General features: G+C 72.8%; 105 protein-coding genes and 4 pseudogenes (1 of these 109 only partly in view). 50 read left to right on the plus strand and 59 right to left on the minus strand.

Annotation, left to right across the window (positions count from 1 at the left end; all coding sequences use genetic code 11):
• Window positions 1-319: 319 nt before the first annotated feature.
• The 9 genes and pseudogenes from LWC33_RS36520 to larC all read left to right on the plus strand — a co-directional run.
• Window positions 320-628, plus strand: a pseudogene (locus tag LWC33_RS36520) (IS110 family transposase); the annotation flags it as partial.
• Window positions 629-779: 151 nt separating this feature from the next.
• On the plus strand, window positions 780-1,541 hold the full coding sequence (locus tag LWC33_RS14610) for a transposase (protein WP_233304918.1): 762 nt from the start codon (window positions 780-782) through the stop codon (window positions 1,539-1,541).
• Window positions 1,542-1,577: 36 nt separating this feature from the next.
• Complete coding sequence (locus tag LWC33_RS14615; protein ID WP_233304919.1) at window positions 1,578-2,921, plus strand: FMN-binding glutamate synthase family protein; 1,344 nt, start codon at window positions 1,578-1,580, stop codon at window positions 2,919-2,921.
• Window positions 2,922-2,925: 4 nt separating this feature from the next.
• Window positions 2,926-3,097, plus strand: a pseudogene (locus LWC33_RS36525) (FAD-dependent oxidoreductase); the annotation flags it as partial.
• 48 nt (window positions 3,098-3,145) lie between these two features.
• On the plus strand, window positions 3,146-3,841 hold the full coding sequence (locus LWC33_RS14620; protein WP_233304920.1) for an NAD(P)/FAD-dependent oxidoreductase: 696 nt from the start codon (window positions 3,146-3,148) through the stop codon (window positions 3,839-3,841).
• A 55-nt stretch (window positions 3,842-3,896) separates the two neighbouring features.
• Window positions 3,897-4,427: a helix-turn-helix domain-containing protein gene (locus LWC33_RS36005; RefSeq protein WP_233304921.1), complete on the plus strand. Its 531-nt coding sequence runs from the start codon at window positions 3,897-3,899 to the stop codon at window positions 4,425-4,427.
• A 227-nt stretch (window positions 4,428-4,654) separates the two neighbouring features.
• Entirely contained in the window at window positions 4,655-5,509 is an 855-nt protein-coding gene (gene larE, locus LWC33_RS14630) for an ATP-dependent sacrificial sulfur transferase LarE (RefSeq protein WP_233304922.1), read from the plus strand.
• Complete coding sequence (larB, locus tag LWC33_RS14635) at window positions 5,506-6,198, plus strand: nickel pincer cofactor biosynthesis protein LarB (protein ID WP_233304923.1); 693 nt, start codon at window positions 5,506-5,508, stop codon at window positions 6,196-6,198. The genes larE and larB overlap by 4 nt, the downstream gene beginning before the upstream one ends.
• The gene (gene larC / locus LWC33_RS14640; RefSeq protein WP_233304924.1) at window positions 6,195-7,352 is read left to right on the plus strand and encodes a nickel pincer cofactor biosynthesis protein LarC; all 1,158 of its coding nucleotides are present in this window, start codon (window positions 6,195-6,197) and stop codon (window positions 7,350-7,352) included. The genes larB and larC overlap by 4 nt, the downstream gene beginning before the upstream one ends.
• On the opposite strand, the gene LWC33_RS14645 is transcribed toward larC, so the two are convergent.
• Window positions 7,353-7,757 carry an OsmC family protein gene (locus LWC33_RS14645; RefSeq protein ID WP_233304925.1) on the minus strand — a complete coding sequence of 135 codons (405 nt, stop codon included), beginning with the start codon at window positions 7,755-7,757 and terminating at the stop codon, window positions 7,353-7,355.
• Window positions 7,758-7,913: 156 nt separating this feature from the next.
• On the opposite strand from LWC33_RS14645, the gene LWC33_RS14650 reads away from it, so the two are divergent.
• The 6 genes from LWC33_RS14650 (at window position 7,914) to LWC33_RS14675 (ending at window position 13,955) form a co-directional block, all read left to right on the plus strand.
• On the plus strand, window positions 7,914-8,261 hold the full coding sequence (locus LWC33_RS14650; protein WP_233304926.1) for a hypothetical protein: 348 nt from the start codon (window positions 7,914-7,916) through the stop codon (window positions 8,259-8,261).
• A 74-nt stretch (window positions 8,262-8,335) separates the two neighbouring features.
• On the plus strand, window positions 8,336-9,121 hold the full coding sequence (locus tag LWC33_RS14655; RefSeq protein ID WP_233304927.1) for a phosphosulfolactate synthase: 786 nt from the start codon (window positions 8,336-8,338) through the stop codon (window positions 9,119-9,121).
• Entirely contained in the window at window positions 9,118-10,050 is a 933-nt protein-coding gene (locus tag LWC33_RS14660) for an XcbA family protein (RefSeq protein WP_443719703.1), read from the plus strand. The genes LWC33_RS14655 and LWC33_RS14660 overlap by 4 nt, the downstream gene beginning before the upstream one ends.
• Complete coding sequence (locus tag LWC33_RS14665; protein WP_233304929.1) at window positions 10,035-11,381, plus strand: class-II fumarase/aspartase family protein; 1,347 nt, start codon at window positions 10,035-10,037, stop codon at window positions 11,379-11,381. Before LWC33_RS14660 ends, LWC33_RS14665 begins: the two co-directional genes overlap by 16 nt.
• The gene (locus tag LWC33_RS14670; RefSeq protein ID WP_233304930.1) at window positions 11,371-12,447 is read left to right on the plus strand and encodes a 1-aminocyclopropane-1-carboxylate deaminase/D-cysteine desulfhydrase; all 1,077 of its coding nucleotides are present in this window, start codon (window positions 11,371-11,373) and stop codon (window positions 12,445-12,447) included. Before LWC33_RS14665 ends, LWC33_RS14670 begins: the two co-directional genes overlap by 11 nt.
• Window positions 12,444-13,955, plus strand: coding sequence for an argininosuccinate lyase (locus LWC33_RS14675; protein WP_233304931.1), 1,512 nt, complete (start codon window positions 12,444-12,446; stop codon window positions 13,953-13,955). Before LWC33_RS14670 ends, LWC33_RS14675 begins: the two co-directional genes overlap by 4 nt.
• A gap of 21 nt (window positions 13,956-13,976) precedes the next feature.
• Here LWC33_RS14675 and LWC33_RS14680 read toward each other — a convergent pair whose 3' ends face one another.
• Complete coding sequence (locus tag LWC33_RS14680) at window positions 13,977-14,582, minus strand: helix-turn-helix domain-containing protein (RefSeq protein WP_233304932.1); 606 nt, start codon at window positions 14,580-14,582, stop codon at window positions 13,977-13,979.
• A 112-nt stretch (window positions 14,583-14,694) separates the two neighbouring features.
• Here LWC33_RS14680 and LWC33_RS14685 point away from each other — a divergent pair, with 112 nt between their 5' ends.
• From LWC33_RS14685 to LWC33_RS14705, 5 genes are all read left to right on the plus strand, one after another.
• A complete protein-coding gene (locus tag LWC33_RS14685) occupies window positions 14,695-16,065 on the plus strand; it encodes an FAD-dependent oxidoreductase (protein ID WP_233304933.1) in 1,371 nt (456 codons plus the stop codon).
• 2 nt (window positions 16,066-16,067) lie between these two features.
• Window positions 16,068-16,340, plus strand: coding sequence for a hypothetical protein (locus tag LWC33_RS14690; RefSeq protein ID WP_233304934.1), 273 nt, complete (start codon window positions 16,068-16,070; stop codon window positions 16,338-16,340).
• 38 nt (window positions 16,341-16,378) lie between these two features.
• On the plus strand, window positions 16,379-16,864 hold the full coding sequence (locus tag LWC33_RS14695; RefSeq protein WP_233304935.1) for an MSMEG_0572/Sll0783 family nitrogen starvation response protein: 486 nt from the start codon (window positions 16,379-16,381) through the stop codon (window positions 16,862-16,864).
• 79 nt (window positions 16,865-16,943) lie between these two features.
• The gene (locus LWC33_RS14700; protein WP_233304936.1) at window positions 16,944-17,645 is read left to right on the plus strand and encodes a hypothetical protein; all 702 of its coding nucleotides are present in this window, start codon (window positions 16,944-16,946) and stop codon (window positions 17,643-17,645) included.
• Between the two features lies 1 nt (window position 17,646).
• Window positions 17,647-18,171 carry an MSMEG_0567/Sll0786 family nitrogen starvation N-acetyltransferase gene (locus tag LWC33_RS14705; protein WP_233304937.1) on the plus strand — a complete coding sequence of 175 codons (525 nt, stop codon included), beginning with the start codon at window positions 17,647-17,649 and terminating at the stop codon, window positions 18,169-18,171.
• Window positions 18,172-18,182: 11 nt separating this feature from the next.
• Here the strand turns inward: LWC33_RS14705 and LWC33_RS14710 are convergent, their stop codons facing one another.
• Window positions 18,183-21,359: an ATP-binding protein gene (locus LWC33_RS14710; protein ID WP_233304938.1), complete on the minus strand. Its 3,177-nt coding sequence runs from the start codon at window positions 21,357-21,359 to the stop codon at window positions 18,183-18,185.
• 109 nt (window positions 21,360-21,468) lie between these two features.
• On the opposite strand from LWC33_RS14710, the gene LWC33_RS14715 reads away from it, so the two are divergent.
• From LWC33_RS14715 to LWC33_RS14725, 3 genes are read left to right on the plus strand one after another with little or no spacing between them, the layout of a single operon-like run.
• Complete coding sequence (locus tag LWC33_RS14715) at window positions 21,469-22,443, plus strand: carbamate kinase (RefSeq protein ID WP_233304939.1); 975 nt, start codon at window positions 21,469-21,471, stop codon at window positions 22,441-22,443.
• On the plus strand, window positions 22,440-23,972 hold the full coding sequence (locus LWC33_RS36010; protein WP_233304940.1) for an AllF/FdrA family protein: 1,533 nt from the start codon (window positions 22,440-22,442) through the stop codon (window positions 23,970-23,972). The genes LWC33_RS14715 and LWC33_RS36010 overlap by 4 nt, the downstream gene beginning before the upstream one ends.
• A complete protein-coding gene (locus LWC33_RS14725; RefSeq protein ID WP_233304941.1) occupies window positions 23,969-25,129 on the plus strand; it encodes an MSMEG_0565 family glycosyltransferase in 1,161 nt (386 codons plus the stop codon). Before LWC33_RS36010 ends, LWC33_RS14725 begins: the two co-directional genes overlap by 4 nt.
• 80 nt (window positions 25,130-25,209) lie before the next feature.
• Here LWC33_RS14725 and LWC33_RS14730 read toward each other — a convergent pair whose 3' ends face one another.
• Genes LWC33_RS14730 through LWC33_RS14750 form a run of 5 tightly spaced genes read right to left on the minus strand, consistent with a single transcriptional unit; the run spans window position 25,210 to window position 29,051 of the window.
• Complete coding sequence (locus LWC33_RS14730) at window positions 25,210-25,602, minus strand: nitrile hydratase accessory protein (RefSeq protein ID WP_233304942.1); 393 nt, start codon at window positions 25,600-25,602, stop codon at window positions 25,210-25,212.
• Complete coding sequence (gene nthA, locus LWC33_RS14735; protein ID WP_233304943.1) at window positions 25,599-26,213, minus strand: nitrile hydratase subunit alpha; 615 nt, start codon at window positions 26,211-26,213, stop codon at window positions 25,599-25,601. The genes LWC33_RS14730 and nthA overlap by 4 nt, the downstream gene beginning before the upstream one ends.
• Window positions 26,210-26,878 (minus strand): nitrile hydratase subunit beta, encoded by a 669-nt coding sequence (nthB, locus tag LWC33_RS14740; RefSeq protein ID WP_233304944.1) that lies wholly within the window; start codon window positions 26,876-26,878, stop codon window positions 26,210-26,212. Before nthB ends, nthA begins: the two co-directional genes overlap by 4 nt.
• Before the next feature lie 26 nt (window positions 26,879-26,904).
• Entirely contained in the window at window positions 26,905-27,639 is a 735-nt protein-coding gene (locus LWC33_RS14745; RefSeq protein ID WP_233304945.1) for an oxamate carbamoyltransferase subunit AllH family protein, read from the minus strand.
• A 5-nt stretch (window positions 27,640-27,644) separates the two neighbouring features.
• Entirely contained in the window at window positions 27,645-29,051 is a 1,407-nt protein-coding gene (locus LWC33_RS14750) for a YlbE family protein (protein WP_233304946.1), read from the minus strand.
• Window positions 29,052-29,172: 121 nt separating this feature from the next.
• On the opposite strand from LWC33_RS14750, the gene LWC33_RS14755 reads away from it, so the two are divergent.
• Window positions 29,173-29,466 (plus strand): hypothetical protein, encoded by a 294-nt coding sequence (locus LWC33_RS14755; protein ID WP_233304947.1) that lies wholly within the window; start codon window positions 29,173-29,175, stop codon window positions 29,464-29,466.
• Window position 29,467: 1 nt separating this feature from the next.
• Here the strand turns inward: LWC33_RS14755 and LWC33_RS14760 are convergent, their stop codons facing one another.
• The 5 genes from LWC33_RS14760 to LWC33_RS14780 are packed head-to-tail and all read right to left on the minus strand — an operon-like array spanning window position 29,468 to window position 34,328.
• A complete protein-coding gene (locus LWC33_RS14760; RefSeq protein WP_233304948.1) occupies window positions 29,468-30,115 on the minus strand; it encodes a DUF1638 domain-containing protein in 648 nt (215 codons plus the stop codon).
• A gap of 13 nt (window positions 30,116-30,128) precedes the next feature.
• Window positions 30,129-32,024: an ASKHA domain-containing protein gene (locus tag LWC33_RS14765; protein WP_233304949.1), complete on the minus strand. Its 1,896-nt coding sequence runs from the start codon at window positions 32,022-32,024 to the stop codon at window positions 30,129-30,131.
• A gap of 2 nt (window positions 32,025-32,026) precedes the next feature.
• Complete coding sequence (locus tag LWC33_RS14770; protein WP_233304950.1) at window positions 32,027-32,893, minus strand: dihydropteroate synthase; 867 nt, start codon at window positions 32,891-32,893, stop codon at window positions 32,027-32,029.
• The gene (locus tag LWC33_RS14775) at window positions 32,893-33,558 is read right to left on the minus strand and encodes a cobalamin B12-binding domain-containing protein (RefSeq protein WP_233304951.1); all 666 of its coding nucleotides are present in this window, start codon (window positions 33,556-33,558) and stop codon (window positions 32,893-32,895) included. Before LWC33_RS14775 ends, LWC33_RS14770 begins: the two co-directional genes overlap by 1 nt.
• A complete protein-coding gene (locus LWC33_RS14780) occupies window positions 33,558-34,328 on the minus strand; it encodes an IclR family transcriptional regulator (RefSeq protein ID WP_233304952.1) in 771 nt (256 codons plus the stop codon). The genes LWC33_RS14775 and LWC33_RS14780 overlap by 1 nt, the downstream gene beginning before the upstream one ends.
• Before the next feature lie 96 nt (window positions 34,329-34,424).
• Between LWC33_RS14780 and LWC33_RS14785 the strand changes: the two genes are divergently transcribed.
• The 6 genes from LWC33_RS14785 to LWC33_RS14810 are packed head-to-tail and all read left to right on the plus strand — an operon-like array spanning window position 34,425 to window position 42,867.
• On the plus strand, window positions 34,425-35,876 hold the full coding sequence (locus LWC33_RS14785) for a trimethylamine methyltransferase family protein (protein ID WP_233304953.1): 1,452 nt from the start codon (window positions 34,425-34,427) through the stop codon (window positions 35,874-35,876).
• Window positions 35,877-35,887: 11 nt separating this feature from the next.
• Window positions 35,888-38,431 (plus strand): GcvT family protein, encoded by a 2,544-nt coding sequence (locus tag LWC33_RS14790; protein WP_233304954.1) that lies wholly within the window; start codon window positions 35,888-35,890, stop codon window positions 38,429-38,431.
• Window positions 38,432-38,434: 3 nt separating this feature from the next.
• The gene (locus LWC33_RS14795) at window positions 38,435-39,205 is read left to right on the plus strand and encodes an electron transfer flavoprotein subunit beta/FixA family protein (RefSeq protein WP_233304955.1); all 771 of its coding nucleotides are present in this window, start codon (window positions 38,435-38,437) and stop codon (window positions 39,203-39,205) included.
• Window positions 39,202-40,203 (plus strand): electron transfer flavoprotein subunit alpha/FixB family protein, encoded by a 1,002-nt coding sequence (locus tag LWC33_RS14800; RefSeq protein WP_233304956.1) that lies wholly within the window; start codon window positions 39,202-39,204, stop codon window positions 40,201-40,203. Before LWC33_RS14795 ends, LWC33_RS14800 begins: the two co-directional genes overlap by 4 nt.
• Window positions 40,204-40,216: 13 nt before the next feature.
• Window positions 40,217-41,131 (plus strand): methylenetetrahydrofolate reductase, encoded by a 915-nt coding sequence (locus LWC33_RS14805; RefSeq protein ID WP_233304957.1) that lies wholly within the window; start codon window positions 40,217-40,219, stop codon window positions 41,129-41,131.
• A 29-nt stretch (window positions 41,132-41,160) separates the two neighbouring features.
• Window positions 41,161-42,867 (plus strand): formate--tetrahydrofolate ligase, encoded by a 1,707-nt coding sequence (locus LWC33_RS14810; protein ID WP_233304958.1) that lies wholly within the window; start codon window positions 41,161-41,163, stop codon window positions 42,865-42,867.
• Window positions 42,868-42,870: 3 nt separating this feature from the next.
• On the opposite strand, the gene LWC33_RS14815 is transcribed toward LWC33_RS14810, so the two are convergent.
• Window positions 42,871-43,485 carry a cyclodeaminase/cyclohydrolase family protein gene (locus LWC33_RS14815; RefSeq protein WP_233304959.1) on the minus strand — a complete coding sequence of 205 codons (615 nt, stop codon included), beginning with the start codon at window positions 43,483-43,485 and terminating at the stop codon, window positions 42,871-42,873.
• A 148-nt stretch (window positions 43,486-43,633) separates the two neighbouring features.
• Here LWC33_RS14815 and LWC33_RS14820 point away from each other — a divergent pair, with 148 nt between their 5' ends.
• Window positions 43,634-44,680, plus strand: coding sequence for an alpha/beta fold hydrolase (locus LWC33_RS14820; protein ID WP_233304960.1), 1,047 nt, complete (start codon window positions 43,634-43,636; stop codon window positions 44,678-44,680).
• 16 nt (window positions 44,681-44,696) lie between these two features.
• Here LWC33_RS14820 and LWC33_RS14825 read toward each other — a convergent pair whose 3' ends face one another.
• The 6 genes from LWC33_RS14825 to LWC33_RS14850 all read right to left on the minus strand — a co-directional run bounded on the left by LWC33_RS14825 (window position 44,697) and on the right by LWC33_RS14850 (window position 50,491).
• A complete protein-coding gene (locus LWC33_RS14825) occupies window positions 44,697-45,647 on the minus strand; it encodes an alpha/beta hydrolase (RefSeq protein ID WP_233304961.1) in 951 nt (316 codons plus the stop codon).
• 61 nt (window positions 45,648-45,708) lie between these two features.
• Window positions 45,709-46,653: an alpha/beta hydrolase gene (locus tag LWC33_RS14830; protein ID WP_233304962.1), complete on the minus strand. Its 945-nt coding sequence runs from the start codon at window positions 46,651-46,653 to the stop codon at window positions 45,709-45,711.
• A gap of 32 nt (window positions 46,654-46,685) precedes the next feature.
• A complete protein-coding gene (locus LWC33_RS14835; protein WP_233304963.1) occupies window positions 46,686-48,317 on the minus strand; it encodes a flavin-containing monooxygenase in 1,632 nt (543 codons plus the stop codon).
• A gap of 12 nt (window positions 48,318-48,329) precedes the next feature.
• Window positions 48,330-49,259: an alpha/beta hydrolase gene (locus LWC33_RS14840; protein ID WP_233304964.1), complete on the minus strand. Its 930-nt coding sequence runs from the start codon at window positions 49,257-49,259 to the stop codon at window positions 48,330-48,332.
• Window positions 49,260-49,400: 141 nt separating this feature from the next.
• A complete protein-coding gene (locus LWC33_RS36015; RefSeq protein WP_233304965.1) occupies window positions 49,401-49,877 on the minus strand; it encodes a helix-turn-helix domain-containing protein in 477 nt (158 codons plus the stop codon).
• Window positions 49,878-49,879: 2 nt separating this feature from the next.
• Window positions 49,880-50,491 (minus strand): hypothetical protein, encoded by a 612-nt coding sequence (locus tag LWC33_RS14850; RefSeq protein WP_233304966.1) that lies wholly within the window; start codon window positions 50,489-50,491, stop codon window positions 49,880-49,882.
• A 186-nt stretch (window positions 50,492-50,677) separates the two neighbouring features.
• Here LWC33_RS14850 and LWC33_RS14855 point away from each other — a divergent pair, with 186 nt between their 5' ends.
• From LWC33_RS14855 to LWC33_RS14870, 4 genes are all read left to right on the plus strand, one after another.
• Window positions 50,678-51,370, plus strand: a complete 693-nt coding sequence (locus LWC33_RS14855; RefSeq protein WP_233304967.1) for an SDR family NAD(P)-dependent oxidoreductase — start codon at window positions 50,678-50,680, stop codon at window positions 51,368-51,370.
• Window positions 51,371-51,386: 16 nt separating this feature from the next.
• Window positions 51,387-52,466, plus strand: coding sequence for a proline racemase family protein (locus LWC33_RS14860; RefSeq protein WP_233304968.1), 1,080 nt, complete (start codon window positions 51,387-51,389; stop codon window positions 52,464-52,466).
• Window positions 52,467-52,645: 179 nt separating this feature from the next.
• Entirely contained in the window at window positions 52,646-54,043 is a 1,398-nt protein-coding gene (locus LWC33_RS14865; protein WP_233304969.1) for an FAD-dependent oxidoreductase, read from the plus strand.
• An 11-nt stretch (window positions 54,044-54,054) separates the two neighbouring features.
• Entirely contained in the window at window positions 54,055-56,478 is a 2,424-nt protein-coding gene (locus LWC33_RS14870) for an aldehyde dehydrogenase family protein (RefSeq protein ID WP_233304970.1), read from the plus strand.
• Between the two features lie 15 nt (window positions 56,479-56,493).
• On the opposite strand, the gene LWC33_RS14875 is transcribed toward LWC33_RS14870, so the two are convergent.
• From LWC33_RS14875 to LWC33_RS14930, 12 genes are all read right to left on the minus strand, one after another.
• Window positions 56,494-57,171 carry a GntR family transcriptional regulator gene (locus LWC33_RS14875; RefSeq protein ID WP_233304971.1) on the minus strand — a complete coding sequence of 226 codons (678 nt, stop codon included), beginning with the start codon at window positions 57,169-57,171 and terminating at the stop codon, window positions 56,494-56,496.
• A 118-nt stretch (window positions 57,172-57,289) separates the two neighbouring features.
• A complete protein-coding gene (locus tag LWC33_RS14880) occupies window positions 57,290-57,865 on the minus strand; it encodes an SDR family NAD(P)-dependent oxidoreductase (RefSeq protein WP_233304972.1) in 576 nt (191 codons plus the stop codon).
• Window positions 57,866-57,881: 16 nt separating this feature from the next.
• Window positions 57,882-59,096, minus strand: coding sequence for a M24 family metallopeptidase (locus tag LWC33_RS14885; RefSeq protein WP_233304973.1), 1,215 nt, complete (start codon window positions 59,094-59,096; stop codon window positions 57,882-57,884).
• 269 nt (window positions 59,097-59,365) lie between these two features.
• Window positions 59,366-60,301, minus strand: coding sequence for a glycine betaine ABC transporter substrate-binding protein (locus tag LWC33_RS14890; protein ID WP_233304974.1), 936 nt, complete (start codon window positions 60,299-60,301; stop codon window positions 59,366-59,368).
• A gap of 17 nt (window positions 60,302-60,318) precedes the next feature.
• Window positions 60,319-61,224 carry an ABC transporter permease gene (locus LWC33_RS14895; protein WP_233304975.1) on the minus strand — a complete coding sequence of 302 codons (906 nt, stop codon included), beginning with the start codon at window positions 61,222-61,224 and terminating at the stop codon, window positions 60,319-60,321.
• Entirely contained in the window at window positions 61,217-62,470 is a 1,254-nt protein-coding gene (locus tag LWC33_RS14900) for a quaternary amine ABC transporter ATP-binding protein (RefSeq protein WP_233304976.1), read from the minus strand. Before LWC33_RS14900 ends, LWC33_RS14895 begins: the two co-directional genes overlap by 8 nt.
• 392 nt (window positions 62,471-62,862) lie before the next feature.
• Complete coding sequence (locus LWC33_RS14905; protein ID WP_233304977.1) at window positions 62,863-64,218, minus strand: flavin monoamine oxidase family protein; 1,356 nt, start codon at window positions 64,216-64,218, stop codon at window positions 62,863-62,865.
• Window positions 64,219-64,292: 74 nt separating this feature from the next.
• On the minus strand, window positions 64,293-65,270 hold the full coding sequence (locus tag LWC33_RS14910) for an Ldh family oxidoreductase (RefSeq protein WP_233304978.1): 978 nt from the start codon (window positions 65,268-65,270) through the stop codon (window positions 64,293-64,295).
• Between the two features lie 19 nt (window positions 65,271-65,289).
• Window positions 65,290-66,006 (minus strand): GntR family transcriptional regulator, encoded by a 717-nt coding sequence (locus tag LWC33_RS14915; RefSeq protein ID WP_233304979.1) that lies wholly within the window; start codon window positions 66,004-66,006, stop codon window positions 65,290-65,292.
• Window positions 65,993-67,636: a hydantoinase B/oxoprolinase family protein gene (locus LWC33_RS14920; protein WP_233304980.1), complete on the minus strand. Its 1,644-nt coding sequence runs from the start codon at window positions 67,634-67,636 to the stop codon at window positions 65,993-65,995. Before LWC33_RS14920 ends, LWC33_RS14915 begins: the two co-directional genes overlap by 14 nt.
• A complete protein-coding gene (locus LWC33_RS14925) occupies window positions 67,633-69,651 on the minus strand; it encodes a hydantoinase/oxoprolinase family protein (protein ID WP_233304981.1) in 2,019 nt (672 codons plus the stop codon). The genes LWC33_RS14920 and LWC33_RS14925 overlap by 4 nt, the downstream gene beginning before the upstream one ends.
• 182 nt (window positions 69,652-69,833) lie before the next feature.
• Window positions 69,834-70,550, minus strand: coding sequence for a GntR family transcriptional regulator (locus tag LWC33_RS14930; protein WP_233304982.1), 717 nt, complete (start codon window positions 70,548-70,550; stop codon window positions 69,834-69,836).
• Window positions 70,551-70,798: 248 nt separating this feature from the next.
• Between LWC33_RS14930 and LWC33_RS14935 the strand changes: the two genes are divergently transcribed.
• The 4 genes from LWC33_RS14935 (at window position 70,799) to LWC33_RS14950 (ending at window position 75,207) form a co-directional block, all read left to right on the plus strand.
• Window positions 70,799-71,710 (plus strand): proline dehydrogenase family protein, encoded by a 912-nt coding sequence (locus tag LWC33_RS14935; RefSeq protein WP_233304983.1) that lies wholly within the window; start codon window positions 70,799-70,801, stop codon window positions 71,708-71,710.
• Window positions 71,711-71,825: 115 nt separating this feature from the next.
• Window positions 71,826-74,168, plus strand: coding sequence for a penicillin acylase family protein (locus LWC33_RS14940; RefSeq protein ID WP_233304984.1), 2,343 nt, complete (start codon window positions 71,826-71,828; stop codon window positions 74,166-74,168).
• Window positions 74,169-74,212: 44 nt separating this feature from the next.
• Window positions 74,213-74,680 carry a polysaccharide deacetylase family protein gene (locus LWC33_RS14945; RefSeq protein ID WP_233304985.1) on the plus strand — a complete coding sequence of 156 codons (468 nt, stop codon included), beginning with the start codon at window positions 74,213-74,215 and terminating at the stop codon, window positions 74,678-74,680.
• A complete protein-coding gene (locus tag LWC33_RS14950) occupies window positions 74,680-75,207 on the plus strand; it encodes a polysaccharide deacetylase family protein (protein ID WP_233304986.1) in 528 nt (175 codons plus the stop codon). The genes LWC33_RS14945 and LWC33_RS14950 overlap by 1 nt, the downstream gene beginning before the upstream one ends.
• On the opposite strand, the gene LWC33_RS14955 is transcribed toward LWC33_RS14950, so the two are convergent.
• The 3 genes from LWC33_RS14955 to LWC33_RS36020 all read right to left on the minus strand — a co-directional run bounded on the left by LWC33_RS14955 (window position 75,191) and on the right by LWC33_RS36020 (window position 77,780).
• On the minus strand, window positions 75,191-75,820 hold the full coding sequence (locus LWC33_RS14955; protein ID WP_233304987.1) for a response regulator: 630 nt from the start codon (window positions 75,818-75,820) through the stop codon (window positions 75,191-75,193). The genes LWC33_RS14950 and LWC33_RS14955 overlap by 17 nt on opposite strands.
• Window positions 75,817-77,430 carry a GAF domain-containing sensor histidine kinase gene (locus LWC33_RS14960; protein ID WP_233304988.1) on the minus strand — a complete coding sequence of 538 codons (1,614 nt, stop codon included), beginning with the start codon at window positions 77,428-77,430 and terminating at the stop codon, window positions 75,817-75,819. Before LWC33_RS14960 ends, LWC33_RS14955 begins: the two co-directional genes overlap by 4 nt.
• 158 nt (window positions 77,431-77,588) lie before the next feature.
• A complete protein-coding gene (locus tag LWC33_RS36020) occupies window positions 77,589-77,780 on the minus strand; it encodes a hypothetical protein (RefSeq protein ID WP_233304989.1) in 192 nt (63 codons plus the stop codon).
• A gap of 114 nt (window positions 77,781-77,894) precedes the next feature.
• On the opposite strand from LWC33_RS36020, the gene LWC33_RS14970 reads away from it, so the two are divergent.
• Window positions 77,895-78,695: an enoyl-CoA hydratase/isomerase family protein gene (locus tag LWC33_RS14970; RefSeq protein ID WP_233304990.1), complete on the plus strand. Its 801-nt coding sequence runs from the start codon at window positions 77,895-77,897 to the stop codon at window positions 78,693-78,695.
• 136 nt (window positions 78,696-78,831) lie between these two features.
• Here LWC33_RS14970 and LWC33_RS14975 read toward each other — a convergent pair whose 3' ends face one another.
• Both LWC33_RS14975 and LWC33_RS14980 read right to left on the minus strand, forming a co-directional pair.
• Window positions 78,832-78,990 (minus strand): hypothetical protein, encoded by a 159-nt coding sequence (locus LWC33_RS14975; protein ID WP_308190947.1) that lies wholly within the window; start codon window positions 78,988-78,990, stop codon window positions 78,832-78,834.
• Window positions 78,987-79,931, minus strand: a complete 945-nt coding sequence (locus LWC33_RS14980) for an SDR family oxidoreductase (protein ID WP_233304991.1) — start codon at window positions 79,929-79,931, stop codon at window positions 78,987-78,989. The genes LWC33_RS14975 and LWC33_RS14980 overlap by 4 nt, the downstream gene beginning before the upstream one ends.
• A 222-nt stretch (window positions 79,932-80,153) precedes the next feature.
• Here LWC33_RS14980 and LWC33_RS14985 point away from each other — a divergent pair, with 222 nt between their 5' ends.
• A complete protein-coding gene (locus tag LWC33_RS14985) occupies window positions 80,154-81,011 on the plus strand; it encodes a helix-turn-helix transcriptional regulator (protein ID WP_233305027.1) in 858 nt (285 codons plus the stop codon).
• 43 nt (window positions 81,012-81,054) lie between these two features.
• On the opposite strand, the gene LWC33_RS36025 is transcribed toward LWC33_RS14985, so the two are convergent.
• The 9 genes from LWC33_RS36025 to LWC33_RS15025 all read right to left on the minus strand — a co-directional run bounded on the left by LWC33_RS36025 (window position 81,055) and on the right by LWC33_RS15025 (window position 88,435).
• On the minus strand, window positions 81,055-81,255 hold the full coding sequence (locus LWC33_RS36025) for a PfkB family carbohydrate kinase (protein ID WP_308190948.1): 201 nt from the start codon (window positions 81,253-81,255) through the stop codon (window positions 81,055-81,057).
• Window positions 81,240-81,788 carry a sugar kinase gene (locus tag LWC33_RS14990; RefSeq protein WP_308190949.1) on the minus strand — a complete coding sequence of 183 codons (549 nt, stop codon included), beginning with the start codon at window positions 81,786-81,788 and terminating at the stop codon, window positions 81,240-81,242. Before LWC33_RS14990 ends, LWC33_RS36025 begins: the two co-directional genes overlap by 16 nt.
• On the minus strand, window positions 81,785-82,441 hold the full coding sequence (locus LWC33_RS14995; RefSeq protein ID WP_233304992.1) for a bifunctional 4-hydroxy-2-oxoglutarate aldolase/2-dehydro-3-deoxy-phosphogluconate aldolase: 657 nt from the start codon (window positions 82,439-82,441) through the stop codon (window positions 81,785-81,787). The genes LWC33_RS14990 and LWC33_RS14995 overlap by 4 nt, the downstream gene beginning before the upstream one ends.
• 19 nt (window positions 82,442-82,460) lie before the next feature.
• Window positions 82,461-83,768, minus strand: a complete 1,308-nt coding sequence (locus tag LWC33_RS15000; RefSeq protein WP_233304993.1) for an MFS transporter — start codon at window positions 83,766-83,768, stop codon at window positions 82,461-82,463.
• Between the two features lie 73 nt (window positions 83,769-83,841).
• Window positions 83,842-84,885 carry an NAD(P)-dependent alcohol dehydrogenase gene (locus LWC33_RS15005; protein ID WP_233304994.1) on the minus strand — a complete coding sequence of 348 codons (1,044 nt, stop codon included), beginning with the start codon at window positions 84,883-84,885 and terminating at the stop codon, window positions 83,842-83,844.
• A complete protein-coding gene (locus LWC33_RS15010; protein ID WP_233304995.1) occupies window positions 84,882-86,375 on the minus strand; it encodes a mannitol dehydrogenase family protein in 1,494 nt (497 codons plus the stop codon). The genes LWC33_RS15005 and LWC33_RS15010 overlap by 4 nt, the downstream gene beginning before the upstream one ends.
• Before the next feature lie 4 nt (window positions 86,376-86,379).
• Window positions 86,380-87,594, minus strand: a complete 1,215-nt coding sequence (gene manD / locus LWC33_RS15015) for a D-mannonate dehydratase ManD (RefSeq protein ID WP_233304996.1) — start codon at window positions 87,592-87,594, stop codon at window positions 86,380-86,382.
• Window positions 87,595-87,713: 119 nt separating this feature from the next.
• Window positions 87,714-88,295, minus strand: coding sequence for an NAD(P)-dependent oxidoreductase (locus LWC33_RS36030; RefSeq protein ID WP_233304997.1), 582 nt, complete (start codon window positions 88,293-88,295; stop codon window positions 87,714-87,716).
• On the minus strand, window positions 88,292-88,435 hold the full coding sequence (locus LWC33_RS15025; protein WP_233304998.1) for a hypothetical protein: 144 nt from the start codon (window positions 88,433-88,435) through the stop codon (window positions 88,292-88,294). The genes LWC33_RS36030 and LWC33_RS15025 overlap by 4 nt, the downstream gene beginning before the upstream one ends.
• 120 nt (window positions 88,436-88,555) lie before the next feature.
• Here LWC33_RS15025 and hmgA point away from each other — a divergent pair, with 120 nt between their 5' ends.
• Window positions 88,556-89,887, plus strand: coding sequence for a homogentisate 1,2-dioxygenase (gene hmgA / locus LWC33_RS15030; RefSeq protein WP_233304999.1), 1,332 nt, complete (start codon window positions 88,556-88,558; stop codon window positions 89,885-89,887).
• A 13-nt stretch (window positions 89,888-89,900) separates the two neighbouring features.
• On the opposite strand, the gene LWC33_RS15035 is transcribed toward hmgA, so the two are convergent.
• Entirely contained in the window at window positions 89,901-90,788 is an 888-nt protein-coding gene (locus LWC33_RS15035) for an ABC transporter substrate-binding protein (protein ID WP_233305000.1), read from the minus strand.
• Between the two features lie 304 nt (window positions 90,789-91,092).
• On the opposite strand from LWC33_RS15035, the gene LWC33_RS15040 reads away from it, so the two are divergent.
• From LWC33_RS15040 to LWC33_RS15050, 3 genes and pseudogenes are all read left to right on the plus strand, one after another.
• A complete protein-coding gene (locus tag LWC33_RS15040; protein ID WP_233305001.1) occupies window positions 91,093-92,463 on the plus strand; it encodes an MFS transporter in 1,371 nt (456 codons plus the stop codon).
• Window positions 92,464-92,627: 164 nt separating this feature from the next.
• On the plus strand, window positions 92,628-93,212 hold the full coding sequence (locus LWC33_RS15045) for a hypothetical protein (RefSeq protein ID WP_233305002.1): 585 nt from the start codon (window positions 92,628-92,630) through the stop codon (window positions 93,210-93,212).
• Window positions 93,213-93,256: 44 nt separating this feature from the next.
• A pseudogene (locus tag LWC33_RS15050) lies at window positions 93,257-93,460 on the plus strand (FAD-dependent oxidoreductase); the annotation flags it as partial.
• 94 nt (window positions 93,461-93,554) lie between these two features.
• Here the strand turns inward: LWC33_RS15050 and glyA are convergent.
• Both glyA and LWC33_RS15060 read right to left on the minus strand, forming a co-directional pair.
• Window positions 93,555-94,407: pseudogene (gene glyA, locus LWC33_RS15055) on the minus strand (serine hydroxymethyltransferase); the annotation flags it as partial.
• Between the two features lie 76 nt (window positions 94,408-94,483).
• Window positions 94,484-95,269, minus strand: coding sequence for an alpha/beta fold hydrolase (locus LWC33_RS15060; RefSeq protein ID WP_233305003.1), 786 nt, complete (start codon window positions 95,267-95,269; stop codon window positions 94,484-94,486).
• A 335-nt stretch (window positions 95,270-95,604) separates the two neighbouring features.
• Between LWC33_RS15060 and hutH the strand changes: the two genes are divergently transcribed.
• Window positions 95,605-97,149, plus strand: coding sequence for a histidine ammonia-lyase (gene hutH, locus LWC33_RS15065; RefSeq protein WP_308190950.1), 1,545 nt, complete (start codon window positions 95,605-95,607; stop codon window positions 97,147-97,149).
• A 21-nt stretch (window positions 97,150-97,170) separates the two neighbouring features.
• Here the strand turns inward: hutH and hutI are convergent, their stop codons facing one another.
• The 3 genes from hutI to hutU form a co-directional block, all read right to left on the minus strand.
• On the minus strand, window positions 97,171-98,349 hold the full coding sequence (gene hutI, locus LWC33_RS15070) for an imidazolonepropionase (protein ID WP_233305005.1): 1,179 nt from the start codon (window positions 98,347-98,349) through the stop codon (window positions 97,171-97,173).
• Window positions 98,346-99,773: a formimidoylglutamate deiminase gene (locus tag LWC33_RS15075; RefSeq protein ID WP_233305006.1), complete on the minus strand. Its 1,428-nt coding sequence runs from the start codon at window positions 99,771-99,773 to the stop codon at window positions 98,346-98,348. Before LWC33_RS15075 ends, hutI begins: the two co-directional genes overlap by 4 nt.
• 75 nt (window positions 99,774-99,848) lie before the next feature.
• Complete coding sequence (gene hutU / locus LWC33_RS15080) at window positions 99,849-101,516, minus strand: urocanate hydratase (protein WP_233305007.1); 1,668 nt, start codon at window positions 101,514-101,516, stop codon at window positions 99,849-99,851.
• A gap of 416 nt (window positions 101,517-101,932) precedes the next feature.
• On the opposite strand from hutU, the gene LWC33_RS15085 reads away from it, so the two are divergent.
• Window positions 101,933-103,072 carry a serine hydrolase domain-containing protein gene (locus LWC33_RS15085; RefSeq protein WP_233305008.1) on the plus strand — a complete coding sequence of 380 codons (1,140 nt, stop codon included), beginning with the start codon at window positions 101,933-101,935 and terminating at the stop codon, window positions 103,070-103,072.
• A 172-nt stretch (window positions 103,073-103,244) separates the two neighbouring features.
• Window positions 103,245-105,194, plus strand: a complete 1,950-nt coding sequence (locus LWC33_RS15090) for an ABC1 kinase family protein (protein WP_233305009.1) — start codon at window positions 103,245-103,247, stop codon at window positions 105,192-105,194.
• 247 nt (window positions 105,195-105,441) lie between these two features.
• Here LWC33_RS15090 and LWC33_RS15095 read toward each other — a convergent pair whose 3' ends face one another.
• The 7 genes from LWC33_RS15095 to LWC33_RS15125 form a co-directional block, all read right to left on the minus strand.
• Window positions 105,442-105,744 (minus strand): hypothetical protein, encoded by a 303-nt coding sequence (locus LWC33_RS15095; protein ID WP_233305010.1) that lies wholly within the window; start codon window positions 105,742-105,744, stop codon window positions 105,442-105,444.
• 67 nt (window positions 105,745-105,811) lie between these two features.
• A complete protein-coding gene (locus LWC33_RS15100) occupies window positions 105,812-106,375 on the minus strand; it encodes a hypothetical protein (RefSeq protein WP_233305011.1) in 564 nt (187 codons plus the stop codon).
• A gap of 507 nt (window positions 106,376-106,882) precedes the next feature.
• A complete protein-coding gene (locus tag LWC33_RS15105) occupies window positions 106,883-108,361 on the minus strand; it encodes a nucleobase:cation symporter-2 family protein (RefSeq protein WP_233305012.1) in 1,479 nt (492 codons plus the stop codon).
• Window positions 108,362-108,455: 94 nt separating this feature from the next.
• Entirely contained in the window at window positions 108,456-109,361 is a 906-nt protein-coding gene (gene pucL, locus LWC33_RS15110; RefSeq protein WP_233305013.1) for a factor-independent urate hydroxylase, read from the minus strand.
• Window positions 109,362-109,368: 7 nt separating this feature from the next.
• Window positions 109,369-109,701, minus strand: a complete 333-nt coding sequence (gene uraH, locus LWC33_RS15115) for a hydroxyisourate hydrolase (protein ID WP_233305014.1) — start codon at window positions 109,699-109,701, stop codon at window positions 109,369-109,371.
• On the minus strand, window positions 109,698-110,198 hold the full coding sequence (gene uraD / locus LWC33_RS15120; RefSeq protein ID WP_233305015.1) for a 2-oxo-4-hydroxy-4-carboxy-5-ureidoimidazoline decarboxylase: 501 nt from the start codon (window positions 110,196-110,198) through the stop codon (window positions 109,698-109,700). The genes uraH and uraD overlap by 4 nt, the downstream gene beginning before the upstream one ends.
• 213 nt (window positions 110,199-110,411) lie before the next feature.
• Window positions 110,412-111,203, minus strand: a complete 792-nt coding sequence (locus tag LWC33_RS15125; RefSeq protein WP_233305016.1) for an IclR family transcriptional regulator — start codon at window positions 111,201-111,203, stop codon at window positions 110,412-110,414.
• Between the two features lie 304 nt (window positions 111,204-111,507).
• Here LWC33_RS15125 and LWC33_RS15130 point away from each other — a divergent pair, with 304 nt between their 5' ends.
• Together LWC33_RS15130 and LWC33_RS15135 are read left to right on the plus strand one after the other, a co-directional pair.
• Entirely contained in the window at window positions 111,508-112,326 is an 819-nt protein-coding gene (locus LWC33_RS15130) for a hydroxypyruvate isomerase family protein (protein ID WP_233305017.1), read from the plus strand.
• 27 nt (window positions 112,327-112,353) lie between these two features.
• Window positions 112,354-113,013, plus strand: partial view of a 2-hydroxy-3-oxopropionate reductase gene (locus tag LWC33_RS15135; RefSeq protein WP_233305018.1) — the 5' portion only. It continues 237 nt past the right edge of the window; only the first 660 of its 897 coding nucleotides appear in the window; the start codon lies at window positions 112,354-112,356; the stop codon falls past the right edge of the window.

Below are 113,013 nucleotides of genomic sequence, written 5' to 3' on the forward strand. Positions count from 1 at the left end.
TCGCATCCAGCGGATGCCCTTCTCTGCGGGGATCGATGTTGCCGTGGTAAGCACATCTTCCCAGCTCAGAGGGGCATTCGTGTGTCACGACTCGCCCGAATCAGCGCGCTTCACCGGTGGATCCAGACTGAGACTGACGCCTGGGGCCTTCCCGGCACCTCGAACTGTTGATCTCGTACACGCTTCACAGCGTCGTTGATCGGTTGGCCCCGCCGGCCCCGCCTGGATCGGTCCGGGGACGGCGGGGAGGCCGACGGTGGACGTGCTGGTCGAGCGGTGCGCGGGGATCGATATCGGCAAGGACGAGGTGGTCGCCTGCGTGCGGACCCCGGCCCCGGATGGGCGGGGCCGGCACAAGCAGACCCGCACGTTCGCCACGTTCACCTCCTCGCTGGAGGCGATGGCCGACTGGTTCGCCGCCGAAGGCGTCACCGCCATCGCGATGGAAGCCACCGGGTCGTACTGGAAGCCGGTCTGGTACATCCTCGAAGACCGCCAGGGCCAGGAGTGGGAGTTGTTGCTGGTCAACGCCCACCACGTGAAGATCCTGCCCGGCCGCACGACCGACGTGCTCGACGCCGAGTGGTTGGCCGAGCTGCTCGAACACGGGCTGCTGCGGGGCAGTTTCGTGCCCCCGCCGGTGATCCGGCAGTTGCGGGATCTGACCCGCTACCGCAAACGGCTCATCCTCCGACCACGCCAGCGAGTGTCAGCGCATCCAGAAGACCCTCGAAGACGCCGGCATCAAACTCGACTCGGTCGCCTCCGACGTCCTCGGGGTGTCCGGGCGGGCCATGCTCGCCGCCCTGGTCGCCGGCGAGCGCGACCCCGTCGTGCTCGCCGAGCTGGCCAAGGGCAAGCTCCGGAAAAAGATCCCCGCGCTCCGGAAGGCGCTGCGCGGGCGATTCACCGACCACCACGCCCTGCTGATCGGGCTGTCGCTGGCCCACACCGCGCACCTGGAGCAGGCGAGCGCCCAACTCGACGACCGCGTCGACACCCTGTTCGCCACCCCCACCGGGCCCGACCGGGACGGCGCGCCCGGGATCCCTTTCGCCCGAGCCCGTGACCGGCTCGACACCATCACCGGGGTCGGGAAACGCGCCGCCGAAACCATCATCGCCGAGATCGGCACCGACATGACCCGCTTCCCCACCGCCGCACACCTGGCCTCCTGGGCCGGCCTGGCCCCCGGCAACAACATCACCGGCGGCAAACGCGGCTCGGGCAAGACCACCCACGGCGACGTCTGGCTCACCGACATCCTGGTCCAGTGCGCCTGGGCCGCCGCGCGCACCCGCGACACCTACCTGTCGGCCCAGTTCTGGCGCCTCGCCCGCCGCATCGGGAAGAAGAAAGCCGCCGTCGCCGTCGCTCACTCCATCCTGGTCATCAGCTGGCACCTACTGGCCCAGGACTGCGACTACACCGACCTCGGCGGCGACTACTTCACCCGCCGCAACCCCGACCGCCAACGCGACCGGCTCATCCACCAACTCCACAACCTCGGCTACCGCGTCACCCTCGACAAGACCGCGTAGCCCGGCTGCGGTCGATTCTCTTCACAGGACGACACGATGATCGACCCTGCCCTGCGTGAGCAGCACCGACTCGCCTCACTCCGTGAGTCGGCGACCTTCGACCGCGCCACCATCGCCGGCATCCAGCGGGCCGCCGCGACCGGCGTCTACGACATCCGCGGCTGGGGCGCCAAGCGCCGGCTGCCGCACTTCGACGATCTGCTCTTCCTCGGCGCCTCCATGTCCCGCTACCCGCTGGAGGGCTACCGGGAGCGCTGCGACACCGACGTCGTCCTCGGCGACCGCAACGCCCGCTACCCGCTGCACCTCGCCACCCCCGTCACCATCGCCGGAATGTCCTTCGGCGCGCTGTCCGCCCAGGCCAAGGAGGCGCTGGGCCGCGGTGCGTCGGAGGTGGGCACCTCCACCACCACCGGCGACGGCGGCATGACCCCCGAGGAGCACGGCCGGTCCACGCACCTCGTCTACCAGTACCTCCCGTCGCGCTACGGGATGAACCCCACCGACCTGCGCAAGGCCGACGCGATCGAGATCGTCCTCGGGCAGGGCGCGAAGCCCGGCGGCGGCGGGATGCTGTTGGGGCAGAAGATCTCCGACCGGGTCGCCGGGATGCGCACCCTCCCTGCGGGGATCGACCAGCGCTCGGCCTGCCGGCACCCGGACTGGACCGGCCCGGACGACCTCGCCATCAAGATCACCGAACTGCGCGGGATCACCGACTGGGAGAAGCCGATCTACGTGAAGATCGGCGCCTCGCGGACCTACTACGACGTCAAGCTGGCGGTCGCCTCGTGCGCGGACGTGGTCGTCGTCGACGGGATGCAGGGCGGCACCGCCACCACCCAGGAGGTGTTCATCGAGAACGTCGGCATCCCGACCCTCGCGGCGATCCCGCAGGCCGTGCAGGCACTGCAGGAGCTCGGCCTGCACCGCAAGGTCCAGCTGATCGTCTCCGGGGGCATTCGCACCGGGGCGGACGTCGCCAAGGCCATGGCCCTGGGCGCCGACGCCGTCGCGATCGGCACCGCGGCGCTGATCGCGTTGGGCGACAACGACCCGCGCTACGCCGAGGAGTACCGCGAGCTCGGGTCCGAGGCCGGGTTCTACGACGACTTCCAGGACGGCCGCGACCCCGCCGGCATCTCCACCCAGGACCCGGAGCTCGCCGCGCGGCTGGACCCGGTCGCGGGCGGCAAGCGGCTCGCGAACTACCTGCGGGTGTTCACCATGGAGGCCCAGACCATCGCCCGCGCCTGCGGCAAGGCGCACCTGCAGCACCTCGAGCCGGAGGACCTCGTCGCGCTGACGATCGAGGCCGCCGCCATGGCCCGCGTCCCGCTGGCCGGCACGAACTGGATCCCCGGAGGCCCCGGTGCCTGAGGTCGTGATCGTCGGTGGCGGGCTGGAGGGGTGCGCCACCGCCTGGGCCCTGACCCGACGCGGGATCACCGACGTCGTCATCGTCGAGCGGGACACCGTCGGCTCCGGCGGCACCGGCAAGTCCTCCGGGGTGGTCCGCTGCCACTACGGGGTGTCCTCGTTGGCCGCCATGGCCACCCAGGCCCTCGAGATCTTCGAGAACGCCGCCGAGATCCTCGGCGAGGATGTCGGGTTCCACGGGCACCACCGTCACGGAGATCCTCGCCCCCGGGGAGAAGGTCACGGGGGTCCGCCTGGCCGACGGCTCGACGATCGAGGCCGGCGCCGTCGTCCTCGCGGCCGGGCCCTGGTCGGTGCCGCTGCTGGCCGCGCACGGGATCGACCTCCCGATCACGGTGCACCGCGAGCAGATCGTGCTCATCGACCCGGGCCAGGACCTCGGCCGCGTGCCGGTCTTCTCGGACCTGGTCTCGCTGCAGTACGTCCGGCCCGAGAGCGGCGGGGAGATCCTGTTCGGCAACTCGGATCTCGCCGAGCTCGAGCCCGCCGACCCGGACAACTACTCGAACCAGGCGACCGAGGCCTTCCTCGACCTCACCGTCGACAAGGTCGGCACCCGGTTCCCCGGGCTGGACGACGCCTCGATCGCCTCGACCTACGCCGGCTGCTACGACGTCACCCCCGACTTCAACCCGGCCATCTCCGCGACCCCGATCGCCGGGTTGATCGTCGCCGCCGGGTTCTCCGGGCACGGCTTCAAGATCTCGCCGTCGGTGGGCCGGCTGGTCGCCGACCTCGTCGTCGACGGCGGCAGCAGCCACCCCGACGTCCCCGAGTCCGACTTCCGCCTCTCCCGGTTCGCCGAGGGTGCCCTGCTCCGCAGCCCCCATCCGTACGTCGGCGCCGGCGAGATGCGCTGACGTGTGCGTTCGGCTCGACGACCCGGCCGCGGGCACCGGGTCACCGAGGGATCCCGTGGGGCATGGGCCCGCCGTCCGCGAGGTCGTCGAGCCGGCCGGGCGTGAGAACCGGCTCGAGCGCGCGATCGGCGCCGAGGTCCGCAGGATCCGGCGGACCTCCGGGGCCACCCTCGCCGAGATGGCCCTGCGCACGGGCCTCTCGAAACCGATGCTGTCGAAGATCGAGAACGCTCGGACCTCGTGCAGCCTGACCACCCTCGCCCGCCTCGCCGACGCCCTCGACGTGCCGGTCACCTCGCTGTTCCGCGGCGCCGACACCCCCCGCGAGGCGGCGGCCCACCTCGTCACGCTCACCGAGCGCAGCGAGGAGTTCCCGCTGTTCCAGCACCCCGGCACCGAACTGCTCTACATGCTCGAAGGCGAGATGGTCTACGGCCACGGCGAGTCCAGCTACCCGCTGCGCCCCGGCGACGCACTGCAGCTCGACGGCGAGGGCGTGCACGGCCCGCGCGAGCTGGTCGCCCTGCCGATCCGGTTCCTCTCCGTCGTCGCCTACGGGGAGCTCGGCACCGACGCGGACGGCTGAGCCGCAGTCCGATACCGCGCGGGCATCACAGCGAGCGGAACGGGTCGTGGACCGGGGAGGTCGTCGAGGCCGAGGCGCGGACGGGCCCGATCGCCGAGGCGTTCGCGCTGGACCAGCGCGCCGCTCTGTCCCCGCCGCCCGGCTCGCAATAGGTTGCCGACCATGCCGCCGGAGGCGAGCCTGTCGGGACGCACTCCGGCGCGGTGTGCCTGGTCGAAGGGGACGACATGGACGGACGCGGCGACGACCGCGTGACGCGGACCGCCGAGCGGACGCTCGAGGACCTCCGCGCCCGCCTGGCCGCCGAGTCGGCGCTGATCGTCGCCTTCTCGGGCGGGGTGGACTCGGCGCTGGTCGCGGCGGTCGCGCACGAGGTCCTCGGCGCGCGGGCGCTGGCCGTGACCGCGGTCTCGGCCAGCCTGCCGGTCTCGGAGCGGCGGGCGGCGGCGGAGTTCGCCCGGCGGCACGGCATCGCACACGTCGAGGTGTGTACGGACGAGCTGGGGCGGCCGGAGTACGTCGCCAACCGCGGCGACCGCTGCTACCACTGCAAGTCGGCGCTGTTCGACGTCGTCGAGCCCCTCGCCGCGCTCTCGGGTGCCGCCGTCGCGCTGGGGACCAACCTCGACGACCTCGGCGACCACCGGCCCGGGCTGCGGGCGGCCGGGGAACGGGGAGCCGTGGCGCCGCTCGTCGACGCGGGCATGGGCAAGGCCGAGGTCCGCGCGGTGAGCGCCGCGCTGGGCCTGGAGACCACCGACAAGCCGGCCGCGGCCTGCCTGTCCTCCCGGGTCGCGTACGGCGAGCCGGTGACCCGCGAGGTCCTCGCCCGGATCGAGGCGGCCGAGGAGGGCCTGCACGGCCTGGGCTTCCCGGTGTGCCGGGTCCGGTCGCACGCGGACGGGACCGTCGCGCGCGTCGAGCTGCCGGAGGACGAGCTGGAGGCCGCCACGAGACGGCGCACGGAGATCGACGCCGTCGTGCGCGCGGCGGGTTTCGAGTTCTGCGCACTCGACCTGCAGGGGTTCCGGAGCGGCCGGATGAACGTCCTCCTGGGACTCCCCCGGGCGATCGTCCGATGAGCGCGGGGCGCGGCTTCGACGACCTCGGCTACGCACGACCGGACACCGACCGCGAGGCCCGCTTCGGCCTGCCCGAGGTGATCTTCGGGCCGGGGAAGACCCCGGAGCAGGTCGCGGGCGTGGCGCGCAGCCTCCTGGCCGCCGGCGACGGACCGGTCCTCGTGACCCGGATCGACCGGGCCGGCGCCGACCGGGTCCTCGACCTGGTCCCCGGCGGCCGGCTCGACGAGGCGGCGCGCCTGCTCCGCTGGCGCGAGCCGGTTCCCCTGCACTTCCGGGTCGCGGTGGTCGCTGCCGGGACGTCGGACGGGCCGGTCGCGGTCGAGGCGGCGGCCGTCGCGCGCGCGGTCGGCCTCGAGGTCGAGCGCATCGACGACGTCGGGGTGGCCGGGCTGCACCGCCTCCTGGCCGAGCAGGACCGCATCGCGAAGGCCGACGCCGTCGTGTGCATCGCGGGGATGGAGGGCGCGCTGCCCAGCGTCGTCGCCGGTCTCGTGGCGGCGCCCGTGATCGCCGTGCCGACCTCCGTCGGCTACGGGGCGGCCCTCGAGGGCGTGACCGCGCTGCTCGCCATGCTCACCTCGTGCGCGGCCGGCATCACCGTCGTCAACATCGACTCCGGTTTCGGGGCGGCGCTCGCCGCCTTCCGCATCGCCCGGTCGGCCCGGCGGAGCGGGTCCGGCTCGTGATCCTCTGGCTGAACCCGGTCAGCGGCATCTCCGGCGACATGGTCCTGGGCGCCCTCCTCGAGCTCGGTGCCCCGATCGACGGGGTGCGGGCCGCGATCGCGTCCACCGGCCTCACGGGCTGGTCGCTCGAAACGCGGCGGGTCCGCCGGGCCGGCCTCGCCGCCACCCACGCCGAGGTCCGGGTGGACGACGACGTCCCGGCCCGGCGGGCCGCCGAGCTCCGGGCGATGGTGGCCCGGGCACGACCGGATGCGGTCGCGACCCTCGCCGTCGCGGCGGTCGACGCCCTGACGGAGGTGGAGACGGTCCTGCACGGCGTGCCTCCGGAGGAGGTGCACCTGCACGAGATCGGCGGGGTCGACACCGTCGTCGACACGGTCGGTGTGGCCGCGGCGCTGCATCTGCTCGACGTCGGGACGGTGCGGTCGGGCCCGCTCGGCCTGGGAGCGGGGACCGTCGGCGGGAGCCACGGCGTGCTGCCGCTGCCCGCCCCGGCCACCGCCGCCCTCCTCGCGAAGGCCCGCGCGCCCGTCACCTCCACGGGGCTGCCCGGGGAGAGCGTGACCCCGACCGGCATCGCCCTGCTCCTGGCCGCGGGCGCCGAGTTCGGACCGGTGCCGACGATGACGGTGCAGGGGGTCGGGTACGGCGCGGGGAGCCGTGACGTCCCTGGGCGCCCGAACGTGCTGCAGGCCCTGCTCGGTGCGCACGAGCCGGAGGGCCGGCGGCACGAGGAGATGACCGTTCTCGAGACGACCGTGGACGACGTGTCCGGAGAGGTGCTCGGGCACGTCCTGGAGCGGCTCCTCGGTGCGGGCGCCGCCGACTGCTGGATCACCCCGGCCACGATGAAGAAGTCCCGGCCGGGGCACGTCGTGCACGCGCTCGTCGCCGCCGCCCACCTCGAGGTCTGCGAGGAGGTGCTGCTGCGCGAGACGGGGAGCCTGGGCGCCCGGCGGGTCCGCGTCGCCCGCCGCGCGCTCCCTCGGCACTTCTCGACCGTGGAGGTCGGTGGGCGCTCGATCAGGGTGAAGCACGGGCCGTGGGGCGCGAAACCGGAGCACGACGACGTCGCCGCGGCCGCCGCCGCGCTCGGCCTGACCGTGCGCGAGGTCGCCGACCTCGCCCGCGCGGCGATGGCGCGGACGGGCTGATCAGCGGCTCTCGGCGACCACCTCCAGGTCCGGCGCCCCGGCCAGGGTGTTCGACACGTAGCAGACCCGCCGGGCGCCCTCGATCAGACGGTCGAGCTCCGCGCCGCGCGGCTCCGCGGCACGGACCAGGACGGTGAAGCCGGCGAACCGCAGCCCCTCGTAGCGCCCCGTCGCCTCGACCTCCAGCTTGTCGAGGGCCACCTCCCGCTTGCGCGCGGTGTAGGCGATCGCCAGCGTGAAGCAGGACGCCAGCGCGGCGAGCAACAGCTCCGTGGGTTGCGGACCGGTGGCGGTGCCGCCCGCGGACTCCGGCTCGTCGGCCACCACGGTGAACCCGCCGGCGTCGACCTCCGCCCGCAGACCCCCCGTCCAGCGCGCCGAGACGCTCCGCTCCGGTACTCCCATGTCCTCCTCCTTCGCCGCCGGCTCCACCGGCGGGTCGTCCGGGCCCGGTGCGCGTGCAACAGCTGTGCAACCGGGCTGGGGCACAGTGATCGGCATCACCGATCGGCCCTGGTCGGTGCACCGCACGCAGTGACCCCTGATCGTTGGGAGCCGTCGATGACGACCGCCGTTCCCGCGCCACCGCTCCGCCGGGCGCACTGCCGCGGGGAGTGCACCGCCGCGGTGCTCCGCGACTCGCACGACCGCCTCCTCGAGGTCGACACCGACCCCGACGCCCTGCTGGAGCTGATCGAGACGGCAGTGACCTGGCACGAGCTGGACTACTCCGGCTGCGCCGTCGTCGGACCGCAGGAGTGGCTGACCTTCGCCGACCGGCACCGGTGGGTCCATCCGGAGCGTGCGGCCTGGGCGTTCGCGCTCGCCGTCGACATCGTCGGCCGGGGCTCCGTGCGCCCCGACGGGCCGCATCTGCGCGCGGTCGGCACACCCGCCCGCGCGATCTGAACCCGGCAGGCCGGGCACGGTCCCCACGTTTCCGATCGTAGAAGAACTGCGACTATCAGAAAAAGGTGCTCCCCGTGCCGCCCGCCGACTTCCTCGATCTCCCGGACCGCAGCGCCAAGCCCCGCACCACCGGGCTCACCCACGTCCTCGACCCCGGGGCAGGGGTCCGCACGGTCGCCGACCTGCTGTCCTCGGCCGCAGCACACATCGACATCTGGAAGGTCGGCTGGGGCACCGCGTACGTCGACGCCGGGCTCGACGCGAAGATCGCGCTGCTGCGCCGGCAGGGGATCGCGGTGTGTCTGGGCGGGACGATGCTCGAGATCGCCTGGGCCCAGGACCGGGCGGAGCGGTGCCTGGCCTGGGCCGCCGGCGCGGGCTTCGACCACGTCGAGGTCTCCCGTGGCACCGTGCCGATGTCCCTTCAGGACAAGGGCAGGCTGATCGCGCTCGCGGCGCGCCGGTTCACCGTCCTCGCCGAGGTCGGCAGCAAGGCGCCGGGCGACCAGCAGGCGGCTCGCACCTGGCCGCACGAGTGCCTCCGTGATCTCGACGCCGGCGCCGCCCTCGTCGTCACCGAGGGGCGGCAGAGCGGCACCGTCGGCACCTTCGACTCCGCGGGCCGGGTGCGCCCCGACGTCGTCGAGGCGGTGGTGTCGGCCGTGGACCCCTCCCGGGTCGTGTTCGAGGCGCCGCGGTCGACGCAGCAGGCCTGGTTCGTGCGACGTTTCGGGCCGGACGTCAACCTCGGCAACGTCGGCCTCGGCGAGGTGCTCTCGGTCGAGACCCTCCGGCTCGGCCTGCGCTCCGACACGGCCGCCCTCCCCACCCAGCAGTCCGCGGGCGCCGGACCGGCATGAGCGGGGCGCACCGACCGCGACCGGGGGCGAACTTCGTCCCGCTCCGGTACCGGGGCGTCGCGGTGACGACGGTCCCGCCGGAGGTGGCACTCGACGAACCGTCGCTGCGCGCCCACCTGGTGGGGCGGCAGGCCTACCGGCGGACCCGGTTCGTGGTGGCGCGCCGGGACCCGCACGATCCCGGCCCGACCGCCCTCGTGCGCGTCGAACGGCGGGACCCCGGCCCGCTCTTCTCCGAGGTGATGGCGGTCGAGATGCTGGCCGGCCCGGCCGAGTGCACCTGGGTCCGCGCCCCCGAGGTCGACACCGGCATCCCGTCCGCGCTGGCGGCGGTCGCGCTCGACCGGGCGCCCGGTGCCCGGGCGGTCGTCGTCGAGGGGCGCTACGCGCACGTGAACTTCATCCTGGACGCGCAGCCGCTGCCGGTCGTCGTGCGCGAGGTCGTGCCCCCCGAGCCGGCGAAGCTGGCCGACCAGGCGCGCCGGGTGGTGGCCGTGACCGAGGACCTGCGTCCGGTACGGATCATCGAACGGTCCGAGGACCTCGCCGAGCTCGCCACCCGCGCACCGGCCGGGCACTACCTGCTCCCCTGCCGCGGCTCCGGGGGCGAGGTGCCCGGAGCGGCCGTGTCCTACCTGGACGAGCACCCGCCCCGGGCCGACTGGACGCTGCTCGGTTGCACCCGCTCCCTGCAGATCCACCGCTGGTTCTACGGCGACGAACCCCCGTCCGTCGACTTCTGTCCCAAGCGGACGGTCGCCCGGAGCCGGCCGGACGCGCCGACCCTGACCAAGTGCTGTCTGCAGGAGGAGGACCTCGACCAGGGCGACGGCTGGGTGTCGGTGCCGTGGGGGTCGTCGCTGGCCCACGTGCGGGAGGCCCTGGCCCTGCTGGCCGAACGGGAGGGCGGACCGTGGGCAACCGGCTGAGCGCGTCGCGGGTGTACCGGCATCTCTGGGGCGGCCCGGAGACCGACGCGCTGTTCGACGAGGAGGCCATGCTCCGGTCGTGGCTGGAGGTGCTGGTCGCGCTGGCCCGGGCCCAGGCCGAGCTGGGCATCATCCCCCTCTCGTCCGCCGAGGCGATCGAGGCGGGTGCCCGGGTGGAGGACCTCGACCTGGACCACGTCGCCGAGCAGACCCGGGCGACGTCGCACTCCACGCTCGGCCTGATCCGCGGCCTGCAGCGGCTCCTCCCGGAGCACGCCCGCGAGCACGTCTACCTCGGGGCGACGGTCCAGGACGTCACCGACACATGGTTCGGGATCGTGCTGCGTGACGTGGGCCGGATCGTCCGGCGCGATCTGTGCGCCATCGAGCGGTCCCTCCTCGATCTCGCCGCGGCGCACCGGACGACGCCGATGGCCGGCCGTACCCATGGCCAGCCCGGCTCGCCCATCACCTTCGGGTTCAAGGTCGCCTCGTGGGCCGACGAGATCGGGCGCCACCGGAGCAGGTTCGAGGAGGGCCGCCCCCGCTGGGAGGTGGGCCAGCTCGCCGGGGCCGTCGGCAACCTCGCCTTCTTCGGGCCCGCCGGCCCCGAGCTGCGCCGCCGGTTCTGCGCCCGGCTCGACCTCCACGACCCGGGCATCTCGTGGCTCACGTCCCGGGACCGCATCGCGGAGTTCGGCGGGTGTCTCGCCATGGTCTGCGGCACCCTCGCGCGCCTCGGCACCGAGGTCTACGAGCTGGCCCGCCCCGAGATCGACGAGCTGGCCGAACCCGCCCCGCCGGGTGCGGTCAGCAGCATCACCATGCCGCACAAGCGCAATCCGGAGATCGCCGAGCACCTCGACACCCTGGCGCGGCTGGCCCGCTCCTCCGCCGGTGTCCTGCTGGAGGGCATGGTCGCCGCCCACGAGCGGGACGGGCGGGCCTGGAAGGCCGAGTGGATCGCCCTGCCCGAGATCTGCCAGCTGACGGCGACCGCGCTCCGCCTCGGCCGCGGCCTCGTCGAGGACCTCGAGGTGCACCCGGACGCCATGGCACGGACCCTGGCGCGCTCCGGAGGACTGACCGCCGAGCGGGTGCTCGCCGGGCTCGCCGAGCGGATCGGGAAGCACCGGGCACAGGCCGTGCTGCACGACGTCCTCCGGGTCGAGGGCGGGGACCTCGCCGAGTCGCTCGCCGCCCGCGGGCTCGCCACACCGGACGAGGTGCGGGCGTGGGCCGCCAGCAGCGCGATCGACGCCGCGGCGGCCATGGTGGACACCGTCCTCGCGCGGGCCGCCGACCGGGACCGCGTGGCGGGTGAGCGGTGACGACCCCGATGACGACCCCGACGACGAGCCGATGACGGCCCCGACGAAGACCCCGATGACAAGACTGCCACCGCGGTTCCCCCTCGCCACGCTGCCGACCCCGCTGGTCCCCGCCCGCAGGCTCGCGGCCACCGGTCCGGGCCGGCTGCTCGTCAAGCGCGACGACCTCGTCGGGTTCGCCGTGGCGGGGAACAAGGCACGGGCCCTCGAGTACCTGGTGGGCGCGGCGATCGACTTCGGGGCGCGGGTCCTCGTGACCGGGGGAGGCCCCGGGTCGAACTTCTGCGCCGCGGCCGCGGTCGCGGCCCGCGTGGCGGACCTGGAGTGCGAGCTGGTCGTCTGGGGCGACCCCGGGGCGGCACCGAACATGCGGATCGCCCGGGCCGCGGGGGCGCGGATCCTCCCGACCGGTGACGACGACCGCGATGCCGTCGACGTCCTCGTGGCAGAGCGAGCGGCCGAGCTCAGCCTCTCCGGCCGGAAGGCCTACGCGGTACCGCGGGGCGGGTCCACGGCCATCGGCGCCCTCGGCTTCGCCGACGCCGCCCGGGAGCTGGTCGCGCAGCTGGCGGCGCTGGACGACCGGCCCTCGGCGATCGTGCTGCCGGTCGGGTCGGGCGGCAGCTGCGCCGGTCTGCTCTCGGGCCTGGCGGAGGCGGGCTGCCCCGTTCCCGTCGTCGGCGTGTCGGTGAGCCGGCCCCCCGCGGCCGTGCGCGAGCACGTGCTGGCCCTCGCCCGGCAGTGCTCGGTCCTCCGCGGCGCGCCGCCCCCGCGTCCCGCGCAGCTCGAGCTCGTCGACGCCCGCGGGCCGGGGTTCGGCTCGTTGACGCCGCAGGAGCGGGAGCGCTGCCGGACCGCGCTGCACACCGAGGGGTTCCTGCTCGACGCGACCTACGGCGCGGAGGCCTTCTCCGTCGCCCTCGATCTCTGCCACGACCGTCCCGGACCCGTCGTCTGGTGGCACACGGGCGGCGTGGCCGCGGCGATCGACCGGCTGGGCCGGCCCGAGGGCGTCCCGGTGAGCACCTCCCGCCCCCGTCTCGAGGAAGGACACGGCACGCCATGACCGACACCGCCCGGGCCCGGCGCACGCGGCCCGAGGGGTTCCCGGAGAACGGGCCCGCGCCGGAGCTGATCCGCTCCGGCTTCGAGCTGGAGAACGCGGACGCCGCGTTCCTGCACCACGGGCTGAACCTCGCCGACGTCGCCCACGTGCTGGACCTGTCCCGGCGCGGGCTCGTCCCGCCCGAGGCCTGCCGCACCCTGCTCGCCCTGCTGCTCGAGGTCGTCGACATCGCGCCGGAGGAGTTCCCCTACGACCCCGTCCACGGCGAGCCCTACAACTCCCGCGAGCGGTACTTCGTCTCCCGCATCGGCGACACGGCGGGGTGGCTGCACGCGGGCCGGCCCCGCCGGGAGGCGGCCCGGATCGCGCTGCGCCTGCACCTGCGCCGGCAGCTCGCCCGGCTCGTCGTCGACACCGTCGCGGCCGGCCTCACGATGGTCGACCGCGCGGAGGAGCACGCCGAGACGCTGCTGCCCGACCAGACCTACCTGCAACAGGCCCAGCCGTCGACCTTCGGGCACTACCTCCTGTCCTTCGCGTACTCGGTGGTCCGGGACTCCCGGCGGCTCCTCGACGAGCTCGGCTGGATCAGCCGCAGTCCGGGCGGCGCCGGGTGCGTCAACGGCACCCGGCTCCTCGACGACCGCGACCCGATCGCCGACGCACTCGGGTTCGACGACGTCATCCCGCACACCCGGGACGCGATGTGGCAGGTGGACGCGCTGATCCACGTCCTGGCGTCCACCGCCAGCCTGCTCTCGAACTTCTCGAAGCTGGCCGAGGACCTGGAGATCTTCTCGTCGAGCGAGTTCGACTTCGTCGACCTGGCCGACGGCTACAGCCGGTCGAGCATCCTCATGCCGCAGAAGCGCAACCCCTACGCGTTGGCGATCATCCGCGGCGCGTCCGGCGTCATGATCGGCAGGCTCACCGGGTTCCTCGCCGTCACGAAGAGCCCCTCCGCCCGCAGCGACAACCTGATCTTCGCCTACGGCGAGGTGCCCCGGGCCCTCGACCTCGCCCAGCGCATCACGACGCTCACCGGCGGGGTCGTGGCCACGCTGAGCGTGAACGCCGAGCGGATGCGCGACGAGCTGGACCGGGGCTACACCCAGGCCACCGACCTGGCGGAACATCTCGTGCAGCGGCTCGGCGTGGACTACCGCTCGGCCTACGTGGTCGTCGGGAACACGGTCCGGCAGGCGGCCCGCGACGGCGTCCCGGGCAGCGCGATCACGGGCGAGATGGTGGACGCGCAGGCCCTCCGGCACACCGGACGATCGTGGGGGCTCGCGGGTACCGATCTCTCCGCGGTGCTCGATCCGCAGCAGATCGTGGCCACGCGCCGCGCCGAGGGCGGTGCGGCCCCCGACGCGGTGGCGGCGATGGTGCGGGACCTGCGTGCCGACCTCGGCACACTGGCCGACGAGGCATCGGCACGGCTCGCGGCCTTCGAGACGGTGGAGGCGGACCTCCTGGGGCGGGCCCGGGATGCGCTGCGCACCTGAGGCCGAGGACCCGTCGTGCCGTCAGGTCCCCGGGACCTCCACCCTGACGACCTCGGCGACCTCGTCGCCGTCGGGGCCCTCGCCGCCGTCGCCGCCCGTGGCGGCCACCGTGTACCCGGACCTGGTCGGGAGGTGGAACGCCTCGCCCGCGGCCACGACGGTCGTCTCCCCGGCCAGGGCGACCTCGGCCGCACCGGCGAGGACCAGCAGCAACGCCTCCCCCGGTCGGGGCTCGGCGGTCCAGCCCTCGCCGGGCCGCAGCCGCGAGGCCGTGCCCTCGGCGCGGAACCGCTCGGCCGGGCCGGTGATCCGCACGGGCCCGTCCCCGGCGTCGGCGAACCGGGTGAGCGTCCCCGACGGCTCCTCGTCCTCGACGAAGTGACGGGCGGGCACGTCCAGGGCTGCCGCCAGCTTCAGCAGGGTCGTGATGGTGGGCACCATCGTCCCCCGCTCGACCTTGTGCACCGAGGCCGCGGAGACGTCCGCGTGGTGCGCGAGCTGCTGCAGCGTCATGCCCTGCCGCCGGCGCAGCTCCCGGATCTTCGGGCCGATCGCCCCCACCACGCTGTCCAGGTGCGGAGCGGCGCGTCCCGAGGGTTCGGGCGCGGCGGCAGCGGCGGCGGGCATCGAGCCTCCTCGCGGCTTGACAGGCAATCCGTGTTTAGTATCGTACGAACAAATTTCGTATAGTCGACGCTCCCGTCGACCGAAGTCTACCCGGAACGAGAGGGTCGGAGCCGTGTCGCCAGCCGCACGCAGGACTGTGATCATCGGGGGCGGTGCCGCGGGTCTGGGAGCCGCCGGCGGGGTCAAGGCCGCCGACCCGTCCGCCGAGGTCACCGTCTACACCGAGTTCGAGGACGTCGCCTACAGCCCGTGCGGCATCCCCTACGTCCACGGGGGCGAGATCCCGGACTTCGAGCGGCTGTTCCTCGCAGGCAAGCAGGCCTACGTCGACGCCGGCATCGACGTGCACTACGAGACCCGGGTGGCCGCCGTCGACCCGAAGGCGCAGACCGTGTCGGTCGACGGCGAGGGCGAGGTCCGCTACGACCAGCTGGTCATCGCGACCGGCTGGGACTACGCCGACCCGGGAGTGCCCGGCGGCGACCTCGCCGGGCTGTACTACGTGAAGAACATCCGTGCGGCCATGGAGTGGGACAAGGTCATCGGCGAGACGAAGCGCGCCGTCGTCGTCGAGGCCGGACCGCTCGGGCTCGAGATGGTGACCGCGCTGGCCCACCGGGACATCGAGACCCATCTGATCGATCCCAACCCGTATCCGCTGGCGATGATGGCCGATCCCGACATCATGGCCCCGGTCGAGGACTCCTGGCGCGAGCTGGGCGTCCACCTGCACTTCAACACCACGTTGCAGGAGTTCCTCGGGGACGGGAGCGGCGCGGTCCGCGCGGTCGGGACCTCCGACGGGGAGATCCCGGCCGACCTCGTGGTGATCGCGACCCACAAGACCCCCCGGAACGACCTCGCCCGGGCCGCGGGGATCCGGATCGGGTCGACCGGCGGGATCATCGTCGACGAACGGATGAAGACCTCCGCACCGAACATCTGGGCGGCGGGGGACGCGGCCGAGATCCCGCACGGCCTGACCCGCACCCCCCTGCAGGGCCTGACGGGGTCCCACGCCTACGCACAGGGCAAGACCGCCGGGACCAACGCCGGCGGCGGCACCCGCGCCTACCGTGCCGTCTTCGTCCCGTGGGGGACCCCGGCGGGCAAGTGGGTCATCGGCGGCGCCTCCTTCGGCGAGGCGACGGCGACGGCGTTGGGCATCCCGTACGTGCTCGGGGTGGCCGAGGGCATCTCACGGGCGCGGTACTACCCGGGCGTGCAGAAGATCAAGGTCAAGCTCCTGGCCGAGCCCGGCGCCCTGCGGCTCATCGGGGCCCAGATGGTCGGCGGCGGCGAGGGGATCAAGGAGCGGGCCGACTTCCTCGCCCAGGCGATCCGGTTCGGGATGACCTTCGACGACCTGTCCACCATGGAGAACGTCTACTCGCCGGCGATCGGCGCGCTCAACGAGCCGATCGTGGTCGCCGCGACCAACGGCCTCGCGGAGGCCGCGCGCCGGAACCGCGAGAAGGGCTGACGATGGCCGCGACCTCTCCGGGGTTCTTCGGCTGGCTGCGGAGCAACTCGGAGCACTACCTGCTCGTCGCCGCCCACCGCGACCTGGCCCGCCGGACCGGTGCGCCCGCCCCGCGCCCGCCCCGGGGCGCCAAGGAGATCTTCTGGCTGAAGGTCTTCGCCCCCACCTACGCGGCGCTCCCGTGGGCGCTGCGCAGCCGCATCATGCGCGCCATGCCCGGAAGCCACCGCAGGACGTGGGCGCCCCCGCCGCGAGCCCAGGGTCCGGCGGTCTGACCACGACCGACAGCAGCACACGAACGAAGGAGAGCGAAGTGGCCGAGATTGTCGGAGAGCGGGCACACGCGGGCGACGCCATCGTCGACTACGAGTCGAAGATGTTCGACGACATCCAGGCGGAGCCCGGCGAGAAGGCCTACATCTTCATGCACACCGTGCCCTACGAGGGCTCCGTGGGCCTGGTCAACATGCTGACCTGCACCCGCATCAACCGGAAGGGGTTCGACACCCACCTCGTGCTCTACGGGCCCGGGGTCCTGATGGCGTCGGCGACGCGCGGCTTCCCGACGGTGGGGGCCGAGGCGTTCCCCGGGCACATGGCCTACAACAACCAGCTCCAGACCTTCATGAAGGAGGGGGGCAAGGTCCTGGCCTGCCGGTTCGCCATGGCCGCGCTCTACGGCATGCGGGAGACCGACGTGATCGAGGGCGTGCAGCCCATCCACCCGCTCGACGTCCTCGACTGCACCCTCACGGCCCGCCGCGAGGGCGCACTGGTGATGCAGACCTGGACGTTGTGAGGTGCGACCGGTGGGCGCGCGCCCGGAGCAGAGCCGAGCCGCGCCCACCGGCCTCCCGCCCCGAGGCACAGGAGCCGACATGGACCCCTTCCCGGGACCTTCGCACGGAACCCCCGCCGGCCTCCGGCGCGACCACGGCACGTCCGGCCTCGACGAGAAGGATCTCGCCGGCGCCAGGATGCAGTGGCGATCGGTGGCGGAGACGCTGTTCCCCGCCCTGATGACGGACCCGGCCGGCTACGCCGGCGCCGTCGAGGCCATCGGCGCGGTCGCCGCCGCGTTCACGGCCCGTTCCGCGGGCCTCGCCGAGCTCGCGGCCGCCTTCGCCGAGCCGGAACGATGCCTCGCCGACCTCGGGGTGCCGATGCGGCCCGGTGTCCCGCCCGTCCTGCTGGTCGCCACCGCGTGCGCGATGCGCGAGCGGGTACTGATCACCGAGGACGTCCGCCGCTGCCGGGCCGAGGCCGTCCGACGCGCGCGCGAGGCCGGTCGGTGCTGGGCGGTGCTGCAGGGCCCGGACCGGGTGGAGGAGCTCACCGGTGGCGGCACCGGCGGGCCGTCGGCCTGCTCCCACCTGCACCTGCCCTCCGGGACCGAGCTGCGCGCGACGATCGACGCGTGGTCGACCTCGCCCTTCCGCGTGGACGTGATCCCCGCGGACGGCGGCGCGCCGTCGGGCGCCGCGTTCGGGCGCCGTGAGCCCTGGCTCACCGAGTTCGCGCAGCGGCGGAGCGAGATCGAGCAACGGGCGGGTTCCGGCCCGCGCCGCGGACAGGAGTGACGTGAGCATCACACACCCGGGCAGCGGGGAAGCCGTCCTGCGGTCGGCGCCGGACGTCGCCGCACCACGCCGCGAGACGTGCCGCATCGCCCGCACCGACGCGGACCGGGACCTGCACCACCGGGTCCGGCGGGCGGTGTTCGTCCAGGAGCAGGGACTCTTCCGCCGGTCCGACCGGGACCCGCTCGACGAGAGCGAGGACGTGGTCCACGTGCTCGGGCTCGTCGACGGCGTCGCGGCCGGCGCGGTGCGCCTCTACCCGTGCCGCGAGAAGGACCCTCGCGACGGGCTCTGGAAGGGCGACCGGCTCGCCGTCCTGCCCGGCAGGCGGGCGGGGCACCTCGGCGCGGCCCTGGTCCGGTTCGCCGTGTCGACGGCGGGTGCGCTGGGCGGACAGCGGATGCGTGCGCTCGTGCAGGCGCCCAACGAGGTGTTCTTCCACCGCCTCGGCTGGACCTCGACCGGCGGCCCCGTGGACTACCTGGGCGTGCCGCACGTGCGGATGGAGATCGCGCTCGGCCCGTGAGCCGGCGTCGCTCACCGGGTGCGGCGGTCGGGTGTGACCAGGCGGCCGCGCTCGACGAAACCGTCACGCAGGTCGGGCGGGAGCCGGCCGGCCACGCGGGCGCGCGCCTCGTCCCGCGGCCCCGGTTCGCCGAGCTGCGCGATCAGGAGGTCGGAGCCCGTGGTGACCGCGAGCCGCGCCGCCTCGGCGGGTCGGTCGAGATGGTGCAGGGCGAGCGCCTCGTACTTCGGCGACTGGAACCGGCGTGCCTCCGCGAGCAGCTCCTCCGCCACCGAGCGATCCCACCGGGCCCGCATCTCGAGCAGGCGCATGACCGCGCGCGGCCGGAACGGGAGCGGCACGTCGAGCATCGGACGGGCCGACTCGACGAGCGCTGCGGCGTCGTCCGTCCGGCCGCGCAGCAGGTCGCAGTCCGCCATCGCGAGCAGGGCGTGGAGCTCCTGCTCGAGCTCGAGCGCTCCCCCGCCGCGCCGGGCGAGCTCGACGGCGGCCTCGGCGTGGTCCCGGGCCCGCTCGACCTGCCCGAGCTCCTGCCACACCCACGACGTCGTGGTCTCGACGCCGGCGCGGTAGAAGGTCAGCTTCTCCGCGTCGATCAGGCTGCGTGCCGACCCGAGGGCCCGCAGGGCGCCCGCGAAGTCGCCGGAGTTGCCACGGGCGAGGGCGGTGAAGAACAGCGTCTGCAGCAGCGGCCGGAACTCCCCCGTCCGGCGGCACAGCATCGCGGCCCGCGCCAGGACGTCCTGGGCCTCGCCGAACCTGTCCTGGTGCTCGAGCAGCGCACCCCGGTAGGCGAGCGCGACGGCCGCGGCGGCGTCCTCGGGGTTCGCCGCCAGGACGCGGTCGTAGGCCGCCTCGGCGCCCGCGTAGTCGCCGTCCCAGTGCCGGACGCGGCCGAGGAGCAGGCTCGCGCTGGGCAGCGCGCCGGGGGCTGCCGCCGCCGTCTCCGCGAGGTGCGTGGCCTGCTCGGCGAGGCCGACGGCGCCCATCGCATCGCGGGCGTAGAGGGCGTCCCACCCGAGCTGTTCGAGGGCCTTGGCCTCCAGGTCGAGGTCCCCGACGTCACGGGCGAGCCCGAGTGCGGTCTCGTGGTCGGCCCGGGCGTCGTCGTACCGGCCGAGGTCGGACCGGACCTGCCCGCGGCGCAGGTGCGCCGCGAACAGCTGCGCGTCGTCGCCGCCCGCGGCCGCCGCGGCGACGGCACGGTCGAGGAGCCGTTCGGCGTCGGACTGCGCGAACACCAGGTGTGCGGCCTCGGCGGCGGCCGTCCAGGCCTCGGCGGCCCCTCGGTGGTCGCCGGCGGCCGCGAGCTGCTCCGCCGCCGCCTCCGGCTTCGTTTCCAGCAGCCGGGCGGCGCGGCGGTGCCGGCTGATCCGCACCGGTTCCGCCACCGACGAGTACGCCACCTGGCGCACGACGTCGTTCGCGAAGCGGAAGTCCGCCCCCTGCTCGGTGAGCAGACCGGCCCGGATCGCCCGCGCCGCAGCCTCGGCGCACGCCTCGACGTCGGTCTCGGCCAGGGCGGCCAGCTCGTCGAGGCCGAACGCCGTGCCGAAGATCGACCCCAGGGCGAGCAGCCGCTCGACGGCGGTGCCCGCGTGCTCGATGCGTGCGGCGACGGCGTCGTGGAGGCTGTGCGGGATCGGGAGGTCGTCCGTCCTCCCGCCGACCGCGGGGGCCCGGAGCACCTCGGTCACGAAGAGCGGCGACCCTCCGGTCCACGACCAGATGCGGTCGGCGTCGAACGGCAGCCCGGACTGCGCGACGAGATCGGCGACGTCGGTCCGGCTCAGCGGCCGCAGCTCGACGACGGACGCGACGTCGCGCAACGCGGCCGTGACCGCGGGGTCCTCCGTGGTGTCCTCGGTGAGCAGGACCATCATCCGGCTGCCCCGCCAGTGCTGGGTCAGGACGTGCAGTGCCTGGAGCGTGGAGTCGCTCGCGTGCTGCACGTCCTCCACGGCCAGCAGCAGCGGCTGGCGCGTCCCGAGCCGGACGAGGAACCCGCTGAGGGCGTCGAGCCCGCGCAGGTGCTCGAGCTCCGGACCGGCCCGCTGGTACGGCGCCTCCCCGACCACGTCCGCGACCTCGGGGATCAGCGAGGTGAGGGTGCCGAGCCGCGCGCCCGCCAGCTCCCTGATCTCCGTCGCGGTCATCCGGTGCACGAGGGCCCCGACGAGCTGGACGACGGGCTGGAGGTACAGGGACTTCTCGGCCGCGTAGCAGGCGACCTGGACGACGGTCGCCCCCGCGTCGCCGGCCTCCGCCAGGAGCGCGCGGGCCAGCGAGCTCTTGCCGAGGCCGGCCTCGCCGGTGAGGACCACCATGGACGGAGAGCCCGCGCTCGCGGCCGCCCACCGCTCCCGCAGGGTGCGCAGCTCTGCGTCGCGGCCCACCAGGGCCCGGCCGGTGGGTCCGTCGCGGTCGGACCACCGGGCGCCGACGGCCTCGGCGCGGAGCACCGACAGGTGCACCGCCTGGATGCCGGGCGAGGGGTCGATGCCGAGGTGCTCGGCGAGCGCCTCGCGGAGGGCGCGGTAGATCACCAGGGCTGCTCCCGGGCGGCCCGCGCGCTGGTGGGCGAGCATCACCACCCGGCAGGCCTCCTCGTCGAGCGGGTCCCCCTGCAGCACGGCGGAACCGACCTGGACGGCGGTGTCGAACGCACCGAGCTCGAGCGCCGCCCTGCTCCACAGGAGCCGGGCTTCCTGCAGCCGCGCCGAGACCCGGTCCCGCAGGGCCCGGACCCACCGGTCCGCCCGGTCGCCGGCCAACGGCGTGTCGGCCGCCAGGAGCTTCACGGCCTGCTCCCCCGCGGCCGCGGCCAGGGCGAAGCGGCCCCGCCCGAGCTCCGTGTCCGCCTGCTGCACCAGCTCCACGGCCTCGTGCAGATCCACCACGACCGACTCCGCGGTCAGCCGGTACCCGGCGGGCGACCCCTCGATGCGCTCGCGGCCCAGCGCGCGCCGGAGCCTGCTGACCAGCGCCGCGACGTTCCGGTCGACCCGGTCCGGCGGGTCCGCGTCGGGCCACACCGCGTCGACGAGCTGGTCGAGGGGGACGAGCTCGCCCGCCCGGAGGGCGAGGACGGCCAGGACGCGCGCGGCCTTCCCCGTCGGCACGGGTGCGTTCAGCCCGCCCTCGACGGTGAAGGGTCCGAGCACGCAGATCCGGAGGACCGGGACCACCCGATGAGCCTACCCGGAGATCGGCGACGAGGCCTAGCCGTTCTCCTACTATGGTAAACGTCTGTAACCTATGATGAAGTTCGGCCGAGGTTCCGGAGGCAACGACGCTATGCCGAAGACTGCCGTGGTGGCCTTGGGGGGCAACGCGATCACCCTCAGCGGCCAGGCCGGGACGTTCGCCGAGCAGGTGGCGAACGCCCGCGCGATGGCGGGTGCGCTGTGCGCCGTGCGCGACGCCGGGTGGAACGTCGTGGTCGTCCACGGCAACGGCCCGCAGATCGGGAACCTGGCGATCCAGCAGGAGGAGGGCGCGGACCGCGTCCCGGAGCTCCCCCTGTTCTGGCTCGACGCGATGACGGAGGGGCAGATCGGCTGCCTGCTGACCCTCGCCCTGCGCGAGTGCGGTGGCCCGGACCTCCCCGGGATCGTCGCGGTGGTGACCCACACCCGGGTCGAGCCCGACGATCCGGCGTTCGGGCGCCCGACCAAGCCGATCGGTCCGTTCTTCGACGAGGACACCGCCGGGCGGCACGTCCGCGAGCGGGGCTGGACCGTCGGCGAGGACTCCGGCCGGGGGTTCCGCAGGCTGGTCCCCTCCCCCGAACCCCACGAGATCGTCGAGCTCGACGACATCCGGTCCCTGGTGGACCGCGGGTCCGTGGTGATCGCCGCCGGGGGTGGCGGGATCCCGGTGGTGCGGGAGGGGCGCACCCTCCGCGGGGTCGAGGCGGTGATCGACAAGGACCTCGCCGCGGAACGCCTCGCCACCTCGCTCGGCGCCGACGCCCTGGTGCTCGTGACCGCCGTGCCCCGGGTGATGGTCGGCTTCGGGACCCCCGACGCACGTCCGCTCGTCGTCGTGGGCCTCGCGGAGCTGCGCTCGCTCGCGGCCGACGGCCAGTTCCCGGAGGGCAGCATGGGCCCGAAGGTCCGCGCCGCGACCCGGTTCGTCGACGCGACGGGCGGCACCGCGGTCATCACCGACACCGAGCACCTCGTGGCCACGCTCGTTCCCGGCGCCCCTGCCGAGGAGAAGGGCACCCGCGTCCTCCCCGTCGCCTCCCCGCTCGGAGCAGCATCGTGACCACGTCCGTCCGGATCCACCGCGACACCTACGTCGACTCGGTCGTCCAGCTCGCGGGCACCCGCGCCCTGCGGGCCGCGCCCGAGGTCGAGTGGGCCACCGCCGTCATGGCCACGCCCGCCAACGTCGCGACCCTGCTCGCCGAGGGGTTCGACGGCGACGACCTGGCGCAGGCGACCGCCAACGACCTCGTGATCGCGGTCCGCGCAGGTAGCGGGGCGGCGGCCGGAGCGGCCGTCGACGTCGGCGAGCGGGCGATGTTCGAGCGCCGCGGCGGTCCCGAGCAGGCCGAGGTCCCCGTCCGGTCCCTCGACGACGCCCTGCGCCGCGCCCCCGGGACGAACCTCGCCGTGGTGTCGGTGCCGGGCGAGTACGCCGCGCTGGAGGCGCACAAGGCGCTGTCGGCGGGGCTCGACGTCCTGCTGTTCAGCGACAACGTCTCGGTGGAGGACGAGATCGAGCTGAAGGACCGGGCGGCCGCGCTCGGTCGCCTCGTGATGGGTCCCGGCGCCGGGACGGCGATGCTGGGCCGCACCTGCCTCGGGTTCGCGAACGTCGTGGCCGACGGCGCCGTCGCGGTGGTGGCCGCCGCGGGCACGGGCGCGCAAGAGGCCGCGACGCTCGTCGACCGCTGGGGCGCCGGGGTGTCCCATGTGGTCGGCCTGGGTGGACGGGACCTCGGCGCCCGGGTGGGCGGGCGGATGGCCCGGGCGGCGCTCGACGGCCTGATCGCCGACCCGGGGACGGAGCTCGTCCTGCTGGTCTCGAAACCGCCGGACGTCGCGGTGGCGCACGAGGTCGTGCGCGCCGCCGGCGGCAAGCCCGTGGTCGCCGCGCTCATCGGGGTCCCGGAGGACTTCGCCGCACCCGAGGGCGTGACCGTGACGCGGACGCTGGAGGCCGGCGCACGGGCGGCGGTCCGGGCTCGCGGTCTCCCCGATCCCGACGTCGCGCCCGGTCTGGCCGACCGGGTCCGCGAGGCGATCGCGGACCTCGGACCTGGGCGCACGCTGGTGCGCGGGCTGTTCTCCGGAGGGACGCTCTGCTTCGAGTCCCTGGTGATCCTCGCCGACGTCCTGGGCGACGTGCACTCCAACACCCCGCTGCGGGCCGACCTCGGACTGCCGGCCCCGGCCGGGGCGCACGTGTGCCTGGACCTCGGCGAGGAGGAGTACACGCAGGGCAGGCCGCACCCCATGATCGACCCGAAGGCCCGTATCGAGCTGCTGCGCGAGCAGGCCGCGGATCCCGCGGTGGCCGCCGTCGTGCTCGACGTCGTCCTCGGCTACGGGGCGCACCCCGATCCCGCCGCCGAGCTCGGTCCCGTCTGCGCGGAGATCGCCGCCGCGGGCGGTCCGAAGGTGATCGTCTACGTCCTCGGCACCGAGCGGGACCCGCAGGGGATCGAGCGGCAGCGCCGAGCGTTCGCCGACGCGGGCTGCCTGGTCACCGAGACCGCCGCCCGGGCCTCCCTGGCGGCGGCCGCCCTCGCCCTGCGCGACCCCTCGCTGGCGGAGAAGCCGCTGTGAGCCCGCGGATCGCGCTCGTGTCCTACTCCGTGAAGCCGCGCGGCGGCGTCGTCCACACGCTGTCCCTGGCCGAGGCCCTGCACCGCCGGGGCGCGGACGTCCGGCTGGTCCTGCTCGGCGACCCGGACGTCCCGCTGTTCCATCCGACGCCGGTGCCGCACACGATCCTGCCCGCTCCGACCCACGCCGGGACCACGCTCGACGACCGTGTCTTCGCCGCGATCGACACCCTCGAGGCCGGGCTGGCGGAGCTCGCCGGGCAGGTCGACGTCGTCCACGCGCAGGACTGCATCGCCGCCCGGGCCGCCGCACGCGTCCGGGACGCGGGTGCGCCCGTCACGCTCGTCCGCACCGTCCATCACGTCGACGACTTCCGCACCCGCACGTTGATGGACTGCCAACGCGCGGCCATCGTCGAGCCCGACGTCGTCCTGGTCGTCAGTGAGCAGTGGCGGGACATCCTCCGGGCGGACTACGGCCGGGAGGCCACCGTGGTCCCGAACGGCGTCGACCCGGACCGCCTGCCCGCGCCCGGCCGCTCGCTCAGGGCCGCCCTGCGGACGCGGGTACCCGCCGGCCGCTTCCTCCTGCTCGGCGTCGGCGGTGTCGAGCCGCGCAAGGGCACCGTCCACGCGTTCCGGGCGCTCGCACAGGTGAAACGGGAGCGCGGGCCGGTGGCGTCCCTGGTCGTCGTCGGCGGCCACTCCTTCCAGGACCACGCGGCCTACCGCGAGGCTGCGCTCGGGATGCTGCCCGAACTCGGGCTCGTGCTCGGCGAGGACGTGGTGCTCGCCGGGACGGTGAGCGAGGAGGAGCTCGCCGGCTGGTTCCACACCGCCGACGCGCTCTGCTTCCCCTCGGTCAAGGAGGGCTGGGGCCTCGCGGTGCTGGAGGCCCTCGCGGCGGGGCTCCCGGTCGTCGCCTCGGATCTGCCCGTCTTTCGCGAGTACCTCACCGACGGCGTCGACGCGCTCCTGCCCCCGGTCGGGGACCACGGGGCGATCGCCGACGCGATGCTGCGGCTCGTCGACGAACCGCGGCTGCGGTCGGCTCTCGCCGCGGCAGGCGCGGCGATCCTGCCGCGCTTCACGTGGGAGGCCAGTGCCGCCCGGCATCTCGAGATCTACGACGAGCTCCGGGTCGGCAGCCGGGTTTGACGCCGCCCGGTCCGGACCGTGAGGGCCCGCCGCCGGACGCCCCCGACGCCCGGTCCTGCCGGCGCGGGGGCGTCCGCCCGTCAGTGATCGGCAGGAACGTCGTGACCGTGACCGTGCCCGTGCTCCCGGTCGTGGTCGTGTCCCGCCGGCCGGGCGGCGAGCCACCCGGCCCGTTCGGTGATGTCGCGGTTGCCCAGCGTCCCGTCGGTGACGAGCACGTCCTCGAGCGCCCCCAGCCAGTGGACGTAGTAGCTCCAGATCTCGTCCCCGGAACGGTCCGCCTCCCACGCCCCGATCCGGGCGATCAGCGCGGCCTGGAAGGCCGGCCAGTCGAAGGCCCCCGCGTCGTGCAGCGCCACGGCCATGCCGAAGGCCCGTGACTCCCACGGCTCGGCGAAGACGAGCTCGCCGTTCGCCCGCGGCGGCGCCCCCGGCCCGTCGAGCGCCAGCGGCGCGAGCGCACCCGCGCTCACGGGGCGGCCACCTTCGCGACGCCGACCAGCGCGTCACGGCCGATCAGGGGCACGAGCTCCTCCTCGCTGAGGCCCTCGGTGCCGGCCGGCCGCTCGGGCAGGACCAGCCACCGCACCTCGCTGCTGGAGTCGCGGACCACGATCTCCACGTCGTCGTCGAGCTCGAGACCCATCTCGGCGAGGACCGTGCGCGGCTCGCGGACCACCCGGGCCCGGTAGACGGGGTCCTTGTACCAGGAGGGCGGGAGCCCGAGGACGGGCCACGGGTAGCAGGAGCACAGGGTGCACACCACGACGTTGTGCCGGGTGGGCGTGTTCTCGACGACCACGATGTGCTCGCCGTTCGCCCCGCCGCCCCAGGCGACCTCCTTGATCGCCTCGGTGCCGTTCTTCAGCAGCCGTGCCTTGTACTCCGGGTCCACCCAGGCCCGCGCGACGACCCTGGCCCCGTTGAGCGGGCCCACATCGGACTCGTACTTGGCGACGAAGCCGTCGATCACGTCGGTCTGCACCAGGCCCCGCTCGGTGAGCAGCTGTTCGAGGGCCTCGGTGCGCAGGGCCGGGGACAGCCGCTCGGTGCCGAGATCGGCCGGGTCGTACTGGGTGGTCATGAGGCGGGCTCCAGGTAGCTGTCGTACATCTCGATGGTGAGCTGGAAGGGTTCGGCCTCGGGCCCCCACAGCTCGCGGGAGTCGAACCGGACCGAGTAGACGTGCTGGGGGTTCTCGCCCCGGAACAGGGCGTGGGTGTCCGGCAGGAGATGGCCGGGCTGCACCATCTCCACCGTGCCGGTGCGGCCGCACGCGTAGTCCGGCAGCCTCGTGAACTCCGGCCCGGCCGCGGCCACGGCACGCACGCGGTCCCCGACGCCGAAGCGCGGCGCGTCCTCCACCTCGCGGAGCGATCCCGCCGCCGTGGGTGCGTAGTCGGGTTTGGACGGCTCGGGCGCCGGTGGCTCCTCCGTCTCCTCCCCCCGCAGTCGCCTGGCGCGGGCGTTGACCGCGCCCTCCGCGAGGATGCCGCTCTCGGTGAGCATCAGCTCGGCGGCGTTGAGCCAGCGCCCGTAGTAGCCGTCGTCGAAGTAGGCGGCGGGCCCGAGCCGGTCGAGGCTGTGTCGGAACGCGTCGAGGTTGCGCCCCGAGATCCGGCCCATGGTGAACGCGGTGAGGGCGAAGGCGCGGCCTTCCCACGGCTCGGCGAAGACCGGTTCGTCCGCCGGCGGCGGGGCCGCCGCGCCCCAGCCCTCCTGACCTCCGAGGTCGGCGATGCCGCCCACCTGACCACCTCCACATGTCGGATGCTCTAGCCGACTTCTACTATAGTGAACAGACTGTGGTCCAGGACACCGCCCGGCCGAAGGCGACTGCCCCGGACACCGAGCCGCAGCCCGAGCAGGAGCGCCTCGCCCGACGAGGCCCCCGTCGCGGCGAGCCGGGCCGCGCTCCCCGGGTCCTCGTGATGACCCACCAGGTGCCCGAGGGCCTCGTGCGCCGGGGCGATCGACTCGCCCCGGGCGGCCCAGCCCAGGAACGCGGCGGCGAGGGTCGTCGTGGCGACGGCGGCGACGCAGGCCAGGAGCTCGTCCTCCACCGCAGGTCCGCCCCGAGCCCGCGCCACGAGGAGGAGTCCCGCGAGGACGTCGTCGCCCGCGGGTGTGAGCCCTGGACCGCGGCCGCCGATCAGCGCCGCGACCTCCCGGACGTCGGCGGGGCCGACGGCGTCCGACAGGAGCCCGGGCGGAGGGAGCAATGCGGACCGGGTGGGTGCATCCAGGCCCAAGGTCCATCCCGCGCCCCGCACCGCTCCGCCGTCGACCGCCACCGCCTGCCCGGGTGACACGGGCGGGAGGCGTGGGGCGCAGCGCAGGTGCAGCGGGCCGGGAGGGGCCGATGGGTCCGTCACCGCGACGAGTCCACCGTCGATCGCGAGGTAGAACGCCTTGCGATGGACCGAGTGCACCCTCGCGACGCCCGCGCGCCCCAGCAATGACCGCGCCCCGCGGCCGATGTCGACCGTCCGGAACGCGGAAGGGCTCATCGGGCTCAGCTCCCGAGGCGTTCCCCGAGGGCGCGCAGCGCCGCCGCGAAGCACTCCAGGGGTGCGGTCGCCACCCCGGCCCCGACCTGCCCGGTTCCCGCGGCGGCGTGGAGGATGCCCGTCGTCACCTTGGGGGTGATGCCGGTCTCGACCACCTTCCGCACGTCGATCCCGAGCGGGGTGCCCTCGAACTCCAGCGGCGGGAGGGTGAACCGCGAGCTCGTCCCGGCACAGATCGCCCGGAACGAGCGGGTGGCCTCCGCGGCGCCCGCCATCGTGCCGCCGAGGAAGGCCGCCACCGCTGCCGAACCGCCCGCCGCGGGACCACCCATGCCGGTCAGTTCCAGGACCGCGCTGTCCCCGACGTCGCGGGCGGCGGTCTCCGGGCCGAAGCCGGAGTAGTAGAGCGCGTCGCCCACGGGTGGCGCCTCGCAGAGGTGCCAGTCGGGGCTCCCGGCCAGCTTGATCCCGAACGTCGTCCCGTTGCGGGACATCGTGGTGACGATGCTGGAGTACGGCACCTGCTCCGCCCACAGCTGCAGCGACTTGGCGGCGGCCATCGCGGCGTTGAGGAAGAACAGGTGGTTGCCGGCCAGGTACGACGCGAAGGGCCCGCGTGCCGCCTCGGGAAGCGACGCGAGGTGCGGCAGGACGGCCCGGGTCAGCAGGTTCGTCGCGGCCTGCGTGCGCATGTGGAGGTCGTCGCCCATCGTGATGCCCTGGGCGGCGAGGGCCAGCAGGTCGATCGGCCCGGATCCCGCGAGCACGTGCGCCAGGGCGTCCCCCGCGACGTCGGCGAGGAAGCGGAGCCGGGCGATCGCCGCGTCCGTCTCCCGGCCGAACCAGGCGACCTCCCCGGGTCCTTGGTTGACCGGTGCGTAGGCGCGCGTCCCGCCCTCGCGGTTCTCCACGACGAACACCGGCTGGGACGGTCCGACCGCGCTCGCCATCGGGACCACGGTGTCGTGGTGGTTCGCGGCGTCGAGCGCGACGTCACCCCGCGCGAGCAGCCCATCGGCCTCCGCGACGTCGACGGCCCAACCCTCCGCGACCACCGCGGCCCGCATCGACCGGCGCAGCGGGTCGCAGGCCTCCGCGTAGTCGATCGGGGGCCCGCAGTGCAGCAGCGTGCGGCCCGTGTAGCCCGGGACGTCGGCGATCCGTCCCATCGCGACGAGCTGTGGCACGCCCTCGTCCAGCCGCCGCACGACCTCCCGGTTCGCCTCGTCGACCACCGCGGCGTGCCGTCCGAACAGTGCCGTCAGCAGGCGGACGGCAGCGGGGTCGCCCCCGGCGGGGATCCGCCAGTCGACCTGCTGGACAGAACCCCCTTGCTCGCGGATCGCCTCGGCGAACATGGGCAGGCCGACGGTGACGACCTCGACCTGCTCGGGGAGTGCCACACGGGGCATCGTCGCCTCCGGTCTGCGCTTCTTATAGTAGGAAGCAATACACTATAGGAGACGCTCATCGGAAACGAGTCCCTGCCGCGGGGCTCGGGGCCCGCCGGGCCGTGATCCTGTGTGAGGGCTCGTGGCCGATCCGGTGTCGTGGTCGTGCCGACCCGCGTCCGAGGCGACCTACCTCGCCTGGCTCGACTGCCGGGACCCGTGCCGGGATCTCGGCCTCGGCGACGACCCTGCCGCCACCTTCCTCGACCGCGGGCGCGTCGCCGTCAACTCCGGCCCGACCTTCGCCCCCGGCGGCGCCGGCCACCCCCGCCTCGATCTCGCCACCTCGCCCGACCTGATCACCGAAGCCGTCCATCGGATGGCCGCCGCGGTGCGGCCGTCGTCGGGTGCCGAACGAGCCTGCGCGACACCGTGATTCAGGCGTGCACCAGCTCCCCGACCGCGCGTTCGAGGAGGAGGTCGCCGACCACGACCTCCTCCAACGGCAGACCGAGGACGCCGGCCGCACGTTGCGCCGCCGCGCGGAGGTTCGCGGTCGGGTGCTGCGCGAGCCAGACGACGCGCCGGTAGTGGCCGAAGTAGTCGTCGCGCAGCTCCGGGTACCGGTCCAGGCCGAGCTCGACGACGACCGAGCGGTGGAAGGACGCCACGAGGTAGTCGGTCACCACGTACGTGCCGGGTTCCGCCTCGAGCACCGCACGCATCCGCGCGGCGCCGGCGAAGACCGAGTAGCAGTCGGTGCCCGGCAACCGGCGCACGCCGAGCCGGGCGCACAGGTCGTCGAGCGCGCCGTAGGTGCCGCAGTCCGCGTACCCGACGGCGACCCGCGCGTAGCGCGGCCGCAGCCGCGACACCTCACGCTCGACCGCGGCGGCGATCCGCTCGGGCCGGTTGTGCAGCAACGGAGGAACCGGGACGACGTCGACGGGCCAGCCGCGACGTCCCGCGACGTCGGCGACGTGCCGGGCGATCGCCCCGCAGGCGACCACCGCGACCCGATCCACGACGGGACGGCCCACAACGGACCGGTTCACGACGGCCCGGTTCACGGCGGCCAGGTTCACGACGGCGCCACCCTCAGACCGGGAAGGCGAGGCGTTCGACGAACCGGTCGTTGAAGTCGGCGCGGTCGGAGAGCTCGACGTAGTGCACCTCCTCCAGCAGTGCCTGCGCCGCCGCCCGCTCGCGCACCGACAGCAGCGCCATCTTGGCCCCCTCCCCCGCGACGTTGCCCGCGCTCACGATGCGCAGCAGCGCGACCTCGGGCACCAGCCCGATCCGCACCGCGGCGGACGGGCCGAGGTAGCTGCCGAAGGATCCGGCCAGCAGCACCTGGGTGACGTCGGTGGCGGTCAGCCCCTGCTCCTCCAGCAGCAGCTGCCAGCCCGTGGAGATCGCCGCCTTGGCGAACTGCAGCTCGCGGATGTCGCGCTGGGACAGGTACAGCGCCTCGGCAGGATCACCGTCCGGGTCGTCGTCCCGGAAGTGCAGGACGAAGACCCGCTCCTGGCCGACCTGCCGCAGCCGCGTGGCCAGCCCGGGCGGGACGCCCGGCGCGTCCGGCGCGACCAGGCGCCCGGAGGCGTCGACGAGCCCGGCCGCCACCATGGCCGCCACGGCGTCGACGAGGCCGGACCCGGCCAGCCCGACCGGCTCGACGTCCCCGATGACCTGCAGCACGACGTCGTCGTCGCTGATCTTCACGCCCTCGACCGCGCCGGGCGCGGCCCGCATCCCGCAGCGGATGGCCGCGCCCTCGAACGCCGGCCCGGCGGGCGCGGCCGTGGCGAGCAGCCGGTCGCCGGTCGCGAGCAGGATCTCGCAGTTCGTGCCGATGTCGATGAAGAGTCGGATGCGGCGGTCGCGGTCCATCCCGGAGGCGAGTGCCCCCGCGACGATGTCGCCGCCGACGTACGCGCCGAGCGCCGGGAACACGTAGGCCCTGGCCCGCGCGTGCACCCGCACCCCGAGGTCGGCGGCCGTGAGGTCGTCGAACGAGCGCGAGGCCATCACGAACGGGGCGACCCCCAGCGGCTCGGGGTCCAGCCCCAGCGCGAGGTGGGTCATGGTGGCGTTGCCCGCCACCGCGATCTCGTAGACCTCGTGGCGCTCGACGCCGCCGTCGGCGCAGACCTCGCCCGCGAGCTGGTCGAGCCCCTGGTGGGCCAGCGCGGTGAGCCTCTCCAGTGCCGTGGGGTCGGTCATCGTCGCGCTGATCCGGGTGATCACGTCGGCCCCGTGGGACTGCTGGGGGTTGAGCCGCGACGCGACGGCGACCGGCGTCCCGGTGGCGAGGTCGAGCAGCGTCGCCACGACGGTCGTCGTGCCGAGGTCGAAGGCGATGCCGAAGAGCCGCCCGGTCGTGTCCCCTGGCTCGACGTCGACGAGCACGTCGTCCACGACGACCGCGGTGACCGTGTGGTCCGCACCGTGGTCGGCAGTGTGGTCGGTGGTGCGCAACGCCCGGGCCAGGCCCCGGATCGCCGGCAGGTCCACCCGGAGCTCGAGGTCGGGAAGCGCGTCGCGCAGACGCTCGAGGTCGGTCCGCTGGTCGGCGAGGGTCGGCTCGGGCAGCGTCAGGCAGCGCTTCTGCAGGGCGGGGCGAAGGATCACCTGGCGCCCGACGCCGACGGTGGCCGCCTTCGGCCGGGTGACCAGCGGCGGCACCTCCACCCGCAGGTCCTGCTCGGCCCGGGCGCGGCAGGCCAGGCGCCAGCCCGCGCGGAGCTCCTCCGGGCCGAACGCGCGCGGATCCAGCCGGGACACCGTGACGTCGCCCTCGACGACCCGCATCCGGCACTTACGGCACGTGCCGTGGCCTCCGCAGGTGGAGTCGACGGCGATGCCGTTCCAGCTGGCCGCGTCGAACAGCGTCGCCCCGGCGGGGACCCGCACCTCGCGAGGGCGGGCCCCGTCCGGGTCGAACCGGATGCGGACCCGGTCCGGCGTGGGCGGCTCGGGGAGGGCGGTCACGGTCAGGCCGTCTTCCCCGCCGCGGCCGCCGCGCGCGCCCGCGCGATCCAGGCCGCGCCCCAGTCGTCGTTGCCGAGCAACAGGTCCGCGGCCTTGACCGCCTCGACGATCTGAGGTGCCCGCACGTCCATGATCGCGCTGGTCAGCCCGCAGGACATGGCCATCGGCAGGAACGTCGCGCCCAGCGCGGGGCGCCCGGGCATCCCGAAGGAGACGTTGGAGGCGCCGAGGGTCATGTTCAGGCCGAGCTCGTCGGAGATCAGCTCGATCGTCCGCAGCGTCGTGCGGACCAACGTCGTGTCCGCCCCCACCGGCATGGCCAGCGGGTCGACGACGATGTCCTCGACCGGGATGCCGTACTCGCCGACGGCGATGTCGAGGATCTTGCGGGTGATCTCCAGCCGGCGCTCCGGCTCGTCGGGGATCTCGTCCTCCTCGTTGGGGAGCGCGATCACCGCCGCCCCGTGCCGGGCCACGATCGGCAGGATCGCGTCCAGCCGCTCCCGTTCGCCCGTCACGGAGTTCACCAGCGCCTTGCCGTCGTAGGCCGCGAGCCCCGCCTCGAGCGCCTCGACCACGGACGAGTCGATGACCAGCGGTAAGTCGGTGAGCCCCTGCACCATCGTGACGGCCTTGGCCAGCAGCTCGGCCTCGTCGGCGAGCGGGACGCCCATGTTGACGTCCAGCATCGTCGCGTCGCCGGCGACCTGCTGCGCGACGTCGACCTCGATGCGCGAGAGATCGCCCCGGCGCAGCTGCTCGGCGAAGATCTTGCGGCCGGTCGGGTTGATCCGCTCACCGATGAGGCAGAACGGTCGGTCCGGACCGATGACGACCTCACGGGTCGCCGAGCGCAGAACGGTGTGCATCAGACCCCCACGGCGGCACGACGGGCGGCGAGCAGTTCCTTGGCCTTGCGGACGGCGGTGGCGGCGTCGGCGGCGTAACCGTCGGCCCCGACGGCGTCGGCGTACTCCTGGGTGACCGGCGCGCCGCCGACCATCACGATCACCCGGTCGCGCAGGCCGGCCTTCTGCAGCGCGTTGATGTTGGCCTTGAACATCGGCATGGTCGTGGTGAGGAACGCGGAGAAGCCGACGATGTCGGGGTTGTGCTCGTGGATCCCGGCGATCACCTTCTCCGGCGACACCTGCACGCCGAGGTCGATCACGTGGAAGCCCGCGCCCTCCAACATGATGTTCACGAGGTTCTTGCCGATGTCGTGGACATCGCCCTTGACGGTGCTCATCAGGAAGGTGCCGACGGTCTGCGCACCGGTCTCGGCGAGCAGCGGCCGCAGGATGTCCAGCGCACCGCTCATCGCCTTGCCCGCCACCAGCATCTCGGGGACGAAGAAGTCACCGCGCTCGAACCGCGCGCCGACCTCCTCCAGCGCGGGGATCAAGGCGTCGAACAGCATCGACTCGGGGGTGAGGCGGGCGTCGAGCCCCGCGTGCGTCAGCTCGAGCACGCGTGGCTTGTTGCCGACGAGCGTCTCGTCGTAGAGCCCACGCAGGATCTCGTCGTGATCCATCAGGCGAAGCCTTCCTTCCGTCCTGGTTGGTGCCCCAGCAGCGCGGACAGCCCGCGCAGCTCGGCGACGATCGCGTCACCGAGCTTGGTGATGCCGTTGTCGTTGATCCGGCTCGTGGGCCCGGAGACCGAGACGGCGGCGACGACCGAGCCGTCGACGGCCCGCACCGGAGCGGCGACCGCGGTGAGCCCGAGCTCCAGCTCGTCCAGCGAGGCGGCCCAGCCCCGGCGACGCACCTCGACGAGGGCGTGCTCGAGCTGCGCACGGTCGACCGGCGAGTGCGCGGTGCGCCGCTCCAGCTGGCCGGTCGGCAGCGGGAGCGCACCGTATGCGTAGAGGACCTTGCCCGAGGCGGTGCAGTGGGCGGGCACGTCGACGCCGACCCAGTTCGTGGCCCCGACCAGGTAGCGGCTGTCGACCTGGTCGATCGAGACCAGCTGACCACCGCGCGGCACGGCGAGGTTCACCGTCTCCCGGGAGAGCACGGACAGGTGCTCCATCGTGGGGCGGGCGAGCTCGGAGAGATCGTGCAGCGCGCTCGGCCGGGCGGCGTGCAGCGAGAACAGCGCGCCCGGGCGGAACGCGCCGGCCCGGTCGCGGTACACCAGCCGGCTGCGCTCGAGCGCTTGCAGCAGCCGGGAGGTGGTGGACTTCGCCAGGCCGAGCTCGTCCACCAGCGAGCTGAAGGTGCGCGGCGCCCCGGACTCGACGATGAGACCGAGCAGAGCGCTTGCGCGTTCGACCGCCTGACTGCCCGTCTGCGCCGCCATGAGTGCCGTCCAAAGTTTCACATTATGGAACCCGAGTTCCCACGTTGGCGGCTACTGTGACGCCGGTCTCCCAGCCCGTCAAGAGCGGAGAAGCACATGTTCCGCAACGCGATGCCCCGCTACGAGATCCTCTCCCCCGACGCGATGGACACCCTCGATACCGGCTGGCGCCGGCTGGTGTCCGAGATCGGGGTGGAGTTCGGGTCGGCGCGGGCCCTCGAGCTGTTCCGCCAGGCCGGGCAGAAGGTCGAGGAGTCGGACGGACACGGGATCGTCCGGTTCGATCCCGACTTCGTGCTCGAGCAGGTCGCCAAGGCGCCGCGGTCGTTCGACGTGCAGGCCCGCAACCCGGCCAACACCGTGCACATCGGCGACGACTCCATGGTGTTCGGGGCCGTCTACGGTGCGCCGTTCGTGCGCGAGGGCGAGGTGCGCCGGGACGCCAAGATGGACGACTTCCGCAACCTCACCCGCCTCGCCCAGAGCTTCAGCGCCCTCGACTCGGCCGGCGGGGTGATCTGCGAGCCGGAGGACGCGCCGCTGGACTCGCGGCACCTGGACATGACCCACGCGCTGCAGACGCTCACGGACAAGATCTACATGGGGAACGTGGTGTCCGGGGTCAACGCCGCCGACACGCTCGCCATGACCGAGATCCTCTTCGGCGGCCGGGACAAGATCGAGGCGACCCCCGCCACGATCTCGATCATCAACTGCAACTCGCCGCTGCGCTGGGACGAGCGCATGCTGGAGGCCCAGTTCGCCTACAGCGAGGCCAACCAGGCCGTCGTGCTCACCCCGTTCCTGCTGATGGGGGCGATGTCGCCGGTCTCGATCCCGGCGACCCTGGTCCAGCAGATCGCCGAGGCGCTCACCGGCGTCGCGCTCTCCCAGCTGATCCGGCCCGGCAGCCCGGTGATCTTCGGGTCGTTCCTCTCCAACATCGACATGCAGTCCGGCTCGCCCTGCTTCGGCACGCCGGAGTCCGCGATCGGGCTGCTGTGCACCGGGCAGATCGCGCGCCACTTCGGGCTCCCGGTGCGCTCGGGCGGCGGCCTCACCGCGAGTCAGACCCCCGACGCCCAGGCCGGGTACGAGTCGTTGATGACCATGCTCCCGACCTTCCTCGCGGGCATCAACTGGGTGATGCACGCGGCGGGCTGGCTGGAGTCCGGGCTCGTCACGAGCTACGAGAAGTTCGTGCTCGACGTGCAGGTGCTGGAGATGCTGCAGCACGAGTTCACGCCGCTGGAGATCGACGAGGCGTCGCTGGCGTTCGACGCGCACGACGAGGTCCGCCACGGCGGCCACTTCCTCGGGGCGGCCCACACCATGGAACGGTTCCGCACCTGCTTCTACCGGCCCTTCCTCAGCAGCTCGGAGAACTACGAGCGCTGGATGCGCAGCGGCGCGAAGGACGCCGCCGCACGGGCACGGGACGTCGCGCACAGGACGCTCGAGGAGTACGAGCCCCCGCCGCTCGACGACGCGGTCCGCGAGGAGCTCACCGAGTACGTGACCCGGCGCCGCCGCGAGCTGGGCGACTAGGAGGACCACCGATGGCCAGTACCGATGCTCGCTCCGCAGGCTCCGCTCGTGCCGTCCCCGCCACCGCCCGCGTCGTCGTGATCGGCGCCGGCATCGTCGGCAACTGCCTCGTGCACCATCTCGCCCGCCTCGGCTGGCGGGACATCCTGCAGATCGACAAGGGCCCGCTGCCCAACCCCGGGGGTTCCACCGGGCACGCCTCGAACTTCATCTTCCCGGTCGACCACTCGCGCGAGATCACCGACCTCACGCTCGACTCGATGCGCCAGTACAAGGAGCTGGGCGTCTTCACCGAGTCGGGCGGGTACGAGGTGGCCCGCACCGAGGAGCGGATGGAGGAGCTGCGCAGGCGCATGTCGTCGGCGCGGGCGTGGGGCATCCCGGCCGAGCTGGTGACGCCGGACCACGTCGTCGAGCGGGTACCGTTCCTGGACAAGGACGAGATCCTCGGGGCGTTCTGGACGCCCTCGGTGGGCGTGGTCGACTCGCTGCGCGCGGGAACGCTCATGCGGGAGTCGGCGCAGGCCCTCGGCGCGCTCACCGTGGTATCGACCGTCGAGGTGCTCGGCATGGACGTCGAGCGCGGGCGGATCCGGCGCGTGCGCACCACCGGCGGCGACATCGAGGCCGAGACCGTCGTGATCGCCTGCGGGGTGTGGAGCCCGAAGCTGGCTCGGATGGCGGGCGCGGCCATCCCGCTCACCCCCGCCGTCCACCAGATGATCTCGGTGGGACCGATCCCGCAGCTCGCCGAGCGGCCCGGCGAGATCTCCTTCCCGATCATCCGCGACATGGACACGTTCTGCTACGAGCGCCAGCACGGCGCGGACATGGAGGTGGGCTCCTACGCCCACCGTCCCATCCTGTGGGACCCGGAGGACATCCCGTCGATCGACCAGGCGCGCCTGTCCCCCACCGAGACGCCGTTCACGGCCGACGACTTCGACCCGCAGCTGGAGCAGGCGCTCGAGCTCATGCCGGACGCCCTGGGAGCCGACGGCGCCGAGATCCGCTACGCCATCAACGGCCTGCTCTCGCTGACCCCCGACGGCGCCCCGATCCTCGGCGAGACGCCCGAGGTGAAGGGCCTCTGGTCGGCGGCGGCGGTGTGGATCAAGGAGGGTCCCGGGGTCGGCCGGGCGGTCGCGGAGTGGATGACCCACGGGTACTCCGAGATCGACCTCCACCACTCCGACATCGCGCGCTTCTACCCGCACCAGCGCACCCGCCCGCACGTGCGCTCGCGCACCTCGGAGGCGTTCAACAAGACCTACGGCATCGTGCACCCGGGCGAGCAGTGGGACGGGGAGCGCGGCAAGCGGCTCGCCCCCATGCACGCCGCGCAGCGCGCCGCGGGCGCGGAGTTCTTCGAGACCGTCGGCTGGGAACGGCCGATGTGGTACGCCTCGAACGAGGCCCTGCTCGGTGAGTACGGCGACGCGGTCATGCCGCGCGAGCACGAGTGGGACTCCCGTTGGTGGTCGCCGATCATCAACGCCGAGCACCTCGCCATGCGGGACCGCGCCGGCATCGTGGACCTGTCCGCCTTCGCGATCTTCGACGTCGTCGGGCCGGCCGCGGAGCAGGCGGTCCAGGGGATCGTCGTCGCGCAGGCCGCCGTGGCGGAAGGCCGGGTGATCTACACGCCGGTGCTCGACGCGAACGGCGGCTTCCGGTCCGACCTGACCGTGATGCGACTGGCCCACGACCGCTACCGGGTGGTCACCGGTGGCCTCCACGGCATGGCCGACCTGAAGTGGTTCGCCGACCACCTGCCCGCCGGCGCCGCGATCGTCGACCAGACCTCGGCGTTCACCACCATCGGGCTGTGGGGACCGAAGGCCAGGGACATCCTCGGCCGCCTCACCGACGCGGACATCTCGCACACGGGTTTCCCGTTCCTCACCTGCCGGGGCATCACGCTCGGCAGCGTCGCGGTGCTCGCGTCCCGGATCTCCTACGTCGGGGAGCTGGGCTGGGAGCTCTACGTCCCCATGGAGCAGGGCGCCCGGGTGTGGGAGCTGCTGCACGAGGCCGGGCGGCCGGACGGCGCCGTCCCGGTCGGGATCGGCGTCTACGGCACCACCGGTCGGCTGGAGAAGGGCTACCGCGCCTTCGGGTTCGAGCTGGACGGCGAGCGCACGATCGTCGAGGCGGGGATGGCGCGGCCGAAGGTGAAGGAGGCCGACTTCGTCGGGCGCGAGGCGTACCTCGCCCAGCGGGCCGCCGACCCGCGGACGGTGCTGTGCACGCTCACCGTCGACGACCACCGCTCGGCGAGCGGCCGCAACCGCTACATGCTCGGCGGCGAGCCGATCCTCACCCGCGACGGCGGCGCCCTCACCGACGGCCACGGCCACCACCCCTACGTCACCTCGGCCGGGTCGGCCCCGTCCCTCGGCAAGCACGTCCTGATGGCCTACCTGCCGCCGGACCAGGCGGTGATCGGCAACCGGCTCGCCGTGTCCTACATGGAGGAGCTCTACCCGGTGACGGTCGGCTCGGCCGACGCCACCCCGCTGTTCGACCCGGCCAACGAGCGGATCAGGGGTTGACCCATGGCCGATGTGCTGGTCTGCATCAAGCGGGTGCCCGACGTCGCGGGCGAGGTGCTGCTGACCCCCGACGCGCAGGCGGTCGACGCCCGCTACGTCGGGTTCACCGTGAGCGCGCACGAGAACTGCGCCGTCGAGCTGGCCGAGCGGATCGCCACGGCCACCGGCGGCACCGCGACCGTGCTGACCCTGGGGCCCGAGGCCGCGGTCGAGCAGCTCCGCGCCGCCCTGGCCGTCGGCTGCGCCGCGGCCGTGCACATCGACGCCGACCCGGTCGGCTACGGGCCGGTCGACGTCGTCCGGGAGATCGCGGCCGTCGTGGAGACGCACGCCGCGGAGGGCCGCACCCACGACCTGATCCTGCTCGGCAACGACGCCGCCGACACCGGTGACTTCCAGGTCGGCGTCCGGCTCGCCTACGCGCTGGGCCGGCCGGTGGTCAACGGGGTGCGCACGATCGAGGTCGACGGCGGCGTGGCGACGGCGCGCGGCGACGGGCCGGACGGCGTCGAGACCTTCGCGGTGCCGCTGCCCGCGGTCGCCACCGTGCTCGAGGGCGGCGTCGAGCCGCGCTACCCGTCGGTCGTCGGGCGGATGAAGGCGAAGAAGATCCCGATCGAGACCGTGGCGCCGCGGCACGAGCCGCGCGGACCCGGCCGGGTGCGGCTCACGCTGCCGCCCGCCCAGCCGAGCACCGTCGAGGTGCTCGGCAGCGGACCGGACGCGGCACCGTCCGTGGTCGACCTGCTGCAGCGCATGGGGGTGACCCGGTGATCCTCACGCTGGTCCAGACCGACGGGGGCGGGGCGACGGAGGTCTCGCTGGAGGCCGTCACGTTCGCGCGCACCCTCGCGAAGCGGACGGGCGGCCCGGTGCACGCCCTGGTGATCGGACCGCTCCCCCAGGAGCTGGTCGACCAGCTCGCGGGTTACGGCGTCACCGAGGTGCACCACGCCACCGGCGAGGCCTTCTCGGCCTACGGCGGGGCCGCCTGGGCGGCCGCCGTGCAGGCCGTGGTGGCGGCTGCGGACCCCGACGCCGTCGTCGCCCCGGGGTCACCGCGCGGCCTCGAGGTCATGGCCCACCTGGCCGCGCGCCTCGACGTGCCGATGGCGGCCAACGTCGTCGGCCTGGGTGAGGGCGACGGCCAGGATGACGGCGAGGGCGGGACCGGTGCGCTGCGGCTAGTCCGCCAGGTGATGGGCGGGGCGGCGCTCGAGGAGATGCTCCTCCCCCGGCGCCCTGCGGTGCTGACGGTCGCCGGTCACGCGGTCGAGGCCGAGCAGGTCCCGCCCGTGCCCGCGGCGGTCCGTGAGTTCTCGCCGGAGGTCGCGGAGGCGGACCTGGTGACGCGCGTCGTGTCGACCGAGCCCGCCGAGCCGGACCTGTCCGGTGCGCTCACCTCGGCCCGGGTGGTCGTGGGCGCCGGACGCGGGGCCGGCGGCGCGGACGGCTTCGGGCACGTCGCCGAGCTGGCCGAGCTGCTCGGCGGGGCGCTCGGAGTCTCCCGCGTGGTGACGAGCATGGGCTGGCGCCCGCACCACGAGCAGATCGGCCAGACCGGGAGCCGGATCTCCCCCGAGCTCTACATCGCCTGCGGCATCAGCGGCGCGATCCAGCACTGGGCCGGCTGTGCGAGCTCGAAGACGATCCTGGCGGTCAACACCGACGAGAACGCGCCGATGGTCACCAAGGCGACCTACGCGGTGATCGGTGACATGCACGAGGTCGTCCCCGCGATCAATGCCGAGATCCGGCGACGTCGAGGCTGAAGGGAACTGCGCGATGCCGACACCGACCTACGCCGAGCTGACCACCGCCCTGCGCAGGCTGATGTCCCCGTTCAGCGTGGAGATCACACCCCGCGAGGCGGCGGCGCTCCCGCCGCTGACCGAGCACCTGGCGACCGGGACGGCCGTCTACCTCACCTTCCTGCCGCACCACCCGTGGAGCGAGACGGTGGCGGTCGCCCGGGCCGTCCGGGCGGTCGGGATGCGTCCGGTGCCGCACCTCGCGGCCCGGGCGGTGCCCGACCGGTCCGCCCTGCGGGGCATGCTGGCCGACCTCACCGCGGCCGGGGTCGAGGACGTCCTGCTCCTCGCCGGGTCGCTGACGACCCCCGTCGGGGAGTTCTCCGAGACGGCGCAGATCCTCGATTCGGGTCTCCTCGAGGAGGCCGGGATCCGTCGCGTCGGCATCGTGGGCCACCCGGAGGGGCATCCCGACGTCGACGACGACGAGCTGTTCCGGGCCCTCGTCACCAAGTGCGGTATCGCCCGGGCGCGCGGGTTCGACCCGACCATCGTCACCCAGTTCTGCTTCGCCGCCGACCCGATCGTCGCGTGGGAGCGGCGGATCCGGGCCGCGGGCGTCGACGTGCCCGTCCACGTCGGCCTGCCCGGCCTCACCTCACCCGCCCGCCTGCTCCGCTTCGGCCTGAGGTGCGGCGTGGGGCCCTCCCTCAAGGTGCTCCGCCAGCAGGCGGGAGGGGTGCTCAAGCTGGCGACCTCGCCCGTCCACCATCCCGACGCGACGCTGCTCGGCCTGGCCGCGGCCGCGGCGTCCGACCCCCACAGCCTGCTGCGGGCAGTGCACTTCTTCCCGTTCGGCGCGCTCGTACCCACCGCCGCCTGGGCCGCGGACATCCGCGACGGCAGGTTCGAGGTGGACGAGCGCGACTGCCTGCGGGTGACCGCCTGACGCCCCTGCCACGACCGAGGAGACCGTCGATGATTCCGCGTGACCTGCAGATCGCACAGACCGCCTCACTGAAGCCGCTCGACGACGTGGCCGCCGCCATGGGCATAGGGCCGCACCTGCTCGAGGCGTACGGCGAACACGTCGCCAAGATCAAGCTCGCCGCGATCGAGGACCTCGCGGACCGGCCCCGCGCGAAGTACGTGGTGGTGTCCGCCGTGACGCCCACCCCGCTGGGCGAGGGCAAGACCACCACCACCGTCGGCCTCGGCCAGGCACTGTGCCAGACCGGGCGGCAGGCCACGGTGGCGATCCGGCAGCCGTCGATGGGCCCGACCTTCGGCATCAAGGGCGGGGCGGCCGGCGGCGGCTACAGCCAGGTGATCCCGATGGACGTGCTCAACCTGCACCTGACCGGGGACTTCCACGCCGTGACCGCGGCGCACAACCTGCTCTCGGCCGTCCTGGACAACCACCTCTTCCAGGGCAACGCCACCGGCCTCGACCCGCACGCCATCACCTGGCGCCGGGTGCTCGACGTCAACGACCGCGCGCTGCGCAACATCATCGTCGGGCTGGGCAGCGGGACGGACGGGATCCCCCGCCAGACCGGGTTCGACATCACGGCGGCCAGCGAGGTCATGGCGATCTTCGCCCTCGCCCGGTCGCTGCAGGAGATGCGGGAGCGGTTCGGCCGCATCGTCGTCGGCTACACCCGGCAGGGCGCGCCGGTCACCGCGGAGGACATCGGCGGCGCCGGCGCCATGACGGTGATCATGCGGGACGCGCTGAAGCCCAACCTCATGCAGACGCTGGAGAACACGCCGGTCCTCGTGCACGCCGGCCCGTTCGGCAACATCGCCCACGGGAACTCGTCGGTGGTCGCCGACCTCATCGGCATCCACGGCGGCGACTTCCTCGTCACCGAGGCGGGGTTCGGGGCCGACATGGGCGCGGAGCGGTTCTTCAACATCAAGTGCCGGGCCTCGGGCCTCACCCCGGACGCCGCGGTGGTCGTGGCGACGGTGCGGGCGCTCAAGGCGCACTCGGGGCACCACCGGATCGTCGCGGGCCGGCCGCTGCCCGAGGCGCTCCTCGCCGAGAACCCGGACGAGGTCCACATCGGCGGTGCCAACCTGCGCAAGCAGATCGAGAACATCCGGCTGCACGGCGTGTCGCCGGTCGTCGCGATCAACGCCTTCCCCGGCGACCACCCCTCGGAGCACGCGGCGATCGCCGAGATCGCGCAGGAGATGGGCGCGCGGGTCGCCGTCTGCACGCACTTCACCGAGGGCGGGCGTGGGGCCCGGGACCTGGCCGACGCGGTCGCCGAGGCCGCCGACGAGCCGACCGGGCCGGACGGCGGGTTCCGCTTCCTCTACCCGGACTCGGCCGGTCTCGAGGAGAAGATCGAGACGATCGCGACGAAGGTCTACGGCGCCGCCGGGGTGGACTACGACCGCGCCGCGGCACGCCAGCTCGCGACGTACGAGGCGAACGGCTACGGCCACCTCCCCGTCTGCATCGCCAAGACCCACCTGTCGCTGTCGTCCGACGCCTCGCTCAAGGGGGCACCCACGGGCTGGCGCCTGCCCGTCCGGGAGGTGCGGGCCTCCGTCGGTGCCGGCTTCATCTACCCGATCTGCGGTGACATGCGCACCATGCCCGGCCTCGGCGCCACGCCCGCCGCCCACCTGGTGGACATCGACGGGGAGGGCAACATCGTCAACCTCTCCTGAGCGTCACGCGAGTGCACGCCGGACGTCCTCGCGGACCCGTGCGGCCCGGCGGAGGAGGTCGTCGACGGGGCCGACGGCGGCGGCGAGGCGTTCGGCCTCGGCGGCACCGCGACGTGGGGCGATGTCGGCCTCGACGTTCGTGCGGCTGATGCTCAGCGCCGCGGCCGCGGCGTCGGCGGCCGCGGCCACGTCCCCGAGGAGAGCCCCGCTCCCGACCTCGACCATCCGCTCGCACAGCCCGACCAGCTCCGCGCCGACCCCGACCAGCTCGGCCGGCGGGCCCGCGGCGACGAGGAGGGCGTCGGCGATCGCCTCGGCCCGCCGCGCCCGCTCGACCTCGGTCGCGCGGGGCAGCGTGTAGGCGGCGGCGACCTCGTCGACGGCCCCGAGGTCGGCCTCGGCCAGGCGCAGCGCCGTCTCCTGCAGCTCCTCGGCGCGCGCGAGCACGCCCCGCGCGACGTCGCCCACCGGCGGATCCCGGTCGACGCGGAACCGCGCCACCATGATCAGCAGCGCCGCGGCCTGGGCCACGTTGAGCGCGGCGACGGCGGCGCCGGCGGGCGTCGGGTTCCGGGCCGCCAGGCGTGCGAGGTACGCGTCGATGCTCCAGCTCCGCACACCGCCACGCTAGTGCCGTCGACGTCCGCGCAGGTACCGGCGCCGACCGCCGCCATTGCGATGGTTGGCGGTCGCCCTCGACCCCCGACAGCGGGAGCCTGTGTGGCCTACGTCACCGCAGGCGACCGTCGAAGGGAGTGCCAGGACGATGGGGAACTACTACTCGGAAGAGATCCACGGCCCGCACGAGTACCTCGATCTCGGCGACTTCGAGCTGGCCGGCGGGATCACGCTGCCGAACGCGCGGCTCGCCTACAAGACGCGCGGCACCTTGAACGAGGCGAAGGACAACGCCGTCCTGTTCCCGCACATGTGGTCCGGGACGTCCGCGTCGATGGAGATCTTCGTCGGCGAGGGCCGTCCGCTCGACCCGTCGAAGTACTTCATCATCTTCCCGGGGCAGTTCGCGAACGGGTTCTCCTCCTCGCCGAGCAATACGCCGCCGCCGTTCAACGGCGGCGCCTTCCCGCACGTCACGATCGGCGACGACGTGCGGGCACAGCACCGGCTCGTGACCGAGGTCTTCGGGATCGAGCGCCTCGAACTCGTGCTGGGCTGGTCGATGGGCGCCGAGCAGACCTACGAGTGGGCCGTCCGGTACCCGGACATGGTCAAGCGGGCGCTGCCGTTCGCCGGCACGGCCAGGACCACCGCCCACGACTACCTCTTCGTGCGCTCGCACGAGGATGCGCTGAAGTCGGACCCGGCATGGGACGGCGGGTTCTACAAGGACCAGAGCGACGTGCACGTGGGCCTGCGCCGCCACGCGCAGACGTGGTCGGTGATGGGGCTGTGCCCGGAGTTCTACAACTCCGAGGCCTACCGGGCCTACGGCTTCTCCTCCCTCGAGGACTTCCTGCACCGGTTCTGGGACAACTACTTCGCGCCCATGGACCCGAACAACCTCATCTGGATGGGGTGGAAGTGGCGCCACGGCGACGTCAGCCAGCACACGAACGGAGACCTGGCCGCGGCGCTGGGACGGATCACGGCCAAGACGTACGTGGTGCCGTTCTCCCGGGACATGTTCTTCCCGCCGGAGGACTGCGAGGCCGAGCAGCGCCTGATCCCGAACAGCGAGTTCCGCGTCGTGGACTCGTTGTGGGCCCACTTCGCGATGTTCTGCATCGCCGACCGCGACCGGGAGCAGATCGACACGTGCATCGGCGACCTGTTGAAGGAGCACGTCGACTGACTGGCCGCGGGGTTCCTCAGGCGAGCGCGCGCCTGAGGGCGTCGAGGCGGCCCGCCCAGATCCGCCGGGACAGGGCCGCGTCGGGCGCGAACGTCTCGCTCGCGTGGTAGGCACCGGGGTGGACGTGCAGCTCGCACGGCACGCCCGCGGCCATGAGCCGCTGCGCGAACGCGATGTCCTCGTCCCGGAAGAGGTCGACGGTGCCGACGTCGATGTAGGCGGGCGGCAGGCCCGCGAGGTCCGCGGCGCGGGTGGGCGCGGCGTACCCGTCGGCCTGCCCGCCCCCGAGGTACCAGGCCCAGGCCTCCTCGTTGCCCGCGCGGTCCCAGATGCCCACGTCCAGGATCTCGTGCGTGGACGGGCTCGTGTTCGTGTCGTCGATCATGGGGTAGATCGGCATCATGAACCGCAGCGGCGGCCCGCCGCGGTCCCGAGCCAGCAGGGCGGTGGCGATGGCGAGCCCGCCGCCCGCACTCCCGCCGTAGAGCACCAGCCGGTCGGGGTCGACGCCCAGCTCGTCGGTGTTCTTCCCCATCCAGGCCAGGACGGCGTAGCAGTCCTCCGCCGGTGCGGGGTGCGGGTGCTCCGGGGCGAGCCGGTACTCGACCGACACGACGACGGCGCCGAGCGCGTCCGACAGCATCGTCGCCGTCGGATCCTCACCCGCCACCGAGCCCAGGACCATCCCGCCCCCGTGGATGTAGAGGATGCCGGGGGCCGCACCGGAGGCGCGGACGGGGCGGTAGATCCGGACCGCGACGTCCGGCGCCCCGTCGGGACCGGGGACGGACCGGTCCTCCTTGGCGACGTCGGGGTTGTCCGGTACCTCCACCGACGCCAGCATCTCGGCGACGGCGGCCCGCCGCGCCACGATGTCCGGGATCGCGTTGAACCCGCCCGGCATCGCCTCCAGCAACGCGGTGAGGGGGACCAGGGACTCGGGGTCGATCGACGACGAGCGTGACATGGGGCCTCCGTACTCTCGGTTGTTCGGGGTGGGCGCTCCGGCCGGGCCGGGGACGACGTCCTCAGCCGGCCTGTTCCGCCGCGCCCTTCAGCTCCTCGTCGATCGCCTCGACGACGTAGTCCATGCCGGCGTCGGCCCCCGGCAGGGCGCCGATCATGGTGAAGAAGCCGTGCATCTGGCCGGTGAACCGCCGGTGCCGGACCGGGACGTTCGCCTTGAGCAGCCGGGTGGCGTAGAGCTCGCCCTCGTCGCGCAGCACGTCGTGCTCCGCGGTCAGGATCACCGCCGGGGGGAGCCGCAGGAAGTCACCGCGCAGGGGCGCGGCGTCGGGGTGCACCCGGGACAGGGGATCCGGGGCGTAGTGGTCCCAGAACCAGATCATGCTGTCGCGGCCGAGGAGCAGCTGGTTCTCCGGGTCCTGGTAGGTCGTCGTCGCCAGGTCGCAGTCGGTCACGGGGTAGACGAGGACCTGCAGGGCAGGTACCGGCCCACCCGTCCGCACGGCCCGCTGGGCGACGACCGCCGCGAGGTTGCCCCCCGCGCTGTCCCCGGCGACGATCACCGGCGCCGGCCCGCCCACCAGGTCGTCGAGGTGGTCGAAGGTCCAGCGCAGCGCGGCCCACGCGTCGTCGACGGCGGTCGGGAAGCGGTACTCCGGTGCCATCCGGTAGTCCACCAGGACGACGACGCAGTCGGTGCGGGCGGCCATCGTCCGACCGAGCGGCTCGGCCTCGTCGATCCCCCCGATCACCCAGCCGCCGCCGTGGTACCAGACGATCACGCCCCGCGGGTGCTCGGACGGGGTCAGGATGCGGACGGGCACCGCTCCCCCGCTGACGTGCACGCGCGTGTCGCGGACCCGGTGCACCGACGGTCCCGGGCCGGTCTGCTCGCTGAGCGTCGCCGTGAAATCGCGGGCCTGCTCGGGGGTCATCTCGTGCAGCGGTTTCGCGTCGAGCTGGGCCAGCTGCGCGAGCAGGCCCGTCGTGGCCTCGTCGAGTGCCATCGTGTTCCTCCTTCTCGGATCGTCGGATCCGCTCAGACCAGTGCCCTGCCCGCATCGAGCTCGAAGCCGACGTAGCCGTCCGCCGCGACCTGGTCGCACTTGTCGCGGTAGACGCCGACGCCGCCGACGTAGGGCAGGAACAGGCGCGGCTTGCCGGGGATGTTGGCGCCCATGTACCAGGACGCGGCCCGCGGGTAGAGCGTCCCGGACGCGACCTCCTGCACGTGGTCGGTCCACTCCTCGGTGGCGTCCGGGGTCGCCTCGATCCGGTCGACCCCCCGCTCGCGCAGGTGCAGCAGGCAGTCGCCGATCCATTCGGCGTGCTGCTCGGTGGACACGGGCATGTTGCTGAGCACCGAGGGGCTCCCCGGCCCGGTGATGGTGAACAGGTTCGGGAAACCGGGTACGGCCAGCCCGAGGTAGGTGCGCGGGCCCTCGGCCCAGGCGTCGGTCAGCGGGCGCCCGTCCCGGCCGGTGATGTTCAGCGCCGTCAGCGGACCGGTCAGCGCGTCGAAGCCGGTCGCGTAGACGAGGATGTCGAGCTCGTGTAGCTCGTCGCCGGTCCGGATGCCCTGCTTCGTGATCTCCTCGATCGGGGACCGCCGCAGGTCGACCAGCGTGACGTCGGGGCGGTTGAAGGTGACGTAGTAGTCGGTGTCCAGTGGCAGCCGCTTCGTCGCGATCGGGTACCCCGAGGGCTTCAGCTTCTCCGCCACGTCGGGGTCGTCGACGATCTCGTCGATCTTCGACCGCACGAAGTCGGCGGCCGTGGCGTTGGCCTGCTCGTTCGTCAGCAGGTCGTTGTAGGTGCCGAGGGAGAACAGGAACCCGCCCTGCTCCCAGGTCGTCTCGTACCGGGCCCGCCGTTCCTCCTCCGGGACCTCCAGCGCCGACACGTCCGTGGCGGTGTAGGGGACGCCCGCCATGGAGTGCCTCGCGCGCCGGCGCCACTCCGGGTAGTTCTGCTTCCACATCTCGACGAACCGGGGGTCGAGCGGCCCGTTGGCGGCGGGGATCGTGAACTGTGCGGTCCGCTGGAAGACCGTGAGGTGCCCCGCCTGCTTGGCGATGACCGGGATCGCCTGGATCGCCGAGGCACCGGTGCCGATGATGCCCACCCGCTGACCGGTGAAGTCGACGGGCTCGTGCGGCCAGGCACCGGTGTGCAGCGACCGTCCGGCGAAGGTGTCGGCACCCGGGATGTCCGGGGTGTTCGCCGCGGACAGGCACCCGACGGCCGTCACGACGAACCGGGCCGTCCACTCGTCACCGCCCTCGCTTCGCGCGGTCCAGAGATTGGCCTCCTGGTCGTAGGACAGGCCGTTCACCCGGGTGTCGAAGGTGAAGTCCTTGCGCAGGTCGAGCACGTCGGCAACCCGCTCCAGGTAGCGGAGGATCACGGGCTGCTCGGGGTACCGCTCGAGCAGCGGCCACTCCTGTTCCAGCTCCGGCAGGAACGAGAACGAGTAGTACATGATCTCCGAGTCGCACCGGGCTCCCGGGTAGCGGTTCCAGTACCAGGTGCCTCCCGGCCCGGAGCCCGCCTCCAGGCCGTGCACCGAGAACCCCTGCTCCCTGAGCTTGTGGACCATGTGCAGGCCGGCGAACCCGGCCCCGATCACCAGGACGTCCAGGGGGCCCGGGCCGGAAGTGCTGTCGCTCATGGTTTCTCCTCGTCAGTCGTGCAACAACCTGCGGATGGCCGTCAGGCTCTCCGCCGCCATCCGCCTCGAGACGGTCGCCTCGGTGACCAGCGACGATCCGTGGAAGGTCCCGGGGAAGAGGTGGAGCTCGACCGGCACCCCGGCCTGGCTGAGACGTTGCGCGTAGGCGATGCCCTCGTCCCGCAACGGGTCGAACTCGCACACGTCGACGTAGGCGGCGGGCAGGCCGCGGAGGTCCGCCGCGCGCGCGGGTGCGGCGTACTGGGTCGGCTCCTGGCCGTCGAGGTAGTAGCGCCACGACAGCTCGGCGTTCGGCCGGTTCCAGATCGGGGTGTCGGTATAGAGCGTCATCGAGTGGCTGTCGAGCCGGTCGTCCAGCTCCGGGATGCTCAGGTACTGCATCCGCAGCGCGGGTCCGCCGCGGTCCCGGGCGAGCAACGCCACCGCGGCGGACAGGCCGGCCCCCGCGCTGCCGCCCCCGACCCCGATGCGCCGGGGGTCCACCCCCAGCTCCGGGGCGTGCGCCGCGAACCAGCACAGCGCCAGGTAGCAGTCGTCGAGCCCGGCGGGAAAGGGGTGCTCCGGGGCGAGGCGGTACTCCACCGACACCACGACGACGTCCGCCTCGGCCGCGATCTCCTGGGCCCGCCCGTCCTCGCCGTCCATGCCGCCGACGACGAACCCTCCACCGTGGAGGAACAGGAGACCCGACAACGGAGCGGGCCGCCGCGCCGGCGTGTAGATCCGCACCGGCACGTCGGGAGCGCCCCCGGGAGCGGGCAGCGTCCGGTCCTCGATGACCAACGGCTGCGACGGCGTGTACTGGGGCACCTGGCGCACCTGCTCGGCCAGCTCGGCGCGCGCCGCGACCGGGTCGGTGATGTCGAAGGTCGGCATCATCGGTATCCAGGGCGCGAGCTCGGGATCGAAGCGATACGTCATCGGAACGCTCCTCGGCGATGGGCGGCGACGTCGGTCTGCCCGCCGACACGAGCATGGTCGGCACGGGACCACGTGTCATGGGTCACGTGGCGACGATCCGTCCCGTCCGTGCGCCACATGGCGGCCGAACGGCACCGTGGCTCAAGCGAGATCGGCCGAGTCACGGAGCCTGCGCAGGACGAGCGCGAGCATCAGCCGGGACCGTGCGTAGGGCTCGGCGAGCGTGAAGCCCAGCACCTTCTCGGCCCGGGTCACCCGGTGCGCGACCGAGTTGTGGTGCAGGTGGAGGATCGTCGCCGCGCGGCGCATCGACTCGGTGGAGGCGACGACCTCCAGCGTGCGCAGCAGCTCCTCCCCCGCGGATTCGCCCGCCAGCTCGTCCAGGGCCCGGACGTCCGCCACCTCGTTGATCGCCTCCGGCGGCATGCGCTCCGCGAGCGCCCCGAACCCGCCCAGGTCCGGATAGCGCACCGCGACCGCCTCGTCGAGGGAGTAGGGCGGGTGATCGCGCCGGCTCGGCAGTGCGTACCGCAGGGCGATGCTCGCCTCCCGCCACGCGGCGGGCAGGGACGCGGCGGGATGCGGCGAGGCGATCCCGACCCGGGTGCCGGTGGGCACGCTCAGGTCCTCGGGAAGGGGCGGGCCGACAGCAGGGCGTGTGCCATCCCCACCGAGGCCCGGGCGAGCAGCGGACCCGCCGACGCGGCGAGGGTGTCGACGAGCCCCGGTGCGCCCTCGGCGGCCATCGTGTGGACCAGGCCGGTGGGCGTGAGGCCCAGCCGGGCCAGCGCCCGCCGACGCCGTGTCTCGTCCGCCGCGGCATCGACGGCGAGGCGGAGCAGCGCCGGCGCGTCCATGTCCTCGACGTCGCGCTGCCGCCGGCTCAGCGCGACGGAGGTGGCCAGGGCGAAGCGCTCGAGCAGCAGATCGTCCAACGGGAGGGGCGTCCCGAAGCGCTCGACCCAGATCTCGTGGTCCACGGGCACCGGGCGGACCCGGGCCCAGATCGGGGGCGTGCCGTCGTGCACCGGCGTGTCGACGTCGGCCCGGCGCCCCTGCGGGGTGTCCGTCCGCCGGAGCCCGACCGCACACCCCGCCAGCGCGGCGGTGCGCTTGAGGACGACGTCGACCCCGGCGCTCTGCTCGACCAGCACGTCGAAGAAACCGATGACCCGCAGGGCGCTCGCGGCGTCCGCGTCGAGTGCGGACAGTCGCAGCAGCAGGCCATACACGACGATCAGGTTAGGTGCCTCACACCCGGCGGGGAAGGCGGCCGAACGGCAGCGGGCCGCTGCGTCGCTGCTCCCTCGGGCAGTCGGGCGACGGCGACGTGGCGCGGGCGCAATCACCCATGCCGTCCCCTTCTTCTGGGAGACTCCTCGCGCAGGTGGTCCGAGACCCTGCAGGAGGAGCGACCGATGGGAAGCACGACAGGCCGCCTCGTCGTCGTGACCGGCGCCGCCGGCGCGCTCGGCCGAGCCGTCGTGGCCGAGTTCCGTCGCGGCGGGCGCGACGTCGTGGCCCTGGACCGGCCGGGCGACCCCCTCGACGAGATCGGCCGGCTCGACGGGGTCCACCCGGTGGCGGCTCAGCTGTCCCGACCCGACGACGTGGCCGCGGCCTGGAAGACGATCGACTCGATCGGGACGCCGGACGTGCTGGTGGCCCTCGCCGGCGGCTTCCGCCCCAGCTCGCTCGCCGACCTCACCGAGGACGTCTGGGACGCCATGTGGCAGTCCAACGTCGCCTCACTGGTGTGGTGCGCCCGCGAAGCGGCGGCCCGGTTCGCCGCGGCGGGTGGAGGCGCCATCGTCACCGTGGGCTCCAAGACGGCCGTGGGCGGCGCGGCCCCCGTCGCCCACGCCACGAGCAAGGCGGCGGTGGTGCGGATGACCGAACTCCTGGCCGAGGAGCTCCGCCCCCAGGGGATCCGGGTCAACGCGGTGCTGCCCTCGGTGATCGACACCCCGGCCAACCGCACCTGGATGTCCCCGGACCTCGCCGCCCGCGCCGTGAGCCCGGAGGCGATCGCCCGGGTGATCGCCTTCCTCGCCGGTCCGGACGCCGCCCCGATCAGCGGGGCCCGGATCCCGGTCTACGGGGACGCCTAGCGGGAGGGGCGGCACGGTGGCACCGGCTTCCCACGGGACGAGAACGATCACGTCGATCGACGTGCACTGCGAGGGCGAGGTCGGGCGGGTGCTGCCCGGCGCCCATCTCCTCGTGCGCGGCACGACGTGGTCCGAGCGCCTGCGCTGGTGCGAGACGGAGCTGGAGTGGCTCCGTCGCCTGCTGCTGCGCGAGCCCCGCGGGCATCCGTCGATGTGCGGGGTGCTGGTCCTGCCGCCGCTGGACCCGACCGCCGACGTCGGCATCATCATCCTCGAGCAGGGCGGCTTCCGGCCCATGTCGGGCGCCAATGCCATGTGCACGGTCACCGCGCTGCTGGAGACCGGCAGTCTGCCGTCGACCGAGCCGGAGACGGTCGTCCGGATCGACACGGCCGTCGGCCCCGTGGAGGCGACCGCCCGGGTCGAGGGCGGTCGCGTGCGGTGGGTTCGCGTGCGCAACGTGCCCTCGTTCCCCATGGCCCTGGACCGGATGATCGCGGTGCCCGAGTACGGGACGGTCGCCGTGGACGTCGCCTTCGGCGGCCAGGTCTACGTCATGGCCCGCGCCGCCGACATGGGCGTGGCCCTCGGCCCCCGGCACGCCCCGGCGATCATCCGCGCGGGCACGGCACTCCTCGCGGCGGCCCGCGAGCAGGTTCCCGTCGCGCACCCGGACCGGCCGGACGTCACCACGATCGACCTGGCCCTGCTCCACGGGCCCCCCGACTCCCCCGACGTCTCGGGGCGCAACAGCGTCGTCATGCCGTGCGGCCGGATCGTCCTCGACGATCCGACGTCGTGGGCGGGAATCCTGGACCGCTCGCCCGGCGGCACCGGTACCTCCGCGCGGATGGCCGCCCTGCACGCCCGCGGCGAGCTGGGACTCGGAGTTCCGTTCGTCCACCAGGGCGTACTCGGCACCACCTTCCGCGGCGTGCTGCACGAACGCACCACCGTCGGCGGTCAGGAGGCCGTCGTGCCCTCGATCCAGGGCCGGGCGTGGATCACCGGCCACGTCCAGCACGTCCTGCAGCCCGACGACCCGTTCCCGACGGGTCTCACCGTCGGCGACATCTGGAGCCCGGTCCAGGACTGAGAACCCATCGGCCTCGAAGCCGAGGCCCCTTCCGACGGGGGCAACCCGCCGGTTCCCTTCACAGCGGTGCCGCCGCGCCGGCATCACCGCAGGCCGGACCATTGACGCCGCCCCGAGCCGGCATTACATTGCTCAGGTATATCAGCGACATGTCACGCCGCTGTGAAGGGTGTCCGCCTATGAAGGACGTCGTCATCGTCGGGGGCGGTCTCGCGGGCCTGAGCGCCGGTTGGAGGCTGCGGCACTGGGACACGGTGCTGCTGGAGTCCGACAGCCGGGTCGGCGGCCGCATCCGCTCCGAGCGGCGGGGCCGGTTCTGGCTGAACTGGGGCGGGCACGTGTTCGCCGGCTCCGGATCGTCGACCGACTCCCTGCTGTCCGAGGTGGGCATCACCGCGGCGCAGGTGCCCGGCTCGCTGGCGGGCGTGGCGATGAACGGCAGACTGCTGATCTCTGGTCCGGTGCAGGCCTACCCGTTCCGGATCCCGATGGCGTTGTCCTCGCGCGTCGCGCTCGTCAGGGCCGGCATGAAGGTCAGCGGGCAGGTGCTGCGCTACGCCCGCATCGTGCGCCGGCGCCCCGGGGAGGACCCGGGCATCCGGCAGCAGCGGATCTACGACTTCGAGAACGACCGCAGCTTCCAGGACTTCGTCGGCGACCTGCCCGAGGACGCGGGAGCGCTGTTCTACCCGACGGTGACCCGCTCCGCCGCGGACCCGCACGAGATCGCCGCCGGTGCCGGGATCGGCTACTTCAGCCTGGTGTGGAACATCGGCCAGGGCCTGAACCGGAACATCGTGGGTGGCCCGTCCACCCTGACCCAGACCATCGCCGCTGCCCTGGGCGACCGCGTGCAGCTCGACGCCCGGGTCGACGAGATCGTGCACACGAAGCGGTCCGTCGTCGTCCGGTACCGGCAGAACGGCAGGGACCAGGAGGTCGAGGGCCGCTGCGTCGTCCTCGCCACGCCGGCCACCGTGAGCCACCGGGTCGCGGTCGACCTTCCCGACGACATCCGCGAGGCGCTCGGCAAGGTGGTCTACGGGCCCTATGTGAGCGCCGCGTTCCTCACCGACGAGTCCACCCCGCAGCCGTGGGACGCCGCGTACGGCATCGCCACCCCCAAACGGTCGTTCAACATCGTGCTGAACCAGGCCAGCCTCGTCCGGGGCAGCGAGACCGCCCGGCTGCCGGGCAGCAGCATCATGACCTTCTCCCCGGCCGGCCTGGCCCGCACCCTGCTGCCCAGGACCGAGGACGAGATCCTGCGCATCTACACCCACGACCTCGACCAGGTCCTCGGCAGCGGTTTCGGCGCCTCGGTCGTCGAGGCGCAGGTCCAGCGCTGGGAGACCGGTGCGCCCTACTGCTTCCCGGGGCGTGGGGCGCTCCAACCGACCCTCACACGGCGGGGCTGCCGCGTCATCCTGGCCGGTGACTACCTCGGGACGCTCTACACCGAGACGGCGATCTCGACCGGCTTCTCGGCTGCACAGGAGGCCGCGAGCCTGCTCGCCACCGAGCGCCAGCAGCGCGCGGTCCACAGCCTTCCGCTGGCCGCCGGCGGACGACCCTGAAGGAGAAAGAGATGACACTGCAGCTGGGCGGCGTTCTGACCGCGCTCGCCACCCCCTTCACCGCCGACGGCGCGCTCGACGTGGCGCGCCTGCGGGCCGTGGTGGACCGCTCGATCGCCGGAGGGGTGCACGGCGTCGTGGCGTGCGGCTCCACCGGCGAGTTCACCGCGTTGAGCAGCGACGAGCGCCGCCTGGTCGTCGAGACGGTCGTGGACCAGGCCGCCGGCCGGGTGCCGGTGGTCGCGCAGACCGGCGCGACGAGCACCGTGGAGGCCATCGCACTCTCCCGGCACGCGCAGTCGGTCGGCGCCGAGGTGGTCATGCTCGTGGCCCCCTACTACGAGCCGCTCTCGGTCGACGAGACGCTCACCTACCTGCGAACGGTCGCCGGATCGGTCGACATGCCGGTGATGCTCTACAACCTGCCGGTGGCGACCGGGGTCGACCTGGACCCGGACACGGTGGGCATGCTCGCCCGCGAGGTCGAGAACATCCGCTACATCAAGAACACGACGGTCGACATGGACCAGTCGGCCCGGCTGATCCACAACCACGGCGACGTCATCTCGACCTTCGTCGGCTGGGACAGCCTGCTCCTGTCGGCCCTGTCCGAGGGTGCCGCGGGCGTGATGGCGGGGACGGCGAACGTCGTGCCGAGCGAGCTCGTGGCTGTCTACGACGCGGTCAGCGCAGGCGACCTCGAGCGAGCCCGGAAGACCTGGTCCCAGATCTACCCACTGATCGAGGCGATCATGGCGCAACCGTTCATCGCGGCGGTCAAGGCGGGCATGGCGGCGGTGGGCTTCCCCGTCGGCGCGCCGCGTCCCCCGGTCGCCGAGCTCGACCCCGCCGCGGCCGCCCGGATCGCGCACCTGGCGAAGACCGCGACCATGGAGACGATGGCGACGGCGACGACGGCGACGATGATGGGGATCAGCACCGAGACCGGTCGGCCGGCGGTGCGCCGAGTACGCACCGGGGGAATCCTCCGGGAGGGCGACCTGCCCCCGGGCGGGCACTTCATCGACGGCGCCTTCCGACCCGGGAGGTCCGGGACGTCCATCGACGTGGTCGACCCGAGCACCGGTGCCACGATCGCCCGGGTCGCCGAGGGCACGGCCGAGGACACCGACATCGCGGTGGCCGCCGCGTACGCCGTGAAGGACGCGTGGGGCGGGCTGACGCCCAAGGAGCGTTCCGAGCTGCTGCACCGCGTCGCCGACCGGGTCGCCGAGCACGCCGACCTCCTCGCCCGGCTGGAGTCGGCCAACACCGGCAAGCCGTCGGCCGTCGCGCAGGACGACGTCGCCCAGACCGTCGACACCTTCCGCTTCATGGCCGGGGCGCTGCGCGCACCCACGTCGGCGGCGGCGGGGCACTATGCGGAGGACCACCTGTCGGTCATGCTCCGCGAGCCGCTGGGCGTGATCGGCGTCGTGACCCCGTGGAACTACCCGCTATTGATGGGCGCCTGGAAGATGGCGCCGATCCTGGCGGCGGGCAACACCCTGGTCATCAAGCCGTCGGAGCAGACCCCGCTCACCACCCTGAAGTTCGCCGAGCTCGTGGCCGACATCCTGCCCGCGGGCGTGGTCAACGTCGTGACCGGCTACGGCCCGGTGGTCGGTACCCGGCTCGCCGAGCACCCCGACGTCGCCATGATCGCCCTCACCGGTTCGGTCCACAGCGGTAAGGCCGTGGCCCGCGCCGCTGCCGAGTCGCTCAAGCGCGTCCACCTGGAGCTGGGCGGCAAGGCGCCGGTGGTGATCTTCGAGGACGCCGACCTGGCGGCCGCCGCGACGGCCCTGCGCGCCGCCGGCTACTGGAACTCGGGCCAGGAGTGCGGGGCCGCCTGCCGGGTGCTGGTCCACGAGTCGGTGGCGGACGAGTTCTCCCGGCTGCTCGTCGACGAGGTCTCCTCGATGGTCGTCGGTGAGCCCGGCGCGGGCGACGACGTCGAGATCGGGCCGCTGACGTCGAAGGCCCACTTCGACCGGGTGACCGGCTACCTGGAGCGCGCCCGGGCGGAGGGCGTCCGCGCGGCCGTCGGCGGCGGCCCGCTGGAGGGTGACGGCTACTTCGTCGCTCCGACCGTGCTGGTCGACGTGCCCGGCGGCGCGGAGTGCGCCCGCGAGGAGATCTTCGGCCCGGTCGTCACCGTCGAGACCTTCACCGACGAGGACGAGGTGATCCGCCGCGCCAACTCGGTCCCCTACGGCCTGTCGGCCTCGGTCTGGACCAAGGACGCCCAGCGCAGCCACGACGTCGCCGGGAAGCTGGACGCCGGCACGGTGTGGGTCAACGCGCACCTCGTGCTCGCGAGCGAGGTTCCGTGGGGCGGGTTCAAGGGGTCCGGATACGGCCGCGACCTGTCGATCTACGCGCTCGACGACTTCTCCCGCACCAAGCACGTCATGCACAACGTGGCGCGCTGACGGTCCGAGGGGGCCTCACGCACGGGTGGCGAGAACCGTCGAACGCACCTCCTCGGAGAAGCCCCGGAGGTGCTGTTCGGCGGCCATCCGCGCGGCGAGCGCGTCACGTCGCACGATGGCCTCGACGACCGCCCGCTGGCTGCGGACGGCCTGGGCGACCGCCAGGTTCTCCCGCAGGCAGAAGTTCCAGATGCGCAGGGCCAGGTTGGCGTACTGGTTCAGGGTGGCCTCGAGGAACTCGTTGCGGGCCGCGGTGTAGATCGCGCGGTGCACCCGGGCGTCGAGCTCGGTGTGGTCGGCGCGTTCATGGCCGCCGTGCTCCAGGTCGTCGAGCAACGCCAGGAGCGTCCCGTGCTCCTCCTCGGTGGCCCGCTCGGCCGCGAGCGCCGCCGCGAGGCCCTCGAGCTCCACGCGGATCTCGGTCAGCCGGGCCTCGTCGGCGATGTTGATCCGGGAGACGAAGGTCCCCCGGCGGGGATAGGTGACGGCGAGCCTCTCCAGCGTCAGCCGCTTGAGCGCGTCGCGGATCGGGGTGAGTCCCAGTCCGAGGGAGGCACTGAGCGCCTTCTCGTCCAGCGGAGCCCCCGGCTGCAGGCGGACGGCGACGATGGCGTCGCGGATCTGGCGGTAGGCCTGATCCACCAACCGCTCCCGCCCGAGACTGGCGGGACCCGTGTCGACGGACCTGCTCATCGTTCCTCCCGGAGCTCTGCCTGACGACGACAGCGTAATCGGCGGGTCCCGTCGGACGGTCAGGACGGCAGCGGCAGCTTCGCGGTCCGGCCACCGTCGAGCACCACGATCTCCCCGGTCAGGAAGCCGTGTTGATCTCGTGCGGACACACGGCGTTGACGCGGATCCCGTCGGGCGCATGGTCGCGGCCCAGGCTCCTGGTGAAGGAGGCCACCGCTCCCTTGCTCGTGCGGTAGGCGAGGTGACCCGGCCCCGGGTAGACCCCCCACACGGACGACGTGTTGACGATCGCCCCTCCCCCACGCTGCTTCATGGCGGGGATGGCCGCTCGAGACAGGTAGAACATGGCCGTCAGATTCACGTCCAGGGCGGCGTGCCACATGTCGTCGGACGTCTCGAGGATGGTCCCCCGAGGGATGATCCCGGCGTTGTTGAACAGGATGTCGACGCCGCCGAACCGTTCCACGGTCTCCGTGACCACCCGCTCGCAGTACGCCTTGTCCCGGAGATCGCCGACGACGGAGCCGATCGCCCCGCCCGCGGCCCTGATCTCCTCCTCGACCGCGCGACAACCCTCCGCCGACACGTCGGCCACCATCGCGGCAGCACCGTCCCGCGTCAGCGTGCGCACCAGCGCCCTGCCGACACCTCCCGCGCCCCCCGTGACGATGGCGACCTTCTCCGAGAACCTCACGCTGCTCCTTCCCCGGTCACGCCGCCGAGAGCCGTTCGTCGTGGGGCGCACGGCTGAGGACCTCCACACCCTCGGACGTCACGAGCACCTGCTCCTCGAGCTTGAGCCCCTCGTCCTCGCCCTCGACCCCGAGGTAGGCCTCCACGCCGAAGACCATCCCGTCCTCGATCTCGCCGGCGTGGTGGTCCTGGAAGGCGAGGATCGGGTACTCGTCGCTGAGGCCGCTGCCGTGCGCGATGAAGGGGTAGCGCTCGGCGTGGTAGGCCGCGGGTAGGCGGCGGCTCAGCCGCTCACCGACCTCGTCGAACGCGGCCCCCGGCTTCAGCTCGGCGATGACGTCGGCCAGGAACGCCTGCGCGTCGGCGTAGAGCCGGCGCTGCCGCGCCGTGGGCTTCGGGGAGCCGACGAGGTAGGTGCGGGAGAGATCGGCCAGGTAGCCGGCCGGACCGACGAGGTCCGTGTCGAACGCGACCAGGTCGCCGCGCTGCAGGGGACGGTCACTCGCCTCGCGGAACCAGGGGTTCGTCCGCGGCCCGGACGACAGCAGGCGGCACTCGGCGAACTCCGCGCCCAGCGCGAACGCCCGGCCGAGGAGCCGGCCCCACGCCTCGTTCTCGGTCATCCCCGGGCACAGCGCCTGGTACAGGTCGGCGACGGCGGCATCCGCGACGGCCACCGACCGGCGGATGAGCTCGATCTCCTCGGCTCCCTTGACGGCCCGCGCCTGCTCCACCGCCAGCTGTGCCGGCACGAGGTGCATCCCGGCCCCCTGCAGGGCGAGGAACCCGTACGCGTCGAGCCGGTCCACCCCGATGCGTTCGTCGGCGATCCCTCGGTCGCGGAGCGCACGCATCACGTCCGCCGCGAACGCGGCAGCCCGGTCGCCGGCCTGCTCCCCGGCGCCGAACGCCGACCAGCCCGTCGCGGCGCGAACCTCGATGCGGGGATACGGGGAGCGGAGCTCGGGTGGCGCCGAGGCGTACTCCCACAGCACCGGCTCCCCCTCCGCCGGCACCAGCAGGTAACGGTCGATCGCATGCATCGTCCACACCGGCATGATCGACGTCCCGGACGCGTACCGGACGTTGACGGGGTCGGCCAGCAGGGCGGCGGCGATGCCGTGCCGGTGCAGGGACGCGCGCAGCCGGAGGAGCGCGCACTGCACAGCCCCTTCGGCGAGCAGGGCATCCACCTCCGGCCAGGTGCTACGCGCCTCGGGCGAGGCCACCACGGGCCGCCTCGTCGGCTTCGGCCTGCCCGATTCGCGCGACCACCTGGTCGTCGTCCGGCTCACGCTTCCCTCCAGCCGCTCGCTCCTGCCGATTCCGCCGACGCAGCAGTGAGGGCTGAGTCGTCGCGCGGTAGGGGAAGGGAATGAGCCCCGCAGAACGACCACGATTCGTGCGTCTCACGATCCACGCCTGATGCCGCCGACGACAGGGCCCGGCTGATCGGCGTGCACCCATCAGCCGGGCCCTCCGGCTCACCTCGATCGTGAGGTCAGCTGTTCGTCCCCTTGAACCAGGCGTCGACCACCTGCTGGTTGTCGGCGACCCACTGCTTGGTCGCCGTCTCCTCCTGGCCCTTGCCGGCCTCCTGGATCTTCAGCATCAGGCTGGAGAGCTGCTCGGGAGTGATCTTGAAGTTCTTCAGCCAGCCGGCGACCTCGGGATTGGCCTCGCTCCATCCCTTGGTGGCGATGATCGTCATCTGGTCGGGCGGGCCCCAGGCCCCCTGCGGGTCCTGCAGCACCTTGAGCGGGTAACGGCTGAACGCCCAGTGCGGCTGCCAGAGCGTCACGACGACCGGCTGCTTCTGCTTGATGGCGGAGTCGAGCGTCGCGAGCATGGCGGGCGAACTGCCCTCGACCAGGGTCATGCCCTCGAGACCATAGGCCGGGATGATCTTCTCGCGCATTGCCTTCATCTCGCCGGCCCCGGCCTCGATGCCGACGATGCGGTTGTCGAGGTCGGCGGCGTGGGTCTTCACGTCGGCGATGGTGTTCACGTCGCTGACGTAGTCCGGCACGACCAGGGTGTTCACGCCGTCCTGCCAGGTCGTGACCTTCTCGAGCTGGTTCTGGAAGCGGTCCCAGTACACGCCGTGGGTTTGAGGCAGCCATGCGTCGAAATAGAGGTCGATCTGCCCGTTGGCCACGCCGGTGAAGGTGCTCGCGATGTCGAGCTCCTGCATGTTCACGGTGTAGCCGTGCTGCTCCAGGAGCACCTTCCAGAGATTGCTCGCGGCGACGTCCTCGTCCCACCCGGCGACGACCGAGATGCTGACCTTCTTGTTGCCTCCACCGCCCGAGTTCGAGCTGCTCTTCGTCCCGCCGCTGAATGTCGTCGTCTGGCCGCTACAGGCAGTGATCGTGATGAGCAGGGCGACGAGACCGGCGAGCAGCGACGCACGGCGTGCGCGAGGCGAGCGGGGCATCTTCGATGACTCCTTCGTCATGACGACGCCAGTGCGGGCTGGTCGGTCTCGGTGGTGGTGGCGGACGGTGCGGGGGCCGGCTTGCGGGCCTTGGGGCGGCGCCGGCGGGGTTTGGCCAGAGCGGCGGTGAGGCGGTCGAGGTAGATGGCGAGGAACACCACCGCGATGCCGCCTTGGAAGCCGGCGCCGACGTCGAGGGTGCTGATGCCGCGGACGACGACCGCCCCGAGACCGCCTGCGCCGACCAGCCCGGCGATGACCACCATGGACAGCGCGAGCATGAGGGTCTGGTTGACCCCGGCCATGATCGAGGGCATGGCGAGGGGCAGCTGCACCTCGCGCAGCATCTGGCGCGGTTTGGCACCGAAGGCGATCGCGGCTTCGACGACCTCCTTGTCGACGTTGCGGATGCCCAGCTCGGTGAGCCGGACCGCCGGCGGGATCGCGAACACCAACGTCGAGATGACCCCCGGCACCACCCCGATGCCGAAGAAGAACACCGCCGGGATCAGGTAGACGAACACCGGCAGCGTCTGCATGAAGTCCAGCACCGGACGGATGACGCTGCTGACCTTGCGGCTGCGCGCGGCCCAGATCCCCACCGGTATACCGATGGCCACCGCGAACACGGTCGCCACCACCACCACGGCCAGGGTCTCCATGGCCTCGATCCAGAGCCCCATCGCCTGGATGAGCAGGAAGGCGATCAGCGTGAACAGACCGAATCCCCACTTGCGCTCCAGGAGCGCGAGCACGACGAAGATCGCCGTGAGGACGTACGGGCTCGGCGCCGTCAGCACGATCAGTACCGCGTCGAGCACGGCCAGCATCACCGTCGAGATGAAGTGGAACAGCGCGCCGAGGTTCGCGGTCAGCCAGTCGACCAGCGCACCGACCGGCGCCCCCACGTTGATGCTAGGCATCGGCGTTCTCCTTCTTGGGAGTGGCCAGCGCCTCGAGCAGGGTCGCGCGCGGAACGACGCCGACCAGCTTGCCGTCGGTGTCGGTGACGGCCAGCGGCACGCTGTTGCGGCCCACGAGCGTGCAGATGTCGCTCAGCGGCGCGTCCTCCCCGACCACCTTGTACTCGTTGGTCACGAGTTGCCCCACGGCCGCACGCTGGCGGCCCACCCCCGCGGCCAACAGGTCCGCGCGGGTGATCCCGGCGATGTGCCCCTCGTCGTCGAGCACGTAGGCGCCTACCCCCTCGACGTTGCTCAGCCGGCGCAGCACGTCCTGCGGGTCGTCCTTCTCGGTGGCGGTGACCAGCGGCTCCTGCATGATCGTGCCCGCGGTCAGCACCCTCGACCGATCCACATCGGAGATGAACTCGGTGACGTAGTCGTCGGCCGGGGCGTTGAGGATCTCCTGGGCGGTGCCGAGCTGCACCACCTTGCCGTTTCGCATGATCATGATCCGGTCGCCCATGCGCATGGCCTCGTTGAGGTCGTGGGTGACGAAGACGACCGTGCGGTTCAGGTCGCGCTGCAGCTCCATCAGCAGGTCCTGCATGTCGCGGCGGATCAACGGGTCCAGAGCGCTGAACGGTTCGTCCATCAGCAGGATGTCCGCCTCCGAGGCGAGCGCGCGGGCCAGCCCGACCCGCTGGCGCATCCCGCCCGACAGCTCCCCCGGGAGCGAGTCGCCCCAGTCGCCCAGACCGACGGTCTCCAGGGCCCAGTCGGCGCGCTCGTCCCGTTTCGCCGCGGATTCGTTGCGCACGTGCAGCGCATACGCGGCGTTCTCCCGCACGGTTCGGTGCGGGAACAACGCGAAATGCTGGAACACCATATTGATCTTTCGGTTCCGCAACTCGCGCAGTTCGGCCTCGGGCATCGTGGCGACGTTCCGGCCATCGATCAGCAACTCGCCGGACGTGGGCTCGATCAACCGGTTGAGCATGCGCAACACGGTCGACTTCCCCGATCCGGACAACCCCATGATCATGAAGAACTCACCCGGCGCGACCGAGAACGTCACGTCATCCGCGGCCGCCTTCGGCTCCTTCGAAACGTCGGAACCCTTGGCGCGCCGCCAACCACGGCGCGATGCCTCGGGCCCGCCGCGAGGGCCGTAGATCTTGGTCAGCGCAGTCGCCTTGATGGCGACCTCGACCTCTGAAGCTCCGGCCGAGACGGCCGGCTGAGCACTCCGCACCTGGGTGGTCATCGCCACTCCGTTCGCCGATGTTTCGCTATGCGGGACAGTAGTGCGATCCAGATCACAACCGTCATCCAGCGACAGATGTGTGTCAAGACAGACGACTTCTCTGTTGCGGAAGCGTCGCCGTTGCCGCACAGCGCTACGACGACACGCCACACTCAGCGGTACTCATTACCGACGTCGCGCCGACCGCCGTGGCCGGCCGGCGCGGAGCCGCACATATCCGAAGCGAAAGCCGTGATCTCGTCCGCCGGGCAGCGCCCGTCAAGCGCGCCCACCGGGCCTGCCGGACCAGGCCTGCAGATTGGTATATCAGTTCAGTGTCATGAGAGGGTAGGGTGCGGTCGAACGAGAGTCAAGGGAGGCGGCCGGACTCGTCGGGACACGCGGCTCTTGCGTCAGCCGGAGATCGCCGCCGGGGCGATCCGCCGCGCGCGGATCTCTGCCGCGACCCGCCCGGCCTCCGCCAACGCGCCGTGCGTTCCGGCCGTCTCCGACGTCCAGTCCCCGGCGAAGTGCAGGCCGCCGACCTCCTTGCGCAGCTCCGGCACCGCGGCCGCCCGCTGCGGGCTGAGCAACGCGAAGCAGTGCTCCCAGGTCTGAAGGTGCACACCGCGGATGCGTCCGCGCAGCCCCGGAGCCACGGCGAGGAAGTCCTCCAGCCACGCCGCGCGCAGGGCCGCGTCCTCGACGACGTCGGGACGGTGCCCGGCGCTGTTGCCGTAGCACATGTAGTGGACGATCTCCTCGCCCTCGGGATTGGCGCGGAAGTCCTGCGGGCCCGGGGCCGGGTTGATGATGCAGTCGAAAGCCGCGCCGACGGTCGTGACGAACGACCAGTCGCGGTGCTCCTCGACCCCCGTGACGTCGGCGGCCACGACCATCACCGTGCTGCCCGGGGTCTCGGCGACGGCCAGGGCGGTCCGCTTCCACTCCGGGAGGTCGGCGACGAGGGTGTCCACCCGCGGGGCGGGCACGGCCAGCACGACCTGCGGGGCCCGGAACTCCACCGGTCCGTCGGCCCCGGTCGCGGTGACGAGGTAGGTCTGCGACGCCTCGTCGAGGACGACCCGATCGACCACGGTGGACAGGCGCAGGCTGCCCTCGGGGAGGCGGGCGGCCATGCCGAGGGACAGCGCCTGCTGGCCCTCGAGCGCGAGGAGCCGGTTCTCCCGTTCCAGCGCCGGATAGCTGGCGAAGTAGCGCAGTGCGTACTGCGCGCTGAGGGTGTCGGTGCGCCCGACGGAGCCACCCTGCACCGCGGTCTCGAGGATGCGGCGGGCCCGCTCGGGCAGCGTCGCGAACCGCTGCGCGACGGTCTCGTCGGCCAGGCTCGCGCTGGAGGGCGACAGCGTCCCCCCGGCCGTGTTCTCCCGGTACTCCGCGACCGCGTCCTGCAGCGTCTCCAACAGCGCCGCACGCTCGTCGTCGGCGAGGCCGAGCCCGTCGACCAGGTCCTGCAGGTCGGGCGCGACCGAGGTGCGACCGGCCTCCGAGATCCCGTACGTGGTCGGGAGGAACGGCACCGTCGAGAGCCCCAGCTCCACGGCCAGCTCCTCACTGCGGGTGCCGCGGTAGAGGAACAGCGCCCCGGCGTTGGCCTTCCCCCCGGGGAGGTCGACGCTGAGTGTCCGGCCCCCCACCGTGGGCCCGGCCTCGAGGACCACCACGTCCAGGCCGGAGTGACGCAGCTCGTAGGCGGTCCCGACGCCGGCGGGTCCGCCGCCGACGACGATCACGTCGTGGTTCGACATGTCAGGTGCTCCTCCATGGTGATCGGTCGACGACGCGGCACCCTCGAGGACCGCGCGGGATGCCGAGCTCGGTGTCAGTCCGCCGCGGCTGCCTCTTCCAGACGCCGCAGCAGGGCCTCCTCGAGCTCCACCCGATCGGCCGGGGCCGTCCTCTCGAGTGCGGGCAACCGGACGTCGTGTTCTGCGCGCAGGGTGTCGAGGTGCCCGGCGAGACGTTCCGTGGAGCCGGCGAAGGTCGCAGGATCGACGGCGAGCACGAACACGCCGATGCCCGGCGAGCTGCTCCCCCTGTGGAAGGGAGCCGCATCCAGCGAGAACGACGCGCCCGAGAGGGTGGCGAGCACCTCCACCAGCAGGGCCACGTTCCCGCCGCGGTGGCCGCCGAAGGGCAGGAGGGTGCCGGCGAGGGCCGCGTCGGCGTCCCGGGTCGGCTCGCCGTCGCGATCGAGTGCCCACCCCAGCGGGATGAGCTCGCCCACCTCGGCCGCCCGCCGGACGTTGACGAAGGCCGTCGCCGAGGACGCCTGGTCGATGACGACCGGCGCCGCACCCGGACGTGGGAGGCCGTAGGCGAGCGGGTTGGTGCCGAGGACCGACCTCGGGGCGCCACCGACGGACATCAACGCGGGACTGTTCGCCGCGGCCACTGCGACGAGGTCCTGGCCGGCGAGATGGCGCACGTAGTAGCCGAGCTCCCCGCAGGTGAAGGAGTGGCGGATCCACAGCGCGGCGATCCCGGACTCGCGCGTGGCCTTGACCAGGTCGTCGACGGCGTCCGTGAAGGCGGTCTGCGCCAGGCCGGACCGGGCGTCGACGTCCAGGACGGCCGGCGCGACGCGTCGCACGACGGCGTGTGCGTCCTTTTCGATCCGTCCCTGCGCGTAGCCGTCGAGATAGTCGAAGAGATGCCCGACCCCGACGGCCCGGTTGCCGATGACCTCGGCCTCGGCGGTCGCCTCGGCCAGTACCCGGGCGTCTCGCGCGCCGGCGCCGGCGGCGAGGAGGGCCTTGCGACACAGCTCGACGAGCTCGTCGCGGTGGATCACGGCCATCGGGAATCGTCCTCTCGCGTCACGTCGGCGGCAGGTCGTGGTCGAGGCCGATGGCCTCGACGGGAGTCGCCTCGAAGAACTCGACGACCCTCCTGCGGAAGAGGTGCACGTGGCGCGCGGCGACGCGCTCCGCCTCGTCGATGTCCCGGACCCGCAGCGCGTCGATCATCGCGGTGTGGTCGGTGCACACCCGCTCGAGATGATCGTCGAGGTCGAGGGCGCCGCCGCGGTCTCCGCCGAAGCAGAGATAGGACAGGCGCTGGCCCAGGTTCTGCACGTTGTTCGCCAGCACGCGCAGGTGTTCGTTGCGGGCGTAGCGTGCCTCGGCCCGGTGGAGCTCGGCGTTCGTGGCGGCGATCTCGGCCGGATCGCCCGCCCGGACGGCGTCCTCGACGCCGGTGGTGAGCGCGACGAGATGGTCGATCTCGCTGTCGGTCGCCCGGGCCACGGCGAGTCGGGCCACGGATCTGGCCACGACGACGTGCGCCTCGAAGAGCTGGCTGATGTCGAACAGGTCGAGCGGCCGGACGGTGAACCCTCCGCGCTCGCCGGGGGTGACGAGTCCTTCGGCCCCGAGCCGGAACAGCGCCTCCCGGACCGGGGTGCGGCTCAGCGCCAGGTCCTTGGCCAGCGCGACGTCGTCGAGCCGTTGCCCCGGCTCGGCCTGCAGCGTGATGATCCGGCGTTTGATCTCCTGGAACGCCTGCTCCATCACCGAGCGATCACGCTTGGGCATGTGCCGATCCTTCCACGCCCGCGACCGGCGGTCGGGCTTCGCCGAAGCCGCCGCCGCCCGCGGTCCGGACCGACAGGGTGGTTCCGGCCTCGAGCCGGACGGAGCTCATCGCCGGCAACTCGGTGGTGCCGGAGTTCTGGTGCGTGACGGCGACGCGGGCGCCGACGGCGTCCTGGCCACCGTGCAACCCCCACGGCCGGGTGTCGACACGCGCGGTCGCCACGACCGCGGTCGCCGTCCCGTCGGTCAACGTGATCTCCCGGATGAGCCCGTCTCCCCCACGGCATCTGCCGGCGCCGCCGGTGCCACGGGCGATCGCGTAGCGGTCGACGCGCAGCGGGTACTCCCGCTCGATCACCTCGCACGGCGTGTTGCGGGTGTTGGTCATGTGCGTGTGCACCGCGCTGTCGCCGTCGGTGTGCGGGCCGGCGCCCTGCCCGCCCCCGTAGGTCTCCACGTAGGAGTAGTAGCGCCCGGTCCGCGGGTCCTGGCCGCCGACGGTCACGATGCTCATGCTGCCGCTCGACGCGGCCGGGACCCGGTCCGGGACGATCTGGGCGAAGGCACCGAGGAGGGCGTCGACGATGCGTTGCGCGGTCTGGGTGTTCCCGTTCGCCACCGGGGCCGGGAACTCCGCGGCGCACACCGAGCCCGGCCGGGTCAGCACCCGGACGGGACGCATGAGGCCGGCGTTGGACGGCAGCGTCGGATCGGTCAGGGCCTTGACGACGTAGCCCGCGCACGCCTCGGTCACCGCGTAGGAGCAGTTCACGGCGCCGGGTACCTGGTCGGCGCTGCCGGTCAGGTCGATCTCCACGGCGTCCCCCTGCTTGCGCACGGTGACGCTGATCGGGATCGACCGGGGCGCGACGCCGTCGTGCTCGAGGTGGTCGGTGAAGCTCGCGGTCCCGTCGGGCAGGGCGGCGAGGGCGGCCCGGGTGCGCCGCTCGGCGTAGCGCACCAGGGCCGCGCAGGAGCGTTCGAACAGCTCGGGGCCCCACTCGGCGACCATCTCGCCGATGCGGCGCTCGCCGAGCCGGTTCGCGGCGAGCTGGGCCATCAGGTCCCCGCGCGTCTTGTCCGCGGTGCGCACGTTGGCCATCAGGACGGCCATCAGATCCGCGCGCAGCTCGCCGCGGCACGCGAGCTTGACCGGCGGGATGCGCACGCCCTCCTGGAAGATCTCCGTCGCGTGGGTGGCCATCGAGCCCGGGACGATCCCACCGACGTCCACGTGGTGGGCCATGTTCGCCACCACCGCGACCAGCCGGCCGTCGACGAAGACGGGGGTCACCAGACAGGTGTCGGGAAGGTGGGAGCCGCCCAGATAGGGGTTGTTGCTGATCAGCACGTCGCCGGGCTCGAGCGAGCCCGTCCCGACCTCGGCCAGGACGTTGCGCACCATGGTCGGCATCAGCCCCAGGTGCAGCGGGATGTGCTCGGCCTGGGCGATCAGCTCGCCCGTCGGGGAGTAGACACCGGCCGAGCAGTCGCGGCGGTCCTTGATGTTCGGCGAGTAGGACGTGCGGATCAGCGCTGTGCCGACCTCCTCCGCGGTGGACTCGAAGCGGTGCCGGGCGATCTCCAGCTCCACCGGCCCGAGATCGTCGGTCAGGTGATCGGTGGTCACGGGCGCTCCTCATGAATGTGGAGGAATCCGAAGGTGTCGTGGTGGCACACCTGGCCCGGGGCGACCACGACGGTCGAGTCGAGCTGCTCGAACACCAGCGGGCCGGCCAGCTCGACGCCGGCGGGAACGTCGTCGCGGCGGTACAGCGGACAGTCGTGCCGTCGTGCGCCGAAGCGGACCGAGCGGGTCGCGACCGGCTCCGGCGGCGCACCCTCGGCCACCGTCCGTGGCAACTCGGCTGCGCCGGCGGCCTCGACGACCGCGCTCGCCCGCACGGCGACGATCTCCAGCACGGCGTCGGGATCGTCGAAGCCGTAGCGCTCCAGGTGCGCGTTGTCGAAGGTCTTGCGCAGGGCGGCGAAGTCCGGCTGCCAGGGCACGGTCAGGTCGTAGCTCTGTCCGAGATAGCGCGCATCGACGAGCCGGTCGGCGGTGACCAGGGCCGGATCGACGCGCTCGCGCTCTTCCAGGAACCGGATCGCGTCCGCCGTCAGCACGTCGAGTGTGCGCGCCACCGTGTCGAGCTCGGCCGCGCTGGTCGCGGTCGCCGCAGCCGCGAAGTCGTGCCGGATCGGGGCGTCGAGCATGCCGACGGCCGACGCGATCCCGGGGTGCGGCGGCACGACCGCACCCTTCATTCCCAGCTCGCGGATCAGATCGGTCGCGTGGAGCGGGCCGGCCCCGCCGAAGGCCATGAGCACGCAGTCGCGCGGGTCGATGCCGCGTTCGATGCTGACCTTGCGCACGCCCCGGGCCATGGTCGCGGTGATGACGCGCAGCACGCCGGCGGCGGTCTCGTCCTCGTCGAGCCCGAGCTCGCCGGCGAAGGCCGTCAGCCGTTCGCGCGCGCGGTCGAGGTCGAGCGCGAGCCGCCCGCCGAGCAGACTGGTCCCCAACCGGCCGAGCAGGGCATGGGCGTCGGTCACCGTGATCTGCGCACCGCCGAGTCCATAACAGACCGGGCCGGGTCGTGCGCCGGCGCTCTGCGGGCCCACCCGCAGGCTGCCGCCCGCGTCGCGCCACGCGATCGACCCGCCACCCGCGCCGATGGTGTGCACGTCCACCGCCGGCATCCGCAACGGATACCCCTCCAGCTCGCCGGAGGTCATCTCGCCGGGCACGCCGTTGCGGATGAGCGCGATGTCGGTACTCGTGCCCCCGATGTCGAAGCTCACCACCTGCGGCAGACCCAGCTGCGCCGCCCACCGCGCCGCCCCGATCACCCCGCCGACCAGGCCGGACAACACCGTCCGGACGCTGTGCTCGCGGGCGCTGCCGGCCCCGAGCAGACCGCCGTTGGACTGCATCACCCACAGCCGCGCCGGCATCGCCCGCTCGGCGAGGCGGGTCTCGAGTCGCTCGAGGTAGTCCGCGATCGCCGGCTGGACGTAACCGGAGATGACGGCGGTCGAGGTGCGCTCGTACTCGCGCATCTCCGGGGTGACCGACGTGGCGGCGAGCACCGACGGGGCCGCCCCGGCCCGACGCAGGTGCTCCACGACGAGCTGCTCGTGCGCCGGGTCGACGTAGGCGTTGAGCAACGAGACGACCACGACCTCCGGGGCGGCGCCCCGGATCCGCTCGGCGAGCCCGTCCAGCTCCGAGGCGGCAGGCGCGACGAGCACGGAACCGTCGGCCGCCAACCGCTCGGTGACCTCCCAGGTCAGCTCGTGCGGGACCAGCGGAGCGGGGCGCCGGACCGACAGGTCGTAGAGGGCGGGGCGGCTCTGGTGCCCGATGTGGAGCATGTCCGCGAACCCGGCCGTGGTGACGAGCCCGACCCGGGCACCGGTCCGGGTGAGCAGGGTGTTCGTAGCGACCGTGGTGCCGTGGACGAACCGCTCGACCGAGCCGAAGCCCGCCCCGGCCCGTTCCAGGGCCTCCTCGACCCCGCCGACCACCGCGTCGTCCGGCGCCCGCGGGCTCGAGGACACCTTCCAGACCTCGACCGAGCCGTCCGGCCGCCGGACCGCGACGTCGGTGAAGGTGCCGCCGGTGTCCACAGCGACCCGCACGCGCCCGGCACGATCCGCGTGCACCTCAGAGCCCGTCGGTCGCATGGCACTCCTCGGTTCATCTCGGCGTCGGAGATCCGCCCATCCGCTCGTGACGGCCGCGTCCGAGCGTTCGAATACCATTCGTCGACGACTGTAGACCCGGCGGCGGCGCCCGACAAGGTCCTGCCTCCTGCCCCGGGTCAGCGGACGCCGTCGGCGGACCGCTCCCCGTGGGCCACCGCCGGCACGGTTCCGCCCCCGAGCTGATGCTCGATACGGGCCGTGGCGCTGAGCAGCGACGCCTCGGTGATGGCCGCCGCGGCCACCGCATCGTGGTTGCGCGCCGCCTCGACCAGACGCGGTTGGAACGACCACAACGTCCCGTCGTTCTCGTCGACCGCCCGACGCGCGCCGACGATCTTGTACACCCGGCAGCGCTCCCACAGACCCCGGATCGCGTCGAGGAGGACGGCGTTGCCGCCCGCCGCGTAGAGCGTGGCCAGGAGGGCCTCGTCGGCATCGAGCGCAGCGACGACGTCGCCGGCCGCCGCTGCCTCCGCCATCGCCGCGCAGTGCGTCGCCATCAGCGCGACGTCCTCGTCGGTCACGTTCGGGGCGCCCAGTCGGGCGGCATCGACCTCGAGGACCCGACGCACGTAGTAGATGTCGCGCAGCTCGACCAGCGTCAGCCCACGCACCACCGCGCCCCGGTGCGGGACGCTCTCGGCGAGGCCCGCCTCCTCCAGGCGCCGGATCGCTTCCCGCACCGGCATCACGCTGGTACCGAGCTCTGCGGCGATGTCGCGGATCCGCAGCCGGTGCCCGGCCGGCATGCCGCCGTTCATGATCTGCTGGCGAATCGCCGTGAAGACCCTGTCCGTCAGCAGTGACGGACTCTCCAGCTTCGACATCGCCATGGCACCAATCTAAACGCCGTACCCGACGGAGCCCCCGCCGTCGGACCGGCCGCGAGGCCACGCCGGGGACTCCCCCGGGCTCCGGTCGCCAGGTCACCCGGTCCGTTGTGTGATCTGTGATTACATCCTAGGCTGGCAGCTCCGAGAGGGGCAGCGACGCCGCATCCACCCGGTCGGGACCGGCCTCGTCCCTGCTCTCCGTCCTCGATGCGCATCGACCCCGGCGCACGCGAAGGAGGAGGAAGACCATGATCAGGAAGCTCCTGCTCCTGGCCGCCGCGAACACGCGGCTCGAGAGGCTCGTGAGCCGCCATCCGCTGACGAGCGGGGTGGTCTCCCGCTTCGTGGCCGGCACCACCCTCGACAGCGCCGTCGGCGTGGCCCGGGCGCTCGACGACAAGGGCATCGACGTCAGTCTCGACCTGCTCGGCGAGACCGTCGGCGAGCTGCAGGAATCCGCGGTCGCGACGGCGGCCTACGTCGACGCGATCCATGCGATCGCCGACCGCGCTCCCGGTGCGACGGTGTCGGTGAAGCTGTCGCAGCTGGGGGTCGGCCTGGACCCGAGCGTCTGCGCAGGACACCTCAAGCAGCTCCTCGAGGTCGCCGAGGAGTGCGGGGTCACCGTCGAGGTGGACATGGAGCACAGCTCGGTCGGCCCTCGGACCCTGGAGATCTACCGGGCGTTCCTGCCGTCCTTCCCGCGGACCCGCGTGGCGCAGCAGGCCGCGATGCGGCGCTGCCCGGAGGACCTGAGCTCCTTCACCGACGTCAAGCCGCGCATCCGGCTGGTCAAGGGGGCGTTCCTCGAGCCGATCGAGAAGGCGCTGCAGGAGCGGGAGGAGATCACCGCCCAGTACCGGTACCTGGCGACGTGGGCCCTGACGAACCTGCCGGACCCGGCCTTCGGGACGCACGACGACGCCTGCATCGACCACGTCAGGGCCGAGGCCGACCGGCTCGGCATCGCTCCCCGCGACTTCGAGTTCCAGATGCTCTACGGCGTGCGCCGAGACCTCCAGGAGCGACTCGCCGCCGAGGGCTACCGGGTGCGGGTCTACGTGCCGTTCGGGAGCCAGTGGTACCCGTACCTGATGCGGCGGATGGCCGAGCGTCCCGCCAATCTCCTGCTCTTCCTGCGATCGGTGATCAGCGGCTGAGGCCGCCCGAACGGGTAGCGGTGCACCGGCCGATCGTCGCTCCAAGTATGCCGACACGTCCATGCCCTGTCCTGTTTGACTCCGCCGGGAACGAGGCGACGACGCTGGAGGCGCAGTGACATCGAGCGAGACGACGCGGACGGGCTACACGGTGCCCGGGCTGACCGGGCCGGTCGAGATCGTGGTCGACCGCTGGGGGGTCCCCCACATCTACGCGACGGACACCTACGACGCCTTCCGCGCGCAGGGCTTCAACGCCGCCCGCGACCGCCTGTGGCAGATCGACTTCTGGCGGCGCCGCGGCCTGGGCAGGCTCTCGGAGGTCTTCGGGGCCGAGCACGTCGAACGGGACCGTGCCGCCCGGCTGTTCCTCTACCGCGGCGACATGCGCCAGGAGTGGCTGGCCTACGGCTCGGACACCAAGCGGGCGGCCACGGCCTTCGTCGAAGGGATCAACGCCTTCGTCGAGCTCACCCGGCAGGACCCCACGCTGCTGCCGGTCGAGTTCCGGGAGCTGGGGTACGAGCCCGCCCTGTGGGAGCCGGCCGACGTGGCCCGCATCCGCAGCCACGGCCTGTTCTACAACGTGCGAGACGAGGTCGCCCGGGCCCGCACCCTGCGCGACCTCCCCCGCGAGGTCGAGGAGCTGAGGCGGCGTCGCGAGCCCGCCCGTGACCTCACCGTCCCCGAAGGACTCGACCTCGATCTCATCCCCGACGACGTCCTGGCCGTCTACGACCTCGCGACCTCGGCTCCGACGTTCGGGCCGCCCACCCCGCTGGACGCCCAGGGCGACGTGCTCCCCGAGGGGAGCAACAACTGGGTGCTCGGCGGGTCGCGGACCCGGTCCGGTCGCCCGCTGCTGGCCAACGACCCGCACCGGGCCGCCGCGGCCCTGCCGGGGCTGCGCTACATCGCGCACCTGTCGGCGCCGGGTTTCGACGTCATCGGCGGCGGCGAGCCCGCCCTGCCGGGCATCTCCATCGGGCACAACGGACGCATCGCGTTCGGCCTGACGATCTTCGCGATCGACCAGGAGGACCTCTACGTCTACGAGACCGACCCCGAGGACCCGCTGTCCTACCGCTACCAGGACCGCTGGGTGCCGATGCGGCGACTCACCGAGACCGTCGAGGTGCGCGACGGGGAGCCCGTCGAGGTCGAACTGCTCTTCACCCGCCACGGCCCGGTCGTCCACCGCGACCCGTCGCGCCACACCGCGTTCGCCGTGCGCGCGGCCTGGTTACAGCCCGGCATGGCGCCCTACCTCGGGAGCATGGACTACATGCGGGCGCAGGACTACGACGAGTTCCTCGCCGCCATGAACCGGTGGGGCGCCCCGCCGGAGAACCAGGTGTTCGCCGACACGGAGGGCACCATCGCCTGGAAGACCGGGGGCCTCACGCCGATCCGCCCGAACTGGGACGGGACGCTGCCCGTGCCGGGCGATGGCCGGTACGAATGGGCGGGCTTCTACGATGCCGACCAGCTCCCCGGCGCGGTGAACCCGGCCCAGGGGTTCCTCGCGACGGCCAACGAGTGCAACCTGCCCGAGGACTTTCCGTCGGACCGGCACATCACCTACGACTGGTACGCGCCCTCTCGGCGACACCGGCTCGACGAGGTGCTGGCGCAGGTCACCGACGCCACCCCGGAGAGCATGGTGGCGCTGCAGGGCGACTACCTCAGCGTACCGGCGCGCCGGATCCTCACCCGTCTGCGGAATCTGGACGTGCCCGAGGGCACCGACGGGCTCGACCTGCTGCGCGGCTGGGACGGAACCCTCGCGGCCGACTCGGCCGCGGCGGCAATCTTCGAGGTGTGGTATCGACGCCACCTCCGGCCCGCCCTGCTGACCCGGGCCCTGGAGGAGCACGTGGGCGCGGCGGACGCGGCCGCCACCGCGACCCGGATCTCCCCTGCCGAGGACCTGCTGGCCGACTCCCGGGTCGATCTCGAGCTCGTCGAAGACCCGGCTACCCGCCTCGGCCCCAACCCGGAGAAGTTCCTGGCCGAGACCGTCGCCTGGACCCTCCCGGCCGCGGTCGCCGAGGTCGCCGAGCTGCTCGGCCCCGACCGCGGGGGCTGGAGCTGGGGCAGTCTGCACGTGGCCTGCGCCCGGCACCCACTGGCGGCGCTGCTGACCGGGGTGCCGGAGGAGCAGCTCGTCGCCGGGCCGGCACCGCGGGGCGGGAGCGGCGACACGGTCGGCAACACGGCCTACGGGCCGAACTTCGTCCAGAGCGGCGGCGCGACCTTCCGGCTCGTCGTCGATGTCGGCGAGTGGGACTCGTCGCTGGCCATGAACGCCCCGGGCCAGTCCGGACGACTCGGCGACCCGCACGTCACCGACCTGTTCGGGCCGTGGAGCCGCGACGAGGCGTTCCCCCTGCTCTACACCCGCGAGCGCATCGAGCAGGCCGCCGACCAGGTCATCGAGCTGCGTCCCGCGCCCTGACCGTCACGACCACACGCCAGCACCTGATCGCGAAGGAGAGACCCATGGGTCACCTGCAACTGCCCCCGGGCAAGAAGATCGCCGTCAACCTCGGCACCGACTTCGACGCCCAGTCCCTGTGGCTGGGCGGGTTCAACCGCCCCACCCAGTCGTTCATGTCCCGCGGCCAGTTCGGCGCCGAGGTCGGTGTCCCGCGCCTGCTGGAGCTCTACTCCCGCTTCGACATCACGACGACCTGGTTCACCCCGGGGCACTCGGTGGACACGTTCCCCGAGCAGTGCCGCAAGGTCGTCGAGGCCGGTCACGAGATCGGCCACCACGGCTACTACCACGAGATCCCGCCGGGGATCGAGCGGGACACCGAGCGCCGGCTCGTCGACCTCGCCTTCGCCACCTACAAGAACGTGCTCGGGCTCCGGCCGACCGGCTACCGCTCGCCGTACTGGGACTACAGCGAGCCCGACTCCTCGACATCATCGAGGAGTCGGGCTTTCTCTACGACACGAGCCTGATGGCCCGCGACCTGGTCCCGTACCACCCGCAGCGCTGGCAGATCAACTGGGAGAAGGCCAACGTCGCCGGCACCGCGAGCTCGGTCATCGAGATCCCGGTCAACTGGTACCTCGACGACTTCCCCCCGCTGGCCTACACCGGCGTCTCCACCGGGATGCAGGACACCGAGACGATCTTCCGGCGGTGGCGCGACATCTTCGACTACGCCTACCAGCGCGTCGAGAACCCCGTCTTCGCGTCCTGCGTGCACCCGCAGATCATCGGCCAGGCACACAACATGCTCTGGTACGAGAGGCTCGTCGAGCACATCGTCGGCCACGACGGCGTCTGGTTCGCCACCTGCGAGGAGATCGCCAAGGCCTGGGTCGACGACGACGAGGACAAGCGCCTCATGTCCCTGCCGGACGCGCGCGGAGTGGAGCCCGCCCCCGGCCGACTCGAGCTGGGCGCGGGGCTGATCCGGAACCCTCCCGAACCGGAGCGGGGCGCGGCGACGGGCCGCGCCCCGCTCACTCGTCGTCGATGAGGTGGAGGTCCATCGCCAACCGGACGAGCTCGGTGCGCCGGCTCAGTCCGTGCCGGCGCAGCATGGCAGTGACGTGGAACTTCACGGTGTGCGGGCTGATGCTCACCTGCTCGCCGATGCGGTGGTTGTCCAGCCCCCGGGCGATGAGCCGGACGATCTCCAGCTCGCGGTCGTTGAACGCCGGCGGCCGGGCTCCCCCCGCCGCGCGGCGCAGCAGGCCGCTGGCCAGGCGCGGATCGAAGTAGCTCCCGGTCGAGGCCAGCTCGCGGATGATGTCCGGCAGCCGCGACGTCGTGGTCTCCTTGAGGACGTAGCCGGCCGCGCCCGCCCGGATCGCCAGCTCGAGGAGCTCGGGGTTGCCGTACCCGGAGAAGACGGCGATCGTCAGCTCGGGGAAGGCCGCGGACAGTGCGGCGCAGGTGTCGAGGCTGTTCCCGCCGGCGAGCCGCATGTCCAGCAGCAGGACGTCCGGGGCGGTGGCGGCGATCAGCGCCTCGGCCTCCCCCGCCGTCGTGACCGCCCCGGCGAACTCCAGGTCCTCTTCGCGGTCGGCCATGGCGCGGAGGCCGTCGAGCACGATCTCGTGGTCGTCGACGACGCAGAACCGGATCATCGACTTCCGCTCGTGGGCACCGCGACCCGCACGACGTGGCCGCCGCCCGAATCAGCGAACTGCTCCAGGCGACCCAGGACCCGGCCGGCTGCCCGCTGCATGGCCATCATGCCCAGGTGGGCCCGGGTGTCGTCGGGCGGATTCGAGGCGGCCCCGGCACCGCTCCCGTCGTCGACGACGGAGAGGACCCACTCGTCGGACGTCACCTCCAGGGTCACCTCCGCACGCCCGCCCGCATGGACGTCGACGTTGACCAGTGCCTCCTGGCCGATGCGCACCAACGACTCGGCCACAGGGTCCGGTACCAGGCCGTCCGGGCCGCGCACCGCGAAGCGGTGCCCGGCCCCCGGCCGTACGGACGCCTCCGCGATCTCCTCGAGGACCGCCGACGCCGAGCGCCCCGACGTGCCCTGCACGAGAAGGTCGAGCTGCCCGCGCAGTGCCTCCATGCACCGCTCGGCCGCCGCCGCGATCGAGTCCAGGTCCGCCCGCACGTCCGGGGCGCCGTGATCGGCCGCGCGGGCGCGCTCCGCGGCGAAACCGATCTCCAGCAGACCCCGCACGGCGGTGTCGTGCAGGTCGTAGGCCAGTCGTTCCTGCTCCTGGCGGCGCAGGACGTCACGGCGGTAGGCCTCGGTCGCCTGCCGCTTCAGCCCCAGCGTGGCGTACTCGGCGACCTCGCCGAGGAGCTCCTCGTCGGTCTCGCTGAACGGCCGCAGGGACCGGTCCCCCACGTACAGCACCGCCTGGACCTGGTCATCGACGACTATGGGGGTCGCCATCGCGGACACGATGCCCTCCTGGGCCGTCTCGGCCACGGGAGCGGCGAACAACCGTGGGTCACGGCCGTAGTCCACCGAGCGGACCGGGCGCCGTAGGGAGCGGGCGAGGCCGCCGAGCCCCTGTCCCTCGCGGATCCGCAGGTGGCGGAAGTCCGACGTCCGGATCCCGAGCATCTGGTCGAAGGTGAACGTGTCCGCGTCCGTCGTCGGCAGGGACAAGTAGGCGACCTCGGAGTCGAACAGCCACTTGGCCGACAGGATGAGGGTCGTGAGCGCCTCACCGACGTCGGCGCAGTCCACCGCGGCCACCGCGATGTCCTTCATGACGCGCTGGAGCCCCCTGTTGATCTCTCCCGCTCCGCTCCTGCGTCCTGACGACATGCTCCGGCGTACATCCTGACGGAGCCTGCGGACCAGGTCGGCGGCCGGCGCCGGGAGGCCGGGCCGCACCTCCGTGTGCCCGACGACCACCATTCCGTCGCCGAACGGGTCCCGCCACGGCACCACCATGGCGGAGGCCAGCCGGAGCCGGTAGCTGCGCACCGCCGACGCGAACCGGATGTCGCTGAGCACCGCAGCACGCCGAGGGGTCGACAGATTCGCGTGGAAGGCCTCGTTGGGCAGCGGGGGTTCGGGCAGGTCGGGGGTGTCGGCGGCCAGCACGAGCAGGTGCCCCTCATGCCGCCTCGGCCGGTAGGCGACCAGCCCGACCGAGGCCCCCAGCAGGTGCCGGATCTCCGAGAGCACGGGCCGCAGGGCATCGTGGATCGTGTGCGATCGGGCGGCGTCCAGGAGGTACTCGGTGCGGACGCCCACCGGCTCGTGCACGACGCCTCCCTCCAGCTCCTCCCAGCACTCCGTAGTAAAGCCTCACGCCGGCGGATCGGAAACCGGGCCGAGCCGACTTCGCCGCCGAGGGCAGCGCGCCGCTACCCGTACGGGCAGTGCCCGGCTCCGCGCCGCCCTCCGTTGGGGACGTGGCGGAGTCAGGTGACTGCGGCGAGCACCAGGTCACAGACCGCTGCCAACCGCTCCTCCACACCGGACAGCTCCCACTCCGGCGCGTGCACAGGGTGATGGAACGCCGCCGTCGCGTCGAACACCGCGCGGGCGGTGGCCTCCGGATCGGGGACGCCGATGTCCTGGCCGCCGAGCACCCGGTCGCCGCGGCGGACCACGTCGCGCCTCTCATCGCGGCCACCGGCCGTCCGGGTGAGCGGGGTCCGGGCGGCCGATGGTTGACTCGGGGCGCTGCGACGACGCACGGTCCGCCCCGGACGGAGGGACACACGGTGAGCTTCGAGGACTACCACCAGCTGAGCTTCGCGCGCCGCGACAACGGCGTCCTGCTGATCACCCTCGACCGCCCGGACAAGTACAACGCCGCGGACGAGGAGATGCACGGCGAGCTGGCCCGGGTGTGGAACGACGTCGACGCCGACCCCGAGGTCCGGGTCGCGGTGATCACCGGGGCCGGCAAGGCCTTCTCCGCCGGTGGCGACCTGGCGATGGTCGAGCGGATGGCGGGCGACTACGACCGCGTCTCGCACATGCTCAAGGAGATGAGCGAGCTCGTCTACAACATCATCAACTGCGAGAAGCCGATCGTCTCGGCCATCAACGGCGTCGCGGTCGGTGCCGGAACCGTCGCCGCCCTCCTCGCCGACGTGGCCATCGCCGCGGAGGACGCGAGGATCGGGGACGGGCACGTCAAGCTCGGCGTCGCCGCCGGCGACCACGCGGCGATCATCTGGCCGCTGCTGGCGGGCATGGCCAAGGCCCGCTACTACCTGCTCACCGGCGAGATGGTGACCGGCGTGGAGGCCGAGCGGCTGGGCATGGTGGCCAAGGCCCTCCCCCGCGAGCAGGTGCTCGACGAGGCCCTCCGGGTCGCCGACGTCCTCGCCACCGGCGCCCAGCCCGCCATCCGGCTGACCAAGAAGTCGCTGAACAACTGGCTGCGGTCCGCCGGCCCGACCTTCGACCAGTCGGCCGCCTACGAGATGCTCACCTTCCTCGGGCCCGACGTGGTCGAGGGCTACACGGCGCTGCGGGAGAAGCGTGCGCCGAACTTCCCCTCCACCCGGACCTGACCGTCCTCCGTCGACACCATCGCGGCCCTCCGGATCCCGCCCCGAGCAGGCGCCGGCCGCGATCGGGTTCGGCGGTCCTCGTCCTCCCGGGCGCAGCCGAGCCTCGGCCTCGCGGCGCACCCGGAACGGTGCGGGATCACAGAAGCCCCGTGACGCCGTCGAGGAACGTCGTGGCCACGGCCACCGGATCGGACAGGCAGCCGGCCGCCATCACGCCGTCGCGCAGCATGGCGAAGTGCCGAACGGCCGGCTCGGCAAGGCCGCCCCCGACCTGTGCCGAGGAGACCCGCCTCACGCGTTCGCGGCGGACACCGTGGTGAGCTCCTCGGAGGTCTCCCAGACGCGCTTCGCCTCGTCCTTGTCACGCAGCGGGCCGTAGAGCTTCTGTTCCGCGGGCGGACCGCCGAGATGCCCGGGCCCGCCCGGGCCGTAGAGCCGGCCGCGCTCGGCGTCGGGCGAGGTGGCTGCGTAGAGGGCGGGCAGGGCGGCGCTGTCCGCAGTCCCGAGGAGGATGCCGCGGGCGGAGAGGGCACCGATGAGCCTGCGTCCCGTGGTCTCGCGGGCGCGCCCGACCTCGGGCCGCGCGGCGAGCAGGTTCGTCGGTGCGACGCCGGGGTGCGCGAGGTTACTGGTGATGCCCCAGCCGAGAGCCCGGCTGCGCCGGTCGAGCTCGAGCCCGAAGAGACCGAAGGCGATCTTCGACTGGCTGTAGGCGCGCCGCCCGTCGTAGGTGCGTTCCCAGTTCAGGTCCTGCCAGTTGATCGCGCCCCGGGCGGCCGCCACGCTGACCTGGGACGTCACGCGTGCACTGCCCGCGCGGAGCAGCGGCAGCAGGTGGGCGACGAGGGCGAAGTGCCCGAGGTGGTTGGTGCCGAACTGCAACTCGAACCCGTCGGCCGTGGTGCGCCGGTCGGGTGGCGTCATGACACCGGCGTTGTTGATCAGGATGTGGATCGGCCGGTCCTCGCCACGCAGGATCTTCCCGAGGGCCGCGACGGAGCCGAGCGAGGACAGGTCCAGTTCCCGAAGGGACACGTGCGCGCCGGGGGCCTGCGCGCGAATCCTCGCCAGCGCCGCCTCGCCCTTGCGGGGGTTGCGGACAGGCAGGATCAACTCGGCTCCGGCCGCGGCGAGCCGCGTCGCCAGGCCGAGACCGACTCCGTCGCTGCCCCCGGTGACGACGGCACGCTTGCCGGTGAGGTCGGGGACGGCGATGTCGGGGCGGCGACGGGACATGGCTTCGGCTCCTTCGGTCTCGTGCGTCCGATGTGGGCGATCGCAGCGTGTGCTGCTGTGTCCAGATGACCTCCAGGTTCGGACGTCACGAGGGTGATATCCACGGCCTGCCGATCCGTGGCTCGCGGGGCCGCCCTTCGGCCGGGACGGGGGGATCGGCAGGCCGTGGCTGAGCGGATCGACGGGGCGGTAGAAACGGCACGGCACCCGGGGAGGCGGCGGATGGTGATCGATCGGAGCGGGCTGGCGGAGTTCCTGCGGCGCCGCCGTGAGTCGCTGCAACCCGAGGACGTCGGCCTCGCACGAGGGAACCGGCGCCGCACCAGCGGTCTCCGCCGCGAAGAGGTGGCCTCGTTGTGTCACATGTCGACCGACTACTACGCGCGGATCGAGCGTGAGCGCGGGCCGCAGCCCTCCGAGCAGATGATCGCCTCGATCGCGCAGGGGCTCCATCTGTCCCTCGACGAGCGCGACCACCTCTTCCGGCTCGCCGGGCACCACCCGCCCACGCGGGGCGCGGCCGGTGACCACATCAGCCCCGGCCTTCTGCGTGTGCTCGACCGGCTCGACGACACACCCGCGGAGATCAGCACAGAACTCGGCGAGACGCTGCGCCAGAGCCCGCTGGGTGTCGCGCTCACCGGCGACACGACCCGCTTCACCGGCCCGGCCCGGAGCAGCGGCTACCGCTGGTTCACCGATCCGTCGTCCCGGCAGCTCTTCGCGCCGGAGGATCACGCCTTCCTGTCACGGATGTACGCCGGGGGTCTGCGCGAGATCGTCGCACTCCGTGGCCGCGAATCCCGGGCAGCACAGCTCGCCGAGCTCCTCCTCGGTCGCAGCGAGGAGTTCCGGCGCATCTGGGACGACCACGAGGTGGGAATCCGTCCGCAGGAGGTCAAGCGCTTCGTCCATCCCGAGCTCGGCCGACTGGAACTGAACTGTCAGAGGCTGATCGACCCCGCTCAGTCGCACTCGTTGCTGGTCTACACCGCCGTACCCGGCACGGAGAGCTACGAGAAGCTGCAACTGCTCGCGGTGATCGGCACCCAGCCGCTCCCCCGGCGTCCTCGGCCGTAGGCGGCCGGACCGCCGCACGCTGCACGATCACCGGCCGTCGTGGTCACCGGCGGACGTCGGAACTCCTGTCCCCGCCCGCGAGGTCGGCGCGGGTCGGCAGGGCCTCCCAGTCGCCCGGGACCGTGCACATCAGCGCCCCGGCCCGGGCGGCGGTGTCCAGCCGCCCCATCACGTCCGCGCCTGCGACCCGTTCCGCGAGGTAGGCGCCGACGAAGGCGTCCCCGGCCCCTACCGGGTCCACCACCGCGACCCGGCCTCGGCGTCGGACCAGAGCGTGGAGCGGTGGTTGACGTCGAACGACACCGTGACCCCGGCCTCCCGCGCGACCGCGACGGCGTGCTCCACGGCCTTGGCGGGCGCGTCCCCGAGGGCGGGGGTGATCCCGGTGACGTGCAGCAGCGTGGCTCCGCCGATCACCTCGTCGTCCACGTCGGACGGGCTGAGCCGCGCCCCCGCGCCGTGGCGGCGGTAGTACCAGACCCGCACCCCGCCCCCGGGCGGGCGTTCCTTGAGCATCAGCCTGGTGGGTGCGCCGGGATCGCGCACGGCGTGCACGTCCACGCCCTCGGCGCGCAGCTCGCGGACCACCCGGTCCCCGAGCGAGTCCGCCCCGACCCTGCCGATCCAGCTCACCGGGGTGCCGAGACGGGCCAGGCCGATGGCGACGTTGCTCTCCGCACCGCCGATGCCGAGCCGCATGGTGGAGACGTGCTGCAGGTGGCCGACGGTGTCCGCGGCCAGCAGCCCCATCGTTTCCCCGAGCGTCACCACGCTCATGGACGGGTCTCCTGCCGCGCCGCTGCCAGGGCCCGCGCCGCCCGGTCGGCCAGGGCGCCGAGGTCCCCGCCGCGCAGGGCGTCCCCGGACAGCGAGCCGCCCAACCCGACGGCGAGCGCGCCGGCCTGGAGCCAGGTGCCGACGTCGTCGACCCCGATGCCGCCGGTCGGCATGATCGCGAGCTCGGGAAGCGGCTCGCGGACCGCCTTCAGGTGCCCCGGTCCGACCGTGCCCGCCGGGAAGAGCTTCACGGCCGAGGCGCCTGTGTCCCAGGCGGTGATCAGCTCGGTGGGGGTGGTCCCCGCCGGGTAGGCGGGGACCCCCGCGGCGACGCACTCCGCCACCATCGCGGTGTCCAGCACCGGGCTGACCAGGAACGCGGCGCCTGCCTCGAGCGCCCGACGGGCGGCCTCGGCGCCACGGACGCTGCCGAGGCCGACGTCCGCGGAGTCGCCGAACTCGGCGCGCAGCAGCCGCAGCGAGTCCAGGGCGCCGGGGGTGGTCATGGTCAGCTCCAGGCAGACCAGGCCCTCCCCCACCAGCGTCCGGGCCGCCGGGAGCAGGTACTCGGGCGAGTCGGCCCGCAACACGGAGACCACGCCGGTGCGGCGCAGCGCCTCGCTGGGCGCGACTCGATCGAGGCTGAGGGTCATCGGGCGTCCTCCGCGACGGTCAGGTCGCGGTCGCGGGTCTCCGGTGCCAACCGCGCGGCGACCAGCTGAGGATCATCATCAGCATCATGTAGGCCGCCACCGGGAGCCAGGACCCGGAGAAGGCACTGACGAGCGCCTCGCAGATGAGCGGGGCGACGCCGCCGCCGAGCACCGACCCGAACTCACGACCCAGGGTCACCCCGGCGTAGCGGTACCGATTGCCGAACAGCTCCGGGAAGTAGGACATCGTGACACCGGTGTCGCCCTGGCAGGCCAGGATGAACCCGACGATGATCGTCACGACGATCGCGATCTGCGAGCCGGTGTTCAGCGCGATGAACGACGGGCCGGGCAGCAGGACCAGCACGGACAGGATCGCCGTGTAGACGGGCTTGCGGCCGAACCGGTCCGACAGCGCCCCGAACCCGACGGCGGCGACACCGCCGCAGATCGCGCCGACGAGCAGCACCTTCGGCACGAACGCCTTGTCCACCCCGACGCTCGACACCAGGTAGGAAGCCATGAACACCTGGTAGGTGTAGGACTGCGAGCTGACCCCGATGGTCATCAGCGTCACCAGGACCAGCGGACGACGGCCGTGCCGGAAGGTCTCGGCGACGGGCTTGCGCGGTTCGGCGTGCTGCTCCTTGAGCTCCTGGAAGACCGGACTCTCGTTCAGCCTCCGCCGGATGATCAGGGCCGCGATCGTCACCAGGAGGCTGGACACGAAGACCAGTCGCCAGCCCCAGCTCATGAGGCTGTCGTCCGGCAGCAGCTGGGCGAGGATCCAGGCGACGGCGCCGAGCGCGGTGCCCAGCGCGGCGCCGGTCATGACCAGCGAGGCGAACCGGCCGCGGCGGCCGATCCCGGCAGTCTCGGTGAGCAGGGTCGCGCCGCCGGACTGCTCCGCACCTGCGCCGAAGCCCTGCAGGAACCGGCACGCGACCAGCAGGACCGGGGCGAGGATGCCGACCTGGGCGTAGGTGGGCAGCAGCCCGATCGCCAGCGTGGAGCCGCCCATCAGCAGCAGCGTCGCGACCAGCACCCACGTGCGGCCGACCCGGTCTCCGAACCGGGAGAAGAACAGCCCGCCGAGCGGACGGGCCGCGAAGCCGACGGCGTAGGCGCTGAAACTGGCGAGGATGCCCGCCGCCGGGGAGATGTTCGGGAAGAACAGCTCCGAGAAGATCAGCGCCGACGCCGTGCCGTAGATGACGAAGTCGTACTGCTCCAGGGTGGTGCCGACCAGCCCGGCCCAGGCGGCCCGGCGGACGGCCTTCGGATCAGCGGTCGATGGCTCCACGATGGAGGATCGGGTCTCGGTCATGTCCATGCGTCCTCGGATGGAGGGGCCCCGCGGGGCCGGTGATCGAACGGTCGGGGGATCGGATGGGTCGGGGTCAGTCCCCGGGGCGGACGACGACCTTGAGGTGGGTCGGGTCCTGCACGGGCGCGCGGAGGGCCTCCGCGGCCCGGTCGAGCGGGAACCGGCCGGTCAGCACGCCGGCCAGGTCCACCCGTCCACTTGCCGCCAGGGCGATCGCGGTCGGGAATGCGTGGGCGTAGCGGAACGCGGTGCCCAGGTCGATCTCCCACCGCTGCAGGAACGCCAGCGGGAGCCCGTCGACGGCGGGTGTCGCCCGTCCGACGACCGTGGCCCGGGTGGCCGGGCCGAGCGCCCGGATGCCCTGCCACAGCACGGCGGGGACGGCGGTGCACTCGAGCAGCCGGTCCATGCCGGTATGGGCGAGCTCCGTGCTCGCGGTGTTGACCACCGACGTGGCGCCCAGCTCGGCGGCGCGCGCCAGGCGGTCGTCGTTGATGTCGGTGACCACGACCTCCTCGGCCCCGGCGGCCCGGGCCACCTGCGCGACGAGGATGCCGATCGGGCCCGCGCCGGTGACGAGCACGCGGTGGCCCAGCCGGACGTCGGCCCGCTGGACGGCGTGCACCGCCACGGCCAGCGGCTCGATCAGCGAGCCGAGCTCGGTGCCGATGGCGTCGGGCAGCGGGTGCACCGACCGCGACGGCGCCACCAGGAACTGGGCGATCGTGCCGTGGGTGGGCGGCGAGCCGAAGCACGTGCCCGTCGGGCACAGGTTGTAGTGCCCGGAGCGACAGGTGGCACACCGGCCGCAGCCCACGGCGGGCTCGACGGCGACGCGCGTGCCGACCGCCACCTCGGCCAGTGCCCCGGCCTCGACGACCACGCCGGACGCCTCGTGCCCGAGCACGGTGGGCTGCCGGAGCACGTTCTGCCCGTTGCGGCCGCTGGCGAAGTAGTGCATGTCCGAGCCACAGACGCCGACGGCGTCCACCTGGACCAGGACGTCGTCCGGGCCGAGCGCGGGCAGCGGCAGCTCCTCGATGCGCAGGTCCTCGGGACCGTGCAGGACGGCGGCCCGGGTGGATGCAGGGTGCACGGGCTGCACTGCGGCGGTCATGCGGCCTCCTCGGTCAGGGTGAGCTCGCGGGCGGCGGCGTCGGCGCCGTGGCGGACCAGCAGGTCCACCAGCTCGGCGACGCGGGCGCGGAACCCGAGGTGGTCGGCCAGCTCGGTGCCGAGCAGGCCGGCGCCCAGGGCCGCGGCCACGAACTCCGTGGTGGGACGGCAGGCGAACGGCGCGAGCCGCTCACGGGCAGGGTCGGACATGGCGGCCGCGTGCGGGCCGGCGTCGAACCCGGCGGGCGGGGCGATGCAGCACAGGTAGGCGGCGACCGTCAGCGCCAGCCCGTGCGGCATCCGGCCCGCGGCCAGGTGGTGCAGCGCGGGCTCGGGGACGCGCTGGGCGAGCTTCACCGAACCGTCCGAGGCGACCTGGCGGGTGCGGTGCCCCAGTGCCGAGTTCGACCAGCGGGTGAACAGCTGCGCGACGTACTCCTCGAGGTCCACGTCCGCGCGCACCGGGACCGTGGGCAGGTAGTCCTCGCGCAGCACGGTGTCCGCCGCGGCGCGGATCGCGGAGCGGGCGCTGGACTGCGGGATCGTGTCGCAGCCCGCCAGCGCGCCCGGGTAGGCGATCAGCGAGTGGGTGCCGTTGAGCAACCGCAGCTTGAGCAGCTCGTAGCCGGCCACGTCGATGGTGAACCGGGCGCCGCCGCGCTCCCACGCGGGCTTGCCCGCGGCGAAGTCGTCCTCGATCGCCCACATGCTGAACGGCTCCGCGGGGACCGGGACCTCGTCCCGCACCCCGAGCAGCCGCGCCGCCTCGGCGCGGTAGGCGTCCGTGGTGGCCGGGACGATCCGGTCGACCATGCTGTTCGGGAACGCGACGTGCGCCAGGTACGGCTCGAGCTCCGCGCGCTCCGCCGCCGGCAGCGCGGCCACGAACTCACCCACCAGGCGTGCGGTGGTGTTCCCGTTCTCGATGAGGTTGGCGCAGCTCATCACGGTGATCGGCGCGCCGCCGGCCCGGAGCCTGCGCTGCAGGCCGCGCACGATCTGCCCGAGCGTGGTCTGCGGCGCGCCACCCGCGAGGTCGGCGCGCACGCCGGGGTGGTCGAGCGCGAGCGAGCCCGTGCGCGGGTCGATCGTGTAGCCGTGCTCGGTCACGGTGAGGGTGACGATCCGGGCCGCCGCGACCGCGTCGATCACGGCCGCGGGATCCTGGGCGGCGACGAGCACACCGGTGTGCACGGCGGGCACCGACACGCGGCTGCCCTCGGGCGAGATCTCCAGCACCGAGTAGCGCAGGTCCTGGGCGCGCAGGGCGTCGGCGACGGCGGCGGAGCGGCTGGCCACCCCGAGGATGCCCCAGGGTCCGTCCTCGGCCTCCAGCGCGGCGGCGGTGTGCACCGCCTGGTGGGCGCGGTGGAAGTTGCCCAGTCCGAGGTGGACGATTCCGGTCTCGCTCACCTCCCGGCGGTGCAGGAGGGTCGGGCCCGGGGTGGTGCTCCGGGTGAGGCGTTCCGGGGTGGTCACCGGGGTGGTCACTGCATCACCAATCCGTGAGGGTGCCCTCGAGCCGACGCGCGACGGGCAGGTAGGCGGGCTCGTAGGGGAAGCGGGCGGCGAGCTCCTCGTCGACGGCGACGCCGAGGCCGGGCGCGTCGCCGGGGTGCAGGTGCCCGTCGGCGTAGGTCCAGGCGTGCCGGAACACCTCGTGCACCCGGTCCGGGTACCCCATGTACTCCTGGATCGCGAAGTTCGGCGTGGCCAGCCCGACGTGCGTGGCGCCGGCGAGTGCGATCGGCGACACGTCCGAGGGGCCGTGCGGGGCGAGCCGCACCTGCCACACCTCGGCGAGCGCGGCGATCCGGCGTAGCGGGGTGATCCCACCGACGTGCGAGACCGCGGCCCGGACGTAGTCGATCAACTGTTCGCTGATCAGCTGCTGGAACTCCCAGATCGTGGTGAAGACCTCCCCGATCGCCAGCGGGACCGTGGTGTGCTCGCGCACCCGCCGCAGCACCTCCTGGTTCTCGGCGGGCGTCACGTCCTCGAGCCAGAACAGGTCCACCGGCTCCAGCGCCTTGGCCAGCTGGGCCGCCTGGTTCGGGGTGAGCCGGTGGTGGGCGTCGTGCAGCAGTTCCAGGTCCGGCCCGACGGCGGCGCGGACCTCGGCGAGGGCGCCGGGCACATACCGCAGGTAGGCGGTGGTGTTCCAGACCTCCTCGACGGGGGCGAGGCCGCGGCCGGCGGGCTCGTAGGCGCTGCCGTCCTTGGTCACGCCGTAGACCGAGTCCAGTCCCGGCACCCCGGTCTGCACGCGGACCGCGCGGAACCCGCGCTCCCGCTGGGCGGCGACGGCGTCGAGCAGCGCGGGGACGTCCCACCCGGTGGCGTGGGTGTAGGAGAGGATCCGCTCCCGGACCTTGCCGCCGAGCAGCTGGTAGACCGGCTGCCCGCAGATCTTGCCCTTGATGTCCCACAACGCGAGGTCGACCGCGCCGATGGCCGCCATGGTGACCGGGCCGCGCCGCCAGTAGACCCCGCGGTAGAGGTACTGCCAGGTGTCCTCGATCGCGGAGGGATCGCGGCCGATCAGGATCGGGCACACGTGGTCGCGCAGGTAGCTCGCGACGGCGAGCTCGCGGCCGTTGAGCGTGGCGTCGCCCCAACCGACGACGCCGTCCGACGTGGTGATCTTCAGCGAGACGAAGTTGCGGCCCGGGCTGGTGACCAGCACGTCCGCGGAGACGATGGTGCTCATGCCGTGGTCACCACGTTCACCAGGGGCTCCCCCGCCGCGAGCCGCCGCACGTTGGCGGCGATGTCCTGGGCGCGGGCCGATGAAGGTCTGCCGGGTCAGGCCGGAGGAGTGCGGGGTCATCAGGACGTTCGGCAGCTCCCGGAAGGGCAGCTCCGAGGGTGCCCCGTGGTTGCCGGAGGCCGGATAGGAACGGTCACCCCGCGGGCGCCGAACGCGCGGAACCGCTCCCATGTCCGGGCGCCGATGTGCCCGAACCCGACGAACCCGATCGTCGCGGCGCCCAGCGAGTTGCCCCACGGCAGCGCCGGGTCGTGGGCCGGCGAGGCCCACTCGTCCCGGCGCAGCGCGGTGTCCTGGGTGAGGAAGCCCCGGCGCAGCAGGATCGTGGTGGCCACGACGTACTCGGCGATCGAGTCCTCGTGGTGGAACGTGTTGGCGACGACCGCGCCCGCCGGGAGCCCGGCGACATCGATGCCGTCCACCCCGGCGCCCGCGGCGTGCACCAGCTTCAGAGCCCTCCCGGCCGCGCCGACGGCGGCGGGGCAGCGGCCCGCGACGAGCACGTCCGCGTCGACCACGGCCGCGGCGACGGCGTCGAGGTCCCGGGGGCCGGGCCAGCTCACCTCCGACCCGGTCGGAAAGCCCTCCTCGAGATGGGCCCGCAGCGGGGCCAGGTTGGCGTCGGCGACGACGATCTTCACGAGCGCACTCCGGTCTTGGGGTGGGTCAGCGGGCCGGTGGAGCCCCGGACCACGAGGTGGGTGTCCAGGCGCTGGGTGCGCGGGGTGCGGGCCTCCCCCAGCATCGACGTGCCGATGGGCCGCGCCGGGCGGCTGTCCATCGAGGTCCTCGGCCGGGCGCTGGCGCTTGTCGAGCGCCGCTGTCGCCGTGCTCGACGCAGTCACCCACCTCTGACACCCTCGAACCGACTCGCACGTCCGACCGACGAAGGAGAAGGTCGATGACCAGCACGCTGCCCTCGGTGGCCACCGCGCCCAGCACGGGAGCCGAGCTGACCTACTCGTCGGGCTTCGGCAACGAGCACGCCTCGGAGGCGGTCCCGGGCGCTCTGCCCGTCGGGCGCAACTCCCCGCAACGGGCCCCGCTCGGTCTCTACGCCGAGCAGCACAGCGCGACCGCCTTCACCGAGCCGCGCGCGGTCAACCGGCGCAGCTGGGTCTACCGGATCCGGCCCTCGGCCGCGCACCCCCCGTTCCGCCGCATCGACACCGGCCTGCTGCGCTCCGCCCCGGACACCACCGGGATCACCGACCCCAACCGGCTGCGCTGGGACCCGCTACCCCTCCCACAACAACCCACCGACTTCGTCGACGGCCTCTACACCGTCGGGGTGAACGGCGACGTCCGCCAACGCGCCGGCATCGGCATCCACCTCTATGCCGCCGACCGCTCCATGACCGACCGCTACTTCGTCGACGCCGACGGCGAGCTCCTGCTCGTCCCCCAGCAGGGCGCGCTGCTGGTGCACACCGAGTACGGCCGCCTCCACGCCGCCCCCGGCGAGATCGCCGTGATCGGCCGCGGGGTCCGCTTCCGCGTCGAGCTGCCCGACGGGCCCGCCCGGGGCTACGTCTGCGAGAACTACGGCCACCCCTTCGTCCTGCCCGAGCTCGGCCCCATCGGCGCCAACGGCCTGGCCAACCCCCGCGACTTCCGCTACCCCGTCGCCGCCTACGAGGACCGCGAGGAAACCGTCCAGGTCGTGCAGAAGTACGCCGGACAGCTCTGGGCGGCCGACTACGACCACTCCCCGCTCGACGTCGTCGCCTGGCACGGCACCCACTCCGCCTACAAGTACGACACCGCCCGGTTCAACGTGCTCGGCACGGTCTCCTACGACCACCCGGACCCGTCGATCTACACCGTGCTCACCTCGCCCACCGACACCCCCGGCCAGGCGAACGCGGACTTCGTCGTGTTCGCCCCGCGCTGGCTCGTCGGCGAGGACACCTTCCGCCCGCCCTGGTACCACCGCAACGTCATGAGCGAGTTCATGGGCCTGGTCCACGGCGTCTACGACGCCAAGGCCGAAGGCTTCCTGCCCGGCGGCGCCAGCCTGCACAACATGTGGAGCGCGCACGGCCCCGACGCCGAGACCTACCGCAAGGCCAGCAGCGCCGAGCTCGCCCCGCAGAAGATCACCGACACCCTCGCCTTCATGTTCGAGACCCGCTGGCCCATCACCGTCCCCGACTTCGCCCACGACGCCGTCCACCGCCAGTCCGACTACGACGGCGTCTGGAGCGGAATCGAACGAGGCTTCACGGGCTGACCCTCGCCTCCCGTCAGCTGAGCACGGTTTCCTCGTAGCGGGTCGGCGTCGTGACGTCGAGCAGGTCCCATTCCCGCATCCAGCCCTGGGTGCGGTCGAACATCTCGCGCGTGTAGGGCTGCGGCACGACGCGTTCGCCGGGCCCGAAGCGGCGTACGTCGACCAGCTCGAGCAGGTCCGCCGGCATCTCCCGGGCCCAGTGCGGGGTGTAGCGGTGCGGCTCGAGATCGATCTCCTGCTGGGCTCGCAGCAGCGCCCGGAAGTAGCGTTCGACGTCGTCGGGGTCCACCTGCGCGGCGAGCAGGAAGCCCATCACGAAGGTGGTGTCCACGAGCTTGCGGAATCCGCGCTGCTCCAGCACGTAGGCGGGGGCGCCCCAGACGTTCACCGCACGTGCCCGGCCCTGCAGCAGCAGCCTGGCCCGGTCGAACGGCCTGCCGAAGAAGCCGAGCGTCACCTGCTCGCGCGGCAGGAACGCCTCGAGCGCCTGCAGCGCCGAATAGTGGCTGCCCGAGTGGTACCCGACGCCGACCTCGATCCCGGCGAGATCGGCGGGTTGCTGCAGCTCGGAGTCCGCAGCGACGTATATCCCCGCCGGGCACACGGAGTACGCCTTGCCGTACATCTTGCCGTGCTCGGCCGTGGCCGCCGCGTTCACCGCCCAGTGGCAGGCACAGGACACGTCCGAGGGTCGGCCGGCCTGCATGTCCTCGAAGGCGCCGCTGCGCACCTGCAGTGGCACCTCGCCGGCCGAGCTCACGCCGCCCGCCGAGCCGCCGGCGAAGCCGGCGTCGAACTCGTGGTCCAGGCCCTCCTCGACGAAGAAGCCCCGTTCCTCGGCGACCCACTCGTGCAGCCGCACGTGCGGCTGGATCCGGAACACCATCCTGATCACTCCCACCCGCTGGATCCCGCGCCGAGGCGGCCGCGGAGCAAGGATTCTACGAGCACGCGCCCGCACGGACAGCGCGATCGATCCGCCGACGTCGATCTCTCCGAGGTGCCGGATCACCGCCGCACTCCTCGTCGACGAGCCGGAGCGTTCAGGGAGGAACCAGCATGGGGACGCCGGGTGGCGGGCGCTACGTCCCCCGATCGCCCCGCCTGCGCGTCACCCGCGAATCCGGCCGGTCGGTCGATCCCGGCGGCGCTCCCCCAGGTCGACGCTGACGGTCACCCACCGCACCGACCGGAGAGGAGCAACCTTGACCGCGGCCGTCCTCACCCCGCCGACGCCGGCGGCGCCGGCGGCCTCGCCCGCGCCCTCCGCGATCCGCCGGATCAACCTCGCCAGCATGGCCGGCACCACGATCGAGTTCTACGACTACTTCATCTACGGCACCGCCGCCGCGCTCGTCTTCCACAAGGTCTTCTTCCCGCACACGAACGGCGTCCTCGGGACGCTCGCGGCGTTCGGGACCTTCGCCCTGGTGTACGTGTTCCGGCCGGTCGGGTCGATCCTCTTCGGGCACGTCGGCGACCGGCTCGGCCGCAAGCGCACCCTGATCGTCACGCTGATGACGATGGGCCTGTGCACCGTCGCAGTCGGGTTGATGCCCGGCGCCGCGACCCTCGGCGTCGCCGCCCCGATCCTGCTGGTCGCCCTCCGCGCCGTGCAGGGCCTGGCCGTGGGCGGGGAATGGGCCGGGGCCGCCCTCTTCGCGACCGAGAACGCCCCCGACGGGCAACGCGGACGCTTCGCCCTCTACCCGCAGGTCGGCGCCACCGTCGCGTTCGCGCTCGCCTGCGCCACCTTCCTCGCGGTCGACCTCGGGATCGGTGAGACGAGCGACGCCTTCCTCTCCTGGGGCTGGCGGGTGCCGTTCCTGTTGAGCGCGCTGCTGATCGGGGTCGGGCTCTACGTGCGCCTGCACACCGATGAGACGCCGGTCTTCACCGACGCCGCCCGCACCGCCCCCCGCCGCGGCGTTCCCTTCCTCGAGGTGTGGCGGCACCAGCCCAGGACGATGCTGCTCGCGACCGGCCTGACCACCGGCGTGTTCGCCGCCATGTCGGTCGCCACGTCCTACCTGACCAGCTACGCGACCAGCAGCCTGGGCATGAGCAAGGCAGACATCCTCGTGATCGACATCGTCGGCGCGGCAGTCTCGGTGGTGACCACCGCCTACGCCGCCGTGCTGTCCGACCGCCTCGGGCGCCGCCGCGTCGTTCTGGCGGGCTGCATCGGTCTGGCCGTGTGGGTGCTGGTGCTCTTCCCGCTGCTCGACACCCGCTCGCCCGTCGCGATCGGCGCCGGGATCGTCGTCCTGCTCGCCCTCCTCGGCCCGGCCTACGGCCCGCTGGGCGCCTACGTGCCGGAGATGTTCCCGACCCGGTACCGCTACACCGGGTCTGGGGTGAGCTACAACCTCGGCGGGGTCGCCGGCGGCGCCCTCATCCTGCTGGTCGCCGCCCCGCTGACGGCCTCGGCCTGGGGCCCGATCGCCCTCGGCCTGTGCATGGCAGGGCTACTGGCGATCGCCTTGGGCTGCCTGCACCGCCTCCCCGAGACACACCAGCGGGCGCTGACGGCGACGGGAGACGCACCCGGGCGAGGTCCCGGCCCTTCGGCTTGACCTCGCGCCGGCAGGACGCTGATCGAACCACCGGCTGGGCCGGGAATCTCTCGGCTGCGTGACCTCGTCCGGGCGGCCCAGCAGGGCGACACCACGGTCGACCGCCTGTCCGCCAAGGCCATCGGCCGCTGACGACGCACCGCTCGTCACCGAAGGAGAACTTCGTGAGTACCGCCGTCTCCCCCGCCCCCGCCGGGTTCGCACCCGCGCTGCGGCGGCTGTACTTCGTCCGGTTCGGGTTCGCCGTCGTGTGGGCGGCCCTGCTGGTCCTGACCGGGCAGGAGCTCGGAGCCGCCGGTGCCGTGCTCGTCGTGCTGTACCCGCTGTTCGACGCGGTGGCCGCCGTGGTCGACGCCCGGTCCTCCAGGGCCGGCTCCTCGGCGGCCGGGCTGTATGTGAACATCGCGATCAGCCTGCTCGCCGCGGTCGGCCTGGGCATCGCCGCCGCCTCCGGCGCCCCCGCGGTCCTGCGGATCTGGGGCGCCTGGGCCTTCGTCTCCGGCCTCATCCAGCTGATCGTCGCCATCAGCCGCCGTGCGCTGGGTGGGCAGTGGCCGGTGATCCTCAGCGGTGGGCTGTCCGTCCTCGTCGGCGTCTCGTTCTTCCTCAGCGCCGGCCAGGCGGCTCCCTCGCTGGTGGGCATCGCCGGCTACGCCACCCTCGGCGGCGTCTTCTTCCTCGTCTCGGCGCTGCGTCTCGGCCGCGCCGCCCGCACCGGCGACCGACCGGCCCCCGGGTCGTCGAGGTGACCGACGCCGACGGCGGTGTGGTCACCCTCACCGCCCGACACGCCGTGGTCGTCGCCACCGGCAGCAGCGCGCTACTGCCCGACCTGCCCGGCCTGCGCGAGGCCGCGGTGTGGTCCAGCCGCGAGGCCGTCTCCACAGCCTCCGTACCCCGCCGGTTCGCCGTCATCGGCGGCGTCGTCGCCAGCGAGATGGCCACGGCGTTCGCCGCACTCGGGAGCACCGTCACCGTGCTCGCCCGCGACGGCGTGCTGCCCACCGCCGAACCCTTCGCCGGCGAACAGGTCGTCGCGGCGCTGCGCGAGGCAGGCGCGCCGGGAGGAGTCGTCGTGGCGTTCGTGGTGGTCATACCTGCAGCTCCGGGTAGAGGGGGTGGCGCTGGGCGAGCACCGCGACACGGGCGGCGAGGGCGTCGAGCTCGGGACTCGGTGATGGCGGGGCGCAGGGCGAGCGCGATGACGTCGGCGACCTCGGTGAACTCCTCCGGGCCGAAGCCGCGGGCGGCCAGCGCGGGAGTACCGATCCGGACGCCGGAACTGACCATCGGCGGGCGCGGGTCGAAGGGCACGGCGTTGCGATTGACGGTGATGCCGACCCGGTGCAGCCGGTCCTCGGCCTGCTGGCCGTCGAGCTCGGAGTTGCGCAGATCCACCAGCACCAGGTGCACGTCCGTGCCGCCGGAGACCACGCCCACGCTCTCCTCGACCAGCAGCCGCTCGGCGAGGAGCTTCGCGCCCTCCAGGGTGCGCTGCTGGCGCTCGCGGAACGCCGGCTCACCGGCGAGCTTGAACGACACCGCCTTCGCCGCGATCACGTGCTCGAGCGGACCGCCCTGCTGGCCGGGGAACACGCTCGAGTCGAATTTCTTCGCCAGGTCCGCCGTGGCCAGGATGACCCGACCGCGCGGGCCGCCGAGGGTCTTGTGCGTGGTCGAGGTGACCACATGCGCGTGCGGCACCGGGCTCGGGTGCAGGCCCGCGACCACCAGCCCGGCGAAGTGCGCCATGTCGACCATCAGGTACGCGCCCACGGAGTCGGCGATGCGGCGGAACTCGGCGAAGTCCAGCCGGCGCGGGTACGCCGACCACCCGGCGATGATCAGCTCGGGCTTGCGCTCCTGGGCGAGGCGCTCGACCTCGGCCATGTCGATCCGGTGGTCGTCCTCGCGCACGTGGTATGCGGCAACGTCGTACAGCTGGCTCAGAGTGTAGAGAGTGACCTGCCTCACGGCGGCAGCCGGATCCGCTGGGATTTTCGGCGCCCCGGCGGCCGCGTCAGCTGAGCGCGTGCTCGCGCAGGAACCCGAGCACGAGGGGCGTCGCCTCCGCGCGGAACTCCTCGAAGTACGCATGCCGCGCCGCCTCGACCAGGTGCAGCGCGGCATCAGGGATCCGCTCGGCCAGCTCTGCACCGTTCGCGGTGGGGCAGAACAGGTCCTCGGTGCCGTGCACGACCAGCGTCGGCGCGATGATCATGGAGACCTGCTCCCGGGCGTCGTGCTGGGCACTCGCACGGCGGTGCCCGCGCCGCGCGGCCGAGATCATCCCGTCGTCCCCGAGGACCGAGTACGGGCCGGGGTGTTCCGCGAGCCAGGCCGGGGTGAACATCAGCTCGGCCAGCGCCCGCTGCGCCACGGCCGCCGGCCCCGCGAGCGGGCCGACGACGTCCTTGCCCGCCACGGGTGCGTCCGGCCCGCCGGTCGTGGTGCAGCCCAGCACCAGCGCCCCCACCCGCTGCGGATGGTCGATGGCCAGCCACTGCGCGATCTTGCCGCCCATGGACGTGCCGTAGACGTGCGCGCGGGCAACGCCGAGCGCGTCGAGCACGGCGACGACGTCCCGGGTGAAGCGGCGGGTGCTGTACTCGGCGCCCCAGGGCGCCGTCGACTCCCCCGTCCCGAGGGTGTCGACGGCGATCGTGCAGAACCCGGCGAAGTCCGCCCGGATCGGGTCCCACCAGTGGTGGGAGTTCGCCTGACCCGCCAACAGCACCAGCGGCTCGCCCTCACCGGCGACGTCGGCGTGGATCCTGGCCCCGTCCGGAGCGGTCGCGTCGGTCATGGGACAACCCTGCCGCACGGGCTCAGAGCGGGTAGGCCCCGGTGAGCCGCCGACGATCAGCACGACCTGAGCTTGGAGTGGACCGCCGCCGGCTCCCCCGCCGGACGCTGTCAGGAAGTCGGCTCTGGCGGGCAGCTCGGCTGATCCGCACACTTCGCATGTGTGGCGTCGGCAGGGGAACGCGCCGGTTGACACCGCGCCGTGTGGTGCAGTGGCCGAGTCCTCCCGGCTGTGTTCCCTACCGTCGCGGTCAGGGGCGCCTTCGCCGGCTGTTCAGGCCTCGTCGGGAGGCGGCAGGAGAGGAGTGGTACGCCGTGGCTTCGCCGCATGCAGGCGTGAACGGTCGCCGGGTCGTCGTCGGGGGCAGACCGCTGACGGTGTCCGAGGTGGTTGCGGTTGCTCGGCACGACGCCCGGGTCGAGATCGACGCGACCGCGGCAGCGTCGATGTTCGTCGCTCGGGCGGCTGTCGACGAGCTCGCCTCATCCGACCGCGCGATCTACGGCGTCTCGACGGGCTTCGGCGCACTCGCCTCGACCAGGATCGACAAGGTCTCGCGGGAGGCCCTGCAGCACGCTCTGGTCCGCTCACATGCAGCGGGCACCGGCCCGGAGGTCGAGCGCGAGGTCGTCCGCGCCCTGATGCTCCTGCGCCTGCAGACCTTCACGACCGGCCACACGGGCGTGCGGTCCGAGGTGGCCGCTCGGTACGTGGCGATGCTGAACCTCGGACTGACGCCGGTGGTCCACGAGTACGGCTCCCTCGGCTGCTCGGGCGACCTCGCTCCGCTCGCGCACTGCGCTCTCGCGGCCATCGGAGAAGGCGAGGTCCGCACGAGCGCCGGTGAGGTCGTGCCGGGTCGGGAGGCACTGGCCGCGCACGGCCTCGAGCCCCTTCGGCTGGCGGCCAAGGAGGGGCTGGCCCTCATCAACGGGACGGACGGCATGCTCGGGATGCTCGCCCTGGCCGTTCACGACCTCGGCGCGCTGTTCACCGCGGCCGACGTCGCGGCGGCCATGAGCGTGGAAGCCCTGCTGGGTACGGACCGCGTCTTCGCGCCGGAGCTGCAGGGCATGCGGCCCCATCCCGGGCAGCTGGCCTCGGCGCAGAACATCTACCGCCTGCTCGCCGGCTCCGAGATCGTGGAGAGTCATCGTGGCGAGGACTGCACCGTCGTGCAGGACGCCTACTCGCTGCGCTGTGCACCCCAGGTCGCCGGAGCCGCGCGAGGCACCCTTCAGCATGCCGCCGACGTGGCCGCGATCGAGCTGGGGAGCGCCATCGACAACCCCGTGGTGCTCCCGGACGGGCGCGTGGAGAGCAACGGGAACTTCCACGGAGCCCCCGTCGGCTACGTCCTGGACTTCCTCGCCATCGCCGCAGCCGACATGGCATCGATCAGCGAGCGACGCACCGACCGCTTGCTCGACCCGAGCCGTTCGCACGGGCTGCCGGCCTTCCTGGCGGAGTCGCCGGGCATCGACTCCGGCATGATGATCGCGCAGTACGCGCAGGCGGCACTGGTCAGCGAGCTCAAACGCCTGGCGAACCCCGCGAGCGTCGACTCCATCCCCTCCTCCGCCATGCAGGAGGACCACGTGTCGATGGGCTGGTCGGCCGGGAGAAAGCTGCGCAGAGCCATCGATGGCCTGCTGCGCGTGATCGGCATCGAGATTCTCGCGGCGGCGCGCGGGCTGGACCTTCGCGCTCCACTACAGCCCGGGCCCGCATCGACGGCGGTCGTGGCCCTGCTGCGCCAGAGCATCGCCGGCGTCGGCGCCGACCGGTGGCTCTCCCCCGAGATCGAGCGGGTCACCGAGCTGGTCCGTCGTGGTGACGTCGTGCGGGCCGCCGAGTCCGCCGTCGGCCCCCTCCGGTAACCGCCGACGCAGTCCGCCTCGTCACGTGCGCGCCACGATCCCTGCGAGGACGACGTCGCCGATCAGCGGAACCCCAGGGCGATAGGCGAGATGAACGTAGGACGGCGCCTTGAGCCTGAGGAAGTCGGCTCGTCGTGCCGGTGCGATAACGCCGACATCGCTGCGGCGCAGTGCCGCCGCGCCGCCGCAGGTGGCTGACCACAGGGCCTCGGCAGGACTGAGTCCCATGTCGCGAACGGCCAGTGCGATGCAGAAGGCCATGCTGGAGGTGTAGGAGCTGCCGGGGTTGCAGTCGGTGGCGAGCGCGACCGTGACCCCGGCGTCGATCATCCGCCTTCCGTCGGGCCACGGTGAGCGGGTCGAGAACTCGACTCCGGGCAGCAACGTGGCGACGGTGACGTCGCCGGCCTCGGCCAGGGCTTCGAGGTCGTCGTCGGAGACGAACGTGCAGTGGTCGACGGAGGCCGCCTTCAGCTGGACCGCCAGGGCGATGCCCCGGCCGAGTTGCAGCTGGCCGGCGTGCAGGCGCGGTCGCAGTCCGCGTTCGGCTGCGGCCTCGAGGATCGCGCGGGCCTCGTCGGCGTCGAAGGCTCCTCGGTCGCAGAACACGTCAGCCCATCTGGCCAGTGGGGCACACGCGTCGAGCATGGGCCCGCGGACGAGATCCACGTAGTCGTCCCTGCGGCCCTGGTACTCCGGCGGCACGACATGTGCGCCGAGAAAGGTCACCTCGGGGGTGACCTGAGCGGCGATCCTCAGCGACCGGGCCTCGTCGTCGACCGTCAGGCCGTAACCGCTCTTGCACTCGACGGTCGTGGTGCCTTGAGCCAGCATCTCCTGCCGAAGTGCGGTGACAGTGGCGAGCAGGGCGTGATCGTCCGCCCGGCGGGTCGCCCGCACCGTGGTCTGGATGCCGCCGGCGTCGTACCTGGCTCCGGTCATGCGCGCGGCGAACTCCTCCGCCCGGTCGCCGGCGAAGACCAGATGCGCGTGGGAGTCGACGAATCCGGGGATCACCGCGCACCCGCCGACGTCGACCCGTCGATCGGCTGCCGGGGCCGACTTCTCGGGGCCGACCCACGCGACCCGGTCGGCGTCGACCAGCACGGCCGCGTCGCGGACGAGACCCAACCGGGACCCGTCGCCCTGCGTCGGGTCGTTCGTGGTCAGCTCTCCGATGTTCGTGAACAGCACTGTCACCGCACGGCCCCCTCTCGCCTGCCGTGCACCGCGAACACCAGGTCCGCCGCCTCGGCCAGCCGTCGCGACACATCCGTCACCCTCAGGTGTCGCCGGTCCCGGACCACCGTCCGCCCGTCGACGACGACGTCGGTCACGTCCGCGGCAGTAGCCGCGAAGACCGCGGTCTCCGCTCGCGGGCCGCCGCCCGCGGTCCGGACGGATTCCAGGTCGACCGCGACCAGGTCCGCGCGGTGGCCGGGGCCGATGAGGCCGGCGTCGCTCCAGCCCAGGGCGTGCTGGCCGTCCGAGGTCGCCGCCCTCAGCAACCGGTCGGCCGGGAAGATCCCGCGCTCGCGGCGCCGCAGGCGCTCGTGGAGCTCGACCGCGCGCGCCTCCTCGAACAGGTCGATGACGGCGTGACTGTCGGAGCCCACGGAGAAGAGGCCGGCCGAGCGGGCGAGAAGGGCGGACGCGGGCCCGATGCCGTCGCCGAGATCGCGTTCGGTCGTCGGACAGAAGCAGACCCCGGTGGCGGTGGAGTCGAGCACCGCCAGGTCGGACTCGGTCAGGTGCGTCGCGTGCACAGCGGTGGTGCGCGGACCGAGGACGCCGGCGTCGTGGAGCAGGCCCGTCGGGGTTCGTCCGTGGACGGCCAGGCACTGCTCCACTTCGGCCGTCTGCTCCGAGGAGTGCACGTGCAGGGGGGCGCGGTGGGCCTCGGCCCACTCGACGACCGGGGGCATGTGCTGCAGCGGTACGCCGCGCACCGAATGCAGAGCCGCCCCGACGATCACGGTGTCCGAGCCGCTGAACTCGTGACGAAGGGGGTCGACGCGCTCCGCCCAACGCTCGCCGGAGCCGTCCCCGAAGCGACGTTGCAGGTCGCTGAGCGGTGATCCGTCCACGCTCGAGCTCAGATAGCAGGTATCGAGGAGGGTCAGGCGCACGCCTGCAGCTGCTGCGGCGTCGGCCAGTGCATGCCCCATGGCGTTGGGGTCGTCGTAGGGCACCCCGCGGGCGTCGTGGTGCAGGTAGTGGAACTCGCCGACCGAGGTCACCCCGGCCAGCGCCATCTCCGTGAACACCGCCGTGGCGAGATCCCGGTAGGTGTCGGGGTCGAGCGTGTTCGCCGCCTGGTACATCAGGTCGCGCCAGGTCCAGAAGGAGCCTCGGTCGTGCTGCGTGCGTGATCGCAGTGCGCGGTGGAAGGCATGTGAGTGCGCGTTCGCCAGGCCGGGGAGGACCAGCCCGCGCAGGGCGGGCACCGCCGCCGGGCGCTCGACCCCGGACACGACACGGGAGAAGCGTCCTTCGGCAACCGTCAGGAGGACGCCGTGGGCCACGGGGCCACCGCCCAGCCAGGCGTGTTCGCACCACCACTGCCCCTCCGGGTCGTCCGCCCACAGGGCTCTCTGGTGCAGGGCGTTCGACGGCGATGTCATGCCGCTGCCCACTCCTTCATCAGCGCAGCGAGTTCCGCCACCACGAGGTGGCGGTCGGACCGTCGGCCGACTCCGTCATCGACCACCCCGCATCGGGATGCGCACCCCTCGCTCCGCGGCGACCTCGGCCGCGTGGGCGTATCCGGCATCGACGTGGCGGATGACGCCCATCCCGGGATCGTTGGTCAACACGCGGGCGAGCTTCTGCGCGGCCGGCTCGGTCCCGTCGGCGACGGTCACCTGCCCGGCGTGGATGGACCGGCCCATGCCGACACCGCCGCCGTGGTGGATGGACACCCAGGAGGCGCCGGACGAGGTGTTGACCAGGGCGTTGAGGAGCGGCCAGTCCGCCACGGCGTCCGATCCGTCGATCATGGCCTCGGTCTCGCGGTACGGCGAGGCGACGGACCCGGAGTCGAGATGGTCGCGACCGATGACGACGGGAGCACCCAGCTCCCCGGCGGCCACCATCTCGTTGAAGCGGAGCCCGGCACGGTGCCGCTCCCCGTAGCCGAGCCAGCAGATGCGGGCGGGAAGCCCCTGGAAGGCGACCTTCTCGCCGGCCATGGTGATCCACCGCCGCAGGTGCTCGTTGTCCGGGAACAGCTCGAGGATCGCTCGGTCGGTCGCCTCGATGTCCTGGGGGTCGCCCGACAGCGCGGCCCACCGGAACGGGCCCATCCCCTCCTCGAACAGCGGCCGGATGTAGGCCGGCACGAAGCCGGGGAAGGCGAAGGCCCGCGTGTAACCGGCCCGACGGGCCTCGTCGCGGATCGAGTTCCCGTAGTCGAAGACCTCGGCCCCACGGTCCATGAAGCCGACCATCGCCTCGACATGGGCGGCCATGGACAGCCGGGCCTGCTCGGTGAACCACGCGGGGTCCTTCTCCGCGGTCTTCTTCATGTCCTCGAAGGCGACGCCGCGGGGCAGGTACGAGAGGGGGTCGTGGGCCGACGTCTGGTCGGTGACCACGTCGATCGGCGCATTCCGCGCGAGGAGCTGGGGGAACACCTCGGCCGCGTTGCCCACCAGGCCGATGGACAGCGGCCGGCGGGCATCGCGAGCGGTGATCGCGCGACGCAGCGCGTCCTCGACGTCCGCTGCGCGGACGTCGAGGTAGCGGTGCTCGAGCCGGCGGTCGATACGGGTCCGGTCGCAGTCGACGCAGATGACCACCCCGTCGTTCATGGTGACCGCGAGCGGCTGCGCGCCGCCCATACCTCCCACACCGGCGGTCAGCGTGACGGTGCCGGCCAGCGAGCCGCCGAACCGCTTGCGGGCGACGGCACCGAAGGTCTCGAAGGTGCCTTGGAGAATGCCCTGGGTGCCGATGTAGATCCAGGAGCCGGCCGTCATCTGGCCGTACATCATCAGGCCGGCCGCCTCCAGCTTGCGGAAGTGCTCCCAGTTCGCCCAGTCCCCCACCAGGTTCGAGTTCGCGAGCAATACGCGCGGGGCCCACTCGTGCGTGCGCAAGATCCCCACCGGCTTGCCGGACTGGACCAGGAGGGTCTCGTCGTTCTCCAGCTCCCGCAGCGAAGCGACGATGGCGTCGAACGCCTCCCAGTTGCGGGCTGCTCGTCCGGTCCCGCCATAGACCACGAGCTCGTCGGGATGCTCGGCCACATCCGGGTCGAGATTGTTCATCAGCATCCGCAGCGCCGCTTCCTGCGGCCAGCCCTTGCACGACAGCTGCGGGCCACGGGGCGCGCGCACGGTACGCGCAGCGGATGTGTCAGTCATCGAAACCGTCCCGGTTCACGTGACGTGTGGTGCTGCTAGTGGACCTCACATCCCCTCGTCTGCTCTACCTCGAGGGGAATGCTCGCTGGTCTCGGATGCGAGATTTCGACGCCTGGCCGAGGCGGAGGACAGGCCACCGAGATGTGGGTAAGGTTCTCCACCCGATCGACGAGCCTCCGTCCGGCCAGGAAGCCTGCAGCTCAGGAGGCTGTCGAGGAGGACGGTCGGCCGATCGGGACCGGCGAGGCGTCGCTGCCACGCATCAGGGTCCAGGGCTGGAGGCGGCGATGGACGTCGTGACCAGAGCGGTGCTGCCGCGAACGCTTCTCGTACTGCTGTGTGTCATCGGCCTGTGCGTTGCGTGCACGTCGAGCACCGCGCCGTCGTCCTCGACGACGAGCGGCGGATCGTCGTCGGTGTCGGCAGATCCGGCCAAGGCCGACGCGGTGATGAAGGTCGTCAAGGACGCCATGGCGGACGCCCATTTGAAAGCCGTGATCGTCAGCGTCAGGGTCGACGGCAAGGAGATCGTCACCCAGGCCGTCGGCGACTCGATGGCCGGCGTGCCCGCAACGACGGACATGCATTTCCGCAACGGCGCCGTCGCCATCTCCTATGTCTCCACCGCGCTGCTGCAACTCGTCGACGAGAAGAAGGTGAGCCTCGACGACAAGGTGTCGAGGTGGCTGCCCGACATCCCCTACACCGACAAGGTGACCCTCGGCCAACTGGCCCAGATGACCTCCGGGTACGTGGACTACGTGACGACCCCGGAACTGGACAACGCGCAGTACGCGAACCCGTTCCGGACCGTCACCCCCGAAGAGCTCATCGCGATCAGTACCGCACACCCGCTCCTCTACGAGCCGGGAACGAACTGGAACTACTCGCACACCAACTACGTCATCCTCGGACTCGCCCTCGAGAAGATCACGGGGCAGGACATGGCCTCGCTTCTGCACGAGAAGGTGCTCGGCCCCCTCGGCCTGGACAACACCACCGACCCGGGGACACCGGCGATCACCGAGCCCGCGCTGCACGCCTACACCTCCGAGCGCCGGCAGGCGCTCAAGATTCCCACCGGCACACCCTTCTACGAGGACTCGACCTACTGGAACCCGTCGTGGACCATCACCCACGGCGCCATCCAGACCACCGACATCCACGACCTGAACGCCACGGCCGTGGCCATCGGCACGGGCAGGCTCCTCTCCCCCGAGTCCTACCAGAAGATGCTGACCAAGGACCTGATCGGCAAAACCACCACCCTGCCCGGGTGCACCACCTGCCACCCGCAGTCCGCGGACTACACCTACGGGCTCGGAATCATCTCCTCCGGCAACTGGGTGTTGCAGAACCCGCTGTTCTCCGGCGAAGCCGGCGCATACGCCTACCTGCCCTCGCAGAAGGTCGCCATCGCCGTCGCCGTCACCTTCGACCAAGCCGCCTTCGACCCGACCACGGGCGACTACACGAACTCCGCCGACGTCCTGTGGAGGAAGATCGCAGCCACGCTCGTCCCCGACGACGCCCCACCGATGCCGCCCGGAAGCTAGCCCGGGCTCCTCCGGACTACGAGCGGTGCACCGGCCCGTACGGCAGAAAAGCGCCTCTTGCTGAAGGCCGACTCTCCCGGGGAGCCTTCACCCGGTGCCCGGGTCGCTTCCCGCCCGAGCCCCCTCGGGAGCGACAGTTCCCCACGATCCGTTTCCCGTGGATGCTGGCACGATGTCGTTGAACCTCAGCCTCTCGTTCTGGGACACGGTCCTGCTCGTCGTGTTCGTGATCGCGGTGAGCATCGGGGCCGGTCGCGTCCTGGGCGTGCGGCGCGGGTTCCTGCGCGCCGCCGGTGCGGGGGTGCTCGGGACGTTCGTGGGCCTCGCCGTCGCGGCGACGCTGGTGGGCAACAACCCCGACTCCACCGCGGCGGACGTGTTGCTCACCGCGTTCGGGTTCGCGGTGTTCGCCACGATGATCCTCAGCGTCGCGCTGGAGGCCGTGCTGCGCCCCCGCGGTCGCGGCCGCGGATCGCTGCGGACGCGGGTGCGGACGTTCCTCACCGTGGGCGGGAGGCTGTGGGAGGTCCTCCGCATCGCCCGCCGGCACGGGCTCGCCGGCCCCCGACTGGCGTCCCGGGCGGCACTGTCCAGTCCGGAGGGTGGCCTGCGGATCCGCCGGTTCCTGGAGGACTGCGGCGGGATGTTCGTCAAGTTCGGCCAGATCGCGTCCACCCGCTCCGATCTGCTGCCCCCGCCCATCATCGAGGCGCTCGGCGATCTGCAGGCCAACGTGCGGACCGTGCCGACCGTGCAGATCCGCGAGCGGGTCTCCGACGAGCTGGCAGCGCCGCTCGACGAGGTGTTCGCCGAGTTCGACGACGAGCCTCTGGCGGCCGCCTCCATCGGCCAGACCCACCTGGCGGTGCTGCGCTCCGGCGAGCCGGTCGTCGTCAAGGTGCGAAGGCCGGGCATCGAGGTCGGGGTTGCGCGGGATTCCGCGGTCCTGCGCTGGGCCAGCCGCACCGCCGCCCGCCGGTCGGCCGCGGTCCGCTCGCTCGGGCTCGTCCCCCTCGCCGACGAGCTGATCCGCTCGATCGACGGGGAGCTCAGCTACCTCACCGAGGCCGCGAGCGCACGGGCGCTCGAGGCGGCGACGACCGATCTCGGCATCCGGGTCCCCGCCGTCCACACCGAGCTGAGCACGGACGGAGTCCTGGTCCTGGAGAAGGTCGAGGGCCGACCGGTGTCCGACGCAATCGCCGTGGATGCCACCGGTGTCTCGCGTCCCAAACTCGCGGACCGGCTCCTCGGCGCGTTCCTGTCCCAGGTCATGACGGCCGGGGTGTTCCATGCCGACCCGCACCCCGGCAACGTGCTCATCGACGCCCGGGGCACACTCTGGCTGATCGACTTCGGTGCCGTCGGGATCATCGACCCGGTCACCATGGAGGCGCTTCAGCTCATGGCCGCCGGGCTTGCGACCCGCCAGCCCGGCTTGATCAGCCGGGCGATTCGGCCGCTCGCCGGAGCAGCAGGGGACTCGATCCGACCTCAGGCGCTCGAGGCGGAGATCAGCCGCGTGCTCAGCGTCCAGATGCATGCGGGCGGCTTCGACCCGCGGAGCATGCAGGAGGTCATCGCGATCATGCAACACCACGGGATTCCGGTCCCGCCGACCCTGACTCTGCTCGGCCGGGCGCTCGTGACCCTGGAGGGAACGCTTCGGGTCATCGACCCACAGGTCGACCTGGCCGCGGCGGCCGCCGGGCAACTCGGATCGGTGGTCGACCTGTCGCCGGAGGGCACACAGGACGTCGTGCGCAAGGAACTGGTGCGCAACCTGCCGTCGCTGCGGGCGTTGCCGGGGCTGGTCGAAGACGTCGCCCTGCAGCTACGCGCAGGCAACGCCCGCCTCCAGGTGGACGCCTTCTCCGGGCCCGGCAGCCTCCGGCTGAGCGGGTGGATCGACCGGGCCACGTTCGCGCTCGTGGCCTCGGTCGGGCTGGTCGCCTCGGCGGTGCTGCTGGTGGGGGCTGCCCTCGCCCCCGCGGGCGGCGCGGCGGCCACGCTCACCGCCGTGGGCTACATCGGGCTCGTGGTGTCCTCGGCGATGCTGATGAGAGTGGTCGTACAGATCCTTCGTCGGCAGGTCGAGCCCGACCCCGAGAGAGGCAGGTGAAGCGGGCCAGGTCGCTCGACCGGCCGGTGGTACCCCTGCAGTGGCGCCGGGCGTGATCGCCCCCACCTTCCCGCTGCGCGTGAATCTGCCGAGCGATGTCGACCCGTAGCTGATGCACAGCAAGAGCACCAACAGCAAACCGGAACTCGCGGCAGGCACCGGCGGCTGAGCCTGAGATCCCGGGCGACGAAGTCCCTGCAGCAGGGAGCGTCTTCCCGTAACCCGCGTTCGAAGCGAGTTGGGTTGATCAAGCGTCGCACTGCACGGTGGCCACGCTGCTGACGAAGTGAAGACGAACGCCACCGGGATCGAGGTGTCGCCCTACGGCCGGAGACCGTGCGCGTTCTCGTTGCGCGAGCTCGCCCCGGGGCTGGGTGCGGGAGAGCGCTCCGGCGGACCCGCGCAGCACGGATCCGGACAGCAGGTCCCGGGCGCCGCGCAGCCGCTCGACGAGATCGTCCCGGCCGTCCGCGTCGGCGCCCTCGATCGCCAGGTCCACGGTCTCGCGGGCGTAACGCACCGCGGCGCTCGGTCCCTGCTGTCGGGTCATGCTCCCCCGACCCGGCCCCCCGGCGGCCGTTTCGGCGCGGTCGTGGACCGCGCCTCCCGGTCACCGATCAGACGTGCTCGGTGCCCACGTCGTGGCTCCCCATGTCGCGGTGCTCCTCGTGACCGTGGTCGTCGGACCGGTCGTGGTCGTAGCGGTCGCCGTCGTGCTCGGAGCGGACGTCCTGGTGCTCGTACCGGTGCTGGTCGTAGCGCTGCTCGTCGTCACGGTGATCGTCGCGGTGCTCGTCCCGGTCGCGGTGCTCGTCCCGGTCGCGGTGCTCGTCCCGGTCCCGGTCGCGGTGCTCGTCGCGGCCACGGTCGCGGTGCTCGTCGCGGTCGCGGTACTCGCCGCTGTCGCGCCGGGTGCCCGCGAAGTGCCGGCCGTGCTCCCCGTGCTCCCCGCGATCGTGGTGCTCGCCCCGGTACCCCTCACGATGCTCCTCGCGCCCGCGGTACTCCTCGCGCTCCCGGTACTCCTCGCGCCCGCGGTGCTCCCCGCGGTCGCGGTGCTCCCCGCGGTCGCGATCCTGTTCGTTCCGGTGCTCCCGCTGCTCGTGCCCGAAGACGTCCCCGCTGCGGGTGTGCTCACGCATGCTCTGGTCGGCATCGTGGCTGGTCGCGGTGCTGGTCATGCCGTCGTCCATCGGATCATTCCTCCTCGGTTCCCGGGGCATCTCCCCGGTCACCTGAAGGGTGGGCGTCACCGCGCACCCGCACCGTCGGTCGACCGAACCCCTGGCCGGAGGGTCCTGCTGTCCCCCGATCGACCGACCCGTCTCTGGCCCGTACGGCCTGAGCCACGATCAAGCATCGCCGCCCCATGTGAGGACGCGGGCACGCCCCGCGCGCGGGGCAGGCCAGCACTGGCTGTCAGTCGTCCGGCCTCTCGTTGCATGCTGCCTGGCCCGTTCGTCCCCGGCCCCGCCAGCCTGAAGAGACACTCAGCTCGACCAGGTTCTTGGGGTCACGGAGCACCGGGGTGAAGCCTGCGCCCGGCACTGCTCCTCGGCGCAGGCCGTGTCGCGGTCGACCGCCGGCGCGCCGAGCACCCGCGGCCGTGGGCACGCACCTGCACCCGGACGGCCCCGCCACGAGGTTCGCAGCGCGGCAGCCCGGGTGAGGTATCGCGATCCCGCCGATCAGTGCTCGGCGAGCGGGCGAGTCGGCTCGGAAGCCGACAGGCCGCCCGGGACGTCGTGGTCGGGGGTCACCCCCGGAGTCGGCGACTCGGCGATGAGCGCGGGCTCCGCGCCACGCCGGCCGACGACGTTGAACAGGATGTTGAGCAGCACCGCCACCAGCGCGGCCGCGCTGATGCCGGAGTCGAAGATGGTCTGGAACCACAGCGGGAAGGCGGAGTAGAAGTCCGACACGGCGATCGGGATGATCCCGATGCCGATCGAGACCGCGACGATGATGAGGTTGTTGTTGCCCTCGTACTCGACGCGGCTCAGGGCCTTGATGCCGCTCGCGGCCACCGTCCCGAAGAGCGCGAGCCCGACGCCGCCGAGCACCGGCAGCGGGATCGAGACGACCACGGCGCCGATCTTCGGGATGATCCCGAGCACCACGAGGATGATCCCGCCCGTCGCGACCACGAACCGGCTCTTGATGCCGGTGATGGCGACCAGCCCGACGTTCTGCGCGAAGGCGCTGGCCGAGAACGAGTTGAGCAGGCCACCGGACACGGCGGTCGAGAGCGTGTCGGCGCGCAGACCGGCGGCAACCGTGGGGCCGTCCGCGGGCCGTCCGACGACCTCCCCGACAGCGAGGATGTCGGCCGTCGTCTCGGTCATGACGACCAGGATCACGATGATCATCGAGATGATCGCGGAGATGTTGAAGACCGGAGCGCCGAAGTGGAAGGGCGAGGTGATGCTGAACCAGGACGCCGTGCCCACCGCGCTGAAGTCGATCTTCCCCATCGGCCAGGCGATCAGTGTGCCGACCACCAGACCCAGCAGGATCGCGATGCGCGAGAAGAACCCGGGAAGGAACTTGTAGATCAGGACGATCGCCAGCAGGGTGAGGGCGGCCAGCGCGATGTTGGACATCGAGCCCCAGCCGGGGTTGACGCCCTTGGTGCCGCCGGCCGCCCAGTTGATCGCCACCGGCAGCAGCGAGACGCCGATGACGGTGATCACCGTGCCGGTCACCACCGGCGGGAAGTAGTGGATCAGCCGGTTGAACAGCGGCGTGATCAGGAAGCCGACCACGCCGGCGATCACGACCGAGCCGAAGATCGTCACCAGGCCGTTGAACCCGCCGTGCGCGCTCGTGCCGATCGCGAGCATGGAGGGGACCGCGGCGAACGAGGTGCCCTGCACCAGCGGGAGGCGGGCACCGATCTTCCAGATCCCGAGCGTCTGCAACAGGGTGGCCAGCCCGGACACGAGCACGGCCGCGCTGATCAGGTAGGCCTGGTCGGCCACCGACAGCTTCAGGGCGCCGCCGACGATCAGCGGTACCGCGATCACGCCGGCGTACATGCTCATGACGTGCTGCAGCCCGTAGACGAACAGCGGGCCCGGGCGCATCAGCTCGTCGACGGGGTGGCGGTCCCCGTCGACCGCCGGACCCCGGCGCGAACGCCGGGGTAGCCTGTCCGTGGATGCCATCGACTTCTCCTTGGTCGCGGTGGCGGTCGTCTGGTCCCCGTCCCGGGTGGCGGCCCGGGACGGGATCGGGAACTTTCCGGGACGGCTCCGGCCGTCACCAACCCTGGCCGGGGTCGAAGGCCGCAGGCCCGGGGTCGGGCGCGTCGTCGCGGCGCACCGTGCCCTCGATGAGGCCGTAGGGGCGGTCCGCGGCGTGGAACACCTCGTTCTTGTTCTCCAGGCCGAACACGCCGAGATCGACGACGAAGTGGTGCTTGTTCGGCAGCGAGAAACGCACCTCGGCGAGCTCGGGCTGGTCGGCGAGCATCCGCTCGCCCATCGCGTAGAGCGTCTGCTGCAACGCGTAGCTGTAGTGGTCGGCGAAGGTGCCGGCCAGGCCCGCGAGCGCGCGCTCGAACGAGGCGCCCCAGTCCGCGCTGAGGTCGGTGTGCAGCCACTGCGCCGTCACCGAGGTGGCCATGATCCGGTCGGTGGTGGGTTCCAGGGTGGTGTACTCGTCCTGGTAGAAGGTGTGGAACTCCGAGTCGGTGGTCTTGAGTACCACGAGGTCGTACACGCCGGAGACGACCCACGGCTCGCTCCCGCGCTCGTAGGTGACGGTGGCGGTGCGGACGTAGGCGCCGCGGCGGCTGAAGGCGTGTGGGGCGGCGCCGCCGCCGACGCCGGCGAGCCGGTCCCACGGGTAGGCCTCCACCCGGATGCGGGCGCGCTGCACCTGCGGCACGTCGTCGACGAAGTGCCGGGCCAGCGCGAGCGCGAACGACTCGGCCTGACGCACCGCCTCACCCGCCCGCTTGGCGAATGCGTTGACGGTGTTCTTGGTGGCGTCGGTGGTGAGGCAGTTCGAGTTGTCCCCACGCAGGTGTACATCGGCGAAGTCGCCCGACAGCGCGACGCTCACGTTGTAGTCGACGATCTCGTGCGGCTCGGTGTCGCGGAACACCCGCACCACGCGGGTCTCGGCCTTGCCGTACTGGTTGTGCGCGAGCCTGACGCTCATGTCGATCTCAGCTTCCTCGGTAGGTGGAGTAGGCGAACGGCGACAGCAGCAGCGGCACATGGTGGTGACGCTGCGGCTCGGCGACCTCGAACACGATCGAGACCTCCGGGTAGAACCCGGACCGGCCGCTCGTCCTGAAGTGGTGTGCGGTGTCGAAGGTGAGCCGGTAGACGCCGATCTCCAGGCCGTCGGGGACCAGCGACCGGCAGCGGCCGTCGTCGTCGGTGACGGCGGACCCGAGCGGCTCCCAGCCGCGGTCGGAGCGGCGGTCCACGGCGACCGGCACGCCGGCCGCCGGAAGACCGCTGGTGGCGTCGAGGACGTGGGTGGAGAGGGTCATGACGCGAGCAGCCTCGCCAGCCGCAGGCGGGTGATCTCGGCCAGCTGCGCGGTGGTCTCGGCCCGCTCGGTGGCCTCGTCGTTGCCCAGCCTGCGGTGCAGCTCGGTCAGCATCTCCTCCGGGCCGCGCCCTGCGGCACGGATGAGGAAGACGTGGCCGAAACGGCGCTCGTAGGCCGCGTTGGCCTCGCGCAGCGCCTCCGTGACCTCCGCGTCGGCCGTGGCGACGGCAGCCTGCTCGCCGCGCGACCAGCGTGCCTCGCGGCTCGACCCGGACGCCCGGTCGCCGATGCGCGGGTGGGCGTCGAGGGCCTCCCGGACGTCGTCCCAGCAGAGCTCGCGGGCGGCCCGGTCGGCCGCCTCGAGCAGCGAATCGGCGCCTGCGTAGGGGCGGTGGCGCAGGAGCTCCTCGACCCACCGCCGGGACGCGTTGCACGCGGTGAGCTGGTGCGCCGCCTGATCGGCGGGGCCGTGGTTGAGCGTGTCGATCAGGTCCACCGTGACCCGTTCCCCTCCGCTTCGGAATTTAGATTCCGCTATTCGGAATGGACGGGATGTTAGGCGGCTCACCTCGCGGGCGTCAAGGGGTCGTCCGCACCTCTCCACTGCCGGCCCACGACCCGCGCATCCCGGCGGGACGAGCAGCACGGGTCACGTCCCCGTCACCTCCCGAGCACGAGGTGGCCCTGCTTCACCTGCAGAGGGCGGAACTCAGCTGCCGGTGGTGCGCTCGGCGGTGAAGTGCTCGGTGAGCGTCCGGGCCGCGGTTTGGAGGACGGCGGCGGCCCGGCGGACGACCTCGGGGGTCATCCGCGGCGTCGGGCCGGAGAACGACAGGGCGGTGAGCGTGGGAGCGCCGGGGATCGGCACCGACACGCAGGACACGCCCACCTCCCGCTCGCCCTCCTCGGTGAGGTAGCCGCGAGCCCGACCGGCCGCGAGCTCCTGCAGGAGCACGCCCGGATCGGTGATCGTCTGCTCGGTGGCCGCCGGCATCCCGGTCAGGTCCAGCAGCTGCTCGACCTCCCGCTCGGGGAGCTGGACGAGCAGCGCCTTGCCGACGCCCGTGCAGTGCAGCGGGACGCGCCTGCCGACCTCGGTGAACATCCGCATGGCGTGCCGGCCGGCGACCTGGGCGACGTAGAGCGCCTCGGCGCCCTGCAGCGTCGCCATGTTGGCCGATTCGCCGATCTCGTCGACCAGCCCGGCCAGCACCGGGTTGGCCCAGGTGCCGTACTGCTTGGCGGCGCTGTCGCCGAGCCGGATCAGCCCCGGGGCCAGCGCGTAGCGCCGCGACGCCTCCTGGCGCACGTAGCCCAGGCCGACGAGGGTGCGCACGAGACGGTGCACCGAGGGAGCGGGCCGGGCGGTCGCGGCGGCGATCTCGGCGAGCGACAGGGCGCCGCCGTTGCGGGCGAGCACCTCGAGCACCTCGAATGCCCGCTCCACCGAGCGGACGCCGTTGCCCGTGCCGTCGGAGGTCTTCGTCTCGGTCGTGGTCACGGTCGACCCCCGCGTGCGCCTGTGGGCGGTCTCGCGCCCCTGGATTCCGTCATGCGCAATCTAGCATCCGGATTCCGGAAAGTTGCGGTTCGGTCCTGGGCGTCGACCGGCCAGCCCGGATCTCCGTCTCACGATAGTCCGGCCGTGACCCGGTCGGGGCGCGACAGACCGCGCGCGCGGCGGCGGTGCGGATCACCCGGCTCCCCGGCGGCGTTCGGGCGTTGACACCGCCACTCCCCCGCGCTTACAGTTTCGGAACTTTCATTCCGCATAGCGGAAGCTTCGACGAGGGAAGGGGGATCCGATGACGGTGCGGCGGTTCGATGTCAACCTCTCGATCCTGTTCACCGAGCTCCCGTTGCTGGACCGGCCGCGGGCCGCCAAGGAGGCGGGCTTCGACGCCGTCGAGTTCTGGTGGCCCTGGCCGGTCGCCGTGCCCTCCGACGCCGAGGTCGACCAGTTCGTCACCGCGGTCACCGATGCCGGTGTGCAGCTCGTGGGGCTGAACTTCTTCGCGGGCGACATGCCCGGCGGCGACCGCGGGCTGGTCTCCTGGCCTGCGCGGGCCGGCGAGTTCCGCGACAACATCGAGGTCGCCGTCGGCGTGGGCGAGCGACTCGGCTGCCGGGCGTTCAACGCCCTGTACGGCAACCGCACGGACGACGCCACGCCGGAGCAGCAGGACGAGCTGGCCGCCGAGGCGCTCGCGCTCGCCGCCCGCGCGGCCGCGCGGATCGACGGCACCGTGCTGGTCGAGCCGGTCAGCGGCGCACCGCGCTACCCGTTGCTCAGGGCCGCCGACGCGCTGGACGTGATCGACCGGGCGTGCGCACACGGCGTGGACAACGTCGCGCTGCTGCTCGACGTGTACCACCTGGTCATCAACGACGACGACGTCGACGCCGCGATCGCACTCGCCGCCGGCCGGATCGGCCACGTACAGATCGCCGACGCCCCCGGCCGCCACCAGCCCGGCAGCGGCAAGCTCGATCTCGACCGGTACCTCGACCGGATCGCCGACACCGGCTACGACGGCTGGATCGGGCTGGAGTACGTCCCCGAGGGACCCAGCGCGGACTCCTTCGACTGGCTGCCCCGCGCACAGCGGTCCACCCGGAACTGACCACCGACACCGAAAGGTACCTGCGACATGACGACCGTCGGTTTCATCGGCCTCGGGATCATGGGCCTCCCGATGGCGCGCAATCTCGTCGACGCCGGCTACGACGTGGTCGGCTACAACCGCTCGGCGGCGAAGGTGCAGGCACTGGCCGACGCGGGCGGGCGCGGTGCGGAGAGCGTCGCCGAGGCCGTCTCCGGGGCCGACGTGGTGATCACCATGCTCCCCGACTCGCCCGACGTCGAGCAGGTGACCTGCGGCGACGACGGGGTCTTCGCCCACGCGAAGCCCGGCTCGCTGTACGTCGACATGAGCACGATCCGCCCGGACGTGGCCCGCCGGGTCGCCGAGGCCGGAGCCGCCCGCGGCCTGCGGGTGCTCGACGCGCCGGTCAGCGGCGGCGAGGCCGGCGCCGTCGAGGGCAACCTCTCGGTCATGGTCGGCGGCGAGGCCGCGGACGTCGAGGCGGCGCGGCCGGTCCTGGAGACCATGGGCACGACGATCGTGCACGTCGGCCCCGCCGGTGCCGGGCAGACGGTGAAGGCGGCCAACCAGCTCATCGTCGCCGGCGCGATCGAGCTGCTCGCCGAGGCGATCGTGTTCGTCGAGGCGCACGGCGTGGACACCGCAGCGGCGCTGCAGGTGCTCGGCGGCGGCCTGGCCGGCAGCACCGTGCTGAACCGCAAGGGC

Source organism: Pseudonocardia terrae, assembly GCF_021343995.1.
In the GTDB taxonomy this organism is placed as follows: Bacteria; Actinomycetota; Actinomycetes; order Mycobacteriales; family Pseudonocardiaceae; genus Pseudonocardia; species Pseudonocardia terrae.

What these genes read in the sequence shown, in the direction of transcription:
- LWC33_RS15130 (WP_233305017.1), top strand. Translation starts at nt 111,508, where the DNA reads ATGACGGTGCGGCGGTTCGATGTCAACCTCTCGATCCTGTTCACCGAG.
- nthA (WP_233304943.1), bottom strand. Translation starts at nt 26,213, where the DNA reads ATGACCACCCAGTACGACCCGGCCGATCTCGGCACCGAGCGGCTGTCC.
- LWC33_RS14935 (WP_233304983.1), top strand. Translation starts at nt 70,799, where the DNA reads ATGATCAGGAAGCTCCTGCTCCTGGCCGCCGCGAACACGCGGCTCGAG.
- LWC33_RS14645 (WP_233304925.1), bottom strand. Translation starts at nt 7,757, where the DNA reads ATGGGAGTACCGGAGCGGAGCGTCTCGGCGCGCTGGACGGGGGGTCTG.
- LWC33_RS14785 (WP_233304953.1), top strand. Translation starts at nt 34,425, where the DNA reads ATGTTCCGCAACGCGATGCCCCGCTACGAGATCCTCTCCCCCGACGCG.
- LWC33_RS14875 (WP_233304971.1), bottom strand. Translation starts at nt 57,171, where the DNA reads ATGAGCAGGTCCGTCGACACGGGTCCCGCCAGTCTCGGGCGGGAGCGG.
- LWC33_RS14900 (WP_233304976.1), bottom strand. Translation starts at nt 62,470, where the DNA reads ATGACCACCCAGGTGCGGAGTGCTCAGCCGGCCGTCTCGGCCGGAGCT.
- manD (WP_233304996.1), bottom strand. Translation starts at nt 87,594, where the DNA reads ATGAGCACCATCGTCTCCGCGGACGTGCTGGTCACCAGCCCGGGCCGC.
- LWC33_RS14835 (WP_233304963.1), bottom strand. Translation starts at nt 48,317, where the DNA reads ATGAGCGACAGCACTTCCGGCCCGGGCCCCCTGGACGTCCTGGTGATC.
- LWC33_RS15095 (WP_233305010.1), bottom strand. Translation starts at nt 105,744, where the DNA reads ATGACCCGACAGCAGGGACCGAGCGCCGCGGTGCGTTACGCCCGCGAG.
- LWC33_RS14620 (WP_233304920.1), top strand. Translation starts at nt 3,146, where the DNA reads ATGTCGGGTTCCACGGGCACCACCGTCACGGAGATCCTCGCCCCCGGG.
- LWC33_RS14830 (WP_233304962.1), bottom strand. Translation starts at nt 46,653, where the DNA reads ATGGCACTCGACGAGGCCACGACGGGCCTGCTCGCGCAGCTGGCCCAG.
- LWC33_RS14745 (WP_233304945.1), bottom strand. Translation starts at nt 27,639, where the DNA reads ATGAGCCCTTCCGCGTTCCGGACGGTCGACATCGGCCGCGGGGCGCGG.
- LWC33_RS14895 (WP_233304975.1), bottom strand. Translation starts at nt 61,224, where the DNA reads ATGCCTAGCATCAACGTGGGGGCGCCGGTCGGTGCGCTGGTCGACTGG.
- hmgA (WP_233304999.1), top strand. Translation starts at nt 88,556, where the DNA reads ATGACCAGCACGCTGCCCTCGGTGGCCACCGCGCCCAGCACGGGAGCC.
- LWC33_RS14870 (WP_233304970.1), top strand. Translation starts at nt 54,055, where the DNA reads ATGACACTGCAGCTGGGCGGCGTTCTGACCGCGCTCGCCACCCCCTTC.
- LWC33_RS14910 (WP_233304978.1), bottom strand. Translation starts at nt 65,270, where the DNA reads ATGGCCGTGATCCACCGCGACGAGCTCGTCGAGCTGTGTCGCAAGGCC.
- LWC33_RS14840 (WP_233304964.1), bottom strand. Translation starts at nt 49,259, where the DNA reads ATGACGTATCGCTTCGATCCCGAGCTCGCGCCCTGGATACCGATGATG.
- LWC33_RS15105 (WP_233305012.1), bottom strand. Translation starts at nt 108,361, where the DNA reads ATGGCATCCACGGACAGGCTACCCCGGCGTTCGCGCCGGGGTCCGGCG.
- LWC33_RS15075 (WP_233305006.1), bottom strand. Translation starts at nt 99,773, where the DNA reads ATGACATCGCCGTCGAACGCCCTGCACCAGAGAGCCCTGTGGGCGGAC.
- LWC33_RS14675 (WP_233304931.1), top strand. Translation starts at nt 12,444, where the DNA reads ATGACCGACACCGCCCGGGCCCGGCGCACGCGGCCCGAGGGGTTCCCG.
- LWC33_RS15005 (WP_233304994.1), bottom strand. Translation starts at nt 84,885, where the DNA reads ATGACCGCCGCAGTGCAGCCCGTGCACCCTGCATCCACCCGGGCCGCC.
- LWC33_RS14945 (WP_233304985.1), top strand. Translation starts at nt 74,213, where the DNA reads ATGGGTCACCTGCAACTGCCCCCGGGCAAGAAGATCGCCGTCAACCTC.
- LWC33_RS14985 (WP_233305027.1), top strand. Translation starts at nt 80,154, where the DNA reads ATGGTGATCGATCGGAGCGGGCTGGCGGAGTTCCTGCGGCGCCGCCGT.
- LWC33_RS14825 (WP_233304961.1), bottom strand. Translation starts at nt 45,647, where the DNA reads ATGTCACGCTCGTCGTCGATCGACCCCGAGTCCCTGGTCCCCCTCACC.
- LWC33_RS14615 (WP_233304919.1), top strand. Translation starts at nt 1,578, where the DNA reads ATGATCGACCCTGCCCTGCGTGAGCAGCACCGACTCGCCTCACTCCGT.
- LWC33_RS14820 (WP_233304960.1), top strand. Translation starts at nt 43,634, where the DNA reads ATGGGGAACTACTACTCGGAAGAGATCCACGGCCCGCACGAGTACCTC.
- LWC33_RS14775 (WP_233304951.1), bottom strand. Translation starts at nt 33,558, where the DNA reads ATGGATCACGACGAGATCCTGCGTGGGCTCTACGACGAGACGCTCGTC.
- LWC33_RS14780 (WP_233304952.1), bottom strand. Translation starts at nt 34,328, where the DNA reads ATGGCGGCGCAGACGGGCAGTCAGGCGGTCGAACGCGCAAGCGCTCTG.
- LWC33_RS14795 (WP_233304955.1), top strand. Translation starts at nt 38,435, where the DNA reads ATGGCCGATGTGCTGGTCTGCATCAAGCGGGTGCCCGACGTCGCGGGC.
- LWC33_RS14790 (WP_233304954.1), top strand. Translation starts at nt 35,888, where the DNA reads ATGGCCAGTACCGATGCTCGCTCCGCAGGCTCCGCTCGTGCCGTCCCC.
- LWC33_RS15090 (WP_233305009.1), top strand. Translation starts at nt 103,245, where the DNA reads ATGTCGTTGAACCTCAGCCTCTCGTTCTGGGACACGGTCCTGCTCGTC.
- LWC33_RS15100 (WP_233305011.1), bottom strand. Translation starts at nt 106,375, where the DNA reads ATGACCAGCACCGCGACCAGCCACGATGCCGACCAGAGCATGCGTGAG.
- LWC33_RS14750 (WP_233304946.1), bottom strand. Translation starts at nt 29,051, where the DNA reads ATGCCCCGTGTGGCACTCCCCGAGCAGGTCGAGGTCGTCACCGTCGGC.
- LWC33_RS14865 (WP_233304969.1), top strand. Translation starts at nt 52,646, where the DNA reads ATGAAGGACGTCGTCATCGTCGGGGGCGGTCTCGCGGGCCTGAGCGCC.
- hutU (WP_233305007.1), bottom strand. Translation starts at nt 101,516, where the DNA reads ATGACTGACACATCCGCTGCGCGTACCGTGCGCGCGCCCCGTGGCCCG.
- LWC33_RS14995 (WP_233304992.1), bottom strand. Translation starts at nt 82,441, where the DNA reads ATGACCCTCAGCCTCGATCGAGTCGCGCCCAGCGAGGCGCTGCGCCGC.
- uraH (WP_233305014.1), bottom strand. Translation starts at nt 109,701, where the DNA reads ATGACCCTCTCCACCCACGTCCTCGACGCCACCAGCGGTCTTCCGGCG.
- LWC33_RS14690 (WP_233304934.1), top strand. Translation starts at nt 16,068, where the DNA reads ATGGCCGCGACCTCTCCGGGGTTCTTCGGCTGGCTGCGGAGCAACTCG.
- LWC33_RS14915 (WP_233304979.1), bottom strand. Translation starts at nt 66,006, where the DNA reads ATGCCCAAGCGTGATCGCTCGGTGATGGAGCAGGCGTTCCAGGAGATC.
- LWC33_RS14660 (WP_443719703.1), top strand. Translation starts at nt 9,118, where the DNA reads ATGAGCGGGGCGCACCGACCGCGACCGGGGGCGAACTTCGTCCCGCTC.
- larE (WP_233304922.1), top strand. Translation starts at nt 4,655, where the DNA reads ATGGACGGACGCGGCGACGACCGCGTGACGCGGACCGCCGAGCGGACG.
- LWC33_RS14770 (WP_233304950.1), bottom strand. Translation starts at nt 32,893, where the DNA reads ATGCACACCGTTCTGCGCTCGGCGACCCGTGAGGTCGTCATCGGTCCG.
- LWC33_RS14990 (WP_308190949.1), bottom strand. Translation starts at nt 81,788, where the DNA reads ATGAGCGTGGTGACGCTCGGGGAAACGATGGGGCTGCTGGCCGCGGAC.
- LWC33_RS14855 (WP_233304967.1), top strand. Translation starts at nt 50,678, where the DNA reads ATGGGAAGCACGACAGGCCGCCTCGTCGTCGTGACCGGCGCCGCCGGC.
- LWC33_RS14905 (WP_233304977.1), bottom strand. Translation starts at nt 64,218, where the DNA reads ATGTCGAACCACGACGTGATCGTCGTCGGCGGCGGACCCGCCGGCGTC.
- LWC33_RS14950 (WP_233304986.1), top strand. Translation starts at nt 74,680, where the DNA reads ATGGCCCGCGACCTGGTCCCGTACCACCCGCAGCGCTGGCAGATCAAC.
- LWC33_RS14980 (WP_233304991.1), bottom strand. Translation starts at nt 79,931, where the DNA reads ATGTCCCGTCGCCGCCCCGACATCGCCGTCCCCGACCTCACCGGCAAG.
- LWC33_RS15025 (WP_233304998.1), bottom strand. Translation starts at nt 88,435, where the DNA reads ATGGACAGCCGCCCGGCGCGGCCCATCGGCACGTCGATGCTGGGGGAG.
- LWC33_RS14715 (WP_233304939.1), top strand. Translation starts at nt 21,469, where the DNA reads ATGCCGAAGACTGCCGTGGTGGCCTTGGGGGGCAACGCGATCACCCTC.
- LWC33_RS14805 (WP_233304957.1), top strand. Translation starts at nt 40,217, where the DNA reads ATGCCGACACCGACCTACGCCGAGCTGACCACCGCCCTGCGCAGGCTG.
- LWC33_RS14890 (WP_233304974.1), bottom strand. Translation starts at nt 60,301, where the DNA reads ATGCCCCGCTCGCCTCGCGCACGCCGTGCGTCGCTGCTCGCCGGTCTC.
- LWC33_RS14810 (WP_233304958.1), top strand. Translation starts at nt 41,161, where the DNA reads ATGATTCCGCGTGACCTGCAGATCGCACAGACCGCCTCACTGAAGCCG.
- LWC33_RS14700 (WP_233304936.1), top strand. Translation starts at nt 16,944, where the DNA reads ATGGACCCCTTCCCGGGACCTTCGCACGGAACCCCCGCCGGCCTCCGG.
- pucL (WP_233305013.1), bottom strand. Translation starts at nt 109,361, where the DNA reads ATGAGCGTCAGGCTCGCGCACAACCAGTACGGCAAGGCCGAGACCCGC.
- LWC33_RS14930 (WP_233304982.1), bottom strand. Translation starts at nt 70,550, where the DNA reads ATGGCGATGTCGAAGCTGGAGAGTCCGTCACTGCTGACGGACAGGGTC.
- larB (WP_233304923.1), top strand. Translation starts at nt 5,506, where the DNA reads ATGAGCGCGGGGCGCGGCTTCGACGACCTCGGCTACGCACGACCGGAC.
- LWC33_RS14955 (WP_233304987.1), bottom strand. Translation starts at nt 75,820, where the DNA reads ATGATCCGGTTCTGCGTCGTCGACGACCACGAGATCGTGCTCGACGGC.
- LWC33_RS14650 (WP_233304926.1), top strand. Translation starts at nt 7,914, where the DNA reads ATGACGACCGCCGTTCCCGCGCCACCGCTCCGCCGGGCGCACTGCCGC.
- LWC33_RS14680 (WP_233304932.1), bottom strand. Translation starts at nt 14,582, where the DNA reads ATGCCCGCCGCCGCTGCCGCCGCGCCCGAACCCTCGGGACGCGCCGCT.
- LWC33_RS15000 (WP_233304993.1), bottom strand. Translation starts at nt 83,768, where the DNA reads ATGACCGAGACCCGATCCTCCATCGTGGAGCCATCGACCGCTGATCCG.
- LWC33_RS15060 (WP_233305003.1), bottom strand. Translation starts at nt 95,269, where the DNA reads ATGACCGACGCGACCGCTCCGGACGGGGCCAGGATCCACGCCGACGTC.